Annotated in this window: 110 protein-coding genes and 2 riboswitches (1 of these 112 running past the window's edge); of the genes, 40 read left to right on the top strand and 70 right to left on the bottom strand. The window is 74.7% G+C overall.

Translation table 11 applies throughout. The features are described from left to right. The 3 genes from B9L22_RS00715 to B9L22_RS00725 form a co-directional block, all read right to left on the bottom strand. Positions 1–765: the start of an ABC transporter ATP-binding protein gene (locus tag B9L22_RS00715; protein ID WP_086148905.1), read on the bottom strand. The gene continues 2,892 nt to the left of window position 1, outside the view; only the first 765 of its 3,657 coding nucleotides appear in the window; it begins with the start codon at positions 763–765; its stop codon lies off the left edge, out of view. Positions 766–929: 164 nt separating this feature from the next. Next, complete coding sequence (locus B9L22_RS00720) at positions 930–1,916, bottom strand: malate dehydrogenase (RefSeq protein ID WP_086148906.1); 987 nt, start codon at positions 1,914–1,916, stop codon at positions 930–932. A 152-nt stretch (positions 1,917–2,068) separates the two neighbouring features. After that, positions 2,069–3,286 (bottom strand): NADP-dependent isocitrate dehydrogenase, encoded by a 1,218-nt coding sequence (locus B9L22_RS00725; RefSeq protein WP_074809017.1) that lies wholly within the window; start codon positions 3,284–3,286, stop codon positions 2,069–2,071. Positions 3,287–3,659: 373 nt separating this feature from the next. On the opposite strand from B9L22_RS00725, the gene B9L22_RS00730 reads away from it, so the two are divergent. Then, positions 3,660–4,718, top strand: a complete 1,059-nt coding sequence (locus tag B9L22_RS00730) for an MIP/aquaporin family protein (protein ID WP_233139548.1) — start codon at positions 3,660–3,662, stop codon at positions 4,716–4,718. Positions 4,719–4,869: 151 nt separating this feature from the next. On the opposite strand, the gene B9L22_RS00735 is transcribed toward B9L22_RS00730, so the two are convergent. Next, positions 4,870–5,301: a DUF3017 domain-containing protein gene (locus tag B9L22_RS00735; RefSeq protein ID WP_086148908.1), complete on the bottom strand. Its 432-nt coding sequence runs from the start codon at positions 5,299–5,301 to the stop codon at positions 4,870–4,872. Positions 5,302–5,355: 54 nt separating this feature from the next. On the opposite strand from B9L22_RS00735, the gene B9L22_RS00740 reads away from it, so the two are divergent. After that, a complete protein-coding gene (locus tag B9L22_RS00740; RefSeq protein WP_086148909.1) occupies positions 5,356–6,759 on the top strand; it encodes an FAD-dependent oxidoreductase in 1,404 nt (467 codons plus the stop codon). 82 nt (positions 6,760–6,841) lie between these two features. Here B9L22_RS00740 and purH read toward each other — a convergent pair whose 3' ends face one another. Further along, on the bottom strand, positions 6,842–8,536 hold the full coding sequence (gene purH, locus B9L22_RS00745; RefSeq protein WP_086148910.1) for a bifunctional phosphoribosylaminoimidazolecarboxamide formyltransferase/IMP cyclohydrolase: 1,695 nt from the start codon (positions 8,534–8,536) through the stop codon (positions 6,842–6,844). A 60-nt stretch (positions 8,537–8,596) separates the two neighbouring features. Further along, a riboswitch (ZMP/ZTP riboswitch) is annotated at positions 8,597–8,685 on the bottom strand. 4 nt (positions 8,686–8,689) lie between these two features. Next, positions 8,690–10,084, bottom strand: a complete 1,395-nt coding sequence (locus B9L22_RS00750) for an MFS transporter (RefSeq protein WP_086148911.1) — start codon at positions 10,082–10,084, stop codon at positions 8,690–8,692. Between the two features lie 104 nt (positions 10,085–10,188). Between B9L22_RS00750 and B9L22_RS20110 the strand changes: the two genes are divergently transcribed. Next, positions 10,189–10,809 (top strand): helix-turn-helix transcriptional regulator, encoded by a 621-nt coding sequence (locus tag B9L22_RS20110; protein ID WP_233139550.1) that lies wholly within the window; start codon positions 10,189–10,191, stop codon positions 10,807–10,809. Here the strand turns inward: B9L22_RS20110 and purN are convergent. Beyond that, the gene (gene purN, locus B9L22_RS00760; RefSeq protein WP_086148912.1) at positions 10,806–11,447 is read right to left on the bottom strand and encodes a phosphoribosylglycinamide formyltransferase; all 642 of its coding nucleotides are present in this window, start codon (positions 11,445–11,447) and stop codon (positions 10,806–10,808) included. The two genes, B9L22_RS20110 and purN, sit on opposite strands and share 4 nt — an antisense overlap. A gap of 137 nt (positions 11,448–11,584) precedes the next feature. Here purN and B9L22_RS20660 point away from each other — a divergent pair, with 137 nt between their 5' ends. Then, the gene (locus B9L22_RS20660; RefSeq protein ID WP_086148913.1) at positions 11,585–12,196 is read left to right on the top strand and encodes a hypothetical protein; all 612 of its coding nucleotides are present in this window, start codon (positions 11,585–11,587) and stop codon (positions 12,194–12,196) included. A 52-nt stretch (positions 12,197–12,248) separates the two neighbouring features. Beyond that, positions 12,249–12,842 carry a hypothetical protein gene (locus tag B9L22_RS00770; protein WP_086148914.1) on the top strand — a complete coding sequence of 198 codons (594 nt, stop codon included), beginning with the start codon at positions 12,249–12,251 and terminating at the stop codon, positions 12,840–12,842. Between the two features lie 67 nt (positions 12,843–12,909). On the opposite strand, the gene B9L22_RS00775 is transcribed toward B9L22_RS00770, so the two are convergent. The 3 genes from B9L22_RS00775 to sucC all read right to left on the bottom strand — a co-directional run bounded on the left by B9L22_RS00775 (position 12,910) and on the right by sucC (position 16,424). After that, positions 12,910–14,160 carry a DUF6350 family protein gene (locus tag B9L22_RS00775; RefSeq protein WP_086149589.1) on the bottom strand — a complete coding sequence of 417 codons (1,251 nt, stop codon included), beginning with the start codon at positions 14,158–14,160 and terminating at the stop codon, positions 12,910–12,912. Positions 14,161–14,326: 166 nt separating this feature from the next. Continuing rightward, positions 14,327–15,217, bottom strand: coding sequence for a succinate--CoA ligase subunit alpha (gene sucD / locus B9L22_RS00780; protein WP_021482340.1), 891 nt, complete (start codon positions 15,215–15,217; stop codon positions 14,327–14,329). A 37-nt stretch (positions 15,218–15,254) separates the two neighbouring features. Beyond that, a complete protein-coding gene (gene sucC, locus B9L22_RS00785) occupies positions 15,255–16,424 on the bottom strand; it encodes an ADP-forming succinate--CoA ligase subunit beta (protein WP_021482339.1) in 1,170 nt (389 codons plus the stop codon). Positions 16,425–16,633: 209 nt separating this feature from the next. Here sucC and B9L22_RS00790 point away from each other — a divergent pair, with 209 nt between their 5' ends. The 3 genes from B9L22_RS00790 (at position 16,634) to B9L22_RS00800 (ending at position 18,306) form a co-directional block, all read left to right on the top strand. Next, on the top strand, positions 16,634–16,855 hold the full coding sequence (locus tag B9L22_RS00790) for a helix-turn-helix domain-containing protein (RefSeq protein ID WP_031316040.1): 222 nt from the start codon (positions 16,634–16,636) through the stop codon (positions 16,853–16,855). Position 16,856: 1 nt separating this feature from the next. After that, the gene (locus tag B9L22_RS00795) at positions 16,857–17,432 is read left to right on the top strand and encodes a Clp protease N-terminal domain-containing protein (protein ID WP_086148915.1); all 576 of its coding nucleotides are present in this window, start codon (positions 16,857–16,859) and stop codon (positions 17,430–17,432) included. Between the two features lie 172 nt (positions 17,433–17,604). Beyond that, on the top strand, positions 17,605–18,306 hold the full coding sequence (locus tag B9L22_RS00800; RefSeq protein WP_233139552.1) for a DUF6518 family protein: 702 nt from the start codon (positions 17,605–17,607) through the stop codon (positions 18,304–18,306). Positions 18,307–18,385: 79 nt separating this feature from the next. On the opposite strand, the gene pcrA is transcribed toward B9L22_RS00800, so the two are convergent. Further along, positions 18,386–21,139, bottom strand: coding sequence for a DNA helicase PcrA (gene pcrA, locus B9L22_RS00805; RefSeq protein ID WP_086148916.1), 2,754 nt, complete (start codon positions 21,137–21,139; stop codon positions 18,386–18,388). 170 nt (positions 21,140–21,309) lie between these two features. On the opposite strand from pcrA, the gene B9L22_RS00810 reads away from it, so the two are divergent. Then, entirely contained in the window at positions 21,310–21,690 is a 381-nt protein-coding gene (locus B9L22_RS00810) for a VOC family protein (RefSeq protein WP_086148917.1), read from the top strand. A gap of 17 nt (positions 21,691–21,707) precedes the next feature. Here the strand turns inward: B9L22_RS00810 and B9L22_RS00815 are convergent, their stop codons facing one another. Continuing rightward, on the bottom strand, positions 21,708–22,190 hold the full coding sequence (locus B9L22_RS00815) for a DUF456 domain-containing protein (RefSeq protein ID WP_086148918.1): 483 nt from the start codon (positions 22,188–22,190) through the stop codon (positions 21,708–21,710). 126 nt (positions 22,191–22,316) lie between these two features. Beyond that, positions 22,317–22,682, bottom strand: coding sequence for a hypothetical protein (locus tag B9L22_RS00820; protein ID WP_021482514.1), 366 nt, complete (start codon positions 22,680–22,682; stop codon positions 22,317–22,319). Between the two features lie 409 nt (positions 22,683–23,091). On the opposite strand from B9L22_RS00820, the gene B9L22_RS00825 reads away from it, so the two are divergent. From B9L22_RS00825 to cobA, 5 genes are read left to right on the top strand one after another with little or no spacing between them, the layout of a single operon-like run. Then, positions 23,092–24,837: a nitrite/sulfite reductase gene (locus tag B9L22_RS00825; RefSeq protein ID WP_086148919.1), complete on the top strand. Its 1,746-nt coding sequence runs from the start codon at positions 23,092–23,094 to the stop codon at positions 24,835–24,837. After that, positions 24,834–25,721: a phosphoadenylyl-sulfate reductase gene (locus B9L22_RS00830; protein ID WP_086148920.1), complete on the top strand. Its 888-nt coding sequence runs from the start codon at positions 24,834–24,836 to the stop codon at positions 25,719–25,721. The genes B9L22_RS00825 and B9L22_RS00830 overlap by 4 nt, the downstream gene beginning before the upstream one ends. Positions 25,722–25,729: 8 nt before the next feature. Continuing rightward, complete coding sequence (gene cysD, locus B9L22_RS00835) at positions 25,730–26,725, top strand: sulfate adenylyltransferase subunit CysD (RefSeq protein WP_086148921.1); 996 nt, start codon at positions 25,730–25,732, stop codon at positions 26,723–26,725. Beyond that, positions 26,725–28,113 carry a sulfate adenylyltransferase subunit 1 gene (locus tag B9L22_RS00840; RefSeq protein WP_082774233.1) on the top strand — a complete coding sequence of 463 codons (1,389 nt, stop codon included), beginning with the start codon at positions 26,725–26,727 and terminating at the stop codon, positions 28,111–28,113. Before cysD ends, B9L22_RS00840 begins: the two co-directional genes overlap by 1 nt. A gap of 20 nt (positions 28,114–28,133) precedes the next feature. Further along, positions 28,134–29,528: a uroporphyrinogen-III C-methyltransferase gene (gene cobA, locus B9L22_RS00845; protein ID WP_086148922.1), complete on the top strand. Its 1,395-nt coding sequence runs from the start codon at positions 28,134–28,136 to the stop codon at positions 29,526–29,528. A gap of 16 nt (positions 29,529–29,544) precedes the next feature. On the opposite strand, the gene B9L22_RS00850 is transcribed toward cobA, so the two are convergent. Beyond that, positions 29,545–30,243, bottom strand: a complete 699-nt coding sequence (locus B9L22_RS00850; RefSeq protein ID WP_021483838.1) for a response regulator transcription factor — start codon at positions 30,241–30,243, stop codon at positions 29,545–29,547. After that, positions 30,240–31,601, bottom strand: a complete 1,362-nt coding sequence (locus tag B9L22_RS00855) for an ATP-binding protein (protein WP_086148923.1) — start codon at positions 31,599–31,601, stop codon at positions 30,240–30,242. The genes B9L22_RS00850 and B9L22_RS00855 overlap by 4 nt, the downstream gene beginning before the upstream one ends. 136 nt (positions 31,602–31,737) lie before the next feature. On the opposite strand from B9L22_RS00855, the gene B9L22_RS00865 reads away from it, so the two are divergent. After that, positions 31,738–33,507 (top strand): PspC domain-containing protein, encoded by a 1,770-nt coding sequence (locus B9L22_RS00865; RefSeq protein ID WP_304441577.1) that lies wholly within the window; start codon positions 31,738–31,740, stop codon positions 33,505–33,507. Next, on the top strand, positions 33,507–34,157 hold the full coding sequence (locus B9L22_RS00870; protein WP_086148926.1) for a hypothetical protein: 651 nt from the start codon (positions 33,507–33,509) through the stop codon (positions 34,155–34,157). The genes B9L22_RS00865 and B9L22_RS00870 overlap by 1 nt, the downstream gene beginning before the upstream one ends. Positions 34,158–34,304: 147 nt before the next feature. Here B9L22_RS00870 and B9L22_RS20715 read toward each other — a convergent pair whose 3' ends face one another. Further along, positions 34,305–35,111 carry a hypothetical protein gene (locus B9L22_RS20715; protein WP_369824777.1) on the bottom strand — a complete coding sequence of 269 codons (807 nt, stop codon included), beginning with the start codon at positions 35,109–35,111 and terminating at the stop codon, positions 34,305–34,307. A gap of 207 nt (positions 35,112–35,318) precedes the next feature. Here B9L22_RS20715 and B9L22_RS00880 point away from each other — a divergent pair, with 207 nt between their 5' ends. Then, entirely contained in the window at positions 35,319–36,479 is a 1,161-nt protein-coding gene (locus B9L22_RS00880) for a glycosyltransferase family 4 protein (RefSeq protein ID WP_086149591.1), read from the top strand. Positions 36,480–36,483: 4 nt separating this feature from the next. On the opposite strand, the gene guaA is transcribed toward B9L22_RS00880, so the two are convergent. Then, a complete protein-coding gene (guaA, locus tag B9L22_RS00885) occupies positions 36,484–38,097 on the bottom strand; it encodes a glutamine-hydrolyzing GMP synthase (protein WP_086148927.1) in 1,614 nt (537 codons plus the stop codon). Positions 38,098–38,139: 42 nt separating this feature from the next. Then, entirely contained in the window at positions 38,140–38,850 is a 711-nt protein-coding gene (gene thiE, locus B9L22_RS00890) for a thiamine phosphate synthase (RefSeq protein WP_086148928.1), read from the bottom strand. A 44-nt stretch (positions 38,851–38,894) separates the two neighbouring features. After that, positions 38,895–38,996, top strand: a riboswitch (TPP riboswitch). Here thiE and thiO point away from each other — a divergent pair. The 3 genes from thiO to B9L22_RS00905 all read left to right on the top strand — a co-directional run bounded on the left by thiO (position 38,987) and on the right by B9L22_RS00905 (position 41,352). Further along, positions 38,987–40,261: a glycine oxidase ThiO gene (thiO, locus tag B9L22_RS00895; RefSeq protein WP_086148929.1), complete on the top strand. Its 1,275-nt coding sequence runs from the start codon at positions 38,987–38,989 to the stop codon at positions 40,259–40,261. It overlaps the preceding riboswitch by 10 nt. Before the next feature lie 5 nt (positions 40,262–40,266). Then, positions 40,267–40,500, top strand: a complete 234-nt coding sequence (gene thiS, locus B9L22_RS00900) for a sulfur carrier protein ThiS (RefSeq protein WP_076405108.1) — start codon at positions 40,267–40,269, stop codon at positions 40,498–40,500. Between the two features lie 9 nt (positions 40,501–40,509). Next, a complete protein-coding gene (locus tag B9L22_RS00905) occupies positions 40,510–41,352 on the top strand; it encodes a thiazole synthase (RefSeq protein ID WP_086148930.1) in 843 nt (280 codons plus the stop codon). A gap of 97 nt (positions 41,353–41,449) precedes the next feature. Here the strand turns inward: B9L22_RS00905 and B9L22_RS00910 are convergent, their stop codons facing one another. Beyond that, entirely contained in the window at positions 41,450–42,766 is a 1,317-nt protein-coding gene (locus B9L22_RS00910; protein WP_086148931.1) for a ThiF family adenylyltransferase, read from the bottom strand. Beyond that, entirely contained in the window at positions 42,763–43,209 is a 447-nt protein-coding gene (locus tag B9L22_RS00915) for a DUF3817 domain-containing protein (RefSeq protein ID WP_086148932.1), read from the bottom strand. The genes B9L22_RS00910 and B9L22_RS00915 overlap by 4 nt, the downstream gene beginning before the upstream one ends. A 121-nt stretch (positions 43,210–43,330) precedes the next feature. Here B9L22_RS00915 and B9L22_RS00920 point away from each other — a divergent pair, with 121 nt between their 5' ends. From B9L22_RS00920 to B9L22_RS00930, 3 genes are read left to right on the top strand one after another with little or no spacing between them, the layout of a single operon-like run. Continuing rightward, positions 43,331–45,127, top strand: a complete 1,797-nt coding sequence (locus B9L22_RS00920) for an ABC transporter ATP-binding protein (protein WP_086148933.1) — start codon at positions 43,331–43,333, stop codon at positions 45,125–45,127. After that, complete coding sequence (locus B9L22_RS00925) at positions 45,124–46,857, top strand: ABC transporter ATP-binding protein (RefSeq protein WP_086148934.1); 1,734 nt, start codon at positions 45,124–45,126, stop codon at positions 46,855–46,857. The genes B9L22_RS00920 and B9L22_RS00925 overlap by 4 nt, the downstream gene beginning before the upstream one ends. Positions 46,858–46,883: 26 nt before the next feature. Beyond that, positions 46,884–47,921 (top strand): GNAT family N-acetyltransferase, encoded by a 1,038-nt coding sequence (locus tag B9L22_RS00930; protein ID WP_198947173.1) that lies wholly within the window; start codon positions 46,884–46,886, stop codon positions 47,919–47,921. 137 nt (positions 47,922–48,058) lie between these two features. Here the strand turns inward: B9L22_RS00930 and B9L22_RS00935 are convergent, their stop codons facing one another. Both B9L22_RS00935 and B9L22_RS00940 read right to left on the bottom strand, forming a co-directional pair. Beyond that, entirely contained in the window at positions 48,059–48,352 is a 294-nt protein-coding gene (locus B9L22_RS00935) for a hypothetical protein (RefSeq protein WP_034654148.1), read from the bottom strand. Between the two features lie 183 nt (positions 48,353–48,535). After that, positions 48,536–49,429 carry an SURF1 family protein gene (locus B9L22_RS00940; RefSeq protein WP_086148936.1) on the bottom strand — a complete coding sequence of 298 codons (894 nt, stop codon included), beginning with the start codon at positions 49,427–49,429 and terminating at the stop codon, positions 48,536–48,538. Between the two features lie 260 nt (positions 49,430–49,689). On the opposite strand from B9L22_RS00940, the gene B9L22_RS00945 reads away from it, so the two are divergent. The 5 genes from B9L22_RS00945 to B9L22_RS00965 all read left to right on the top strand — a co-directional run bounded on the left by B9L22_RS00945 (position 49,690) and on the right by B9L22_RS00965 (position 57,506). Next, positions 49,690–52,191, top strand: a complete 2,502-nt coding sequence (locus tag B9L22_RS00945; protein ID WP_021482342.1) for a phosphoketolase — start codon at positions 49,690–49,692, stop codon at positions 52,189–52,191. Beyond that, positions 52,188–54,377 carry a phosphate acetyltransferase gene (pta, locus tag B9L22_RS00950; protein WP_043656331.1) on the top strand — a complete coding sequence of 730 codons (2,190 nt, stop codon included), beginning with the start codon at positions 52,188–52,190 and terminating at the stop codon, positions 54,375–54,377. The genes B9L22_RS00945 and pta overlap by 4 nt, the downstream gene beginning before the upstream one ends. After that, positions 54,374–55,633 carry an acetate/propionate family kinase gene (locus B9L22_RS00955; protein WP_086148937.1) on the top strand — a complete coding sequence of 420 codons (1,260 nt, stop codon included), beginning with the start codon at positions 54,374–54,376 and terminating at the stop codon, positions 55,631–55,633. The genes pta and B9L22_RS00955 overlap by 4 nt, the downstream gene beginning before the upstream one ends. Before the next feature lie 110 nt (positions 55,634–55,743). Beyond that, entirely contained in the window at positions 55,744–56,751 is a 1,008-nt protein-coding gene (locus B9L22_RS00960; RefSeq protein ID WP_086148938.1) for a DUF4031 domain-containing protein, read from the top strand. A 68-nt stretch (positions 56,752–56,819) separates the two neighbouring features. Then, positions 56,820–57,506 (top strand): vancomycin high temperature exclusion protein, encoded by a 687-nt coding sequence (locus tag B9L22_RS00965; protein ID WP_233139571.1) that lies wholly within the window; start codon positions 56,820–56,822, stop codon positions 57,504–57,506. Between the two features lie 11 nt (positions 57,507–57,517). Here B9L22_RS00965 and B9L22_RS00970 read toward each other — a convergent pair whose 3' ends face one another. The 4 genes from B9L22_RS00970 to B9L22_RS00985 are packed head-to-tail and all read right to left on the bottom strand — an operon-like array spanning position 57,518 to position 61,980. Next, a complete protein-coding gene (locus tag B9L22_RS00970; RefSeq protein WP_086148939.1) occupies positions 57,518–59,161 on the bottom strand; it encodes a succinic semialdehyde dehydrogenase in 1,644 nt (547 codons plus the stop codon). Next, entirely contained in the window at positions 59,158–60,213 is a 1,056-nt protein-coding gene (locus B9L22_RS00975) for a GNAT family N-acetyltransferase (protein ID WP_086148940.1), read from the bottom strand. Before B9L22_RS00975 ends, B9L22_RS00970 begins: the two co-directional genes overlap by 4 nt. Then, positions 60,210–60,848, bottom strand: a complete 639-nt coding sequence (locus B9L22_RS00980; protein WP_369824778.1) for a GNAT family N-acetyltransferase — start codon at positions 60,846–60,848, stop codon at positions 60,210–60,212. Before B9L22_RS00980 ends, B9L22_RS00975 begins: the two co-directional genes overlap by 4 nt. Positions 60,849–60,855: 7 nt before the next feature. Then, entirely contained in the window at positions 60,856–61,980 is a 1,125-nt protein-coding gene (locus B9L22_RS00985) for a GuaB3 family IMP dehydrogenase-related protein (RefSeq protein ID WP_034653983.1), read from the bottom strand. 148 nt (positions 61,981–62,128) lie between these two features. Here B9L22_RS00985 and B9L22_RS00990 point away from each other — a divergent pair, with 148 nt between their 5' ends. Both B9L22_RS00990 and B9L22_RS00995 read left to right on the top strand, forming a co-directional pair. Further along, on the top strand, positions 62,129–62,830 hold the full coding sequence (locus tag B9L22_RS00990) for an exonuclease domain-containing protein (RefSeq protein ID WP_086148941.1): 702 nt from the start codon (positions 62,129–62,131) through the stop codon (positions 62,828–62,830). Positions 62,831–62,968: 138 nt separating this feature from the next. Then, positions 62,969–64,504 (top strand): UDP-N-acetylglucosamine 1-carboxyvinyltransferase, encoded by a 1,536-nt coding sequence (locus tag B9L22_RS00995; protein ID WP_198947174.1) that lies wholly within the window; start codon positions 62,969–62,971, stop codon positions 64,502–64,504. Positions 64,505–64,608: 104 nt separating this feature from the next. Here B9L22_RS00995 and B9L22_RS01000 read toward each other — a convergent pair whose 3' ends face one another. Beyond that, entirely contained in the window at positions 64,609–65,247 is a 639-nt protein-coding gene (locus B9L22_RS01000) for a Rid family hydrolase (protein WP_086148942.1), read from the bottom strand. Positions 65,248–65,605: 358 nt separating this feature from the next. Here B9L22_RS01000 and B9L22_RS01005 point away from each other — a divergent pair, with 358 nt between their 5' ends. Next, complete coding sequence (locus B9L22_RS01005; RefSeq protein ID WP_086148943.1) at positions 65,606–67,219, top strand: FAD-dependent oxidoreductase; 1,614 nt, start codon at positions 65,606–65,608, stop codon at positions 67,217–67,219. A gap of 91 nt (positions 67,220–67,310) precedes the next feature. On the opposite strand, the gene guaB is transcribed toward B9L22_RS01005, so the two are convergent. Together guaB and B9L22_RS01015 are read right to left on the bottom strand one after the other, a co-directional pair. After that, positions 67,311–68,840: an IMP dehydrogenase gene (gene guaB, locus B9L22_RS01010; protein ID WP_021479849.1), complete on the bottom strand. Its 1,530-nt coding sequence runs from the start codon at positions 68,838–68,840 to the stop codon at positions 67,311–67,313. 127 nt (positions 68,841–68,967) lie between these two features. Further along, positions 68,968–70,101 carry a MerR family transcriptional regulator gene (locus B9L22_RS01015; protein WP_086148944.1) on the bottom strand — a complete coding sequence of 378 codons (1,134 nt, stop codon included), beginning with the start codon at positions 70,099–70,101 and terminating at the stop codon, positions 68,968–68,970. A gap of 257 nt (positions 70,102–70,358) precedes the next feature. Between B9L22_RS01015 and B9L22_RS01020 the strand changes: the two genes are divergently transcribed. Further along, complete coding sequence (locus tag B9L22_RS01020) at positions 70,359–70,649, top strand: WhiB family transcriptional regulator (RefSeq protein ID WP_031316449.1); 291 nt, start codon at positions 70,359–70,361, stop codon at positions 70,647–70,649. Positions 70,650–70,837: 188 nt separating this feature from the next. Here B9L22_RS01020 and groES read toward each other — a convergent pair whose 3' ends face one another. Beyond that, the gene (gene groES / locus B9L22_RS01025) at positions 70,838–71,134 is read right to left on the bottom strand and encodes a co-chaperone GroES (protein WP_021482870.1); all 297 of its coding nucleotides are present in this window, start codon (positions 71,132–71,134) and stop codon (positions 70,838–70,840) included. Between the two features lie 238 nt (positions 71,135–71,372). On the opposite strand from groES, the gene B9L22_RS01030 reads away from it, so the two are divergent. Further along, positions 71,373–72,650 (top strand): SAM-dependent methyltransferase, encoded by a 1,278-nt coding sequence (locus B9L22_RS01030; RefSeq protein WP_076405093.1) that lies wholly within the window; start codon positions 71,373–71,375, stop codon positions 72,648–72,650. Continuing rightward, the gene (locus tag B9L22_RS01035) at positions 72,647–73,804 is read left to right on the top strand and encodes a glutamate--cysteine ligase (protein WP_021482303.1); all 1,158 of its coding nucleotides are present in this window, start codon (positions 72,647–72,649) and stop codon (positions 73,802–73,804) included. The genes B9L22_RS01030 and B9L22_RS01035 overlap by 4 nt, the downstream gene beginning before the upstream one ends. A gap of 13 nt (positions 73,805–73,817) precedes the next feature. Here B9L22_RS01035 and tsaD read toward each other — a convergent pair whose 3' ends face one another. Continuing rightward, positions 73,818–74,885, bottom strand: a complete 1,068-nt coding sequence (gene tsaD, locus B9L22_RS01040) for a tRNA (adenosine(37)-N6)-threonylcarbamoyltransferase complex transferase subunit TsaD (RefSeq protein WP_043655819.1) — start codon at positions 74,883–74,885, stop codon at positions 73,818–73,820. Between the two features lie 101 nt (positions 74,886–74,986). Here tsaD and B9L22_RS01045 point away from each other — a divergent pair, with 101 nt between their 5' ends. Next, on the top strand, positions 74,987–75,634 hold the full coding sequence (locus tag B9L22_RS01045; RefSeq protein WP_021482305.1) for a malonic semialdehyde reductase: 648 nt from the start codon (positions 74,987–74,989) through the stop codon (positions 75,632–75,634). Between the two features lie 102 nt (positions 75,635–75,736). Here B9L22_RS01045 and B9L22_RS01050 read toward each other — a convergent pair whose 3' ends face one another. From B9L22_RS01050 to B9L22_RS01080, 7 genes are all read right to left on the bottom strand, one after another. Next, positions 75,737–76,630: a sulfurtransferase gene (locus B9L22_RS01050; protein WP_086148945.1), complete on the bottom strand. Its 894-nt coding sequence runs from the start codon at positions 76,628–76,630 to the stop codon at positions 75,737–75,739. Beyond that, positions 76,627–77,166 carry a ribosomal protein S18-alanine N-acetyltransferase gene (rimI, locus tag B9L22_RS01055; protein WP_086148946.1) on the bottom strand — a complete coding sequence of 180 codons (540 nt, stop codon included), beginning with the start codon at positions 77,164–77,166 and terminating at the stop codon, positions 76,627–76,629. The genes B9L22_RS01050 and rimI overlap by 4 nt, the downstream gene beginning before the upstream one ends. Next, positions 77,163–77,882 carry a tRNA (adenosine(37)-N6)-threonylcarbamoyltransferase complex dimerization subunit type 1 TsaB gene (gene tsaB / locus B9L22_RS01060; protein ID WP_086148947.1) on the bottom strand — a complete coding sequence of 240 codons (720 nt, stop codon included), beginning with the start codon at positions 77,880–77,882 and terminating at the stop codon, positions 77,163–77,165. Before tsaB ends, rimI begins: the two co-directional genes overlap by 4 nt. A gap of 46 nt (positions 77,883–77,928) precedes the next feature. After that, positions 77,929–78,483, bottom strand: a complete 555-nt coding sequence (gene tsaE, locus B9L22_RS01065) for a tRNA (adenosine(37)-N6)-threonylcarbamoyltransferase complex ATPase subunit type 1 TsaE (protein ID WP_198947217.1) — start codon at positions 78,481–78,483, stop codon at positions 77,929–77,931. A 20-nt stretch (positions 78,484–78,503) separates the two neighbouring features. Further along, positions 78,504–79,748 carry an alanine racemase gene (alr, locus tag B9L22_RS01070; protein ID WP_198947218.1) on the bottom strand — a complete coding sequence of 415 codons (1,245 nt, stop codon included), beginning with the start codon at positions 79,746–79,748 and terminating at the stop codon, positions 78,504–78,506. A 205-nt stretch (positions 79,749–79,953) separates the two neighbouring features. After that, positions 79,954–80,862, bottom strand: coding sequence for a pseudouridine synthase (locus B9L22_RS01075; RefSeq protein WP_031315756.1), 909 nt, complete (start codon positions 80,860–80,862; stop codon positions 79,954–79,956). A 191-nt stretch (positions 80,863–81,053) separates the two neighbouring features. Continuing rightward, a complete protein-coding gene (locus B9L22_RS01080; protein ID WP_086148950.1) occupies positions 81,054–82,862 on the bottom strand; it encodes a bifunctional ADP-dependent NAD(P)H-hydrate dehydratase/NAD(P)H-hydrate epimerase in 1,809 nt (602 codons plus the stop codon). Positions 82,863–83,009: 147 nt separating this feature from the next. Between B9L22_RS01080 and B9L22_RS01085 the strand changes: the two genes are divergently transcribed. Next, the gene (locus tag B9L22_RS01085) at positions 83,010–84,059 is read left to right on the top strand and encodes a TIGR03560 family F420-dependent LLM class oxidoreductase (RefSeq protein ID WP_086149595.1); all 1,050 of its coding nucleotides are present in this window, start codon (positions 83,010–83,012) and stop codon (positions 84,057–84,059) included. A 55-nt stretch (positions 84,060–84,114) separates the two neighbouring features. Here the strand turns inward: B9L22_RS01085 and B9L22_RS01090 are convergent, their stop codons facing one another. From B9L22_RS01090 to glmS, 3 genes are all read right to left on the bottom strand, one after another. Next, the gene (locus tag B9L22_RS01090; protein ID WP_143317000.1) at positions 84,115–84,954 is read right to left on the bottom strand and encodes a hypothetical protein; all 840 of its coding nucleotides are present in this window, start codon (positions 84,952–84,954) and stop codon (positions 84,115–84,117) included. A 322-nt stretch (positions 84,955–85,276) separates the two neighbouring features. Continuing rightward, positions 85,277–85,627 carry a holo-ACP synthase gene (locus tag B9L22_RS01095; RefSeq protein ID WP_021482029.1) on the bottom strand — a complete coding sequence of 117 codons (351 nt, stop codon included), beginning with the start codon at positions 85,625–85,627 and terminating at the stop codon, positions 85,277–85,279. A 100-nt stretch (positions 85,628–85,727) separates the two neighbouring features. Beyond that, positions 85,728–87,605 (bottom strand): glutamine--fructose-6-phosphate transaminase (isomerizing), encoded by a 1,878-nt coding sequence (gene glmS, locus B9L22_RS01100; protein ID WP_086148952.1) that lies wholly within the window; start codon positions 87,603–87,605, stop codon positions 85,728–85,730. Positions 87,606–87,794: 189 nt separating this feature from the next. Here glmS and B9L22_RS01105 point away from each other — a divergent pair, with 189 nt between their 5' ends. Both B9L22_RS01105 and coaA read left to right on the top strand, forming a co-directional pair. After that, positions 87,795–88,691 (top strand): DUF72 domain-containing protein, encoded by an 897-nt coding sequence (locus tag B9L22_RS01105; RefSeq protein ID WP_086149596.1) that lies wholly within the window; start codon positions 87,795–87,797, stop codon positions 88,689–88,691. Between the two features lie 94 nt (positions 88,692–88,785). Continuing rightward, the gene (gene coaA / locus B9L22_RS01110) at positions 88,786–89,775 is read left to right on the top strand and encodes a type I pantothenate kinase (protein ID WP_044144243.1); all 990 of its coding nucleotides are present in this window, start codon (positions 88,786–88,788) and stop codon (positions 89,773–89,775) included. Positions 89,776–89,804: 29 nt separating this feature from the next. Here the strand turns inward: coaA and B9L22_RS01115 are convergent, their stop codons facing one another. The 8 genes from B9L22_RS01115 to B9L22_RS01150 all read right to left on the bottom strand — a co-directional run bounded on the left by B9L22_RS01115 (position 89,805) and on the right by B9L22_RS01150 (position 97,672). Further along, positions 89,805–90,674 carry a DedA family protein gene (locus B9L22_RS01115; RefSeq protein WP_086148953.1) on the bottom strand — a complete coding sequence of 290 codons (870 nt, stop codon included), beginning with the start codon at positions 90,672–90,674 and terminating at the stop codon, positions 89,805–89,807. Between the two features lie 265 nt (positions 90,675–90,939). Continuing rightward, entirely contained in the window at positions 90,940–91,584 is a 645-nt protein-coding gene (locus B9L22_RS01120; RefSeq protein ID WP_369824779.1) for a peptide deformylase, read from the bottom strand. Then, complete coding sequence (gene glmM / locus B9L22_RS01125) at positions 91,581–92,942, bottom strand: phosphoglucosamine mutase (RefSeq protein WP_086148955.1); 1,362 nt, start codon at positions 92,940–92,942, stop codon at positions 91,581–91,583. The genes B9L22_RS01120 and glmM overlap by 4 nt, the downstream gene beginning before the upstream one ends. Before the next feature lie 149 nt (positions 92,943–93,091). Continuing rightward, positions 93,092–93,580 (bottom strand): 30S ribosomal protein S9, encoded by a 489-nt coding sequence (gene rpsI, locus B9L22_RS01130; RefSeq protein WP_021479846.1) that lies wholly within the window; start codon positions 93,578–93,580, stop codon positions 93,092–93,094. 45 nt (positions 93,581–93,625) lie between these two features. Next, complete coding sequence (rplM, locus tag B9L22_RS01135; RefSeq protein ID WP_021479847.1) at positions 93,626–94,069, bottom strand: 50S ribosomal protein L13; 444 nt, start codon at positions 94,067–94,069, stop codon at positions 93,626–93,628. A gap of 170 nt (positions 94,070–94,239) precedes the next feature. Next, the gene (locus tag B9L22_RS01140; RefSeq protein ID WP_086148956.1) at positions 94,240–95,160 is read right to left on the bottom strand and encodes a rhodanese-related sulfurtransferase; all 921 of its coding nucleotides are present in this window, start codon (positions 95,158–95,160) and stop codon (positions 94,240–94,242) included. A gap of 20 nt (positions 95,161–95,180) precedes the next feature. Continuing rightward, complete coding sequence (locus B9L22_RS01145) at positions 95,181–96,875, bottom strand: ABC-F family ATP-binding cassette domain-containing protein (protein WP_086148957.1); 1,695 nt, start codon at positions 96,873–96,875, stop codon at positions 95,181–95,183. A 167-nt stretch (positions 96,876–97,042) separates the two neighbouring features. Beyond that, a complete protein-coding gene (locus B9L22_RS01150; RefSeq protein WP_086148958.1) occupies positions 97,043–97,672 on the bottom strand; it encodes a DUF937 domain-containing protein in 630 nt (209 codons plus the stop codon). Between the two features lie 142 nt (positions 97,673–97,814). On the opposite strand from B9L22_RS01150, the gene B9L22_RS01155 reads away from it, so the two are divergent. Further along, the gene (locus tag B9L22_RS01155) at positions 97,815–98,216 is read left to right on the top strand and encodes a DUF5709 domain-containing protein (RefSeq protein ID WP_034654904.1); all 402 of its coding nucleotides are present in this window, start codon (positions 97,815–97,817) and stop codon (positions 98,214–98,216) included. Positions 98,217–98,262: 46 nt separating this feature from the next. Here the strand turns inward: B9L22_RS01155 and truA are convergent, their stop codons facing one another. Beyond that, on the bottom strand, positions 98,263–99,156 hold the full coding sequence (truA, locus tag B9L22_RS01160; RefSeq protein WP_086149597.1) for a tRNA pseudouridine(38-40) synthase TruA: 894 nt from the start codon (positions 99,154–99,156) through the stop codon (positions 98,263–98,265). 116 nt (positions 99,157–99,272) lie between these two features. Between truA and B9L22_RS01165 the strand changes: the two genes are divergently transcribed. Next, positions 99,273–100,043 carry an ROK family protein gene (locus tag B9L22_RS01165; protein ID WP_034654905.1) on the top strand — a complete coding sequence of 257 codons (771 nt, stop codon included), beginning with the start codon at positions 99,273–99,275 and terminating at the stop codon, positions 100,041–100,043. A gap of 4 nt (positions 100,044–100,047) precedes the next feature. Here the strand turns inward: B9L22_RS01165 and B9L22_RS01170 are convergent, their stop codons facing one another. The 20 genes from B9L22_RS01170 to rplN all read right to left on the bottom strand — a co-directional run bounded on the left by B9L22_RS01170 (position 100,048) and on the right by rplN (position 112,218). Then, positions 100,048–100,923, bottom strand: coding sequence for an alpha/beta fold hydrolase (locus B9L22_RS01170; protein WP_255376866.1), 876 nt, complete (start codon positions 100,921–100,923; stop codon positions 100,048–100,050). 153 nt (positions 100,924–101,076) lie between these two features. Further along, complete coding sequence (gene rplQ / locus B9L22_RS01175; protein WP_021479761.1) at positions 101,077–101,634, bottom strand: 50S ribosomal protein L17; 558 nt, start codon at positions 101,632–101,634, stop codon at positions 101,077–101,079. Positions 101,635–101,708: 74 nt separating this feature from the next. Next, positions 101,709–102,728 carry a DNA-directed RNA polymerase subunit alpha gene (locus B9L22_RS01180; protein ID WP_021479760.1) on the bottom strand — a complete coding sequence of 340 codons (1,020 nt, stop codon included), beginning with the start codon at positions 102,726–102,728 and terminating at the stop codon, positions 101,709–101,711. Between the two features lie 217 nt (positions 102,729–102,945). Beyond that, on the bottom strand, positions 102,946–103,350 hold the full coding sequence (gene rpsK / locus B9L22_RS01185) for a 30S ribosomal protein S11 (RefSeq protein ID WP_021479759.1): 405 nt from the start codon (positions 103,348–103,350) through the stop codon (positions 102,946–102,948). A gap of 113 nt (positions 103,351–103,463) precedes the next feature. Next, entirely contained in the window at positions 103,464–103,838 is a 375-nt protein-coding gene (rpsM, locus tag B9L22_RS01190) for a 30S ribosomal protein S13 (protein ID WP_021479758.1), read from the bottom strand. 237 nt (positions 103,839–104,075) lie between these two features. Next, positions 104,076–104,189 (bottom strand): 50S ribosomal protein L36, encoded by a 114-nt coding sequence (rpmJ, locus tag B9L22_RS01195; protein WP_009740505.1) that lies wholly within the window; start codon positions 104,187–104,189, stop codon positions 104,076–104,078. Positions 104,190–104,285: 96 nt separating this feature from the next. Beyond that, positions 104,286–104,507: a translation initiation factor IF-1 gene (infA, locus tag B9L22_RS01200; RefSeq protein ID WP_012867920.1), complete on the bottom strand. Its 222-nt coding sequence runs from the start codon at positions 104,505–104,507 to the stop codon at positions 104,286–104,288. A 303-nt stretch (positions 104,508–104,810) separates the two neighbouring features. Further along, positions 104,811–105,647 (bottom strand): type I methionyl aminopeptidase, encoded by an 837-nt coding sequence (gene map / locus B9L22_RS01205; protein WP_086148959.1) that lies wholly within the window; start codon positions 105,645–105,647, stop codon positions 104,811–104,813. 40 nt (positions 105,648–105,687) lie between these two features. Continuing rightward, the gene (locus B9L22_RS01210; protein WP_031315308.1) at positions 105,688–106,245 is read right to left on the bottom strand and encodes an adenylate kinase; all 558 of its coding nucleotides are present in this window, start codon (positions 106,243–106,245) and stop codon (positions 105,688–105,690) included. 50 nt (positions 106,246–106,295) lie between these two features. Further along, complete coding sequence (gene secY, locus B9L22_RS01215; protein WP_074808897.1) at positions 106,296–107,594, bottom strand: preprotein translocase subunit SecY; 1,299 nt, start codon at positions 107,592–107,594, stop codon at positions 106,296–106,298. A 309-nt stretch (positions 107,595–107,903) separates the two neighbouring features. Then, positions 107,904–108,458 (bottom strand): 50S ribosomal protein L15, encoded by a 555-nt coding sequence (gene rplO, locus B9L22_RS01220; protein ID WP_074808895.1) that lies wholly within the window; start codon positions 108,456–108,458, stop codon positions 107,904–107,906. 2 nt (positions 108,459–108,460) lie between these two features. Continuing rightward, a complete protein-coding gene (gene rpmD, locus B9L22_RS01225; RefSeq protein ID WP_021480439.1) occupies positions 108,461–108,643 on the bottom strand; it encodes a 50S ribosomal protein L30 in 183 nt (60 codons plus the stop codon). After that, positions 108,643–109,299, bottom strand: a complete 657-nt coding sequence (gene rpsE / locus B9L22_RS01230; RefSeq protein WP_021480438.1) for a 30S ribosomal protein S5 — start codon at positions 109,297–109,299, stop codon at positions 108,643–108,645. The genes rpmD and rpsE overlap by 1 nt, the downstream gene beginning before the upstream one ends. A 40-nt stretch (positions 109,300–109,339) precedes the next feature. After that, positions 109,340–109,711 (bottom strand): 50S ribosomal protein L18, encoded by a 372-nt coding sequence (gene rplR, locus B9L22_RS01235; RefSeq protein ID WP_021480437.1) that lies wholly within the window; start codon positions 109,709–109,711, stop codon positions 109,340–109,342. Positions 109,712–109,713: 2 nt separating this feature from the next. After that, the gene (rplF, locus tag B9L22_RS01240; protein ID WP_021480436.1) at positions 109,714–110,250 is read right to left on the bottom strand and encodes a 50S ribosomal protein L6; all 537 of its coding nucleotides are present in this window, start codon (positions 110,248–110,250) and stop codon (positions 109,714–109,716) included. Positions 110,251–110,269: 19 nt separating this feature from the next. Next, positions 110,270–110,668, bottom strand: coding sequence for a 30S ribosomal protein S8 (rpsH, locus tag B9L22_RS01245; RefSeq protein ID WP_021480435.1), 399 nt, complete (start codon positions 110,666–110,668; stop codon positions 110,270–110,272). 81 nt (positions 110,669–110,749) lie between these two features. Then, a complete protein-coding gene (locus B9L22_RS01250) occupies positions 110,750–110,935 on the bottom strand; it encodes a type Z 30S ribosomal protein S14 (RefSeq protein ID WP_021480434.1) in 186 nt (61 codons plus the stop codon). 1 nt (position 110,936) lies between these two features. Further along, entirely contained in the window at positions 110,937–111,506 is a 570-nt protein-coding gene (gene rplE, locus B9L22_RS01255) for a 50S ribosomal protein L5 (protein ID WP_021480433.1), read from the bottom strand. Further along, complete coding sequence (gene rplX / locus B9L22_RS01260) at positions 111,506–111,847, bottom strand: 50S ribosomal protein L24 (RefSeq protein WP_021480432.1); 342 nt, start codon at positions 111,845–111,847, stop codon at positions 111,506–111,508. Before rplX ends, rplE begins: the two co-directional genes overlap by 1 nt. Positions 111,848–111,849: 2 nt before the next feature. Beyond that, positions 111,850–112,218, bottom strand: a complete 369-nt coding sequence (gene rplN, locus B9L22_RS01265) for a 50S ribosomal protein L14 (RefSeq protein WP_021480431.1) — start codon at positions 112,216–112,218, stop codon at positions 111,850–111,852. Positions 112,219–112,232: the final 14 nt, after the last annotated feature.

Consider the following 112,232-nt stretch of genomic DNA (forward strand, 5'->3'; position numbering starts at 1 on the left):
CACGGCCTCGAACTTGCGGTGCACCAAAGCCGACCGCTCGGCGAGGCGCCGGATCGCGAACGACTGCCCGAGGCTCGTGCGCAGGTCGTCCCGCGCGGCGACGGACTCCTCGAACGCCGCGGCGTGGTCCGTCCACGCCATCTCCTCGATGACCTTGCGGCGCGCGATCTCGCCCAGCATCGGGCGCACGATGAACCACGCGACCGCCCCCAGCACCGGGAAGAGGACCCACGCCGGCCACCAGGTGAGGCCGGCGACGACCCACATCGGCAGCACGCCGACGACGGTGCGGCCCGCGCCCCAGAGCTGACGGCGCACGAGCGTGCCGACGGCGTGCGTGTCGTCGTCGACGCGGTCGAGCACCTCGCCGACCGCCTGCTCCGTGAGCGTGGCGAGCGGCTGGTGCAGCGCCGCGGTGAGGAGGTCGCCGCGCAGGCGGCCCTCGGCGCGGTCGACCACGCCCGCCCACACGACCTGGCCGACGGTGTCGAGCAGCGCCGCGCCGACGACGCACGCGGCGAGGAGCTGGAGCGTCGCCGTCGTCGGGTCCTCGGCGAGCCACCCGGCGATGACGGTGCCCAGCGCGGCGCCGACCGCCCCCACGGTGAGCGCGAGCAGCGCGACGACGGCCTGCGGCCCGCGCAGGCGGCGCCAGTCCAGGCGCCGGGCCGGGTCGGGCGAGCGCGGGGCGGCGGCCGACGGCGCGGCGTGCGGGTCGGACGGGGGGTTCGTGGGCTGCTCGGTCGGCAGGGAGGCGTCGATCATGGCCCCACGACCCTACGGCGACCCACCCCCGCCGACGCAGGGATTTTCGCTGCCCGCAGCCCTGCCCGGCCCGGTCGGCGCGGGGACGACCCGGGGCCGGCCCGGGTCTGCCCCGGACGCAGCGCGGCCCGGGTCCCGAAGGACCCGGGCCGCGGTGGTACGGCTCAGACCAGGCCGAGCTCCTCGACGGCCTGGCGCTCCTCCTGGAGCTCCGCGACCGACGCGTCGACGCGCCCGCGCGAGAAGTCCGAGAGCTCCAGGCCCTGGACGATCTCCCACGACCCGCCGCGCGAGACCACCGGGAACGACGAGATGAGGCCGGTCGGGACGCCGTAGGACCCGTCCGACACGACGCCCGCGCTCGTCCAGTCGCCCTCGGGCGTGCCGAGGACCCAGTCGTGCACGTGGTCGATCGCCGCGTTCGCCGCCGACGCCGCTGACGACGCGCCGCGCGCGTCGATGATCGCCGCGCCGCGCTTCGCGACCGTCGGGATGAACGTGCTCTCCAGCCACTCGCGGTCCTCGGCGAGCTGCGCGCCCGGCGTGCCCGCGACGTCCGCGTGGAAGAGGTCGGGGTACTGCGTGGCCGAGTGGTTGCCCCAGATGGTCACCTTGCGCACCTCGGACACCGGGACGCCCGCACGCTTCGCGACCTGCGTGAGCGCGCGGTTGTGGTCCAGGCGCGTCATCGCGGTGAACCGGTCCTTCGGGACGTCGGGCGCGTTCGACGCCGCGATGAGCGCGTTCGTGTTCGCGGGGTTGCCGACGACGAGGACGCGGACGTCGTCCGCCGCGCCCGCGTTGATCGCCTGGCCCTGCGGCTTGAAGATGCCGCCGTTCGCCTCGAGCAGGTCGCCGCGCTCCATGCCCGGGCCGCGCGGGCGGGCGCCCACGAGGAGCGCGACGTTCGTGCCCTCGAACGCGGGCGTCGGGTCGTCGAAGATGTCGATGCCGGCGAGCAGCGGGAACGCGCAGTCGTCCAGCTCCATGGCCGTGCCCTCGGCGGCCTTCACGCCCTGCGGGATCTCGAGGAGGCGCAGGCGCACGGGGGTGTCGGGGCCGAGCATCTGGCCCGACGCGATGCGGAACAGCAGCGCGTAACCGATCTGACCGGCCGCGCCGGTCACCGTCACGTTCACGGGGGAAGTCATGCGCTCACTCTCCCACAACGCGACCCGCCCGGACGCGCGGGGCGGCGGACCGGCCGGTGCCCCCCTCTCGCTCCCCGAGCGCCCCCGGGAACGACGACGGCGGCGCCCCCTGCGCAGGGGACGCCGCCGTCGGGCGTGCGGTGCGGGCCGGATCAGCCCAGGCGCGCCTTGAGGTTCTCGTCGAGCGCGGCGAGGAAGTCCTCGGTCGTCAGCCACTCCTGGTCCGGGCCGATGAGGAGCGCGAGGTCCTTCGTCATCTTGCCGGACTCGACCGTCTTGATGACGACGTCCTCGAGCGTCTGCGCGAACTCGGTGACCTCGGGCGTGCCGTCGAGCTTGCCGCGGTGCATGAGGCCACGCGTCCAGGCGAAGATCGACGCGATCGGGTTCGTCGACGTCGGCTTGCCCTGCTGGTGCTGGCGGTAGTGGCGCGTCACCGTGCCGTGCGCGGCCTCGGCCTCGACGGTCTGGCCGTCCGGGGTCATGAGGACCGACGTCATGAGGCCGAGCGAGCCGAAGCCCTGCGCGACGGTGTCGGACTGGACGTCGCCGTCGTAGTTCTTGCAGGCCCAGACGTAGCCGCCCTCCCACTTCATGGCCGAGGCGACCATGTCGTCGATGAGGCGGTGCTCGTAGGTGAGGCCCTTGGCGGCGAACGCCTCGGCGAACTCGGCGTCGAACACCTCCTGGAAGATGTCCTTGAAGGCACCGTCGTAGGCCTTGAGGATCGTGTTCTTCGTCGAGAGGTACACGGGGTACTCGCGCTGGAGGCCGTACGCGAACGAGGCGCGCGCGAAGTCGCGGATCGACTCGTTGAAGTTGTACATGCCCATCGCGACGCCGCCCTCCTCGGGCATGGTCACGACCTCGAACTTCTGCGCCTCGGAGCCGTCGGCCGGCTCGAACGTCATCGTGATCTTGCCCGGGCCGGGGACCTTGAAGTTCGTCGACTTGTACTGGTCGCCGTGGGCGTGACGGCCGATGATGATCGGCTTGTTCCAGCCCGGCACGAGGCGCGGGATGTTGGAGATGATGATCGGCTCGCGGAAGACGACGCCACCGAGGATGTTGCGGATCGTGCCGTTCGGCGAGACCCACATCTTCTTCAGGCCGAACTCCTCGACGCGCGCCTCGTCGGGCGTGATCGTCGCGCACTTGACGCCGACGTTGTACTGCTTGATCGCGTGCGCGGCGTCGATCGTGACCTGGTCGTCGGTCGCGTCGCGGTTCTGGATCGACAGGTCGTAGTACTTGAGGTCCACGTCGAGGTACGGGTGGATGAGGCGGTCCTTGATGAACTGCCAGATGATGCGCGTCATCTCGTCGCCGTCGAGCTCGACGACCGGGTTGACGACCTTGATCTTGCCCATGCGCAGATCGCTCCAACTGTCGGGGACTGGAGCCCCCGGGTGTCGGACGGCGACCGTGCGGCCCGTGGGCCCGGTCCGTCGCACACGAGGGCGTTGCTGACCGCGGTCCAGGGTACTCGACTTCTCGACGTCAAGATACTTTGGCGACGCCCGGCGGACCGTTCGGATCGTGAGACCCGGCGTCCGTTCTCAGGTGCGGCACCGCAGATTTCCACGCATCTCCCGGGTGGTGGTGGCAAGATGCCCCCAGATGCCGGAATGGCCGGGCACTCGGTCAGGCATCGTGCCGTCGTCCCGACGGCCCGCCGGTGCCGCACCGTGGCACACCGGGCCGGGACTGCCCGAAGTTCCCACCGAACCAGACAGGATCATCATGTCCCAGGACACCACCGCTCCCGGCGCACCGGAGGGCTACGTCGACGACGCGCGCCCCGCGCAGACCGAGGCCGTCGCTGTCGTCCAGCCCAGCCTCCTCGCGCGCCTCGGCGCCGAGGTCTTCGGCACGTTCTTCCTCGTCCTCGCGATCATCGGTGTGGCGCTGTACACCTTCGTCAGCCAGCAGAACGCCCTCGCGGTCGCTCTCGCGGGCGGCCTCGCGCTGCTCGCCGGCGCCGCCGCCGTCGGCAACGTCTCCGGCGGCCACTTCAACCCGGCGGTGACGCTCGGCGCCGCCATCGGCGGCCGCACCGCGTGGCGCGACGTGCTGCCCTACTGGGTCGCGCAGCTCGTCGGCGCGCTCCTCGCGGGCCTCGTCCTGCTCGCCACCGTCCCGAACTCGCTGCCCGCGCTCGTCGGGCAGGAGGACCGCGGCGGCCTGTTCGTCTCGACCGCGAACGGCTACGGCGACTTCTCGTCCCTCTCCACGGCGTCGCAGGGCGGCACCGAGTTCGGGCTGCTCGCCGCGCTGCTCATCGAGACCATCGCGACCGCGGTGTTCGTCGGCGTGATCCTCGGCGTGACCGACAAGCGCGCGACCGTGCAGTACGCGCCGGTCGTCATCGGCCTCACCCTCACCGCCCTGATCCTCGTCGCGGTGCCCGTGACGAACGCGTCGCTCAACCCGGCCCGCTCCATGGCGTCGGCCGTCTTCGCGGGCGACGGGGACCTGTGGAAGCAGCAGTGGGTCTTCTGGGTCGCGCCGCTCCTCGGCGCCGCGATCGCGGGCCTCTTCTACCGGGCGTTCGCGTTCGCCCCGAAGCAGGACGACCTGCTCGGCGAGGACCACGTCGTCACGCTGACCGAGGCCGAGGTCGCCGGTGGCGCCGCCGCCGGTGCGGGCGCGGCCGTCGTCGGCACCGGTGCAGGCACCGTCGTCGAGGAAGCGGTCGTCGTCACGGACGAGAACGGTGACGTGGTCGCGGTCGAGGAGGTCGTCGAGACGGACGACCCCGACGCCCCGGCCCCCGGTGAGGGCACGGCCCCGCGGGCCTGACCCTTTCTCGCACGCCCGACGGGCCCGGACCGCGCACGCGGTCCGGGCCCGTCGTCGTGCAGGTCTCCCCGTGCAGGTCTCGCCGCGCGGGTCTCCCGGCGTGCGGTGCGCTCGTGCGGGCCGCGCGTCGGCCGCGCTCCGCGCGGGCAGGTCAGAGCTCGCCCTGGTCCAGGCTCAGCGCGAGGAACGCCATGACCGCGGCGGGCGCGAGGAAGAAGAAGACGTCGAGCCCGCGCGACCGGACGGTGATGCCGACCGGGCCGGGGCCCGGGATCGCCGCGCGGCACACGCCCGCGACGGCGAGCAGCCCGGAGAGCGCGAAGCAGCCCGCCCGCGCACCGGCGAGGACGGCCACGAGCGTGGCGACGGCGACGCCCGCGAGGACCAGCCACATCGCGGGCTGGCGGGACGGCGCGAGGCTCGCGGGCGGCTCGGGCACCGGGGGCGGGGTCGCGTCGTCGGGCACCGGAGCACCCTCGGGAGCCGTCCCGTCGCCGGTCTCGTCGTCCACGTGGTGCCACACCGGCACGAGCGTCGCGCGTGGCCGGTGCCGCGTCCCCCCGTCCGCGGTGACGTCGCTCACGCTGCTGCACCTTCCACGCCCGGAAGCCTACCGTCGTGCCCTAGCGTGACGTGCATGCCGTCCGTCGTGCCGCCGGTCCCGTCCGCTCCCCCCGCCACCTCGACCGACCCCGCGACCGGCCCTGCGGCCGACCCCGCGACCGGCCCGACGACCACGCGCCACGACGGCGGGCCGCCGTCGTCCGTGGTCGTCGTCGGCGCCGGGCTCGCGGGCGCCCAGACCCTCGCCGCGCTCCGCCGCCGCGGCTACACCGGGCGGGTCACGCTGCTCGGCGCGGAGGGCCTGCCGCCGTACGACCGCCCGCCCCTGTCGAAGGAGCTCCTCAGCCGGCCCTCCCCCGCGTGGCTCGCCGACGACCTCGGGGTGGACGTCGACGCGCTCGCCGACGACGTCCGCCTCGCCGACCCGGCCGTGCGCCTCGAGCGGGCCGGGGCCCCCGACGCTCCGGGCTGGTCCGTCGAGACGCGGTCGGGCGACCGCCTCGCCGCCGACGCCGTCGTGCTCGCGGTCGGCTCCGTGCCCGTGCGGCCGCGCGGCTGGGGGCACGCGCGCGTGCTCCACACAGCGGCCGACGCCGACGCCCTGCGCGCGGCGCTCCGGCCGGGCCTGCGCCTCGTCCTCGTCGGGGCCGGGTGGATCGGCGCGGAGCTCGCCGGGGTCGCGGCGGGCGCCGGTGCGCACGTCACCGTCGTCGAGGCCGCGGGCGCGCCGCTGCACCGCCAGCTCGGCCCGGAGGTCGGGGCGCACCTCACGCCCTGGTACGCGGCCGCGGGTGCCGAGCTCGTCACCGGCGCCACCGTCGCGGAGGTCCGGCCCGACGGCGTCCGGCTCGCCGACGGCCGCGAGCTGCCGGCCGACGTCGTGCTCGCCGCCGTGGGCGCCCGGCCCGCCACCGACTGGCTCGACGGCGTCGTGCCCCGCGACGCGCGCGGCGGCGTCCCCGTGGACGCGGACGGCGCCGTGCCGGGGCTGCCCGGCCTCTGGGCGGTCGGCGACTGCGCGAACCGCGACCACCCCGTGCTCGGTCCCGTCCCGGGCGGGCACTGGTCGGCGGCGCTCCACGACCCGGACGCGACCGTCGCGGCGCTGCTCGGCGACGACGGCGAGCGGGCCGCGCACGCGCCGTACGTGTTCTCCCAGCAGCTCGGGCACGACCTCGCGCTGTTCGGGGTGCCCGCCGAGGGCGACGAGGTCGTGCTGCGCGGCGACCCCGCGGGCGGCGCCACCGGCCACGAGGGCTGGGCCGCGTTCTACCTCGCGCCCGCGGCGCGCTCCGGACCCGGCGCCCCCGCCGCCGACCCGGCCGCCCGGGTCACCGACGTCCGGGCCGTGCTCCTGGTCGACTCGCCGCGCGACGTCGGCCCCGTGCGCAAGGCGATGAACCGGACGGGCCGCCTGCGCGTCGACCTCGACGTCGCGCTCGACCCGGCCCGGCGCCTGCGCGACGCCCTCGCCTGACGCCCTCGCCTCACCCCTCGCCCGCGACCCCGAGCGCGACGGCCCGCCGGTCCGAGGACCGGCGGGCCGTCGAGCAGCCAGGTCAGTGCGCGAAGTGACGCGTCCCCGTGAAGTACATCGTCACGCCCGCGGCGCGGGCGGCCTCGATCACCTCGGCGTCGCGGATCGACCCGCCCGGCGCGACGACGGCGCGCACGCCGGCGTCGAGCAGGATCTGCAGGCCGTCTGCGAACGGGAAGAACGCGTCGGAGGCCGCGACGGCGCCCCGGGCCCGCTCCTCGCCGTCCGCGAGCGTGTTGGCGCGCTCGACCGCGAGGCGGCACGAGTCGACGCGGTTGACCTGCCCCATCCCGACCCCGACGGCGGCCCCGTCGCGCGCGAGGAGGATCGCGTTCGACTTCGCCGCGCGGATCGCGCGCCACGCGAACGCGAGGTCGGCGAGCGTCGCGTCGTCCGCGGCGTCGCCCGTGACGAGCGTCCAGTGCTCGGGCGCGTCGCCGCCGGTGACGTTCCCCTCGGCGTCGGTCACGACGGCGTCGACCCGGTCCGTGCTCTGCACGAGCAGCCCGCCGCTGACCGGGCGGGTCTCGACGGTCGTCGCCGGCGGGGCGTCGACGACGAGGAGGCGCAGGTTCTTCTTCGCCCGGAGCACCTCGAGCGCGTCCGGCTCGAACCCGGGCGCCACGACCACCTCGGTGAAGACGGGCGCGATCTGCTCGGCGGCCGCCTTCGTCACGACGCGGTTCGCGGCGATGACGCCGCCGTAGGCCGACACGGGGTCGGTCGCGTGGGCACGGGCGTGCGCCTCGGCGACGTCCGTCCCGACCGCGATGCCGCACGGGTTCGCGTGCTTGATGATCGCGACGGCCGGCTCGTCGTGGTCGTGCGCGGCGCGCCACGCGGCGTCGGCGTCGACGTAGTTGTTGTAGCTCATCGCCTTGCCGTGGAGCTGCGTCGCCTGGGCGAGCCCCGTCGCACCGTGGCCGACCGTGTAGAGCGCGGCGCGCTGGTGCGGGTTCTCCCCGTACCGCAGCACGTCGGCGCGGTCCCACGTGGCGCCGATCCACGCCGGGAAGCCCGTGCTCACCGTCTCGCCCTCGGCGCCGCCCTCGACCGGGACCGCGTCCGTCGGCGCGACGACGTTGCCCATCCAGGACGCGACGGCGACGTCGTACGTCGCGGTGTGCACGAACGCCGCGGCGGCGAGCGCCTTGCGCTGCGCGTAGGTGAAGCCGCCCGCCTGCACGGCCGCGACGACGTCGTCGTACCGGGCCGGGTCCACGACGACCGCGACGCTCGGGTGGTTCTTCGCCGCCGCACGGACCATCGACGGGCCGCCGATGTCGATCTGCTCGACGACCTCGTCCGGCCCCGCGCCCGACGCCACGGTCGCGGCGAACGGGTAGAGGTTGACGACGACGAGCTCGAACGGCGCGATGCCGAGCTCGTCGAGCTGCGCGAGGTGGTCGGCCTTGCGCGAGTCCGCGAGGATGCCGGCGTGCACGCGCGGGTGGAGCGTCTTGACGCGGCCCTCGAGGCACTCGGGGAACCCGGTGAGGTCCTCGACCTTCGTCACCGGGACGCCCGCGGCCGCGACGGTCGACGCCGTCGAGCCGGTGGAGACGAGCTCGACGCCCGCGGCGTGCAGCACCGTGGCGAGCTCGACGAGGCCCGTCTTGTCGTAGACGCTCAGGAGCGCGCGGCGCACGGGGCGCCGCGAGTCGTCGGTGAGCTGGACGTCGGGGGCGGAGGGCACGTGCGGGGCCGGGTGGGACATGACGAGGGGCTCCTCTGGGTCGCGGTCGCCGCGCCGACGGAGCCGACGCGAGTGGCAGAACCCAGGCGCCCAGGCGGTCGACGCTCCAGCAGGTAGATCCGGCCGCTCCCCGGTGGTCGTTCCCACCCTCGCCAGTCGCGGCCGTCGACCAGTCTAGCGGCCCGACGGCGGCGTTCCCGGCTCGGCCGGGACCGCACCCGGCACCGCGCCCGGCACGACCCCCGACGCGGCGAGGGCGGCCGCGTCGTCGGCCCAGGTGTCGGGCGTGCCGACCCGCCAGAGCGGGCGGACCGCGCTGAGGACCGCGACCGTGACGACGAGGAGCCCCGCGAGCACCGCGAGCGCGGTCCCGAGCCCGAACCGCTCGAGGAGCCCGCTGCCGACGAGCGGGACGAGCGGGCCCGCCGCGAGGCCGGTGAGCCCGAGCACGGACGCGAGCCGGCCCTGGAGCTGCGGCGGGGTGACGGCCGCGGCGTACCCCGACAGGCCCGCGTTCACGGCCGGGACGAGCAGGAGGGCGAACGGCAGCACCGCGAGGTACGCCGCGTACGACTCCAGCACGGCCATGACGACGGACCCCGCGGCGAGCACGCCGAGCGCCGCGACGACGAGCGCCCCCGCGCGGACCCGCGCGACGAGCCGGGGTGCGAGCACCGCGCCGACGAGCACGCCCACGCCGACCGCGAGGTCGACCAGGCCGATGAGGAGCGGCGCCGTGCCCGTCCGCACGAGCTCGAGGTTGATGCCGACCATGAGGCTGCCGAACGCGACGTTGATGACGACGAAGAGGCCGAGCAGCGCACGGAACAGCGGCACGGACCACACGAAGCGCAGCCCCTCGCGCAGCGCCGCGACGGGCCGGGTGGCGCGCGCGGCCACGACGTCGCCGTTGAGCGGCTCGCGCACGAGCCACGTGCACACCGCGGTCGCCGCGTGCCCGATCGCGGCCCCGGCGAGCGGCACGGCGTGCGCGACGGCGTAGAGCGCCCCGCCGAGTGGGCCGGCGAGCAGGCTCGCCACCGCGTCCCGGCCCTGGGCAGCCGCGAGCGCCGTCGGGAGCTGCGGCACCGGCACGACCGAGCGGAACGCGCCGCTCGTCGCCGGGTCCACGAGCGCGCCGACGACCGAGGCCCCGAACAGGACGGCGGCGAGGTGCCACGCGGAGAGCGACCCGGTGCCGGCGGCCACCGCGACGGTCGCCCAGAGCAGCGCCCCGACGGTCGCCGCGCCCACGACGAGGCGCCGGCGGTCCACGCGGTCGGCGACGACGCCCGCGGGCAGCGTCGCCAGGAGCGCCCCGACCTGCCCGACGGCGGCCACCACCCCCGCCTGCACGACGGACCCCGTGAGCCCGTACGCCACGAGCGGCACCGCGAAGAGCGCCACCCCGGCGCCGAGCGACTCCGCGGTCAACCCGGTCATGAGCAGCAGGTAGGACCGGTTGCGCAGGAGCGGCGGCGGCGCGTCCGGCGCGACGCCGACCGCGGCACCGGGGTCGGATGTCGGAGCGGTGCGGGGTCCCGGGGGCGCGGAAGGCGGGTTCGACATGGAGGAGAACCTACGTGCGCAACGAGAGTTGCGCAATAGTCATTGCGCACTTTGTGGTGAGCACTCCCCCGTGCGGAACACTCGGGCGTTGCTAGCCTCGGCCTGTGCTCGAGACCTTCCACGTCCAGGACCCCGCGGCGCTGCGCGCGATCGCGCACCCGCTGCGCCAGCGGATCCTCATGGAGCTCGCCGTCCTCGGGCACGCGCGCGCGGCGGACCTCGCCCGGGCCACCGGAGAGCCCGCCAACTCCGTGAGCTTCCACCTCCGGGTCCTCGCCCGGGCGGGCATGATCGTCGAGGCGCCCGAGCACGCCCGGGACCGGCGGGACCGCGTCTGGAAGAACGTCGCGGAGAGCTACGCGGTGGAGCCCGGGACGCCGGACGCGGTACGCCACGTCGTCCGCCCGGCGCTCGCCTGGGCCGAGGAGACGTTCCGCCGCGGGAGCGCGATGGGCGCGCGCGAGGACCGGATCCTCGCGCTGAGCACGCTCGTGCTCAGCCCCGAGCAGGCGACGACGATGTCGCGCGAGCTCCAGGAGCTCGTCGAGCGCTGGAACACGCGCGCGCTCGACGAGGGGCGCGCGGACCCCGAGGCGCGCCGCGAGACCTACCAGGTGCTCGCGGTGCTCGCCCCGCGCGACCTGCCCCCGGCGGACGACGACGACCCCGCGCCCTCGCCGGGAGAGGTCGCGTCCGGCCGACGGGCCGAGGCGCCCGCCGACTAGCCCAGCACGACCCGACGGCCGTCGACGCGCAGACCCTCACGCGCCACGCGCCCCACGGTCTCGACGAGCAGCGCCCGCTCGGCCACCTTGATGCGCTCGTGCAGCGACGACTCGTCATCGTTGTCCTCGACCGGCACCGCGACCTGGGCGACGATCGGGCCGGTGTCGACGCCGTCGTCGACGATGTGCACCGTGCAGCCCGTCACGCGGACGCCGTAGGCGAGCGCGTCGCGCACGCCGTGCGCACCGGGGAAGGACGGCAGGAGCGCGGGGTGGGTGTTGAGCGTGCGGCCTGCGAAACGGCCCACGAACGCGGGACCGAGGATGCGCATGAACCCGGCGAGGACCACGAGGTCGGGCCGGAACACGTCCACCGCCTGCGCGACGGCCTCGTTCCACGCGGCCCGGTCCGCGAAGTCGCCGGGGGCCACGACGACAGCGGCGACGCCCGCCTCGCGGGCGAGGTCAAGGCCGCCGGCGTCCGCCTTGTCGGAGACGACGCCCACGACGCGCGCGCCGTACGCGGCGTCGTCGTGCGCGGCGAGGAGCGCCGCGAGGTTGCTGCCCGCCCCCGACGCCAGCACGACGACGCGGGCGGCGGAGGTGGACTCGACGGGGTGGCCGGACGGCGTCTGCACGGTGCTCCTGCGGGTTTCGAGGGGTCGCGGGTCACGGAGCGCGACCGCGGCGGCGGGCCGGTGGGACACCCGTCGGGGCACGCAGCCTCCGATGGGAGAATGTACCGCGAGCCGCCCGACCGACCGAGGAGCTGCCCGTGGGCAACCCGTACGCACCGCCCCGTCCCGACGCGCCGCAGCAGCCTCGACCCGAGCCCGCGCAGCCGGAGGACGGAGCGCGTCCGGACGCGCCGGCGCCTGCACCGGGCCCCGCCCCCGCGCCGATCCCCCCGGCCCCCGCGCGCCCGGACCAGCAGGCCGGGCCGGGCCACCGGCGCCCCGTGCCGCCCGAGCCCGCGGAGCCCGACCCGGAGCTCGCCCGGCAGGCGACGCGACGCACCCTGCACTTCGGCCTGCTCCTGCTCGCCGTCATCGTCGTGAGCACCATGCCGTTCCCGTGGCAGGCGGTGAGCCTCGCGCTCGCGCTCGGCGCGATCGTCGTGGGCATCCGGGCGCTGCTGGCCGTCTGGCGGGCCCGCGTGCGCGGCGCGCTCGTCCCGGCCCTCGGGATCGGCGTCGGGCTCTCGGCCATGCTCGCGCTCCAGATGGTCTCGACGCTCGTCACGTGGGACGTCGCGCTCGCGCACCAGCAGTGCCTCGACGGCGCGATCACCGTCTCGGCCGAGAAGCGCTGCGACGTCGAGCGCACGCACGCGCTCGAGGAGAAGTTCGCGCGCTGGTTCCCGACCCCCGCCCCCGCGTCCTCCTGACGCGTCGAGGCTCCGTCACCGGTTCGTGACGTCGCACCCCTAGGGTGAGCGCGTGACCGTGCCGACGACGCCGCCCGAGGCTCCCCCGCCGCTCCCGCCCGTGCCGCGGGAAGGGCTGCGTCGCGCGGGGTCGCGCTGGTGGTGGCTCGCCGTCCCCGTCGCGGTCGTCGCCCTGGTGGCGGGCGTCGTCGCGGTGGTCGTGCCGTTCGCGGCGCACGACGCGCCCGAGCTCGTCGAGGACGACCGGGTCCTGACCGTGGCGGCAGATCCCTGCGCGCGCGTGCAGGAGGCCGGCGTGACGCTCGCCGCAGCGACGTCTCCCGAGGGACGTGCCGCCGCCGCGCTCGACGTCGCCCAGGGTGCCCGTGCGCTCGCCGCCGCCGTCGGCGCGCTGCCCGCGGACGTCCTCGACGCCGACCGGCCGGCACGGTCCTGGGCCGAGGACTGGTCGGCCCTCGCGGACGGGCTCGAGGCCTGGGCGGCGAGCACCGCGGCCGGCGAGGACGCCCCGTTCGAGCTCCCGCTCACCGAGGACGGCTGGTCGGCGGTGACGAGGATGGATCTCGCCGCGTCTCCCGGGTGCGCGGTCCCGGCGTCCGTCGTCGGCCTCGACGCGACCCCGCCGCGCACCCCGCCCGCGGTCTGACCGCCGCAGAGGCCACGGTCCGGCCGGACCCGGCCCCGGCTGACCCGCCGTGTCGCCTGCGCGAGGGTCAGCCGGCGTCGCCGTGGCGCCGGCCCAGGACCTCGAGCCGGGACCACAGGACGGCGAGCGCGGCGCCGCCGCCGATCTCGACCGCGGCGAGCGCGCCGACGACGAGCGCGTCCGCGCCCACGACCTCGAGCCGGCCGGGGCCCACCGCTCCCCCGGCGAGCCAGCTCACGAGCCCGACGAGGAGGCCGGACGCGAGCGCGACGCCGGCGAGCGCGAGGACGACGGCGGACCAGGGGACGACGTCGTCCGGGTGGGTGCCCGTCACGTCGCGCAGGCGCCGCCAGACGAACACGCCCGCGACGACGCCGAGCGCGACGACGCCGGCCGGCACCCAGGGCGTCAGGGCGTTGGTCCAGTCGTCGCCGGGCAGCGCCCCGAGGAGCGGGATCGCGGGCAGCGCGCCCGGCTCCGACCCGCCGGGCGCGAACGTGCTCCCCTCGCCCACGGCGAACCCGGGGCCGACGAGCCACGCCCCCGCCCACGCCACGAGGTTGGGCAGCACGGCGAGCTGCCCGAGCGCGAGGACGATCCCTCCGACGGTCCCGGGCACGAGCCCGGCGACGATGTCGCCCGACGTGGCGCGGCCCGCGACGAGCCACGCGCCGACCACCACCGCGGACGCCCCGGCGAGCAGGCTCGTGCCGAGCAGGCCGCCCCGCAGCCCGAGCCGCACCGTCGGCGGCACGACCCGGTCGAGGCGCCCGGCGAGGTCGGCGACGAACGGCGCGTCCGGGCGCGCGAGGATCCCGCCGCCGAGCCCGAGCCCTCCGACGACGGCTCCCCCGACGACGGCGACCCCGAGCCCCCAGGGCGGCGTCGAGCCGGCGAGCAGGGCGACGCCGAGCGTCGCGAGCGCGTACGTGACGGTGCCGGCCACCCAGGCGGAGACCGCGGTGTGCGCCGAGCGGCGTGCCGACGCGAAGCAGCAGAAGAGCGCGAGGGCGGTGAGACCGAGCGGGACGAGCGTGACCGTCGTGCCGCTCGCGACGAGCGGGACGCCGTGGCCGAGGAGCCAGAAGCCGGCCGCGACGGTGACCGACTGCCCCCAGCCCGTCCCCTCGGACGCCCCGGTCGAGGACGCCAGGAACGCGACGACGCCCGGGAGCACGACGACGGCGAGCGACAGCGTGAGCGCCTGGAGCGCGGCGAGCACGCCGGACGGTGCACGACGCACCCCGACGGGTGCGGGTGCCGGGCTGCCTTCCACGGTGCGCGTGCGCGCACCGCGAGTCGTGCTGGTGGTGCTCATGGTGCCCATCGTCGTCGATCGAGAGGTCGGTTCGGGGCATTCGCCCCGGCGCGCCAGACTACCGGCGCCACCGGCCCCGGGGACGACGACGCCCCGCGACCGGCGGACCGGTCGCGGGGCGTCGTACGGCGTGGCAGCGGGCCGTGCGGCCCGACGGAGCCAGGGGTCAGGCGAGGACCTCGCGCAGGAGCGCGGCGGTCTCGGACGGCGTCTTGCCGACCTTGACGCCGACGGCCTCCAGGGCCTCCTTCTTCGCCTGGGCGGTGCCCGCGGAGCCGGAGACGATGGCGCCGGCGTGGCCCATCGTCTTGCCCTCGGGAGCCGTGAAGCCCGCGACGTAGCCGACGACCGGCTTCGTCACGTGCTCCTTGATGTAGGCCGCGGCGCGCTCCTCGGCGTCGCCGCCGATCTCGCCGATCATGACGATCGCCTTGGTCTCGGGGTCGTTCTCGAACGCCTCGAGCGCGTCGATGTGCGTGGTGCCGACGATCGGGTCGCCGCCGATGCCGATGGCGGTCGAGAAGCCGAGGTCCTTGAGCTCGTACATCATCTGGTAGGTCAGCGTGCCCGACTTCGACACGAGACCGACCGGGCCCTTGCCCGTGATGGTGTGCGGGGTGATGCCGGCGAGCGACTCGCCCGGCGTGATGATGCCGGGGCAGTTCGGGCCGATCATGCGCGTGCCCTTGCCCTGCAGGTAGGCCCAGACCTCGGCCGTGTCCTGGACGGGCACGCCCTCGGTGATGACGACGATGAGCGGCATCTCGGCGTCGATCGCCTCGATCGCGGCGTCCTTGGTGAACGCCGGCGGGACGAACAGGACGGACACGTTCGCGCCCGTCTCGGCCATCGCCTCGGCGACGGTGCCGAACACCGGCAGCGTGACGTCGTTGCCCTCGTGGTCCTTGTGCGTGACGGTCGTGCCGGCCTTGCGGGCGTTGACGCCGCCGACGATCTGCGCGCCCGAGTCGAGCATGAGGGCGGTGTGCTTGGCACCCATCCCGCCGGTGATGCCCTGGACGATGATCTTGGAGTCGGAGTTCAGGTAGATCGACATGGTGTTCTCTGTCTCAGCTTTCCGCGTCTACGGGCGATCAGGCGTTGGCCAGCTCGGCCGCCTTGGCGGCACCGCCGTCCATGGTCTCGGCGAGGGTCACGAGCGGGTGGTTCGCTTCGCGCAGGATCGCGCGGCCGAGCTCCACGTTGTTGCCGTCGAGGCGCACGACGAGCGGCTTGGTCGCCTCGTCGCCGAGGATCTCGAGCGCGCCGACGATGCCCTTCGCGACCTCGTCGCACGCGGTGATCCCACCGAAGACGTTGACGAAGACCGACTTGACCTGCGGGTCGTTGAGGATGACGTCGAGACCGTTCGCCATGACCTGCGCGTTCGCGCCGCCACCGATGTCGAGGAAGTTGGCCGGCTTGACGCCGCCGTGCTCCTCGCCCGCGTACGCGACGACGTCGAGCGTGCTCATGACGAGCCCGGCGCCGTTGCCGATGATGCCGACCTCGCCGTCGAGCTTGACGTAGTTGAGGCCGTTCTCCTTGGCCTTGGCCTCGAGCGGGTCGGTCGACTCCTTGTCCTCCAGCGCCTCGTGGTCCGGGTGACGGACCTCCGACGCGTTGTCGTCCAGCGTGACCTTGCCGTCGAGCGCGATGATCGAGCCGTCCTCGGTGCGGACGAGCGGGTTCACCTCGACGAGCGTCGCGTCCTCGGCCGTGAACACGGTCCACAGCGAGCGGATGACGTCGGCGACCGGCGCCTTGAGCTCCTCGGCGAAGCCCGCGGCGTCGACGATCTCGCGCGCCTTCGCCTCGTCGATGCCCACGATCGGGTCGACGGCGACCTTGGCGAGCGCCTCGGGGCGCTCGACGGCGAGCTGCTCGATCTCCATGCCGCCCTCGACGGAGCACATGGCGAGGTAGTTGCGGTTCGAGCGGTCCAGCAGCACCGAGAAGTAGAACTCCTCGGCGATCTTGGCACCCTGCGCCACCATCACGCGGTGGACGGTGTGGCCCTTGATGTCCATGCCGAGGATCTCGGACGCCTTCTCGGCGGCCTCCTCGGGCGAGTGGGCGAGCTTCACGCCGCCGGCCTTGCCGCGGCCGCCGGTCTTCACCTGGGCCTTGACGACCACGGTGCCCCCGCCGAGCTTCTCGGCTCCCGCGCGGGCCTCCTCGGGCGTCGTCGCGACGACCCCGCCCAGCACGGGCACGCCGTGCTTCTCGAAGATGTCACGCGCCTGGTATTCGAACAGGTCCACCCTGCTGCGTCCTTCCGTCTGATGCGCCGTGTGCGGCATGACCGATGTCTCGACATCAAGACATCCCCGTACAGGGTAGCCCCCGCTCCGGGGCGCGCCTATCCGGGGCCGCTGCGGCGGCTCGCGGACCGGTGTTCCCTTCGTCACCCCGCCCGGCGGGCGTCAACCACTGTTGACATCATGACGAGCGTCAACCTAGATTGACACGCATGGAACCCGTCGACATGGACGCCGCGAGCAGCACCGACCCGGACGTCGGGCTGCGGGCCGTGCGGTCGCTGCGCGTGCTGGCCGAGCGCCTCGAGGCGCTCCAGGTCGAGCACGCCCGGTCGCTCGGCTGGTCCTGGCAGGAGATCGCCGACCGGCTCGGCGTCACGCGTCAGGCCGTGCACAAGAAGTACGGCGCGTCCCGCACCACGAGGAGGTCGTGACATGTTCGAACGCTTCGCCGCCGACGCCCGGGAGACCGTGGTCGGCGCCCAGGAGGTCGCGCGGGAGCGCGGCGACGACACCATCGACGGGGTGCACCTGCTCCTGTCGCTCGCCCGGCAGGAGGGCGGCGCCGGGGCGGCCGCGCTCGGTGCGGTCGGCGTGAGTCCGGCCGACCTCGAGCGCGAGGTCGACGCGGCCGGCGGGCTCGACCCGCTCGACGGCCCCGCGCTCGCGGCGCTCGGGATCGACCTGGACCAGGTCCGGGCCCGCACGGACGCCGCGTTCGGCCCCGGCGCGCTCGACCGGGCAGCGGACGACGCGCGGGGCCGCGGGCGCCGCCGAGGCCGCGCGCACATCCCGTTCACTCCCGAGGCGAAGAAGGTGCTCGAGCTCTCGCTCCGCGAGGCGGTGCACGACGCGTCGCGCGTGATCGACTCGGGCCACGTCCTCGCGGCCGTCGCGCGCAGCACGGGCTCGACGGCGCACCGGGCGCTCACCGGCGCGCTCACGGCCGCCGGGTCCGACGACGCCGGGCTGCGCGCCGCGCTCGTGACCCGGCACCGCGCGGCGTCCTGACCGGCACGCCGCGCCGCACGTCGCGGTCGGGCCAGGGGCGGGCGGGCGGCCGGCGGCCGCGTCACGGCAGGCTCCTCGGGCGCGGTCGTCCTGCCACGGGAGGACCGGGCGCGCGCTCGTGCCCGACGACGGGCTGACGCCCCGCGGCGCCCGGCGCACCTACCGTCGGGGTGTGCCCGACCAGACTGCGCTCCCCCACCGCTCCGACGCCCCCGCCCTCCGCACGCGCTCCGCGCCGGGCCGCCACGCCGGAGCCCCGGCGCCCGGTGGACAGCCGTGGGCGCGGGGCGCCGTCGTGCTCGCCGCGAGCTTCCTGCTCGGCGGCCTCACGTCCTTCGCCCAGGGCTTCCTGCCCGACGCCGCAGCCCCCTTCGCGAACTCGGCGAGCGGCTGGACCCTGCTCACCGCGCTCCTCGTCGCCTGGGCCGCGCGCGACGCGCGGACCCGGACCTGGCACGCCGCCGTGCTGGGCGCGGCGAGCTTCGTGCTGCTCACCCTCGGGTACACGGTCGCCGCCGACCTGCGCGGGTTCTTCTACGACCCGACGCTGTTCGGGGTGGTCGGCCTCGTCGTCGGCCCGTTCGTCGGGGTCGCGGCGGCGTGGCTGTGGCGGGCGGGGGTGCGTGCGGCTCTCGGCACGGCGGTGCTCGCGGGCATCGGCCTCGGCGAGTCGGTGTACGGGCTCACCACGGTCGTCGAGACGACGGGTGCCACGTACTGGGTGGTGATCGGGCTCGCGTCGCTCGTCCTGCTCGCCGCGATGCTGACCCGGCGTCTGCGCGGCCCCGTCCCGGTGGTCGTCGCCGCGGGAGGCACCGCCGTCGTCGCGACGGCGTTCGTCCTCGCCTACCGCGCGCTCGGCACGATCGGCTGACGTCCCACGCGCACAGGGCGCTCGACCGGCCGGTCGAGCGCCCTGTGTGTCGGCGCGCGGTGCGTCAGAGCGTGGAGCGTCAGAGCTTCGTGACGGGCGAGTACCGCAGCAGCAGCCGCTTGGTCCCGTCCGCGCCGAAGTCGATCTTCGCGACGGCGTTCGGCCCCGCGCCCTCGAGCGAGACGACCGTCCCGAGCCCGTACGCGTCGTGCGTGACCTTGTCGCCGACGGCGAGGTTCGGCACGTCCCCGTCGGCCCGCGGCGTCGCCGAACCGAACTTCGCCCCGCCGGGAGGCGAGCCGAACGCGGCGCGGGCAGGGGCCGACGACGACGGGTCGTGGCGGGTCTGGCGGGAGCGGCCCGAGGAACGAGGGCCGCGGATGGTAGACCCGTCGTCGTCGGCGCCTGTCCGCGCCCCCGACCCGAATCCGGAACGCGAACCGGACCACGAGCCCGACCCGCGACCCCAGACGGACCCGCCCGCGCGCAGCGTCGCCATCGACGACTCGCGCCGCCGCCAGTCCCACAGCTCCTCGGGGATCTCCTCGAGGAACCGGCTCGGCGGGAACTCGTTCGCCATGCCCCACGCGGAGCGCACCGCGGACCGCGACACGTAGAGCCGCTCGCGCGCGCGGGTGATGCCCACGTAGGCGAGGCGGCGCTCCTCGGCGAGCTCGGCGTCGTCGTGCAGGGACCGCATGTGCGGGAACGTGCCGTCCTCCATGCCGGTGAGGAAGACGACGGGGAACTCGAGGCCCTTCGCGGTGTGCAGGGTCATGAGCGTGACGACGCCCGGGTCCTCCTTCTCCTCGCCCTCGTCCTCCTCGTCGGCGCCGTCGTCCGCGGGGATCTGGTCCGCGTCGGCGACGAGCGAGACGCGCTCGAGGAAGTCGGACAGCGTGCCCTCGGGGTCGAGCTCGCTGAACTCCGTCGCGACGGCGTGCAGCTCGGCGAGGTTCTCGACGCGCGTCGCGTCCTGCGGGTCGTCGCTCGCGCGCAGCTCGGCGAGGTAGCCCGTGCGGTCGAGGACGGCGCCGAGGATCTCGGACGGGCTCGCGCCGGAGTCCGCGAGCTCGCGCAGCCCCGTCATGAGCTCCGCGAAGGCCCGCAGCGGGTTGAGCGTGCGGTTCGTCAGGCCGGGTATCTCGTCGATGCGGGCGAGCGCCGCGCCGAACGAGATGCGCTCGCGGTCCGCGAGCGCCGCGACGGCGCCCTCGGCGCGGTCGCCGAGACCGCGCTTGGGCACGTTGAGGACGCGGCGCAGGTTGACGTCGTCGTCGAGGTTGTCGATCGCGCGCAGGTACGCCACGGCGTCCTTGACCTCGCGCCGCTCGTAGAAGCGCGTGCCGCCGACGACCTTGTACGGCAGGCCGACGCGGATGAGCACCTCCTCCAGCGCCCGGGACTGCGCGTTCGTGCGGTAGAAGACCGCGACGTCGCCGGGACGCACGCCCTCGGTGTCGCCGAGGCGGTCGATCTCCTCCGCGACGAACCGCGCCTCCTCGTGCTCGTTGTCGGCGACGTAGCCGATGACCTTCGCGCCCGCACCCGAGTCCGTCCACAGGCGCTTGGGCTTGCGGTCGGGGTTGCGCGAGATGACGGCGTTGGCGGCCGAGAGGATGTTCTGGGTCGAGCGGTAGTTCTGCTCGAGCAGGATGGTCCGGGCGTCCGGGTAGTCGGCCTCGAACTCGAGGATGTTGCGGATCGTCGCGCCGCGGAACGCGTAGATCGACTGGTCGGCGTCGCCGACGACCGTGAGCTCGGCCGGGTCGAGCGCCGGGACCTGCGCCTCGCCCGTGCCGCTCGTCGCCGCGTCGGTCGCCGCGGAGTCCTCGCCCACGCCCGCGAGCTCGCGCACGAGCACGTACTGCGCGTGGTTGGTGTCCTGGTACTCGTCGACGAGCACGTGGCGGAACCGGCGGCGGTAGTGCTCGGCGACCGCAGGGAACGCCTGGAGCAGGTTCACCGTGGTCATGATGATGTCGTCGAAGTCGAGCGCGCTGGCCGCGACGAGACGGGCCTGGTAACGCGTGTAGACGTCGGCGAGCACCTGGTCGAACTCGGGCACGTTCGCGCCGTGCTGGCCGCCCCGCGCCGCGAGGCCGTCGTCCGTCGCGTGGGCGCCGGAGTCGCGCGCGTAGGTCTCGGGGTCGATGAGCTCGTTCTTGAGGTCCGAGATCTTGTTCGCGAGCGACCGGGCCGGGTACTTCTTCGGGTCCAGGTCGAGCTCGCGCGTGACGAGGGTGATGAGCCGCTGGGAGTCCGCGGCGTCGTAGATCGAGAAGCTCGACCGCAGGCCGAGCGTCTTCGCCTCGCGCCGCAGGATGCGCACGCACGCCGAGTGGAACGTGGAGACCCACATGTTCCGCGCCGACGGCCCGACGAGCGCCTCGACGCGCTCGCGCATCTCGGCCGCGGCCTTGTTGGTGAACGTGATCGCGAGGATCTGGCCCGCGCGCGCCCGGCCCGTGGCGAGCAGGTGCGCGATGCGGTGCGTCAGCACGCGCGTCTTGCCCGACCCGGCGCCCGCGACGATGAGCAGCGGCCCGCCCGCGTGCACGACGGCCTCGCGCTGCTGCGGGTTGAGCCCGTCGAGCAGCGCGTCGGGGTCGAGGTGCGCGTACCGGCCGCGGCGCTCGCCCGACGGCGCACCGCCGGTCGTCCCCGGCGCGCCGTCCCCGGCGGGCGACCCCGCGCCGTCGGGCACGGCCGGGTCGTCGGTCCAGCGCGGGGCGGTCCGCGGGAGGCGGGACTCGCCGCCGTGGTCGACGCGCGGGCCGTCGAACAGCGTGTCGAGGCCGGGCAGCGGGAGGTTCTCGAAGAGCGAAGCCATAGCCCCTCCAGCCTAGGCGCCCGCGCCCACACCCGGCACCGCCCTGCCGCCGAGTCCACCGACGAGCGCCACCGACGGGTGGTGCCGATGAGTCCCGCCGCCCGGTGCGGTCTCCCCGATCGTCCGCAGCACGTGCGCGCAGCACGGGCCCGCACCACGAAGGAGTCACCATGACGACGACGCACCTCACGGGCGTGCACACCGTCGCGATCCCGGTCGCCGACCAGGACCGCGCGCTCGCCTACTACACCGGGACGCTCGGCCTCGAGCTCCGGATGGACGGTGAGCTCCAGGAGGGCTTCCGCTGGATCGAGGTCGCGCCCCCGGGCGCCGCCACGTCCGTCGCGCTCGTCCCGGCCGACGACAGCCGCGGCGCGGGCGTCGACACCGGCATCCGCCTCACGACGACGGACGCCGCGGGCGACCACGCGACGCTCACCGCGGCGGGCGCGGACACGGGCGAGCTCCTGCGCTGGGAGGGGGTCCCGCCGATGTTCGCGCTGCGCGACGCCGACGGCAACACCCTCTACGTGATGGAGCTCCCCGGCTGACCGGGGACACCCCCGGGTCAGGTGATCGCTAGCCCGACGCCCCACGTCGCGGCGGCGAGCAGCCCGCCGAGGAGCTGGACGAGGATCGTGATGCCGGTCGCCTGCATCGCGGCGACCGTCGCGCGCCAGGCGGCGTGCCGGTCGCGGCGGCGCACGAGCTCGGCGAGGAACACGGCGAGCACGAACCCGATGAAGAGCCCGACCACCGGGATGACGAAGAACCCGACGACGCCCGCGATCCCGCCCCACACGAGGGTCGACCACGGGACGTCCGCCCGGCGCATGTGCCGACCCGCGAGCACGTACTGGGAGACCTCGGCGGCGACGACGAGCACGGCCGCGACCGCGAAGACGACCCAGGCGGCCGTGCCGCCCGTGACGATCGCCCACACGAGGATCGCCCCGAGCACGAGCACGTTCCCGGGCAGGATCTGCACGACGATCCCGATCAGCCCGACCAGGATCGCCAGCCCGACGAGGACCTCTCCACCGACGCTCACGGGGGAAACCCTCGCACGTCCGGCGCGCTACGCACGCCCCGCGGACCCGACCGGGCGGTCACCGCTCCGGGGACGACGACGGCCCGCCGACGCGGGACGTCGACGGGCCGGGTGCCGGTGGTGCGGTCAGTTCCAGAACACGGCGACGAGGATGTTGACGAGGGTCAGGCCGCCGATGGCGTGCTTGAGGCCCGGCGCCACGGCGCCGTCGGAGGACTTGGCCCCCTGGCGCTTGGCGACGAACGCGAGGACGGCGATGACGAGGGCGACGACCAGCTTGACGCCGATCTTGGCCATGTCCGGGCCGCCGTCGCCCCAGACCGAGGCCTCGCCGATCCCGACCATGGCGATCCCCGCGACGAGCGCGGTGAGCGCCCCGTGGAAGACGCCCTTGTACAGGCCCGGCGAGCGCAGGGACGCGAGGTAGCCACCGAGCACGATGGCCCACCCGATGAAGTGCAGCGCGACGAAGACGTTGTAGAGGAACTCCATGGGCCCATGGTATTTGCTGACGACCCTGTCGTGAAACTTTGCACAAGGTGAGATGCGCCCGGTGACCAGACCGCTCGACAAAGCAGACTGGATCGGTCTACTATTTCCGGTTTCCCACCATGCGGACCAGGGCTGTCCACGCGTCCGGACCGCGGCTACTGTTCTCGGCATGACCACGGCTGCCCGCACCCTCCCCGTGACCTCCGGTCACGGGACGCCGGCGTGCGCGCACACGTGTCTGAGCTGTTGTCGCTGAACCGCGCCCGACTCAGCCGAGCCATCGCTCGCCTCTCTTCGCGAGAACCCCTGAGAACCGGCGCGCGCCGTCGGTCCTCAGCCACTCGCAGCACCCTCGCTGAGCGCTCGCCGTCGCGCGTCCCCGCCCCCGACGAGGACACGAGGAACCCCGATGACGCAGGCACCGACTGCGCCCGAGGCCACGGACGGCAGCACTCCTCCCGCCCGTCCGCCGCGGACCGCCGAGCGCCCCGCGCGCGCCGCACGACCGAACGGGCAGTGGAAGGTCGACGGCACCGAGCCGCTCAACGCGAACGAGAAGTGGAAGCAGGAGGACGGCGGTCTGTCCGTCCGCGAGCGCATCGAGACGATCTACGCGCGCGACGGCTTCGACTCCATCCCCGGCGACGACCTGCACGGACGCTTCCGCTGGTGGGGCCTGTACACGCAGCGCAAGCCCGGGATCGACGGCGGCCGGACCGCCACGCTCGAGCCGCACGAGCTCGAGGACCGGTACTTCATGCTCCGGGTCCGCATCGACGGCGGGGCGCTCACGACCGAGCAGCTCCGCGTCGTCGCGGGCATCTCGACGGAGTTCGCCCGCGACAGCGCGGACATCACCGACCGCCAGAACATCCAGCTCCACTGGGTCGAGGTCGAGGACGTCCCCGAGATCTGGCGCCGTCTGGAGTCCGTCGGGCTGCAGACGACCGAGGCGTGCGGCGACGTCCCGCGCGTCGTGCTCGGCAGCCCGGTCGCGGGCATCGCCGCCGACGAGCTCATCGACATCGGCCCGGCCGTCGCGGGGATCACCGAGAAGTACATCGGCGTCCCCGAGCTCGCGAACCTGCCCCGCAAGTTCAAGACGGCGCTCACCGGCCACCCGAGCCAGGACGTCGTCCACGAGATCAACGACGTCGCGTTCGTCGCGCACCGCCACCCCGAGCTGGGCGTCGGGTTCGACCTGTGGGTCGGCGGCGGGCTGTCCGCGAACCCGCGTCTCGGGGAGCGCCTGGGGGCGTTCGTCACCGAGGAGCAGGTGCCCGACGTGTGGCACGGCGTCGTGCAGATCTTCCGCGACTACGGCTACCGCCGGCTGCGCAACAAGGCCCGGCTGAAGTTCCTGCTCGCCGACTGGGGGCCGGAGAAGTTCCGGGAGGTGCTCGAGACCGAGTACCTCGGGTACGCGCTGCCCGACGGCCCCCCGGCGCCCAAGCCGTCCGTCCCCGGCGACCACGTGGGCGTGCACAAGCAGAAGGACGGGCTCAACTACGTCGGGGCCGCACCGTACGTCGGGCGCGTGTCCGGCACGATCCTCGCGAACGTCGCCGACCTCGCGGAGTCGGTCGGGTCGCACCGCGTGCGCCTCACCCCGCACCAGAAGCTCCTCGTCCTCGACGTACCGGACGAGCACGTCGAGCACGTCGTGTCGACGCTCAAGGAGAACGGCCTCGACGCCCGGCCGAGCCCGTTCCGGCGCAGCACGATCGCGTGCACCGGCATCGAGTACTGCAAGCTCGCGATCGTCGACACCAAGGACACCGCGACCGCGACGATCGACGAGCTCGAGCAGCGGCTCGGGGACCTGTCCCAGATGAAGCCGCTCTCCCTGCACGTCAACGGCTGCCCCAACTCGTGCGCGCGCATCCAGACGGCGGACATCGGCCTCAAGGGCCAGCTCGTCATGGACGACGACGGCCAGCAGGTCCCGGGCTTCCAGGTCCACCTGGGCGGCGGGCTGGCCTCCGACGACCGCGAGCTCGCGGGGCTGGGCCGGACCGTCCGCGGGCTCAAGGTGACCGCGGACGACCTCACCGACTACGTCGAGCGCGTCGTCCGGCGCTACGAGAGCGACAAGGACGGCTCCGAGACGTTCGCCGAGTGGGCGCACCGCGCGGACGAGGAGGCGCTCCGATGACCGCGGACCTGACCGGCGGGACCGCCGCACCCGCGGGCACCGACCCGCTCGCGGCGCTGCGCGCCGCGGCGCGGGCCCGGACGGAGCAGCGCGAGGAGGCGAAGGCCGCGCACCACGCGGAGCGTGCGCGGCAGGCCGCGCAGGGCCGGGAGAAGCGCCCGACCGACGAGCTGCGCGAGATCGCGCGGCGCGGCGCCGAGCTGCTGCACGGCGCGGGCACGCCCGGCGTCGAGGGCGCCGCGCGCCCGGAGGCGACCGCCGACGAGGTCGTCGCCTGGGCCGCGCGCGAGTTCGGGACGTCCGTCGCGGTCGCGTGCTCCATGGCCGACGCGGTGCTCCCCCACGTCGTCGCGGCGCAGATCCCGTGGGTCGACGTGCTGTTCCTCGACACGGGCTACCACTTCGCCGAGACCGTCGGGACGCGGGACGCCGTCGAGCAGCAGCTGGACGTGACGATCGTCGACGTCAGGCCCGAGCTCACGGTCGCCCAGCAGGACGCGGCGCACGGCAAGGACCTGTTCGGCCGCGACCCGGCGCTGTGCTGCCAGCTGCGCAAGGTCGAGCCGCTGCACCGCACGCTCGCGGGCTACGAGGTGTGGGTCACGGGCGTGCGCCGCGACGAGGCGCCGACCCGGACCGGCACGCCGCTCGTCACGTTCGACGAGAAAAACGGGCTCGTGAAGATCAACCCGCTCGCGGCGTGGTCGTTCGACGACCTGCTCGCGTACGCGGCGCGGCACCAGGTGGTGCTCAACCCCCTGCTCCACGACGGCTACCCGTCGATCGGCTGCCAGCCGTGCACCCGGCGCGTCGCGCCGGGCGAGGACCCGAGGGCCGGCCGCTGGGCGGGGCTCGACAAGACAGAGTGCGGACTCCACGTATGAGGACGGGCATGACGACCATCGACCTGACGACCGACGCGCCGGGCTCCCCCGGCGCCTCCGCCGCCGCGGGCACGACCCCGGCCGCGGCGCTCCCCGGCGGGCGCCGCCTCGCCCAGCTCGACGCGCTCGAGAGCGAGGGCATCCACATCGTGCGGGAGGTCGTCGCCGAGTTCGAGCGACCGGTCCTGCTGTTCAGCGGCGGCAAGGACTCCGTGGTGATGCTGCACCTCGCGGTCAAGGCGTTCGCGCCCGGCCCGGTGCCGTTCCCCGTGCTGCACGTCGACACGGGCCACAACTTCCCCGAGGTCCTGGCCTACCGCGACGCGACGGCCGAGCGCCTCGGCCTGCGCCTCGAGGTGGCGCGCGTGCAGGACTACATCGACGACGGCCGGCTGCGCGAGCGCGCCGACGGCACGCGCAACCCGCTCCAGACGCAGCCGCTGCTCGACGCCATCTCGGGGCACCGGTTCGACGCCGTGTTCGGCGGGGGTCGTCGCGACGAGGAGAAGGCGCGCGCCAAGGAGCGCGTGTTCTCCCTGCGCGACGAGTTCGGCCAGTGGGACCCGCGCAACCAGCGCCCGGAGCTGTGGAACCTCTACAACGGGCGACACCGCCCGGGCGAGCACGTGCGCGTGTTCCCGCTGTCGAACTGGACCGAGCTCGACGTGTGGCGCTACATCGCGCGCGAGCGCATCGAGCTCCCCGAGCTCTACTACGCGCACGAGCGCGAGGTGTTCGACCGCGACGGGATGCTGCTCGCCGTCGGGCCGTACTCCGCGCCCCGCACGGACGCCGAGACCGCGTCGCTGCGGACGGAGACCGTGCGCTACCGGACGGTCGGCGACATGTCGTGCACCGGCGCCGTGCGCTCGGACGCAGCGGGCGTCGACGACGTCATCGCCGAGGTCGCCGCGACGCGCATCACCGAGCGCGGCGCGACCCGCGCCGACGACCGCCTCTCCGAGGCCGCCATGGAGGACCGCAAGAAGGAGGGGTACTTCTGATGGGCACCCAGACCACCACCGGCACCGTCACCGCCGACGCGGCGCCCCCGCTCGACGACGCGCGCCGCGGCACGCTGCTGCGCCTCGCGACGGCGGGCTCCGTCGACGACGGCAAGTCCACGCTCGTGGGCCGCCTGCTGTTCGACTCGAAGTCCGTGCTCGCCGACCAGCTCGACGCGGTCGAGCGCGTCTCGCGCGACCGCGGGCTGGAGACCGCCGACCTCGCGCTGCTCACCGACGGCCTGCGCGCCGAGCGCGAGCAGGGCATCACGATCGACGTCGCGTACCGGTACTTCGCCACCGCGCGCCGGTCGTTCATCCTCGCCGACTGCCCCGGGCACGTGCAGTACACGCGCAACACCGTGACGGGGGCGTCGACGGCCGACGTCGTCGTGCTGCTCATCGACGCGCGCAAGGGCCTGCTGGAGCAGACGCGCCGCCACCTCGCGGTCGCGAGCCTGCTGCGCGTCCCGCACGTCGTCGTCGCGGTGAACAAGATCGACCTCGTCGACTACAGCGAGGCGCGCTACGCGGAGCTCGCCGCGGACATCCGGGCGGCGGCGACGTCGCTCGGCGTCGGCGACGTGCACACGATCCCCGTCTCGGCGCTCGTCGGCGACAACGTCGTGGACCGGGCGAGCGCGCGCACGCCCTGGTACGACGGCCCGAGCCTGCTCGAGCTGCTCGAGGAGCTCCCGACGGGCGACGACCCGGAGGCCGAGGCGTTCCGCTTCCCCGTCCAGGTCGTCATCCGCCCGCAGGCCGCGGCGGACGAGCGCTACCGCGACTACCGCGGGTACGCCGGGCAGGTCGCGTCGGGCGTCGTGACGGTCGGCGACGAGGTCGTGGTGCTGCCCTCCGGGCGCCGCACGACGGTCGTCGGGATCGACACCGCCGACTCCCTCGCGAGCGGCACGGAGCTCACCGAGGCGTTCGCCCCGCAGTCGGTGACTATCCGCCTCGCCGACGACGTGGACGTCGCGCGCGGCGACCTCCTCGCGTCCGCGGCCGAGGCCCCCGACGTCACGCAGGACGTCGAGGGCACGGTCGCGTGGCTGGGCGACCGTCCGCTCCTGCCCGGCGCGCGCGTGCTGCTCAAGCACACGACCCGCACCGTGCAGGCCGTGGTGCGCGACGTCGTCGGGCGCCTCGACCTGGACACGGCCGAGCTCGAGCCCGCCGAGCGCCTGGAGCTCAACGACATCGGCCGCGTGACGCTGCGGCTCGCGTCGCCCGTCGCGGCCGAGGAGTACGTCGTGGCGCGCCGCACGGGCGCGTTCCTGCTCGTCGACGCCCAGGACGGCGGCACGCTCGCCGCCGGCATGGTCGGCGACGCGCTCGCCGCCGCCCGCCGGCCGGCGGAACGCCCCGGCTCCTACGCGATCTAGACGACACCTAGGCTGGCACCGTGACCGCACCCATCCACGAGACGTACCCCCTCGGCCTGCGTCTCGACGGCCGCCGCGTCGTCGTCGTCGGCGGCGGCCCCGTCGCGGCGCGCCGCGCCCGAGGCGTCCTCGACGCGGGCGCGGTCGTGACCGTCGTCGCGCCGTACGTGTGCGAGGACCTCGCCGAGCTGCTCGCGGCCCACGGCCCGGGGACCGCCGGTCACGCGGCGCACGCGCCGGCGGCCGTCCCGGCGCCGGACGCCCGGCTCTCCTGGGTGCGGCGCGACTACCTCACGGGCGACCTCGACGGCGCGTGGCTCGTCCACACCGCGACGGGCGACGCCCGCGTCGACGCCGAGGTCGCGGCCGACGCCGAGGCGGACCGCGTCTTCTGCGTCACCGCGGGCGACGCCGAGCGCGCGACCGCGTGGGTCCCGGCCGTCGCGCGCACGCTCGCGCCGGGCGCCTCCGGAGCCGGGGAGGCCGAGGTCACGGTGGCCGTCAACGCCGGCCGGGACCCACGGCGCGCCCAGCGCGTGCGCGACGCCGTCGCGGTGCTCCTCGAGACGGGCGAGCTGCCGCTGCGGGCGGTGCGGCCGGCCCGCGCCGTCGCCGCGGCGTCGGGCGACGCCGGGCACGAGGCGACGGGGGCGGGGTCCGTCACCGCGCCGCTCGTGCGGCCCGTGGGCTCCGTCGCCCTCGTCGGCGGGGGGCCGGGCGACGCGGGCCTGATCTCCGTGCGCGGGCGACGCGTGCTCGCGGAGGCCGACGTCGTCGTGGTCGACCGGCTCGCGCCGCGCGCGCTGCTCGCCGAGCTCGGCGACGACGTCGTGGTGGTGGACGTCGGCAAGACGTCGGGCAACCACCCCGTGCCACAGGACGAGATCAACCGGATCCTCGTGCACCACGCGCTCGTGGGGAAGCGGGTCGTCCGGCTCAAGGGCGGCGACCCGTACGTGTTCGGGCGGGGTGGCGAGGAGCTCGACGCGTGCCGCGCCCACGGCGTCCCGGTGGAGGTCGTGCCCGGCGTGACGAGCGCCGTCTCCGTGCCCGCCGCCGCGGGCATCCCGGTGACGCACCGGGGCCTGTCGCGCGGGTTCACCGTGCTCACGGGCCACGAGGACGTCGGGAAGGTCCCCGCCGCGAGCGACCACACGGTCGTCCTGCTCATGGGTGTCTCGCGCCTCGCGGAGACGGCCGCGGCGCTCGTCGCGCAGGGCCGCTCGCCCGAGACGCCGGTCGCGGTCGTCGAGGACGGCTACGGCCCGCGCCAGCGGACGACGGTCGGGACGCTCGCGACCATCGCCGAGCGGGCCCGCGAGGCCGGCGTCCGGCCCCCGGCCGTGACCGTCGTCGGGGACGTGGTGACCCTCTCCCCCGCCTGGCCGCCCCGCACCCCGCCCGCCCCGCGCTGAGCGCGGGGGCCGCGGCTCAGAGGAGGCGGCGCTGGGCTGCCCAGCGGGTGAGCTCGTGACGGGACGACAGCTGGAGCTTGCGCAGGACCGCGGAGACGTGGGTCTCGACGGTCTTGATCGAGATGAACAGCTCCGACGCGACCTCGCGGTACGTGTACCCGCGCGCGATGAGGCGCATGACCTCCTGCTCGCGCGCGGAGAGCCGGTCGAGCTCGTCGTCGTGCACGGCGACGTCGCCCGCGCCCGTGCCGAACGCGTCGAGCACGAAGCCCGCGAGCCGCGGCGAGAACACCGCGTCGCCGCCCGCGACCTGCCCGACGGCGGCCGACAGGTCCGGCCCCGAGATCGCCTTCGTCACGTACCCGCGCGCGCCGGCGCGGATGACCGCGACGACGTCCTCCGCGGCGTCGGACACGGACAGCGCGAGGAACCGCACGTCGCCCAGCACGTCGGCGCAGCGCTGGATGACCTCCGCGCCCCCGCCGCCGTTCCCGCCGGGCAGGTGCACGTCGAGCAGCACGACCGGGGGCCGCAGCTCGTGCACGCGCGCGACCGCCGACCCCACGTCGTCCGCCTCGCCCACGACCGTGACGAGCGCCGGGTCGAGGCTCGCGCGCACACCGGCCCGGAACATGTGGTGGTCGTCGACGAGCACCACGGGCACCGGCCCGGTGGCGGGTGCGCCGTCGGGCGTCGCGCTGGGGATGGTCGTCACGGGGTCTCCTCGCTCGGTGCGGTCCGCGCCGGGCCGGGGTCCGTCGGCACGTCCGTCGACACGGCCCGCGGCACGCGCAACCGTACCTCGGTGCCCCACCCCGGCCGGCTGATGATCTCGGCCTTTCCCCCGCGGCGCTGCACGCGCCCGAGGATCGACTCGCGCACCCCGAACCGGTCGGGGGCGACGTCGTCCATGTCGAAGCCCTCGCCCCGGTCGCGGACGAACACCTCGACCGCGGCGTCGCTCACCTCGAGGTAGACGGAGTACGGCGGCCCGCCGTGCGCGACGGCGTTGACGAGCGCCTCGCGCGTCGCCTGGAGGAGCGCCGCCGTCTCCTGCGTCGGGGTGCAGTCCCCCACCACGACGACGTCCACGACGACCGGCCCCGGCTCGGGCGCACCGGGCGCCGCGCCGATCGGCTCGGCGCGGCGGCCCACGCGCCCGTCCTCGACCTCCGCGACGAGCGCGCGCAGCTCGGCGGCGAGCGACGTGCCCGGCGAGGGGCGGTCGTCGTAGAGCCACTCGCGCAGCTCGCGCTCTTGGGCGCGCGCGAGGCGTGCGACCGTGTCGGCGTCGGAGGACCGGGCGCGGATGAGGGCGAGCGTCTGGAGCACGGAGTCGTGCAGGTGCGCGGCGATGTCGGCCCGCTCGGCCTCGCGCGCCCGGGCGGCGCGCTCGTCGCCGAGCTCGCGCACGAGCCGCAGCCACCACGGGGCGAGCACGATCGCGACGCCGGCGAGCACCGCGACCGCGGCCACCGCGGCGCGCACGATCTGGGTGGGCCGCGCGTCCTGCCCCACGAGCAGCACGATGCCGACGAGCACGAGCACGACGCCGCCCGCGATGCGCAGGACGCCGGCGGGCGTGCGCCCGCCCGCCCGCGTGAGCAGCCGGCCCCGCTCGACGGCGTCGAGCTGGCTCCACGCGAGCGCCGCGCCCGCGAGCGCGATGAGCACGGGGATGACCCACGAGACCTCGACGTCGACGCCCGTGCGCAGCGCCACGAGCAGCGCGGCGCCGCCCAGGAGGACGACGCCGATCGCGACGTCGCGCACGGGCAGGCGCCGCACGCTCCCCTGGAGGCGCGGCGCGAGCCGGGACAGCGAGGCGGGGCGCTGCTCGTCGCGCGCGGCCAGCGGGTCGCCCGACGGGACGGTGAGCCACCAGAACACGTACAGGGCGACGCCCGCGCCGCCCGCGAGCGCGAGGAGCGCCATGACGAGGCGCACGACCCCGACGCCGACGCCGAGGTGCGCCGCGAGGCCCGCGCACACGCCACCCACCCACCGGCCGCGCTCGGGGCGGCGCAGCGGCAGGTCGCGCGGTCGGGCGCCGGGCCGGGCTGCTGTCGTCACCCCCCGATCGTCACACGGCGCGGACGCCCCGAGCGCCCCCGGGCGGGGAAACCAGGGTCGGGCCCCGGACGGTTCAGGGTCGGGTCAGGGTGGCACCCGATACCGGCGGCGCGCCCCGCGCACCAGCATGGTGGTCATGAGCACTCCCGACCTCCCCGGACCCGGCGCCCAGCCCGGGAGCTCCGGCGGCGACACCCAGACGCCCGGCGCGCAGCCGGGCACCGTCCCCCCGGGGCCGAGCGGCCCCGACCACGGCGGCGGACCGGGCTGGACCGGCCCCGCCGGCCCGCCCCCGGGTGCACCGGGCGCGGCGCCGGGCGAGGCGCCGGGCGAGGCGCCCCGGCGTCCGAGCGGCGCCGACGGCTTCTTCGACGCGGTGCGCCGCGTCGGCATCTACCGCTCGGACGACCGCTGGATCGGCGGCGTCGCGTCCGGCGTGGCGGAGCGGTTCGGGATCGACCCGCTGGTCGTGCGCGGCCTGCTGTTCGTGACGTTCTTCCTCTCCGGCGCCGGGCTCGTCCTGTACGGCGCGGCGTGGGCGCTGCTGCCCGAGCGCCGCGACGGTCGCATCCACCTCCAGGAGGCGTTCCGCGGCAACGTCGACGTCGCGCTGCTCGGCGCCGCGGCGTTCGTCGTGGTCGGGTTCTCGTGGGGCGGCGGCTGGTGGTCGTGGTGGGACGCGCTCCACCTGGGCTGGCTGACCGGCCTGTTCTGGGTCGCGGCCTTCGTCACCGTCGCGGTCGTCGCGGTCTCGGCGCTCACGCAGCGCGGCCACCGCAGTGGCCAGGGCGCGCCTCCGCAGGCTCCGCCGTGGCCGGGCGGCCCGGGTCACGGTCCGGGTGGTCCGGGTCACGGCCCGGGCGGCGCCGGTCCGGCGCAGGGCCCGTACGCCCCGGGCCACGGCCCGACGGCGACCCCCGGCGCCCCCGCGGGCGGCGCGCCCTCGGACGCCCCGTGGGGCAGCCCCGGCCCCGCGTACCCGGGCGGCCCGACGTACCCGGGCGGCCCGACGACGTCCGGCACCCCCGGCGGGTCGCCCGCGGGCGGCGCGCCGACGGGGACGCAGGACGACGCGGTCTGGTCGGCGGAGGCGAGCCCGTACGCCGCCTCCAAGCCCGCCGTGACCGCGCCCCTCCCCCCGCACGCGCCGTACCCCTCGTCCCCGCAGGGCGGCGCACCGCAGCCGCCGCTCCCGCCGCAGCCGTCGCGCGCCCCGCGCCCGCCGAAGCCCCCGCGCCCGCGCGGCCCGGGGGCGACGACGACCGGCGTCGTCGTCGGGCTGAGCCTCCTCCTGGGGGCGCTGCTCCTCGTGCTCGACCGCCAGGGCGCGCTGCCCTGGCCGGTGTTCCTCACGTGGGCGGGCCTCAGCGGGATCCTCGCGGGCCTCGCGATCGTGGTCAGCGGGCTGCGGGGCCGGACGAGCGGCGGCCTCGGCTGGCTCGCGGTGGTCCTGCTCGTCGTCGCGCTCCCCGCCTCGGCCTGGCGCACGACCCCGTTCACCGTGTTCGTCGACGACTCCGTGCGGACCGTCACCGACGGCACGCACCGCATCACCGACCCCGACGTCGCCGAGCAGGGGTTCGGCGTGTCGTTCGGCGACCCGCGCATCGACCTGTCCGACCTGGACCTGTCCGACGCGACCGGCGGCTCGCCCGTCGAGGTGCCCGTCCGGCTCGGCGCGGGCGACGCGACGGTCGTCGTGCCCGACGGCGTCCCCGTCCGCGCCGAGGTCCAGGTGCTCGCGGGCAACGCGCGCTGGCACGTGGACGGCGACCGCCAGGAGATCGGCGGGGTCAGCACGCAGCCGGTGACGTTCGACAACGACGAGGTCCAGGCGGGCGACGACCCGCTGCTCGTGCTGCAGGTCGAGGTCGGCGCCGGCCAGGTCACGATCGAGGAGGACTGATGAACGACGAGAACCGCCGCGACGACGACACGCGGCCGCTCGGGGACGAGCTGTTCGAACCCGCCCCCGCGCAGGACCCCGGCCTGGCTCAGCAGCCGGACCGCCGGGAGGCGTCCGGGACGGACGCGACGGTCCCGCTCCCCGCCGTGACGCCCACGGCCGACGCCCGCGCGACGACCCCGCTCCCGGCCGCGGCACCGCTGACCGACACCGGGGCCACGACGCCACTGCCTGCCACGCCGCTGCCCGCCACGCCGTCGGCCGACCCGCTGTCGGTCGACGGATCGTCCGTCGACGCGCCGCCCGTCGGTGCCCCGTCGGCCGGTGCCCCGTCGACTGGTGCGCCGCTCTACGGCGCGGCCCCGACGACGTCGGGCGCCGACCCGTCGCCCACGAGCGGGACGCCCGGCGCGGGCGGGACGCCCGGCGCGGGCGGGTTCCCGGACCCCGGCCCGCTCCCGCGGCGCGGCCCGCGCGTCGCGACGATCGTGTGGGGCTTCGTCATCGTCGCCTTCGCCGTCGTGGTGCTCGCGGCCGCGCTCGGTGCCCGTGTCGACCTGGGGCTCGCGACGATCGTCGTGCTCGCCGCGGCGGGCGTCACGCTCGTCGTCGGGTCGATCGTCTCCGGGGCACGACGCCGTCGGGGCTGAGCCGCACCGGGACCTCCGGGTACGCCGAGGGCCGTGGCACGTCGTGCCACGGCCCTCGGTGTGCCCGAGCGACGCCGCCCCGCACGCTCTCCCCGGTGCGACCCGGTGGGAGCGGGTCCTCGGCGCCCGGACGGGCTGCCGGGACGGTCAGGGGGTCGGCTCGTCGCCCCGCCGCGCCGGGCCGTCGGCCCGGTGCTCGGGCGTGGTCGGCCCGGTCGTCGTCGTCGGGGTGCCGGGCGACGCCGCGGGCGAGGAGCCCGGTGCGCTCGGCGTGCCCGTGCCGGCGGCACCGGTCGGCTCGACGGGCGTCGCCGTCGTGCCGGGAGCGGCCGCGCGGGCCTCGGCGCCGGGGGTCGAGAGCGCGGAGGGGCGGCCCGGGGACGTCGGCTCGGGGCGCACCGGAGGCGCCGTCGGCGACGGCTCGACGTGCCCCGGCGCGGCGTGCGCGGGTGCGGCGTGCCGACCGGCGTCCGACAGGTCGCCCGACGACGAGTAGCCGCCCGGGGTCTCGACGGCGACGCTCGGCCCGCCCGCGAGCCGCCGGAGCGCGATGCCGACGAGGATGAACAGGATGCCCAGCCCGATGACGAGCGCGCACACCCCGAACGCGACGACGGACGTGAACAGCGACGCGCGCAGGAACGAGGCCGTCATGACGGTCTGGCGCGTGGGGTCGTCCTGGTCGAGCTCGGCGTAGGTCTTGCCGTCGCTCGCCTCGAGGGCGTGCTTGTTGATGACCTCGGCCTGCGCGTACGCGGTGAGCGGCCCGTTGACGTGGCGCCCCGCGAGGAACGACGCGTCGTCGGAGACGGTGATCTCCTCGGCGGACAGCTGGTTCGACACGACGATCCATGTGCCGATGCCCGCGAGGAGAAGGATGATGCCCGCGATGATCGACACGAGGCCGATGCCCCGTGCCCCCTTCGTCGGTGTGACGGTGACGGTGCTCGACATGGCGCGTTCTCCCCTTCGTCAGGACCCACCTGCAGCCGCCCGCGCGAGACCGCCCGCGGGTGCGGGCCGGTCACGGGACGGTCGAACCACCCATACGGGGCCCACGGTAGCGACGGGAGACGCCCACCGCGCGGCGAACGCGCACCTCAGGGCGGGCGCGGCGACGACCGCGCGGCCCGCCAGGGTCGGGATGGGAGGATGCGGTCCGTGCGCATCACCCACCTGACCGACTGCTACCTGCCGCTGCTCGGCGGCATCGAGACCCAGGTCGCGCGGCTCGCGCAGCAGCAGGCGGCCGCCGGTCACGACGTCGCGGTCGTCTGCACGACGCCCGCGCGCCCCGGCGCGCACGGAGTGTCGACCGAGCGGGACGGTGACGTCACGGTGCACCGGCTCGCCGCGCGCGTCCCGGGCGGCTACCCCGTGCACCCGCGCGCGCCGCACCACGTGGCGCAGGTCCTGCGCGCCGACCGGCCCGACGTCGTGCACCTGCACATGGGCGTGCTGACGCCCTCCACCCAGGCGTCGCTGCGGACGGTCGTGCGCGCGGGGCTGCCCGCGGTGCTCACCGTGCACAGCGTCTGGGGCGGCGCGGAGCGCGCGTTCGCCGGGCTCGACCGCGTGGTCCGCTGGTCCCGCTGGCCCGTGCTGTGGTCGGCCGTGAGCGAGCTGACCGCCGCTCCCCTGCGCCGCATCGTCGGCGACCACGGCGAGGTCGTGGTGCTGCACAACGGCCTCGACCTCGACGCGTGGCGCGTCCCGCGCACCGAGCGCGCCGACCGCATGGAGGGCTCGGCCGTCCACGTCGTGGCCGCGACGCGGTTCGCGCCCCGCAAGCGCGTGCTGCCGTTCCTCGAGGTCGTGCGCGACGCCGTCGCGCGCCTCCCCGAGAGGGCGCTGCACGTGACGCTCGCCGGGGACGGACCCGAGCTGGCCGACGCGCGGCGCTTCGTCACCGAGCACGGGCTGGGGTCGGTCGTGTCCCTCCCGGGGCGGCTCGACGCGACGGGCCTCCAGCGGCTCTACGCGCGCGCCGACGTGTTCGCCGCGCCCGCCGTCGAGGAGGCGTTCGGCATCGCCGCGCTCGAGGGCCAGGCCGCCGGGCTGGCGGTGCTCACCCGCTCGCAGTCGGGCGTGGCGGAGCGCCTCACCAACGGCGTCGACGCGCTCGTGGCGGACGACGACGCCGGCCTCGCCGACGCGCTCGTTCGCCTCGCGACCGAGGACGGCCTGCTCGACCGGATCGTCGCGCACAACCGCGACGTGCCGTCGTCGGCGGGCTGGCCGCGCGTGCTCGCCGACGTGGAGCGGGCATACGAACGGGCCGCGACGATCGCCGTGGATCGTCGGGCCCGTCCGTCCCGCTAGGGGGTCACTCCCACTCGATGGTGCCCGGGGGCTTGCTCGTCACGTCGAGCACGACGCGGTTGACCTCGGAGACCTCGTTGGTGATGCGCCTCGAGATGACGGACAGCACGTCGTAGGGCAGGCGCGTCCAGTCGGCCGTCATCGCGTCCTCGGACGAGACGGGGCGCAGCACGATCGGGTGGCCGTAGGTGCGGCCGTCGCCCTGGACGCCGACCGAGCGGACGTCGGCGAGCAGCACGACCGGGCACTGCCAGATCTCGTCGTCCAGACCCGCCTTCGTCAGCTCCTCGCGCGCGATCGCGTCGGCGGCGCGCAGCGTCTCGAGGCGGTCCGCCGTGACCTCGCCGACGATGCGGATGCCGAGCCCGGGGCCCGGGAACGGCTGGCGCGCGACGATCTCCTCGGGCACGCCGAGCTCGCGGCCGACCGCGCGGACCTCGTCCTTGAACAGGGTGCGCAGCGGCTCGACGAGCGAGAACTGCAGGTCGTCGGGCAGGCCGCCGACGTTGTGGTGGCTCTTGATGTTCGCCGCGCCCTCGCCGCCGCCGGACTCGACGACGTCCGGGTAGAGCGTGCCCTGCACGAGGAACTTCACCTCGGCCCCGTGCTCGCCCGCGTCCTCGACGATCTGGCGCGCCGCGTCCTCGAACACGCGGATGAACTCGCGGCCGATGATCTTGCGCTTGGTCTCCGGGTCGCTGTGCCCGGCGAGCGCGGTGAGGAACCGCTCCTTCTCGTCACGGATCACGAGGTTGACGCCCGTCGCCGCGACGAAGTCGCGCTCGATCTGCTCCACCTCGCCCGCGCGCATCAGCCCGTGGTCCACGTGCACGCACGTGAGCTGGTCGCCCACCGCGCGCTGCACGAGCGCCGCGGCGACGGCGGAGTCCACGCCGCCCGAGAGCGCGCAGATGACGCGCGCGTCGCCGACCTGGGCGCGGATCGCCGCGACCTGGTCCGCGATGACGTTGCCGGGCGTCCAGTCCGGGGCGAGGCCCGCGCCGTCGTACAGGAAGTGCTCCAGCACGGTCTGGCCGTGCGCGGAGTGCTTGACCTCCGGGTGCCACTGCACGCCGTAGAGGCGACGCTCGCGGTCCTCGAACGCGGCGACCGGCGAGCCCGACGACGTCGCGAGGACCTCGAAGCCCTCGGGCGCGCGGTGCACGGCGTCGCCGTGGCTCATCCACGTGGTCTGGTTCTGCGGCGTGCCGTCGAGCAGCACGCCCGCGGCGCACACCTCGACCTCGGTGCCGCCGTACTCGCGCAGGCCCGTCTGGGCGACCTCGCCGCCGAGCGCCTTCGCCATGGCCTGGAAGCCGTAGCAGATACCCATGACGGGCACGCCTGCCTCGAACAGCGCCGGGTCGACGAACGGGGCACCCGTGGCGTACACGGACGATGGGCCGCCCGAGAGGATGATCGCGGCCGGGTCCTTCGCGAGCATCTGCTCGACCGTGAAGGTGTGCGGCACGATCTCGGAGTAGACCTTGGCCTCGCGCACGCGGCGCGCGATGAGCTGCGCGTACTGGGCGCCGAAGTCGACGACGAGCACGGGCCGCGGGGTCGAGGCGACCTCGGCGGTGGTGGGGGTGTCGGGAGCGGTGGCGGGTGACGTCACCCGTCCAGGATAGTCGCCGCGCGGCGGGGCTCGTCCCGCGTCTCAGGCGTCGGCGGGCACCTCGGCGCGCGCCGCGACGCGCTCGCGCAGGGCGCGGGCCGCCGCCTCCGGGTCGCTCGCCGCCGTGATCGCGCGCACCACCACGATCCGGGTCGCGCCCGCGTCGAGGACCGCGTCGAGCCGGTCCGCGTCGATGCCGCCGATCGCAAACCAGGGCGTCGCGGGCCGGGTCGCCGCGACGTCCCGTAGCAGGTCGAGGCCGACGGCGGCCCGTCCCGGCTTCGTCGGGGTCGCCCACAGCGGACCCACGCAGAAGTAGTCCACCGCCGGGTCGGCCTCCGCCGCGGCCGCCTGCGCGGCCGAGTGCGTGGACCTGCCGAGCACGGGCCCCGCGCCCAGCAGCGCCCGGACCGCCGGCACGGGCAGGTCGCGCTGACCCATGTGCACGACCGGCGCGCCCGTGACCGACGCCACGTCCGCCCGGTCGTTCACGGCCCACAGCGCGCCGTGCTCCGTCGCGACCCGCGCGACGAGCTCCTGGAGCTCGAGCTCGCGCGCGACGTCGAGCGTCTTGTCGCGGAGCTGCACGACGTCCACCCCGCCCGCGAGCGCCGCCCGCAGGAAGTCCTCGAGGTCGCCGCGCTCCTCGCGCGCGTCCGTGCAGAGGTAGAGCCGCGCGTCGGCGAGCCGGGCGCGTACGGCGTCCGCCGACGGGGCGGGAGTGGCCGGGGTGGTGGAGGTCTCGGAGCTCACCCGCGGGAGCCTAGCCTCGGCGGGTCCTCGGCAGGAGGTACTGTGGCCGACAGCACGGGAGCCCCGCAGGGGGCTGAGAGGGCGTCGCCGCCGACCGTCGAACCTGATCTGGGTCATGCCAGCGAAGGGAGCGCACATGAACCTGTCCGTCCACCCGTCCGCGGGTGGCGCCGTCGTGCCCGACGGCGCGCGCGACGTCGTCGTCGTGGGGGGCGGGATCGTGGGTGTCGCCGTCGCGTGGCGCGCGGCGCGCGCGGGGTTGACCGTCACGGTGCTCGACCCGGCGCCGGGCGCGGGCGCGACCCACGCCGCAGCGGGGATGCTCGCACCGGTGACCGAGGCCGACTTCGGGGAGGAGGCCGCCCTGCGGCTCCACCTCGCGGCCGCCGCGGCGTGGCCGGCGTTCGCCGCGGACCTGCGCGCGGCGACGGGGGCGGACGTCGGGCTGCGGACCGCCGGGACCCTCACCCTCGCCTACGACGCGGACGACCTCGCGCTGCTCCGCCGCGTCCTCGCGCTGCACGCCGCGCACGGTCTCGCGTCGCACGAGCTCACCGTCGCCGACGCGCGCCGCCGCGAGCCGTACCTGGGCCCGCGCGTCGCCGGGGCGGCGTGGGCCCCCGCGGACCACGCCGTCGACCCGCGCGCGGCGCACGCCGCGCTGCTCGCCGCGCTCGGCGGAGGCGACGCCGCGGGTGCGGGCTCGGCCACCGGGGCGCGCGTCGTCCGCGCGTCCGCGACCCGGCTCGCGCTCGATGGCGGGCGCGTGGTCGGCGTGCACGACGACGCGGGCCGGCTCCACCGCGCGGGTGCGGTCGTCGTCGCGGCGGGCTGGCAGTCGGGCGCCCTCCTCGCGGACGTGCCGGGCGTCGTCGTGCCCACGCGGCCGGTGAAGGGTCAGACGCTGCGGCTCGACGCGGGCCCGGACCTCGCGCTGGAGCACGTCGTGCGCGGGCTCGTGCAGGGCCGGCCGGTGTACGTCGTGCCGCGCGACCCCGAGCCGGCCGGCCCGCGCGCCGGGCACCGGGAGGTCGTCGTCGGGGCTACCACCGAGGAGAACCCGGACGACCGCCGCGCCACCGCCGGCGGGGTCTTCGCGCTCCTGCGGGACGCGCGCGCCCTCCTGCCGGGGATCGACGAGGCCGCGCTGGTCGAGGTGACGCCGCGGGGGCGCCCCGCGACCCCGGACAACCTCCCGCTCGTCGGGCCGACGGACGTCCCGGGGCTGCACCTCGCGACGGGCCACGGCCGCAACGGCATCCTGCTCGCCCCGCTCACGGCGGACGCCGTCGTCGCCGGGCTCGGCGGGCTCTCCGGCCTGGGCGGGACCGAGCCCGGCGACGACGTCGCGACCGCCCTCGCCACCGCCCGCACCGACCGCTTCGCCCGCACCGCCACCACACCGAGGTGAGACCCGTGACCGCACCCGCACCCACCGCGCTCGTCAACGGCGAGCCGTACCCGCTCGACGGCGACGTCGACCTGGAGCGGCTCGTCGCCGCGCTCGTCCCCGCCTACGTCGCCGACGGCACGCCGCAGGGCGTCGCGGTGGCCGTCGGGGACGCCGTCGTGCCGCGCGGCGCCTGGGCGACGACCGTCGTCGCGCCCGGGGACCGCATCGAGATCGTCACCGCCGTCCAGGGCGGCTGAGGAGGACCCATGACCACGACCGACGTCTCCCCCGCCACCGCGAGCGGCCCGGCCGACGCCGACGACCCGCTCGTCGTCGCCGGCACCCCGATCGGGTCGCGCCTCGTCATGGGCACCGGCGGGGCCGCGAACCTGCTCACGCTCGAGGACGCGCTCGTCGCGTCGGGCACCGCCCTGACGACCGTCGCGATGCGGCGCGTCGCCGTCCGCGCCGGCGGGGACGCGAGCCCCGACGCGGGGATCTGGGCGCTGCTCGCCCGCCTCGGCATCCGCGCGCTGCCCAACACCGCCGGATGCTTCTCGGTGCGGGAGGCCGTGCTCACCGCGCACCTCGCGCGCGAGGCGTGCGGCACCGAGTGGGTCAAGCTCGAGGTGATCGCCGACGACGTGACCCTCCTGCCCGACCCGGTCGGCCTCGTCGAGGCGGCGGACCAGCTCGTGCGCGACGGGTTCGTCGTGCTGCCCTACACGAACGACGACCCGATCCTCGCGCGCCGGCTGGAGGACGTCGGTTGCGCGGCCGTCATGCCCCTCGGGGCGCCCATCGGCACGGGGCTGGGCATCCTCAACCCGCGCAACATCGAGGCGATCGCCGCCGCGGCCCGGGTGCCCGTGATCCTCGACGCGGGGATCGGCACGGCGTCCGACGCCGCGCTCGCCATGGAGCTCGGCTGCGACGGCGTGCTCCTCGCGACGGCCGTCACGCGTGCCGCAGACCCGGTCCGCATGGCCCGCGCGATGCGCCTCGCCGTCGAGTCGGGCCGGCTCGCCGCGGGCGCCGGGCGCATCCCCCGCCGCGAGGGCGCCCTGGCGAGCTCGTCCCCGCAGGGCCGCCTCGACCTGGCCCTCTGACCCCGTCGACCAGGCCGTCCCGGCGGGCCGAGCAGGCCGTCCCGGCTCGTCCGCCGACCAGGACGCACCACGACCACCTGGTCGACGTGCAGGGGGGCTAGGGGGCGGGAGTTTCCAGGGCGGCGAGGAGGGCGGGGACGCCGCCGACGACGGAGCGCGCGTCGAGGCCCGCGGCGCGAGCGACGTCCGCGACGCGGGCCGACCGGCCGCCGACCGCGCACACCATGAGCACCGGGCGGTCGGCGGGCAGGTCCGCGAGCGCCGCGGCGGCACCGGGGTCCTGCGCGCCGCCGAGGAACGCGCCGCTCGGGACGAGCGTCGACCCGGGGAGCGGGCGCACCTGCGCCTCCCAGTCCTCGCGGACGTCGAGGAGGAAGGGTGCGGCGTCGTCGGCCCGCAGCAGGGCGGCCGCGTCAGGGGCGGACACGTCGCGCGGCGCGGGCCCCGCTGCCCCGGTCGGCCCCGCCCCGGCACCGGGCACCGCCACGGCCTGCGCCGCGGGCCGGAGCCCGCAGAACGCGGCGTAGGCGTCATCGCCCGGCAGGAGCGCGGTGACGGGCTCGCGCGTCGGGTCGGCGCGCACGGTGAGCTGGCGCCACGAGAGGTCGAGGGCGTCGTAGACGGCGAGGCGGCCCAGCAGCGTCGTGCCGGCGCCGGTGACGAGCTTGATCGCCTCGGTCGCCATGACCGAGCCGACGGTGCCGCACATCGCGCCGAACACGCCGCCGGTCGCGCAGTCGGGTGCCGCGCCCGGGGGCGGCGGGACGGGGAACACGTCGCGGTAGGTGACCCCGCGCGGGCCCTGCTCCCCCGACCCCGCCGCAGGGTCGGGACCCGCGGCGTCCGGGTGCGGGGCGTCGTCGGGCACGGCGAACCGGGGCGCGGCCCAGAAGACGCTGACCTGTCCCTGGAAGCGGTAGATCGAGCCCCAGACGACGGGCAGGCCGAGGACCTCGGCCGCGTCGGAGACGAGGTAGCGGGTCGGGAAGTTGTCGGCGCCGTCGAGCACGACGTCGTAGCCGCGCAGCACGTCGAGCGCGTTGTCCGCGTCGAGCCGCAGCGCGTGCTCGACGACGTGGACGTGCGGGTTGACGTCCGCGATGCTCTCGCGCGCGGAGTCGACCTTGCGGCGCCCGACGTCCGACCCGCCGTGGATGACCTGACGCTGGAGGTTGGACGTGTCGACGGCGTCGTCGTCGACGATGCCGATCGTGCCGACGCCCGCGGCGGCGAGGTAGAGCAGCGCAGGGCTGCCGAGGCCGCCCGCGCCGACGACGAGCACGCGCGCGGCCGCGAGCCGCCGCTGGCCCTCGGTGCCGACGCCCGGCAGCGCGAGGTGGCGCGCGTAGCGCTCGAGCTCCGGCGTCGAGAGCTCGGGACCGGGCGCGACGAGGGGCGCGAGCGGCGTCGTCATGCCGCGTACTGCTCCTCCAGCGCGACGAGCTTCGCGTCGGCCTCGGCGTGCACCTTCTTCTCGAGGATGAACGACATGACCGGGACGACGCCGGCGAACACCATCGTCGCGAGGCGGCCCCAGCCCCAGCGCATCTTGGTCCACAGGTCGAGCACGGTGACGAGGTACACGACGTAGATCCACCCGTGGGCGAACGGGATCCAGGACACGTACCGCATGACCCCGTCGACGTCGACGAACTGGCCCACGCCGTACTTGACGAGCATCTCGACGCACAGGATGAGCAGCATCACGCCGGTGATGATCGCGAGGACCCGGTAGCGCGCGAGCGCGCCGCGCGCCTTGCGGATCGCGGTGCGCGCGGCCTCCGCGCTGGGTGACGCCGCGTCGGCGGGGGCGACGACGGGCGCGTCGGTGGGGGTGGCCGGGTCCTGCGTGGTCATGGGAGAGGTCCTCGTTCCGGGCGAGACGGCCGCGGCGGTCTCCGCCGCGTGCGGTGGCGTGACGCGGTCGCCGCGTTAAACCGTCGCCGCGTGTCGGACGCCGAACCTAGGGTAGAACACCGTGCGACCCCTCCCTCTCCCCGACCCGGGGACCCCCGACCTGCGCGGCCCGTCCCGCTACCTCCTCTGGATCGCCCGGCGCCAGTGGACGGTGCTCACGGTGTCCGTGCTGCTCGGCCTCGTGAACTTCGCGTGCCAGGCGTTCCAGCCGTACATGCTCGGCCGCGCGCTCGACGAGGGGCTCACCGCCGGGTTCGGCGCCGAGCTGTGGCGCTGGGCGGGCCTCCTGCTCGCGCTGGGCCTGGGCATCGTCGTCACGGGCGTGACGCAGCACCGGTTCGACATCGCGAACTGGCTGCGCTCGGCGCTCACGACGTCGCAGCTCGTGGGTGACGTCACGGCCCGCTCGGGCGACGCGATCACCGAGGAGCTCCCGACGGGCGAGGTCGTGTCCACCGTCGCGAGCGACGCGATGCGCGTCGGCCAGCTCTTCTCGATGATGGGCCAGTTCCTCGGCGCGCTCGGCGCGTACGTCGTCGTGGCGGTCATCATGCTCTCGACGTCGCTCCAGCTCGGGCTCGTCGTCGTGCTGGGCCTGCCGGTCGTCGCCGCGGTGCTCGCGCTGCTCGTCAAGCCGCTCCAGCAGCGCCAGGCCGCGCAGCGCGAGGCGCAGGGCCGTCTGACGACGCTCGGCGCGGACACGGTGTCGGGCCTGCGCATCCTGCGCGGGATCGGCGGCGAGGGCGTGTTCGTGGGCCGCTACGCGCAGCAGTCGCAGAAGGTCCGCGAGGCCGGCGTGAAGGTCGCGCACACGCAGGCCACGCTCGACGCGCTCCAGGTGCTCCTGCCCGGCCTCCTCGTCGTGCTCGTCGTCTACCTCGGCGCGACGGCGGCCCTGCGCGGCGAGATCACGCCCGGGCAGCTCGTCGCGTTCTACGGGTACGCGGCGTTCCTCGGCTGGCCGCTGCAGGTCGCGACGCAGATGCTCAACATCGCGACGCGCGCCCACGTCGCCGCGCGCAAGATCGTGCGCGTCCTCGCGGTCGAGCCGGCCGCGGGCGCGACCCCGGCCACCGCGCCCATGCCGCCCGAGGGCAGCCCCCTCGTCGACGAGACGAGCGGCCTGGTGCTCGAGCCGGGACGCGTCGTCGCGCTCGTCTCGGCGGACCCGGACGCGTCGGCGGCCGTCGCGACCCGGCTGGGCCGGTTCGACGACGCCGCGGAGGCGGCCACGCCCGTGCGGCTCGGCGGCACGCCGCTCGCCGCGCTCGACAAGCACGCGCTCCGGCGCCGCGTCGTCGTCGCCGAGGCGACGCCGCAGCTCTTCTCGGGGGCGCTGCGCGACGAGCTCGACGCGCGCGGCACCGCCACGGAGGCCGAGGTGCTCGCCGCGGTGAGCACGGCCGACGCGCACGACGTGCTCGACGCCGTGCCCGACGGCCTCGCGGGCGAGCTGCCCGAGAAGGGGCGGTCGCTCTCGGGCGGCCAGCGCCAGCGCGTCGCACTCGCCCGGGCGCTCCTCACGGACCCGGAGATCCTCGTCCTCGTCGAGCCGACGAGCGCCGTCGACGCGCACACCGAGGCGCGGATCGCCGCGAGCCTCGCGCAGGCTCGTCGCGGGCGCACGACCCTCGTCGTCACGGCGTCGCCGCTCGTGCTCGAGCACGTCGACGAGGTGCTGCTCCTCGAGGACGGCCGGGTCACGGCGCGCGGCACGCACCGCGACCTCGTCGACCGCGCCCACTCCCCCGCGACCGCACCGGACGACGACGCGGCCCGGTACCTGCGCGTCGTCGGGCGCTCGCTCGACGACACCCCCGCCCTCGCCCGCACCGCACCCGAAGGAGGCCAGGCATGAGGCTCCCCGTCGCCGACGGCCCCGCCGTCCGCGCCGCCGCCGGACGCCTGTTCGCCCGGCACCGCGGCACGTTCGTGCTCATCGCCGTCCTCCACACCCTGGCCGCGGTCGCGGGTCTCGTGGGGCCGTGGCTCCTCGGCCGGCTCGTCGACGCCGTCACCGAGGGCACCACGTCGTCGTACGTGACGACGGTCGTCGCCGTGGGCGCGGGCGCAGTCGTCGCGCAGGCCGTCCTGCGCCGGTACGCGCAGCGCCTGTCCATGGTCTTCGGCGAGACCGTGTTCGCCGAGCTGCGCGAGGAACTCGTCGAGACGGTGACGTCGCTGCCGCTGTCCACGGTCGAGCGCGCGGGCACGGGCGACCTCGTGGCGCGCACGACGAACGACGTCGACCGCATCCAGCATGCCGTGCGGTTCGGCGTGCCGCAGCTCCTCGTCGCGGTCGTCACGCTCGTGCTCACGGCGGTCGCGGCCGTCGTGGTCGCACCCCTCGTCGCGCTCGCGCTGTTCGTGGGCGTGCCGCTGCTCGTCGTCGTGTCGCGGTGGTACCTCAAGCGCGCGTCGGCCGGCTACCAGCGCGAGGCCGCCGCCTACGCGACGCTCAACGGCACCATCACCGAGAGCGTCGAGGGCGCGCGCACGGTCGACGCGCTCTCGCTCACCGAGCGCCGCCAGGCGCGCGTGCGCGCCGACCTCACCGAGGCGTTCGAGGCGGAGCGGTACACCCTCGGGCTGCGCACCGTGCTGTTCCCGGGCATCGACCTCGCCATCGCGATCGCGCCCGTCGCGGCCCTCGTGTGGGGCGCGTGGCTGCTCTCGCAGGGCCAGACGACGCTCGGCGCCGTGGCCACGGTGACGACCTACGCGTTCCAGCTCGCCGGGCCGGTGTGGAACCTCATCTTCTGGCTCGACGAGATCCAGGTGGCCGCGGCGTCGTACGCGCGCATCGTCGGCGTCGCGCAGGTGCCTGGCGACCGCACCCCGACGGGCGACGTGCCCGACGGCGACCGCCTCGTCGCGCGCGACGTCGAGTACGCCTACCGCGAGGGCCACCCCGTGCTCCACGGCGTCTCGCTCGACCTCGAGCCGGGCGAGCGGCTCGCCGTCGTCGGGCCGTCGGGCGCGGGCAAGTCGACACTCGGCCGCATGCTCGCGGGCATCCACCCCCCGACGGCGGGCTCCGTCCGCTCCGGCGGCGTGCGGCTCGTCGACCTGCCGCTCGAGGACCTGCGGCGCGAGGTCGCGCTCGTCACGCAGGAGCACCACGTGTTCGTCGGCACGCTCGCGGACAACCTGCGCCTCGCGAAGGTCGACGCGGACGAGGCCGAGCTGCTCGACGCGCTCGACGCCGTCGACGCGCGCGGGTGGGCCGAGTCGCTGCCCGAGGGCCTCGCGACGACCGTGGGGTCGGGCGGGCACGTGCTCACCCCGGCGCAGGCGCAGCAGCTCGCGCTCGCGCGCCTCGTGCTGCTCGACCCGCACACGCTCGTGCTCGACGAGGCGACGTCGCTCCTCGACCCCCGGGCGGCCCGCCACCTCGAGCGCTCGCTCGACGCCGTGCTGGCCGGCCGGACGGTCGTCGCGATCGCGCACCGCCTGCACACCGCGCACGACGCCGACCGCGTCGCCGTGGTCGACGGCGGCCGCATCAGCGAGATCGGCCCGCACGACGAGCTCGTCGCCGCGGGCGGCGACTACGCGCGGCTGTGGCACTCCTGGCAGCAGGAGTAGCGCCGGTCGGTGCCAAGATGGTGCCAATGCCTGGAACCACGAGCGCCACCCCGCACGACCTCCCGACCCTCCCGAGCCCCTGGCGGGCCCGGGTCCCCGGCTACGCCGACATCGACGCGCTCGTCCGGCTGCGACGCCTGGACGAGCTCCAGGGCACGGGCTCGACGCACGTCGACCCCGCCGGGATCGAGTCCGAGGTCGCGGGGCTGGCCTCCTGGACGCGGCGCCAGCTGGTCGCCGTCGGGCCCGACGACGTCCCGCGCGCCTGGGTGACCGTGCACGACCGCGCCGCCGGGCGGGCCACCGTCTGGGGCTACTTCGACCGCGACGTGGCCGAGGTCGACGCGATCGCGGACGCGTTCTACCGCTGGGCGGAGCGCACCGCGGTCGCGATGGCGCGCCTGCGCGGCGTGACGGCGACGCGCCTCGACGAGAGCCCGTTCGCCGACGACACGCGCCAGGCGCAGTGGCTGACCCGGGCCGGGTACGCGCGGCGGCGCAGCTGGCTGCACATGACGCGCCCCGTCGTCCCGGACGAGGCCGCGCTCGCCCCGCGCGCCGGGGTCACGGTCCGCCCGGTCGAGCGGCACGAGAACGGGATGCCCGTCGCGGCCGACCTCCAGGTCGTGCACCAGATGCTGGAGACGTCCTTCCAGGACCACTTCAACTCCTACCGGGAGAGCTTCTCGGAGTTCGTGCAGCGGCTCCGCGAGGACCCGGGCCACAGCTGGGACCACTGGTGGCTCGCGTACGTGGACACCGACGACGGCCACCGGGTCCCCGCGGGCACGGTCGTGTGCTCGTCGATCGCCGCGGGCGAGAGCGGCGCGCCGGGCACGTACGTGGAGTACATCGGGGTGACGCGCGCCGCCCGCGGCCGCGGCGTGGCGAAGTCGCTGCTCGCGACGGTGATCGCCGACGCCGCCCGGGACGGTCGCGACCGCGTGGCGCTCGAGGTCGACGCCGACTCCCCCACCAAGGCCGACCAGCTCTACCGCTCGCTCGGCTGGGAGACGGACTACGTCACCGAGTCGTGGTTCAAGGACCTCGACCTCGACGACTGACCGCGGGCGGCCGGGACGCGCAGGCGGAGGTGGGCCCGGACGCGCCGGTGCCCGGCCGTCGCGGACGACGACCGGGCACCGGGTGACGCAGCGAAGGGCGACCTGACGGAGTCAGACGACCCGACGGGAACAGTGCGTCAGAAGCACGAGACGTGGATCGCCACCGACGCGTCGGTCGACGTCGCGTAGGCGGTGCCCTGGCCGTCGTAGTCGTACATCGTCACCGCCGCGCCCGCGCTGTTGCGCGCGCTGTTGGTCGTCCCGTTGACCCGGAGCGACACGTTCGTCGGCGCGCTCGCCGTGATCTTCGCGTCGCGGGTTCCGCAGTTGTACGGCGTGGTCCTGCTCGCCGCGCTCGCGCTCGCCGCCGGGGCGAGGACCAGACCGATCGTGACCGCTGCCACCGCGAACGGTGCAAGGCGCTTCTTCATGGAGTACCCCCGTGTCTCTCCGACCGCCGGGCGACGTCGACCGGCGGACCGCCCGGACGCTCTGTCCGGGCGGGATAAGACTGAGGTCCGTACATATGTCCGGCAAGCGCTGTGTCACGTGCTGAGACGGGTATCCGCCCGCTCCCGGCCCGGAACGGCGGCGCGTGCGCTCCCGACCCGCTCTCAGGGGGTCGTTCGCGGGCCGGCCGCATCGGGGTCGGCCGGGCCGGGGAGGCCGGCGATCCCGGCGTCCTCCCCGCGCGCGCGGCGCTTGCCGCCCGCCGCCTCGTCGCGCACGAGCCGGACCCACAGCAGCACGGCGAACCCGCCGAACACCCACCACTGGAGCGCGTAGAACAGGTTCTGCAGGTTGAGCCCCGTGCCGCCCTCGATCGTCGGGCGCGGGAGCTGGGCCGGGCCGCCGTCGGCCGCCGACGGCTGCGCCGGGTCCGAGGACAGCAGCACGAGGTACCCCGAGTACATCGGCCCGCCCCACGCGTTGACGAGCTCGCCCGTGGAGATCGCGTCGGTGCGGCCGGGGGCGGAGCCGCCCTGCCCGGCGGCCTCGGAGGCCTGGAGGTAGCCGGTGAGGCGCACGACGCCGTCCGGCGGGTCGAGCGCGGCGCTCTCCTCGGGCGACTCGACCCAGCCCCGCACGACGGGCAGGACCGGGGCGCCCGAGAGGTCGGCCCACGACGCGCCCTGGGTGCCGTCGTCGGTCACGTGGAGCGGGGTGAGCACGAGGTAGCCGACACGGCCGTCGAGCGCGCGACCCTCGACGAGGAGCTGCCCCTCCGCGTCGTACTCGCCCTCGACCCAGGCCTGCCGGCCGACGAGCTCGCCGGGGAACGTGGACTGCGGCGGGAGCAGCACGCCGACGCCCTCGGGTCCGGCGGCCTCGAGCTCGGCGGCCTCGTGCTGCGCCGCGAGCTCGGCGCGCTGCTGGGCGCGGTCGAGCTGCCAGACGCCGAGCCGCGCGCACACCGCCGCGGCGACGAGGAGGAGCACGAGCAGCCCGACGACCCGGGGCTGGCGGGCGACCGCCCAGAACGAGCGGGGCGCGGTGGGCTCGGGCACGACCCCACGGTATCCGGGGCGCGGGCGGCTCCCCGCATCCGGACCGCCTCCCGGGCGAACGTCACACGCCGCCCAGCGGCCCCCGGCGTCGGGGACAACGTCCTCGGCCGTGGTTCCCGGGCGCGGGACCTTGGACCTTTTGTGCCGTCGTGGGCGCAGGTCACACCGCCCGGCGCCAGGAGGAATAGTGCAGGCCCCCGGTCGATGGGGTTGTATGAAGCCGTAGTCGTTCACGGACCCTTCCCCCGCAGGAGCGTGAGATGAGCACGACCACCGTCACCGAGTCCACCGCCTGGCAACCCGCCGAGATCGCACCGCTCGACGACGACACCCTGCGTCGGGTCGACGCCTGGTGGCGCGCGGCGAACTACCTCTCGGTCGGCCAGATCTACCTCCTCGACAACCCGCTGCTGCGCACGCCGCTGGACCGCGAGGACGTCAAGCCGCGCCTCCTGGGCCACTGGGGCACCACGCCGGGCCTCAACTTCCTCTACGCGCACCTCAACCGCGCGATCGCGCAGCGCCGCCAGTCGACGATCTACGTCGCCGGGCCCGGCCACGGCGGCCCCGGCCTCGTCGCGAACGCGTACCTGGAGGGGACGTACTCCGAGACCTACTCGGACGTCACCCAGGACACCGAGGGCCTGCGCCGGCTGTTCCGCCAGTTCTCCTTCCCGGGCGGCATCCCGAGCCACGTCGCGCCGGAGACGCCCGGGTCGATCCACGAGGGCGGTGAGCTGGGCTACGCGCTCTCCCACGCGTACGGCGCCGCGTTCGACAACCCCGACCTGCTCGTCGCCGCGGTCGTCGGCGACGGCGAGGCGGAGACGGGCCCGCTCGCGACGAGCTGGCACTCGAACAAGTTCGTCAACGCGCGCAACGACGGCGTCGTCCTGCCGATCCTGCACCTCAACGGCTACAAGATCGCCAACCCGACGGTGCTCGCGCGCATCAGCGACGACGAGCTGCGCGACCTCATGATCGGCTACGGCCACACCCCCTACTTCTTCACGGGCGGGTTCGACGGCGAGGACCACTTCGAGGTGCACCGCCGCTTCGCGCAGCTCCTCGACGAGGTGCTCAACCACATCGCGCAGATCAAGGCCGACGCCGCGGCGGGTAACGACGAGCGTCCCGCGTGGCCGATGATCGTGTTCCGCACGCCGAAGGGCTGGACGTGCCCGCCGGTCATCGACGGCAAGAAGACCGAGGACTCGTGGCGCGCGCACCAGGTGCCGCTCGCGAGCGCCCGGGACACCCCGGAGCACCTCGAGGTGCTGCGCGGCTGGCTCGAGTCCTACCGGGCCGACGAGCTGTTCGACGAGGACGGCCGCCTGGTCGACGACGTCGCCGCGCTCGCCCCCGAGGGCACGCTCCGCATGAGCGACAACCCGCACGCGAACGGCGGCCTCCTGCTCAAGGACCTGCGCCTGCCGGACTTCCGCGACTACGCCGTGGACGTCACCGGGCCGGGCAGCAGCATCGCCGAGTCGACGCGCGTCCTCGGCCAGTGGCTCACCGACGTCGTGCGGAAGAACCCGGACAACTTCCGGATCTTCGGCCCCGACGAGACGGCGTCGAACCGCCTCCAGGCCGTGTACGAGGTCACGGACAAGCAGTGGAACGCCGACTTCTTCGGGCCCGACGTCGACGAGCACCTCGCGCGCGCCGGCCGCGTCATGGAGATGCTGTCGGAGCACCAGTGCCAGGGCTGGCTCGAGGGCTACCTGCTCACCGGGCGGCACGGCCTGTTCACGAGCTACGAGGCCTTCATCCACATCGTCGACTCGATGTTCAACCAGCACGCGAAGTGGCTCAAGGTCACGAACCACATCCCGTGGCGGCGCCCGGTCGCGAGCCTCAACTACCTGCTGTCGAGCCACGTGTGGCGCCAGGACCACAACGGCTTCAGCCACCAGGACCCGGGCTTCATCGACCACGTCGTGAACAAGAAGGCCGAGATCGTCCGCGTCTACCTGCCGCCGGACGCGAACACGCTGCTCTCGACGTACGACCACTGCCTGCGCTCGCGCCAGTACGTGAACGTCGTCGTGGCGGGCAAGCAGCCGGCGCCGCAGTTCCTGTCGATGGACCAGGCGATCGCGCACTGCTCGCGCGGCCTCGGCATCTGGGACTGGGCCGGCACCGAGGTCGAGGGCGAGGACCCGGACGTCGTGCTCGGCGCCGCGGGCGACGTGCCCACGCTCGAGGTGCTCGCCGCGGCGGACATCCTGCGCCGGCGCATCCCCGACCTCAAGGTCCGGGTCGTCAACGTCGTGGACCTCATGCGGCTCCAGGACGAGAAGGAGCACCCGCACGGCCTGTCGGACAAGGACTTCGACACGCTCTTCACGACGGACCGGCCGGTCATCTTCAACTACCACGGCTACCCGTGGCTCATCCACCGCCTCACGTACCGCCGCACGAACCACGCGAACATCCACGTGCGCGGCTACAAGGAGGAGGGCACCACCACCACCCCGTTCGACATGGCCATGCTCAACGACATCGACCGCTACCACCTGGTGATCGACGTCATCGACCGTGTGCCGTCCCTGCGCTCGACCTACGCGGGCCTGCGCCAGGAGATGGTCGACGCGCGGCTGGCGGCCCGCCAGTACACCCGCGAGCACGGGGAGGACATCCCCGAGGTGCGCGACTGGGTGTGGCCGGACGTCGGCGAGACGGCGACCGAGGAGGGTGGCCCGCAGTACAACGGCGCGAGCGCCGCCGTGCAGGACACCGGAGGAGACAACGAGTGAGCGACACCGCTCGCAGCATCTACATCACCTCGCCCGAGGGCGAGACGGGCAAGTCCACGATCGCGCTGGGGGTCCTCGACCTGCTGGTCCGCAAGGTCCAGCGGGTCGGGGTCTTCCGGCCGGTCACCCGGGCCGCCGGCCCGGACGTGCAGGACTACGTGCTCGAGCTGCTGCTCGCGCACGACGGCGTGGACGTCACCGCCGAGCAGGCGATCGGCGTCACGTACGAGGACGTCCACGCCGACCAGGAGGCCGCGCTCTCGCGGATCGTGGCCCGGTACCACGAGGTCGCGAGCCAGTGCGACTTCGTGGTCGTCGTGGGCACGGACTACACCGACGTCGCCGGGCCGACCGAGCTGTCGTTCAACGCGCGCGTCGCGGCGAACCTCGGCGCACCGGTCCTGCTCGTCGTCTCCGGCAAGGGCCGCACGCCCGACGCCGTGGGCAACCTCATCGAGGTCAGCGTCGCCGAGCTGCGCTCGCAGCACGCGCAGCCCATCGGCGTCGTCGCGAACCGCGTGCAGCCGGACGACCTCGACGCGGTGCGCGCGCTGCTCGGGTCGCTGGGCCCGGACGGCGAGCCGCTCGCGGGCGGGACGTCGTCGGGCCCGACGGCGCAGCCCGCCCCGGGCACGCGGCTGCCGGGCTGGGCGGTGCCCGAGGACCCGTTCCTCGACGCGCCGACCGTGCGGATCCTCATGGAGGCCGTCGGCGGGACGCTCGCGTTCGGCGAGGAGGAGCTCCTCGCGCGCGAGGCGACCGACCTGCTCGTCGGTGCGATGTCGTTCGAGCACCTGCTCGACCGGCTCACCGACGGCGCCGTCGTCATCACGCCCGGCGACCGGGTGGACATCCTCATCGGGCTGCTCGCCGCCCACTCGGCGTCGGGCTTCCCGTCGCTCGCGGGCGTGATCCTCAACGGCGGGTTCTTCCCGCCCGAGTCGACGGCGCGTCTCGTCGCGGACCTCGACCCGAGCCTGCCGATCATCCGCACCGACCTCGGGACGTTCCGCTCGGCGAGCGCCGCCGCGAGCGCCCGGGGCCGCGTGACCAAGGAGTCGCAGCGCAAGGTCGACACGGCGCTCGCGCTGTTCGAGCAGAGCGTCGACGGCGCGGCGCTCCTCGCGGGGCTCGACGTGCCCCGGCCCGAGGTCGTCACGCCGCTGATGTTCGAGTACGAGCTGCTGTCGCGCGCCCGCGCGGACCGCAAGCACGTCGTGCTGCCCGAGGGCGACGACGACCGCATCCTGCGCGCCGCGTCCACGCTGCTCGGCCGCCAGGTCGCGGAGCTGACGATCCTCGGCGAGGAGCAGAAGGTCCGCGCCCGCGCGGCGGAGCTCGGCCTCGACATCGACGCCGCGCACGTCGTCAGCCCGCACGACCCGGAGCTCGTGGAGCGGTTCGCCGCCGAGTACCAGCGGCTGCGCGCGCACAAGGGGATGACGCTCGAGGAGGCGCGCGAGCGCGTCCAGGACGTGTCCTACTTCGGCACGATGATGGTCCACCTCGGGCTCGCGGACGGCATGGTGTCGGGCGCGAAGCACACGACGGCGCACACCATCAAGCCGTCGTTCGAGATCATCAAGACCCAGCCGGGCGTGTCCGTCGTCTCGTCCGTGTTCCTCATGTGCCTGCAGGACCGCGTGCTCGTCTACGGCGACTGCGCGGTCATCCCCGACCCGACGGCCGAGCAGCTCGCGGACATCGCGATCTCCTCGGCGGCGACGGCGCAGCAGTTCGGCGTCGACCAGCGGGTCGCGATGCTGTCGTACTCGACCGGCGAGTCCGGCTCGGGGGCCGACGTGGACAAGGTGCGCCGGGGCACGGCGCTCGTGCGCGAGCGCCGGCCCGACCTGTTCGTCGAGGGCCCGATCCAGTACGACGCGGCCGTCGACGCGTCCGTCGCGGCGTCGAAGATGCCGGGCTCGGACGTCGCGGGGCGCGCGACCGTGTTCATCTTCCCGGACCTCAACACGGGCAACAACACCTACAAGGCGGTCCAGCGCTCGGCGGGCGCCGTCGCGGTGGGCCCGGTCCTCCAGGGCCTCAACAAGCCGGTGAACGACCTCTCGCGCGGCGCGCTCGTGCAGGACATCGTCAACACCGTCGCGATCACCGCGATCCAGGCGCAGGCCCCGGCCGACGCCGTCGACCCCACCTCTGACTCCCAGGGAGCCACGTCATGACGATCCTGCCCGAGGGCGAGCGCCCCAACCCCTACAGCGCGTACGGCGCGCACGGGTCCGTGCTCGTCATGAACTCGGGGTCGTCCTCGCTCAAGTACCAGCTCGTCAACCCCGTCGGCGGCGAGGCGATCGCCGCGGGCACGATCGAGCGCATCGGCGAGGAGTCCGGGATCATCAAGCACCGGTTCGCCGGGAACACGACGACGCGCGAGGAGCCCGTCGCGGACCACGGGCACGCGCTGCGCATCGCGCTGAGCATGTTCGACGACGTGGGCCCGACGCTCTCGGACGCCGACGTGTACGCGGTGGGGCACCGTGTCGTGCAGGGCGGCTCGCTGTTCGCCGACCCGGTCCTCGTCGACGACGGCGTGCTCGAGCGCATCCGCTCGCTGTCCCCGCTCGCGCCGCTGCACAACCCGGCGAACGTCAAGGGCATCGAGGTCGCGCGGTCGCTGCTCGGCGACGTGCCGCACGTCGCGGTGTTCGACACCGCGTTCTTCCAGCGGCTGCCGCAGCACGTCGCGACGTACGCCCTGGACGCCGAGGTCGCCGAGAAGTACGCGATCCGCCGCTACGGCGCCCACGGCACGAGCCACCAGTACGTGTCCGGGAAGGTCGCGCGCGTCCTCGGGCGCCGGATCGAGGGTCTCAACACGATCGTCCTGCACCTCGGCAACGGCGCCTCGGCGTCGGCCGTCAAGGGCGGCGTGCCGGTCGAGACCTCGATGGGCCTGACCCCGCTCGAGGGCCTCGTCATGGGCACGCGCACGGGCGACATCGACCCCGCGGTCGTGTTCCACCTCGCGCGCAACGCGGGCATGAGCATCGACGAGATCGACGACCTGTTCAACAAGCGCTCGGGCGTCAAGGGCCTGTCCGGCGTGAACGACTTCCGCGAGCTGCACCGGCTCATGGAGGCCGGCCACGAGGGTGCCCGCCTCGCGTTCGACGTGTACATCCACCGGCTGCGGAAGTACGTCGGCGCGTACGCCGCCGTGCTCGGCCGCGTGGACGTCGTCGCCTTCACCGCGGGCGTCGGCGAGCACGACGCCGAGGTGCGGGCCGCCGTCGTCGAGGGGCTCGAACCGCTCGGCCTCGCCGTCGACCCGGACCGCAACGCCGTCGACTCCGGCGAGCCGCGCGTCATCTCGCCGGACTGGACGAGCACGCTCGTCATGGTGGTCCCGACGATGGAGGAGCTCGCCATCGCGCGCCAGTCGGTCGAGGTCGTCGAGGCGGCCTCGCGCGCCGGCTGATCCCCGCACGCCCGGGCTCCTCCGGGTGACACCTACGCGGCTCAGGCCGCTCCCCGGCCGGTGAGCCGACGCCCGCGCGTCGGCTCGCCGGTCGGTGGCATGCTCGGGCGGTGACCGTTCTCATCGACCCGCCCGCGTGGCCCGCCCACGGGACGCTGTTCAGCCATCTGGTGTCCGACGCGTCGCTCGCGGAGCTGCACGCGTTCGCGGCGTCGATCGGCGTGAGCCCGCGGGCGTTCGACCTCGACCACTACGACGTCGCCGCCGAGCGGTACGACGTCGCGGTCGCCGCGGGCGCGGTGCCCGTCGGGGGTCGCGAGCTCGCGCGGCGCCTCGGCGCCTCCGGCCTGCGCGTCCCCGGCCGGGCGCGGCGCGCGGCGAAGGCCGACGCGCTCCTCGCGCGCTGGGACGCGCTCCTCCCGGGCGCGCGCGACGTCGGCGTCGAGCTCGTCGAGCGCTGGCACGAGCCGCACCGCGTCTACCACGGACCCGAGCACCTCGTGCACGCGCTCGACTCCCTCGCGCTCCTGGAAGGACGCCCGCCCGGTGTGCCCGACGCCGCCCGGCCGCCCGCCCGCGGAGGTGCCGCCGCGGCGTCGGGTGGCACGTCCGGCGGCGCGGTGTCGGGCGGCGCGTCGTCGGGCGGAGCGGTGTCGGGCACGGGCCCGATGCCGGCGGTGACGCAGCTCGCGCTGTGGTTCCACGACGCCGTGCACGACGGCCAGGCGGGCCGCGACGAGGAGCGGTCGGCCGAGCTCGCGGACGCCCGGCTGACGGGCCACCTCGGCGCCCGCGAGGTCGAGGAGGTCGTGCGGCTCGTGCTCGTGACGACCGACCACGCCCCGGCGCCGGGCGACGCGCCCGGGGCGCTCGTCTCGGACGCCGACCTCGCCGTCCTCGGCTCCGCGCCGGACCGCTACGCGCGCTACGCCCGGCAGGTGCGCGCGGAGTACGCCCACGTGCCCGACGACGCCTTCCGGGCCAGGCGCGCCGCCGTCCTGCGCGCGCTGCTCGAGGGCGGCACGCTGTTCCGTACCCCGCAGGCCGCCGCGCTCTGGGAGGACCGCGCCCGCGCCAACCTCACCACCGAGCTCACGACCCTCACCTCCCCCACCTGACCCTCTCTCCCTCCCCCTCCCCCTCCCCCTCCGCCTCGTCGACGCGGCGGCGACGTTAGGGTCGGGGCGTGACCGACGATCCGGCGTCGCCGCCCGCCACCACGGCGTCAGCAGCAGGCCCAACAGCACCGTCGTCCGACAGGTCCTCGTCGGGTCGTCCGCGCCGCTCCCGACGGCGGCGCCTGACCCTCGGGACGGCCGCCGGGCTCGTGGCGCTCGTCCTGGCGCCGTTCGTCGTCGTGCAGGCGGTGGGGCGCTCGCACGTCGCCGACCCGGCGCACGTGCCGCCGAGCGACGCGATCGTCGTCCCGGGGGCGGGGCTGCGGCCGGACGGGACGCCGTCCACGTACCTGCGCCGTCGGCTCGACGCGGCGGCCGAGCTCTACGGCCGGGGCGTCGCGCCCGTCGTGCTCGTGAGCGGCGACGCGCACGACGACTACGACGAGCCCGGCTCGATGCGCGCGTGGCTGCTCGGCCGCGGCGTGCCCGACGACGCGATCCTGCTGGACCGCGAGGGCTTCGACACCCACGCGACGTGCACGCGCGCGGCGTCGGAGCTCGGCGTCGGCACGGCGGTGGTCGTCACGCAGGGGTACCACCTGCCGCGCACGCTGTTCTCGTGCCGCGTCGCGGGTCTCGACGCCGTGGGGGTCGGCGTCAGCGCGGCGAGCGTGGAGCCGTGGAAGGCCGTGCTCTACCGCGCCCGCGAGGTCCCCGCGGCGACGAAGGCCGTGCTCGACGCCGTGCTCCGCTGAGCGGGGTTCCGTCAGGGCAGCCGCAGGCGACGCATGACGTCGAGCGCCGACGTGAGGACCTTGCTCGGCAGCTCCCCGCCGAGCTGGTAGAGCGTGTCGAGCGTGAGGCCCTGGTTCGCGCCGCGCTGCACGGAGATCGTCTGCGCCTCGGTGAGCGCCTCGATCCCCTCGCGCCCGTGGCGGCGCCCGAGGCCCGACGCCTTGAACCCGCCCATCGGCGCCCCGACGGACCCCCACGTCGCGGAGTAGCCGTCGTTGACGTTGACCGTCCCCGCCTCGACGCGGGCCGCGATCCGGCGGCCCCGGGCGGCGTCGCGCGTCCACACGCTCGCGTTGAGCCCGTACTCGGTGTCGTTCATGACCTCGACGGCCTCGTCGTCGCTCGCGACCCGGCGCACGGAGACGACCGGGCCGAACGTCTCCTCGCGCGCGCACGCCGCGTCGTCGGGCACGTCGTCGAGGACGGTGGGCGCGTAGAACCACGGGCCGATGTCCGCCCGGTGCACGCCGCCCGCGAGGACGCGCGCGCCGCGCGCGATGGCGTCCTCGACGTGGGCGACCACGCGGTCGAGCTGCGCCTGCGACGTGAGCGACCCCATGTCCGCCGAGTAGTCGAGCCCGGCGCCGAGACGCATCTCACGCACGAGGGGCACGAACTCGTCGAGGAACGCGTCCGCGACGTCCTCGTGCAGCACGAGCCGCTCGATCGACACGCAGAGCTGGCCGGAGTTGGAGAAGCACGCGCGCACGGCGCCACGCGCGGCGGCGCGCACGTCGGCGTCGGCCGCGACGTAGAGCGGGTTCTTGCCACCGAGCTCGAGCGTCGCACCGATGAGGCGCTCCCCCGCGCGTGCGGCGACCTTGCGGCCGGTGGCCGTCGAGCCCGTGAACGCGATGTGGTCCACGTGGTCGGTCACCGCGGCGCCGACGTCTCCCCCGCCCGCGACGACGAGGAACAGGTCGGCGGGCAGCCCCGCCTCCTCGAGCAGCTCCGCGCCCCACAGCGCGGTGAGCGTCGTCTGCGGGTCCGGCTTGAGCACGACGGCGTTCCCCGCCACGAGCGCGGGCACGGCCTCGGCGAACGCGAGCGTCAGCGGGTAGTTCCACGGCGCGATGACGCCGACCACGCCCACAGGACGACGGTGCACGCGCGTGCCGGTGAGCACGGGCAGCATCCCCGGCGCCCGCCGGTCGGCGAGGTAGCGCGGGCCGCGCTGGGCGTAGTGGCGCGTGAGGATCGCGACGTCCGCGACCTCCTCGAACGCGCTGCGCCGCGACTTGCCGGACTCCATCTGGATGAGGTCGAGGCCGTCCGACTGGCGCGCGAGCACGAGCTCGCCGAAGCGCCGCAGCACCGCCGCGCGCTCGCGCACCGAGCGGGCTGCCCAGGCCGGCTGCGCGGCCCGCGCGCGTGCCACGGCACGGGCGACGTCCTCGACGGACGAGACGGGGACCGCGGCGAGCGGGGCTCCCGTGGACGGCAGGACGGAGCGGTGCATGCCCGCCTCGTTGCTCGTGACGACGCGCTGCGCGAGGGGGGCCACGACCTCCGGCTCGAGGACGTAGGTCGCGGCCGGGTTCTCGGGGTCGATCAGGCCGTCCAGCGCGGCGCCGTCGCCGCGCCCGGAGCCGCGTGTGCCGGATGAGCTCGTCATGGGGACAGGCTACGTCGTGGCGCTGACAGCGCGTCGACGGGCTGCTCCCACGTGGTGAGCACGGGCCGGAAGCCCTGCCGCGCCCAGAAAGGCGCGGACAGCGGGTTGAGCACGCCGTGGTGCAGCACGACGACGGCGCCCGGCCCGGCCTGCTCGTGCACGCGGGCGAGCGCCGCGTCGACGAGGGTCCCGCCGACCCCGGTACCGCGCGCGCTGCCCGTCACGTGCAGCAGGACGAGGTAGGCGACCGGCCCCGCCGTGACGGTCCCGGCCACGGCCCCGGAGCGCTCCGACGGCTCGACCGCGACGACGCCCACGACCTCGCCCGTCCGCTCCCCCGGCCCCTGGTGGCGCGCCACGAGGACCGTGGTGCGCGGGTTCTCGACGGCGGCGGCGACCTGGGCGGCGAGGTGCTCGGCCGCGAGCGGCCGGACGCGGGCCGCGCCCACGAGCTCGTCGTACGCGAGCTCGGCGCGCTGGTGCTCGACGACGGCGGCCACGTCGTCCGGGCCGGCGTCGGTCAGCACGATGCCGGGGAGGTCGGCGCGGGGCCGGGCCGGCGGGGCGCCGCGACGGGCAGCGAGGTGCACGGTCGGGCGCAGGCCGCTCGCCGCGAGGGCGCCCACGGCCTCGACGTCGCGGCTCGGCCACAGGAGCGCCAGACCGTGGTCGCGGGGTGCGGGGCCCCGCTCGGGCAGCCCGTCGCCCGCCGGTGCGCTGCCCGGGTCGCGCGCGACGCGCGCCGTCCAGGCCGCGACGAGCGCGCGGACCGCGCCGCCCACGTCCGGTCCCGCCGCGCGCGCCCGCAGCCGGTGCTCGCGCAGCGCGCGGAACCCTGCCGCCGCGGAGCCGGGTCCGACGTCCCCGACGCCGAGGAGCCCCGCGGCCCGGGAGCCGTCCGGGAGCCGCACGGCGAGGAGACGCTCGTCGCCCGCGGTGGCACCGAGAGCGGGGACCGCCACGAGCGGGTCGAGCGCGGCGACGCGCGCGCGGTGCTCGGTCTCGAGGGCGGCGAGCTCGTCGTCGTCCGGCCGCCACGCGGCGGGGGTCATCGTCCGGCGTCGCGGGCGTCCGGGGCGCCGAGCGGGCGGCCGAGCACGACGCACTCCTGGTCCGCGTACCCCAGGCGCTCGTAGAAGCCGCGCACCGCGTCGTTCGTGGAGCGCACCATGAGGCGCACGGCCCGCGCGCCCTGCGCGGCGAGCCACGCCTCCGCCACCACGACCGTCGCACGGCCCGTGCCGCGCCCCTGGACGCGCGGGTCGACCGCTACGTAGTAGAGCCAGCCACGGTGCCCGTCCACGCCGGCCATCGCCGTCGCGACGAGCTCCCCGGCCGCGACCCCGGGCGCCTCGGGAGCACCGCCCGGGGCCACCGTGGGCAGGTCGCGCGTCGCGCGACCCACGAGCACCGTCGAGGTCTCGCCCAGGCGGGCGTCGGCGAGGTCGCGGTACGGGTCGTTCCAGGGCCGGGTGAGCCCGCACTCCCGCCACAGCGCGACGACCGCCTCGACGTCGGCGTCCTCGACCTCGGTGAAGACCAGGTCGGTGGGGGCCTCCGTCGAGACCGCGTCCGCGACGTCAGTCTCCGGGCGGCCCGCGCCCGCGGCGGGCACGGAGCCGTTGCCGCCCGGCGCGCCGTCGCCGGCGTGCGTCAGGCGCGGACCGTCGGCGATGCGTCCGGCCACGGCGGGCTCAGCGGGGCTGGTACGGAGAGACGACGACCTCGACGCGCTGGAACTCCTTGAGGTCCGAGTACCCGGTCGTCGCCATGGCCCGGCGGAGCGCGCCGACGAGGTTGAGCGTGCCGTCCGCCTGGCGGCCCGGCCCGAAGAGGATCTCCTCGAGGGTGCCGGCCGTGCCGACGCGCACGCGCTCGCCGCGCGGGAGCTGGGCGTGGTGGGCCTCCGAGCCCCAGTGCCAGCCCTTGCCCGGCGCCTCCTCGGCCCGCGCGAGCGCCGCGCCGAGCATCACCGCGTCGGCGCCGCACGCGACCGCCTTGACGAGGTCGCCCGAGCGGCCGACGCCGCCGTCCGCTATGACGTGCACGTAGCGGCCGCCCGACTCGTCGAGGTAGTCGCGGCGGGCCGCCGCGACGTCCGCGACCGCGGTCGCCATGGGCGCGTGGATGCCGAGCGAGACGCGCGTGGTGTGGGCGGCGCCGCCGCCGAAGCCGACGAGGACGCCCGCGGCGCCCGTGCGCATGAGGTGCAGCGCCGCGGTGTACGTGGACGCGCCGCCCACGACGACCGGGACGTCGAGCTCGTAGATGAAGCGCTTGAGGTTGAGCGGCTCGGCGACGCCGGACACGTGCTCGGCGGAGACCGTCGTGCCGCGGATGACGAACAGGTCGACGCCCGCGTCGACCACCGTCTGGTAGTGCTCCTGGGTGCGCTGCGGCGACAGGGCCGCGGCGACGGTGACGCCCGCCGCGCGGATCTCCTTGAGGCGCTGCGTGATGAGGTCGGCCTTGATGGGCTCGGCGTAGATCTCCTGCATGCGGCGCGTCGCCTCGAGCGGCTCGAGCCCGGCGATCTCCTCGAGGAGCGCGGTCGGGTCGTCGTAGCGCGTCCACAGGCCCTCGAGGTCGAGGACGCCGAGGCCGCCGTGGTTGCCGAGCGCGACGGCGGTCGCCGGGCTCATGACCGAGTCCATGGGTGCCGCGAGGATCGGCAGGTCGAAGTGGTAGGCGTCGATCTGCCAGCCGACCGACACCTCCTCCGGGTCGCGCGTGCGCCGCGAGGGCACGACGGCGACGTCGTCGAAGGAGAACGCGCGCCGACCGCGCTTGCCACGTCCGATCTCGATCTCGTTGCTCACCGGGTCAGCCTACCGGCGGGCCGTGCCCGTCACCTGCACCGACCACCGTGTGGGTGGGCGCTGGCAGGGTGACGCTCGTCGCCGGGACGTCCGGCGACGACGGGAGCGCCGGGCGCCCCGGGCCCCGACCGGACGGCAGAGGTGGACCATGACGACGACGCCCTGGACGGCGGGACCGCTGCTCGGTCTCGACACCGAGACCACGGGCCTCGACGTCGACGTCGACCGCGTCGTCACCGCCGCGCTCGTGCTCCGCGAGCCGGGCGCCACGCACGTCCGTACGTGGCTCCTGGACCCGGGCGTCGAGATCCCGGCGGAGGCCACGGGGATCCACGGCATCACGACCGCGCACGCCACGGCGCACGGGTCGGCCCCCGCCGTCGCGCTCGACGAGATCGCGACGCTCGTCGTCGACGCCCAGCGCGACGGCGTCCCCCTCGTCGCCTACAACGCCGCGTTCGACCTCGCGATCCTCGACACCGAGCTCCTGCGGCACGGGCTGCCGACGCTCGCCGCGCGCCTGGGGCGGCCCGTGCGGCCGGTGCTCGACCCGCTCGTGCTCGACCGGGCGTGGGACCCGGCCCGCGAGGGCAAGCGCCGGCTCGTCGACCTGTGCGCGCGCTACGAGGTGCTCGACGTCGGGCCCCTGCACACGGCGGACGGGGACGTGCTCGCGACGCTCGACCTGCTCGACGCGCTCGCCCGCGCGTACCCGGACCTGGCCGGGCTCGGCCCGGTCGCGCTGCACGACCTGCAGGTCGTCGCGCACCGGCGGTGGGTCGACGCCCTGGACCCGGACCGCGACCAGCCCTACGTCGGCGCCGGCGCGGACGGGCGCTGGCCGGGCTGACCCGGGCACACACCCGCGGCGCCACCTGCGTGGCATATCTCATGATGCGGGTGAAGGTCGTGTGATGAAGGCATGGTCGCGGGCCTGGGGCCGCCCGTCGCCGCGTCGATATCTCATCCATGAGTTATCGTCGCTCTCATGACAGCGATCGACGACGCACCTCTCACGCAGGTCGGCGCGCTCATCCGCGGCGCCCGCCAGAACCGGGGTCTCACCCAGACCCAGCTCGCGGAGCGGCTCGGCACGAGCCAGAGCGCCGTGCACCGCATCGAGCAGGGCTCGCAGAACCTCAGCCTGGAGATGCTCAACCGCATCGGCCTCGCGCTCGACTCCGAGATCATCAGCCTCGGCGGCCCCAAGCACGCGCACCTGCGCGTCCAGGGCGGCCACACCCTCTCCGGCCGCATCGAGGTGAACTCCTCCAAGAACGGCGCGGTCGCGCTGCTGTGCGCCTCGCTCCTCAACCGCGGCCGCACCACCCTGCGCGGCGTGGCCCGCATCGTCGAGGTCGACCGCATCGTCGACGTGCTGCGCTCCATCGGCGTGCGGGCCACGTGGACGACGGGCGGCCGGGACCTCGAGATCGTCGTGCCGGAGCGCCTCGACCTGGCCGCGATCGACGTGGACGCCGCGCGCCGCACGCGCTCGATCATCATGTTCCTCGGGCCGCTGCTCGGGCTGCGGGACACCTTCGAGCTCCCGTACGCGGGCGGCTGCGACCTCGGGACGCGCACCGTCGAGCCGCACATGATCGCCCTGCGGCCCTTCGGCCTGGCCGTCACCGCGACAGGCGGGAACTACCACGCGACCGTCGCCCCGGCGTCGGGCACGGACCTGTCGGTCGTGCTCACCGAGCGCGGCGACACCGTCACCGAGAACGCGCTCATGGCCGCGGCCCGCCGCGACGGCGTGACGACGATCCGCAACGCCAGCTCCAACTACATGGTGCAGGACCTCTGCTTCTACCTCGAGCTGCTCGGCGTGCAGGTCGAGGGCATCGGCACGACGACCCTGCGCGTGCACGGCCGCACCGACATCGACGTGGACGTGGAGTACGCCGTCTCGGAGGACCCGGTCGAGGCGATGAGCCTGCTCACCGCGGGCATCGTCACCGGCTCGGAGATCACCGTGGCCCGCGTCCCGATCGAGTTCATGGAGATCGAGCTCGCGACGCTCGCCGAGATGGGCCTGCGGTACACGCAGAGCGCCGAGTACGTGGCGCGCAACGGCCGTTCGCGCCTGGTCGACGTCACGGTGCACCCCAGCGAGCTGCACGCGCCGATCGACAAGATCCACCCCATGCCGTTCCCCGGCCTCAACATCGACAACCTGCCGTTCTTCGCGGTCATCGCCGCGAACGCGCAGGGCACGACGCTCATCCACGACTGGGTGTACGAGGGCCGCGCCATCCACCTCACCGACCTCACGCGGCTCGGCGCCGACGTGCGGCTCCTGGACGCCCACCGACTCCAGGTGGCGGGCCCGACGCGCTGGTCCGGCGCCGAGGTGAGCTGCCCGCCCGCCCTGCGCCCCGCCGTCGTCATCCTGCTCGCGATGCTCGCCGCGAAGGGCACCTCCGTCCTGCGCGGCGTCGACATCATCGCGCGCGGCTACGAGGGCCTCACCGAGCGCCTGCGCGAGCTCGGCGCGAACATCGAGACGTTCCGCGACTGACCCCTCGCCACGCTCGGCGCCCGCGGGCCCTCGGGCCCTCCGTGCCCACGACGCGGGCACGACCACGACGGGCCGCCCTCCTGCGGGAGGGCGGCCCGTCGTCGTCACTTCGGGTAGACGGCGTCGACCTCCACCTCGACGAGCCAGCCGTCGACCGGCAGGTTCTCGATCTCGAGCGCGAAGCGCGACGGCCGGGCCCCGTTGACCACCATGGGCGCCGTCCGGGCCGAGCCGAGCTGGACCTCGAGCGTCGCGCCGGTCGCGAGGTTCGTGTTCGCGAAGAACTGGCGGTAGGCGCGGTTCCAGCCGGCGAAGTCCATCTTCTCCTGGCCGGCGGGGTTCTGGAGGAACACCCGCATGGAGACGACGTCGTCGTAGGACAGCCCGGCCCGCTCGAGGTTCTCCCCGATCCGCATGAGGACGTTGATGCCCTGCGCCTCCGTGATCGTCACGCCGGCCGGCAGGACGCCGCCGGGGAAGACGTCGGTCGGGACGTAGCGCTGCTCGGCGGTCGCGCCGGGCGTCGTGTTCATCGCGGCGGGACCGAGGCCGGACGACTTGTACCAGGCGACGTTCTTCCCGATCGCGACGCCGTCGGCGATGGACGGGGTGTCGCCGGTGACGAAGGAGTGGGCCTCGGTCGGCCTCGGCTCGAAGAGCCTCCCGGCGGCGACGGCGGTGCCGGGGACGGCGACGGCGGCGGTGAGGGCGACGGCGACGACGACCTTGGTGCGGTTCTTCATGCAGGCCTCCCAGGGGGACGACGGGCGCCACCCTGGCGCCCGGGCTCCGGCCGGTCGCGAGGACCGCCGGGGCCGCGACGCTAGCCAGCCTCCGTTTCCGCGCCGTGACGGCGACGTGTCGGGTCGTCGCCGGTCCCGCCGCGTGCCCGTCGCCACGGCGCGACGCCCCGCGGGCGCGGCCGAGGGCCGCGACACGAGACGTTTACGAGAGCCGTGAACCGTTGACCGACGCGAAACGCGCCGGACCCGTGCTCGCGACGACACGTCCCTAGCGTCGGCCCCGGTGCTGACGGCGGCACCCGGCATCGTGGGCCGGGCTCCCCGCCCGTCAGGCCGTGGACGAGAGGGCTCCAGCCACATGGTCACTGACGAGAAGACGACCGGCGTCTCGCGCCGCAACTTCCTCCAGGCCGTCGGGGTCGGCTCCAGCGCCGGCGTCATGTTCGCGACGATGGGCGCGGTGGGCCTCGCCCCGACGGCCGCCGCCCAGCCGCGGAACGAGTCGTGGACACCGCCGCGGGGCAGCGACTTCAGCCTCACGGGCCGCTCCGCGAAGAAGGTCGTCGTCGTCGGCGCCGGGCCGGCGGGCCTGGCCACGGCGTACGAGCTGCAGAAGGCCGGCTACCGCGTCACGGTGCTCGAGGCGCGGCACCGCGTCGGCGGCCGGACGCTGACGATACGCGGCGGCGACGCGGAGACGGACGTCAACGGCGTCACGCAGAAGGCGCGGTTCGCCGACGGCGTCTACATGAACGCGGGCGCGGGGCGCATCGCCCAGTGGATGGTCACCATGGACTACCTGCGCGAGCTCGGCGTCCCCTACGAGGTGTTCACCAACGCCAACGCGGACGCCTACCTCTACAACGAGCGCTCCGGCGCGACCCCCGGCAACCCGGTCCGGTACCGCACCGCGAAGGCCGACGTGTTCGGCTACACGTCCGAGCTGCTCAGCTACGCGACCGACCAGGGAGCGCTGGACCAGAAGCTCACCGCCGCGGACAAGGAGAACCTGCGCGCGTTCCTCCGGTCGTGGGGCTCGCTCCAGGCCGACGGGAGCTACCGGGGCGGGAACAACCGCGGGTACGCGGTCTACCCGTCCGCGTGGAACGAGCACGGCACGCCCCTGCCCGGCCCGGGCTCGGTGTCGGAGGTGCTCGCCTCGAAGGTCGGGCAGTACTTCCCGTTCGAGATCAACTGGGAGCAGTCGATGCTCATGTTCCAGCCCAAGGGCGGCATGGACACGACCTACGACTACTTCGTCAGGGCGATCGGCAAGCAGAACGTCCAGCTCAGCTCGCCCGTCACCGCGGTGAAGAACACGCCGCGCGGCGTCTCGGTCACGTACACCGCCCACAACGGCAAGGCGCGGCGGATCGACGCCGACTTCGCCGTCGTCTCGGCGCCCGCGGGGCTCATGCGCCGCTGGGACACGAACTGGGGGCCCGACGTCGACGCCGCGCTCGGCGAGTTCGCCGTCGGGTCGCCCGCGGGCAAGATCGGGCTGCAGTACCGGTCGCGGTTCTGGGAGGACGACCACCGGATCTACGGCGGCATCACCGAGACCGACATGGACCTCGCCCACGTCTGGTACCCGTCCTACGGCTACGGGGAGCGCCGCGGGCTCGTCGTGGGCTACTACAACACCGGCGCGAACGCGCGCGCCTACGCGGACATGACGCCGCGGCAGCGGGAGATGCGCGCCGTCGAGCAGGGCGTGAAGATCCACGGCGAGAAGTACCGGACGGAGCTCGAGAGCTCGTTCTCCATCGCGTGGCACAAGGTGCCCTACATCGAGGGCGCGTGGGCGTACCCGAACACGCAGTCGTCCCGGTTCAAGCTCCTGCAGCAGGGCGCCGGGAACGTGTACTTCGCGGGCGACTGGATGTCTGAGATCTCGGCCTGGCAGCACGGCGCGTTCTGGGCCGCGCGCTACGCCGTCCAGGCGCTGCACGCGCGCGTCATGGCGTCGTGACCGCCCACCGCACGCAGCGCTGACGGGACGACGACGGCCCGGCACCACCCCGTGAGGATGGTGCCGGGCCGTCGGTCGTGGTGCTGCGCGCTCAGAAGCCCGTGTAGTTGGGGGCCTCGACCGTCATCTGCACGTCGTGCGGGTGGCTCTCCTTGAGCGACGCCGACGTGATGCGGATGAAGCGCCCCTTCTCCTGGAGCTCCGGCACGGTGCGGGCGCCGACGTAGAACATCGTCTGGTGCAGGCCGCCGACGAGCTGGTGCGCCACGGTGCCGAGCGACCCCTTGTAGGGCACCTGGCCCTCGACGCCCTCGGGGACGATCATGTCGTCGCTCGTGACCTCGGCCTGGAAGTAGCGGTCCTTCGAGTACGACTTCTTGCCGCGCGAGGACATGGCGCCCATGGAACCCATGCCGCGGTACGCCTTGTACTGCTTGCCCTTGACGAGGATCGTCTCGCCCGGGGACTCCTCGGTGCCCGCGAGCATCGAGCCGAGCATCACCGTCTCCGCGCCCGCGACGATCGCCTTCCCGATCTCGCCCGAGTGGCGCATGCCGCCGTCGGCGATGACCGGGACCCCGGCCGGGCGCGCGGCGAGCGACGCCTCGTAGACGGCGGTCACCTGCGGGACGCCGACGCCCGTGACGATGCGCGTGGTGCAGATCGAGCCCGGCCCGACGCCGACCTTGACCGCGTCCGCGCCCGCGTCGACGAACGCCTGCGCGCCCTCGCGCGTCGCGACGTTGCCGCCGATCACCTGGACGTCGCGCGTCGCCGGGTCGGACTTGAGGCGCGCGACCATCTCGATGAGCATCCGGACGTTGCCGTGCGCCGTGTCCGCGACCAGCACGTCGACGCCCGCGTCGATGAGCGTCGTGGCACGCTGCCACGCGTCGCCGAAGTAGCCGATCGCGGCGCCGACGAGCAGGCGGCCCTGGCCGTCCTTCGACGCGTTGGGGAACTGCTCGGACTTGACGAAGTCCTTGACCGTGATGAGCCCGGTGAGGCGGCCGTCCGCGTCGACGAGCGGCAGGCGCTCGAGCTTGTGCTTGCGCAGGAGCGCGGTCGCCTCCTCGCGGGAGATGCCCGCCGGGCCCGTGATGAGCGGCTGGGGCGTCATGACCTCGTCGACCTTCGTCGTCGCCCACTCGGCGACGGGCGTGAAGCGCAGGTCGCGGTTGGTCACCATGCCGATGAGGCGGCGCTCGGCGTCGAGGACCGGAAAGCCGGAGATCCGGTACTCGCCCGCGGTCTTGTCGAGCTCCTCGAGCGTCGCGTCCGGGCCGATGGTCACCGGGTTGTCGATGATGCCCGTCTGCGTGCGCTTCACCAGGTCCACCTGGAGCGCCTGGTCCTCGATCGAGAGGTTGCGGTGCAGCACGCCGATGCCGCCCTGGCGCGCCATCGCGATGGCCATGCGCGACTCGGTGACGGTGTCCATGGCCGCCGAGACGAGCGGCACGCGGATCGAGATCTCGCGCGTCAGGCGCGTCGTGGTGTCGATGTCCGACGGCGCCAGGTCCGAGTAGCCGGGCTGCAGCAGGACGTCGTCGTAGGTGAGACCCAGGAATCCGAAGGGGTCACGGTCGGGGACGGCGGCGGGGACGGGCGAGGCGGTCACACCAGGATTCTACGCCGGGGGCCCTCGCCGTATTCCCGCCCGCCCGGGCCCGGGAGGCACGGACGGGCGGGAGGCACGTGGACGCGTGGGCGCGCGACCCGCATGGCCGACCGGTCCCGCGGACGGCTCAGCGCACGACGGCGAGGAGCTCGTGCAGGAGGCCCGTGAAGCTGCGCACCCGGTGGACGGTCGCGGCGAGCGGGAGCTCCTCCGCGGCCTGGTCGCTCGGGAGCCCCACGAAGAACGGCAGGCTCGGGTTCGCGTCGTGCGCGGCGTGCACGATGCCCAGGTCGGGGCGCGCCTGCGTGGTCACCATGGCGACGGCGGACGGCCGCACCATCGTCACGATCTCGAGCGTGCGGTGCACGTTCGCGGGCCCGGTGACGATCCGCGCCATCGCACCGTGGGAGGCGAGCGACGCGGCGAGCGCGTGCGCGGCCAGCGGGAGCGGCTCGTCGGGCGCCGCGAACACGAGCACGATCCGCCGCATGCGGCTCGGGTGGTTCCGGGGCGGTCCCCCGGCGGCCACGATCGCGTCCTCGCTCGCCTGCGTGTACTCGCGCAGCGCGACGAGCGTCGCGTTGGCGAGCACGACCTCGGGCACCTCGCCCGGGCCGGCGAGCACCGTGCGCTCGGCCAGCCGCTCGAGCGCGGGCTCGACGAGGTCGGACCACCACGCGGCCGGGTCGCCGCCCGTCGGGATGCGCAGCAGCCGGTCGCACGCGCGCTGGTCGTAGGCGATCGCGGCGTCGACGACGTCGGAGACGCGCGTGGGCCGCGGCCCCTCCCGGACGCCGACCGGGCGGGGGCCGGCGCCCCGTGCGGGCTCGCCCCCCGGGACGGCACGCAGGAACGGGCGCGACGGCGGCGGCTCGGGCGCCTCGTCGTCGGCCTCGGGCTCGTCGGCGTCGAGGTCGCCCGCGCCGTCGGCGCCGCGGTCGTCGAAGGAGATCGCGCCACGGTTCGCGGCGAGCTCCTCCTCGTCGGCGGCGAGCGCGGCGCGGGCCGCGTCGGCGGGCGCGACGCCGTCGAGCGTGAGACGGCGCATCACGACGAGGCGAGCGACGTCGTCGTCGGTGTAGCGCCGGTGGGAGCCGGCCCGGTGCTGCGAGGGGCCGAGGCCGTAGCGACGGTCCCAGGTGCGCAGGGTCGCGGGCGCGACGCCGAGCCGGCGCGCGACGGCGGCGACGGCGAGGCCGGGAGACGAGGTCATGCTCGGTCGGGCTCCCTCGGGGTCGGGGGCGGACCGGACTGAGGTCATGGATCGATTCTGCCGAGCGGGCACCCGTCTCGCCACCTCGTAGAGGTCACAGTCGTGCACCCTTCGCGCCACACCCGCGCCGTATTTGTTCGCTGCACGCGCAAACGCGCCGGACGCCGCGGATCGCGTCAGCGCGCCCAGAGCGGCCGACGCGGTTGACCCCCCTCGCACCGCTCCACGAGCGGTTCAACCTGCTCGTTCACTTTTTCCTCACAGGGGACTTGAACAAGTCTTGCAACGCTTGTAGGTTGTTCGGCATGGCAGAGATCTCGAGGCTCCCCGGGCCCGTCATGGAGCTGTGGGAATGGCAGTACCAGGGTTCGTGCCGCGACGCGGACGACACGTTGTTCTTCCACCCCGAAGGTGAGCGCGGCTCGACGCGACGACGGCGAGCGGAGGCCGCGAAGGCGATCTGCCACTCGTGCCCCGTGATGATGCAGTGCCGCGAGCAGTCGCTCCGCGTGCGCGAGCCGTACGGGGTGTGGGGCGGCCTGAGCGAGGACGAGCGCGCCGCCATCCTCGCGGGCGGCGCCCGCCGCACCGGCTGACGCACCCTCTCCCGGGCACCACCTCGGTGCCTCCGCGCCACCAGCAGACCTGCACGGCCCCGGTCCGACGTCGTACCGGGCGCACGTGCGCACGACCCGTGGGACCACCGGTGGGGCGACCGGCCACGGAACGCAGCAGGGCCCCGCGACCGACGGTCGCGGGGCCCTGCTGCTGAACCGGGTCGGCGTCAGCCGACCACCACGGCGAGGATGTCGCGCGCGGACAGGACGAGGTAGTCCTCGCCGCCGTACTTGACCTCGGTGCCGCCGTACTTGCTGTAGATGACCTTGTCGCCGACGGTCACGTCGAGCGGGACGCGGTTGCCGTTGTCGTCGACACGGCCCGGACCGACGGCCAGGACCTCGCCCTCCTGGGGCTTCTCCTTGGCGGTGTCCGGGATGACCAGGCCGGATGCGGTCGTGGTCTCGGCCTCGAGGGCCTTCACGACGATCCGGTCCTCGAGCGGCTTGATGGGGACCGACACGTCGGACCTCCCCTTTCGCGGTGAGAACTGCAACGGATGGGTCGAGCGCACCGGCTGGCCGTCGTCGCGGGTGCCGGACAGCCTGGTCGCACGTGGTGCCGCCTCCGCGAGCGGTGGCGGCACGTCTCAAATCTAGGTCCCGGTTAGCACTCGGTCAAGGCGAGTGCCAACGTCCGCCCTGCGGACGACCGGGCCCCGGCTGCGCGTGGTCCCCGGCCCCCGTGGAAGGATCGACGCCATGGACGCCGCCACGCTCACCAAGCTGCTCAGCCCCGAGGGCTGGGCCCTGCTCGGCGCGCTCCCGCCGTACGACGAGCAGCAGGCGCTCGTGCTCGCGGCAGGGCTGCGCGCGAAGGGCGTCGACCCGGACCTGGCCGCCGCGGCCCTCACCCAGTCCCGGCTGCGCGCCGCGGCGCACGGCAAGCTCGGCGCGTTCGCCGACGGCATGCTGTTCACGCAGGCGGGGCTGGAGCAGGCGAGCCGGCTCGTCGTCGCGGGCCTGCACGCCCGGCGGTACCAGGAGGCGGGGATCCGGCGCGTCGCGGACCTCACGAGCGGGATCGGCGTCGACGCGCTCGCGTTCGCCGCCGCGGAGCTCGAGGTGCTCGCGACCGACGTCGACGAGCTCACCGCGGCGATCGCGACCGTCAACCTGCGCCACTTCCCCGAGGCCGAGGTGCGCCACGGCGACGGGCTCGCGCTCGACCTGGAGGGCGAGCGGATCGAGGGCGTGTACGCCGACCCGGCACGCCGCACCCGCGCCGGCACGCGCGTGTTCGACCCGAAGGCCTACGCCCCGCCGCTCGACGCGGTGTGGGCGCTGCGCGAGCGTGTGCCCGCGGTCGGGATCAAGGTCGGCCCGGGCATCCCCCACGCCGGACTGCCCGAGGACGCCGAGACCGAGTGGGTGTCGGTCGACGGGGACGTCGTGGAGGCCGGGCTCTGGTTCGGCCCGCTCGCGCCCGAGGGACCGGGCCGCTCGGCGCTCGTCCTGTCGTCGTGGACCGGGCCCGACGGGACCGCGCGCACCACGACCCGCCGGATCGCCCACCGCCCGGGCGACGCGGACGTGGTGCCCGAGGTGGGCGCCGTCGGGCAGTACCTCTACGAGCCCGACGGCGCCGTGATCCGGGCGGGGCTCGTCGCGCACGCGGCGCGCGGGCTGGGCGGACGCCTGCTCGACCGGACCATCGCGTACGTGACCACCGACTCCCCCGCGCCGCTCGACGCGACGGGGCTCGCGGACGGGCTCGCGCGCGGCTACCGCGTGCTCGACACCATGCCGTTCGGCCTCAAGCGGCTGCGCTCGTACCTGCGCGAGCGCGGCGTCGGTCGTCTGACGATCAAGAAGCGGGGCACCGCCGTCACGCCGGAGCAGCTCCGGCGGCAGCTCGCCCTCACGGGCGACGCGACGGCGACGATCGTCCTCACGCGCGTCGGCGGCTCCCAGCAGGTGCTCGTCGTCGAGCCGCTCTCCGCTCCCCCGGCCGGCGCCGGGCAGGACGGGCCCCGGTGAGCGCCCTCCCGCGCCGCACGGCGATCCCCTTCGCGCGCTCGGAGCGCTCGACCGTCGGGCTCGAGTGGGAGCTCGCGCTCGTCGACGCCGACTCGGGCGACCTGCGGCAGGTCGCGCAGACCGTGCTCGACGCCGTGCGCCCGGCCGACGGCGGCCCGCACCCGTCGATCAAGCAGGAGCTCCTGCTCAACACGGTCGAGGTCGTGAGCGGCGTGTGCCGCACGGTGGGCGAGGCCGGCCGCGACCTGCAGCGCTCGGTCGAGGAGCTGCGCGCCGTGACGGACCCGCTGCGCGTCGAGCTCATGAGCGCGGGCACGCACCCGTTCGCGCGCTGGGCGCAGCAGAAGGTCACCGACAAGCAGCGCTACACCACGCTCATCGACCGCACCCAGTGGTGGGGACGGCAGATGCTCATCTACGGGGTGCACGTGCACGTCGGCATCGAGGACCGCGCCAAGGTGCTGCCGATCCAGCGCGCGATGCTCACGACGTTCGCCCACCTCCAGTCGCTCTCCGCGAGCTCGCCGTTCTGGGGCGGCAAGGACACCGGCTACGCGTCGAACCGCGCGCTGATGTTCCAGCAGCTGCCGACCGCGGGCCTGCCGTTCCAGTTCGGGACGTGGGAGGAGCTCGAGGGGTACGTCGCCGACATGCTGCACACCGGCGTCATCGACGCGTTCGACGAGGTGCGATGGGACCTGCGGCCCGCGCCGCAGTTCGGCACGCTCGAGACGCGCATCTGCGACGGCGTCACGAACATCTCCGAGCTCCTGGCGCTGGCCGCGCTCACGCACTGCCTCGTCGAGCACTTCTCGACGATGCTCGACGAGGGGCGTGAGCTGCCGAGCATCCCGCCGTGGTACGCGCAGGAGAACAAGTGGCGCTCGGCGCGCTACGGCATGGACGCGATCATCATCCTCGACCGCGAGGGCAACGAGGAGCTCGTGACCGACGCCGTGGGGCGGCTGCTCGTCGAGCTCGAGCCCGTCGCGGCGCGCCTCGGGTGCCTCGACGAGCTCGACGGCGTGCGCACCATCGTGCGGCGCGGCGCGTCCTACCAGCGGCAGCGCGCGGTGGCGCGGCGCCACGGGGGCGAGCTGGACGCCGTCGTGCGCTCGCTCGTCGCCGAGATGCGGGCCGGCCGGCCCCTGTGACCCGGCCGGGCCGTCACACGTGCGTGACGGTGAGCGGCATCGACGAGTCGACGCCGATGTCGAGGCTCGACGGTGCGACGCCCGCCCGCACGACGGCCGAGCCGAGCGCCGCGATCATCGCCCCGTTGTCGGTGCAGTAGCGGATCGGCGGGATGCGCAGCTCGATGCCCGCCTCCGCGCAGCGCTCCGCGGCCATGTCGCGCAGCTGGGAGTTCGCGCTGAACCCGCCGCCGACGACGAGCGTCGAGACGCCGTGCCGCTCGCACGCGGCGATGGTCTTCGCGGTGAGGACGTCGGCGACGGACTCCGCGAAGGAGGCGGCGACGTCGTGCACGGGGATCTCCTCCCCCGCGTCCTGGCGGGCCTCGACCCAGCGCGCGACGGCCGTCTTGAGGCCGGAGAAGGAGAAGTCGTACGCGTGCTTCTCCTGGTCCTTGCGCGCGGTGAGGCCCCGCGGGAACCGGATCGCCGTGGGGTCGCCCTCGCGCGCGAGGCGGTCGATGTGCGGGCCGCCGGGGTACGGCAGGCCGAGCAGGCGCCCGACCTTGTCGAACGCCTCGCCCGCGGCGTCGTCGAGCGTCGAGCCGAGCTCGGTGACCGACGTCGCGACGTCGTCCACGAGCAGGAGCGAGCTGTGCCCGCCGGACACGACGAGCGCCATGACGCGCTCGGGGAACGCGCCGTGCACGAGCTCGTCGACGGCCGCGTGGCCGATGACGTGGTTCACGCCGTAGAGCGGCTTGCCGAGCGCGAGCGCGAGGGCCTTCGCGGCGGAGGCGCCGATGGTCAGCGGGCCGACGAGGCCCGGCCCGGCGGTCACGGCGATCGCGTCGACCTCGGAGAGGTCGACGTCGGCCGTGCCGAGCGTGCGCTCGAGCGTGGGGATCATCGCCTCGAGGTGGGCGCGCGACGCGACCTCGGGGATGATCCCGCCGTAGCGCGCGTGCTCGTCCATGGAGCTCGCGACCGTGTCGACGAGCAGCTCGCGACCGCGGACGAGCGCCACGCCCGTCTCGTCGCAGGACGTCTCGATGCCGAGCACCAGGGGCTCGCCGGAGCTCGCGGGAGCAGTGGGGACCATGGCCTCCAGGGTAGTCGCGCGCGCGGGCCGGACCGTCCGTGTCGCGCACGTCACACCGTCTGTTCGGAAGATGATCAAGGGTTCAACTGTTTGTCCCAGTCATGAGCACCGACACCCTCATCGAGTCCTCTGCCGCGCCGAGCGAGCAGGCCGACCAGCTCGCGATCGACGCGCAGGCCGCGGACCGCCTGTTCCGCGCGGCGCACACCACGCACGCGTTCTCGGACGAGCCCGTCACCGACGCGCAGATCCAGGCAGCCTGGGACCTCGTCCGCTGGGCGCCCACCGCGATGAACACCCTCCCGCTGCGGCTGCTCGTCGTCCGCACTCCCGAGGCGAAGCAGCGCCTCGGCGCGCACATGGCGGACTTCAACCGCGACAAGACGCTCGCCGCGCCGGTGACGATCGTCGCCGCCGCCGACCCGTCGTTCCACCAGCACCTCGGCACGCTCGCGCCGTTCCGCGAGGGCATCGCCGAGCAGCTCGACCCGCAGGCGGACCTGCGCGAGGGCATGGCCCGCACCAACGCCCTCATCCAGATCGGCTACCTCATCGTCGGGCTGCGCGCCGCCGGCCTGTCCGTGGGCCCCATGACGGGCTTCGACGCCGCCGGGATCGACGCCGAGTTCTTCGGCGAGTCCGGCTGGCGCACGCTCGTCGCGATCAACGTGGGCTACCCGGCCGACGAGGGCGCGCACTTCCCGCGCCAGGCGCGCCTCGACTTCCACCAGGTCGCCGAGGTCCTCTGAGTCCCGTCTCGCACCTCCGAGCCGAGGCGGCACCCCACCGGGGTGCCGCCTCGTCGCGTCCGGGGGCTGCGCGCGCTCCTCGGTCCGGGAGGGCGGCGTGCGTCAGGTCGCGACGGGCCGGTCGGGGTCGTTGGACCACTGCGACCACGACCCCGCGTAGAGCGCCGCGTCGACGCCGAGCGTCGCGAGCGCGGCGACCTCGTGCGCGGCGGTGACGCCCGAGCCGCAGTACACCCCGACGGGACGCGACGCCGCGCTGTCCCCTGCGGCGCTCGCGGTCGTGCTCCCAGGCTGCGTGGCCACCCCGAGCGCGACGAAGCGCGCGCGGAGCGCCTCCGGGTCGAGGAACGTCCCGTCGGCGGCGAGGTTGCCCGTCGTCGGGGCGCTCACCGCGCCCGGGACGTGGCCGGCCCGCGGGTCGACGGGCTCGACCTCCCCGCGGTACCGCTCGCCCGCGCGCGCATCAAGCAGCACGCCCGACGCCGCGAGCCGGGCCGCGCCGTCGGCGTCCAGCACCGGCATCCCGCCCGGGGAGACGACGACGTCGCCCGGCTCGGGCCGCACGTCGCCCGGCTCGGTCGGGTACCCCGCCGCGCGCCACGCGGGCAGGCCGCCGTCGAGGAGGCGGACGTCGTCGTGGCCCGCCCAGCGCAGCAGCCACCAGGCGCGCGCGGCCGACGTGCCGCCCACGGCGTCGTAGACGACGACGCCGCGGTCGGCGCGGACGCCCCAGCGCCGTGCCGCCGCCTGCAGGTCGCCCGGCTCCGGCAGCGGGTGGCGTCCCGCGGCGGGCGACGGCGGCGCCGCGAGCTCCGTCTCCAGGTCCACGTACACCGCGCCCGGCACGTGCGCGGCGCGGTGCTGCTCGCGCCCGTCGGTGACGCCCAGCGCCCACCGCACGTCGAGCACGACGGGCGGGCGGTCGCCCGCGAGCGCCGCGGCGAGGCCGCGCGCGTCGACGAGCACCCGGTCGCGCCGCGCGAGGTCGCCCGTCACGCGACCACGTCGGCGGACGCCGTCCCGTAGTCCGGCTCGTCACGCGGCGGCGGGGCGCCCAGCTCGAGCCGCATCGTGTACGCGTCCACGTCCTCGGGCTGGTAGTACCGCTTGCGGATCCCCAGCTGCTCGAACCCGTGCTTCGCGTAGAGCGCGAGCGCGGGGTCGTTGTCGACGCGCACCTCGAGCAGCACGGCGCTCGCCCCGAGCTCGCGCGACCGCTCGACCAGCGCCTCCAGGAGCACCGAGCCCACGCCCTGGTGCTGGAACGCCGGGTCGACGCCGATGGTCATGACCTGGGTGACGTCGCCGTCGAACCACAGGCCCGCGTACCCGACGAGCGGCTGGGGCCCCGCGGCGTAGAGCCGCACGGGCTCCGCGGCGACGTACCACCGCCCGAACCCGGCGAGCTCGTCGGCGAGCATCCCGTAGGTCCACGCGCCGCGCCCGAACAGCTCGCGCTCGAGCTCGACGACGCGGTCGAGGTCCGCGGCCTTGAGGGGCCGCAGCCGGATCTCGTACGACCGCGTGCTCATCGCGACCGCTCCGGCGACGCGTCGCTCACGCGCTTGCGCGCCGCGACCTCCTGGACGTCGGGGCGGCGCAGGTACAGCGGCTCGGTCGGCTGCTCGAGCCCGGCCGCCCGGCGCGCGATCGCGAGGCGCGCGAGCACGGCGGCGTCGGGGACCTGCGGCGCGTCCTGCGCGACGTCGAGCGCGTCGGGGTACAGCTCGGCGCCCTCCCCGACCACGACGGCGCCCGCGGCGTGCGTCGCGACGTCGGCGGCGGGGCCGACGTCGGGCCCCGCGACGGTCTCGAGCACGGGGACCGCGTGCGGCCCCTCGTGCGCGACGACGCGGTACCGCGCCCAGTAGACCTCGCGACGGCGGGCGTCGGTCGCGACGAGGAGCTCGTCGTCGGGCACGAGGCCGAGGTCGCTCACGGCCTGCGCGGCGACGGCGTCGAGGCTCGGGACGCCCAGCACGGGGACGCCGAGCGCGAAGCCCAGGGCGCGGGCGGTGACGAGCCCGACCCGCAGGCCGGTGAACGGCGCCGGGCCCGTCCCGACGGCGACGGCCGTGAGGTCGCGGCGGTCGACGCCGGCCTCGGCGAGCGCCGCCTCGACGAGCGGGGCGAGCGCCTCGGCGTGCCGGCGACGCTCGGGCGCGTCGCGGCGGGCGAGACGAGCGCCGTCGTCGGAGACGACGGCGACGGTGACGGAGGCGGAGGTGTCGAGCGCGAGAACAGCCACGGCTCCAGCCTACGGCCGGGAGCGGGGCCGCCCTCGTCGCCGGGCGCTACGGGGTCAGCGCGGCGACGTCGAGACCGGCCCAGCGTGCCCCCACGCCGCGCACGGTCACGCGCCGCTCCCCCGCCTCGGGGGCGTCGTCGTCCGGGCCCTGCTCCGCGCCGACCCCGCCGCGCGGGCGCTCGAGCACGATCTCCAGGCGGTCGCCCGCGAGCGCCTCGACGAGGCCGCTGCCCCACTCGACGACCGTCACCGACTCGTCCAGGCTCGAGTCGAGGTCGAGCGCGTCGACCTCGTCGAGCGACCCCAGGCGGTACGCGTCCACGTGCACGAGGGCCGGGCCCCCGACGACGGACGGGTGCTCGCGCGCGACGATGAACGTCGGGGACGCGACCTGGCCGCGCACGCCGAGCCCCGCCCCGATCCCCTGGGTGAGCGTCGTCTTCCCCGCCCCGAGGTCGCCCGTGAGGATCACCAGGTCGCCCGCGCGCAGCACCGCGGCGAGGGCGCGGCCGAACGCGCGGGTCGTCTCGGCGTCGGGCAGCACGACGACGCCGCCCGGCGCGTCGTCGGACGCGGTCCCCCCGGCGGCGGGCGCCGGGATCGAGTGGTTCGGGTCGTCGCTCACGCGCGGACCGTCCTTTCCGTGCTGTCGTGCGTGCTCGGGTCGCGCGCCAGGAGCGCCCGCGCGCCGTCGTCGAGCACGTGCGTCCCCACGTGCTCGCGCGGCACGCGCGCACCGAGGCGCGTCGTGATCTCGTAGCTGATGGTGCCCCCCGCCTGCGCCCAGTCCTCGGCCGTGGGGACCCCGCCACGCGCCACGCCGTCGCCCGCGCCGAACAGCGTGACGACGTCGCCCGCGCGCTCGGTCGCGTCCGGGCCGAGGTCGAGCACGAGCTGGTCCATGCAGACCCGGCCCGCGACGCGCACGACGCGCCCGCCGGGCTCTCCGGGCCGGGCGCCGACGAGCACCGGCCCGCCCGGCGCGCCCGCGGGCCCGCCGCCCGACGCGTGGCGCGGGATCCCGTCGCCGTAGCCGAGCGGCACGACGCCGAGCGTCGTGTCCTGCGGCGTCGTGTAGTGGTGCGAGTAGGAGACGCCGTGACCGCCGGGCACGCGCTTGACCGTCGCGAGGCGCGCCTCGAGCGTCATCGCGGGGCGCAGGCCGAACCGCGACGGCGGCCCGAGCTGCGGCACGGGCGTCATCCCGTACGCGGCCAGGCCCGGGCGCACGAGGTCGTAGTGGGTGCGGGGGGCGGTGAGCGTCGCGGCGGAGTTCGCGAGGTGGCGCAGCTCCGGCACGACGCCCGCCCGGGCGGCCTCGCGCACGGCCTCGTCGAAGACGTCGGCCTGCGCGACGACGGTCGGGTGGCCGGGCTCGTCCGCGAACGCCAGGTGCGACCACATGCCGACGACGCGCACGGCACCCTCCGCCTCGGCGCGCGCCACGGCGTCGAGCACGTCCGGCAGGTCCGCCGGCATGATCCCGTTGCGGCCCAGGCCCGTGTCGACCGCGAGGTGCACCCGGGCGGTCCGGCCCGCGGCCCGCGCCGCCGCGACGACCTCGTCCACGGCCCAGCGCGCCGCGAGCGACACGTCGACGTCCGCCTCCACGAGGTCGCGCAGCGGCGCGCCCGGCGGGTACAGCCACGTGAGCACGCGCGCCCGGTCCGGGCCGACGCCCGCCGCCCGCAGCGCGAGCGCCTCGCCCGGCTGCGCCGTCCCGAGCCACGTCGCACCGCCCGCGAGCGCCCCGAGCGCGCTCGCGACGAGCCCGTGCCCGTACGCGTCCGCCTTGACCACGGCCATCACCTCGGACGACGGCGCGAGGTCCGCGAGCGCCCGCACGTTGTCGCGCACCGCCGCCAGGTCGACGACGGCGCGGGCCGGGTAGGCGCGGGGGTCCGGGCCGTCGGAGCCGCTCGTGCGGGACGTCGGGGCGGGGCCCGCGAGGGAGCCCGCCCGGGCGCCGGTCGGGACGGTGCCGGGGGCGCCGGCGGGTGTGCCGGCGGGTGTGCCGGGAGAGGTCGTGCGCTGGGTGTCGCTCACGGTCGTCGATTCTCTCACCCGCGCGTCACCACGCGGAGAGCGCGCGGTCCGTCGCGAAGCGGCGCTCGCGGCCCGTGAACGGGTCCGTGAACGCGAGCGACCTCGACACGAGCTGGAGCGGGCGCGAGTAGTCCTCGGGCGAGACGTCGTACGGCTCGGGGTAGAAGTTGTCGTGCACGATCGGCACGCCGAGCCGCGCCATGTGCAGGCGGAGCTGGTGCGTCCGGCCGCTGTGCGGCTCGAGCCGGTACCGCGCGAGCCCGCGCGCCGGGTCGGTCTCGACGACGTCGACGCGGCTCTCGGCGTTGGGCTCGCCGTCCACCTCCTCGGCCCGCATGACGCCGCGGCGCTTGACGATGCGGCTGCGCACGGTCGCGGGGAGGTCGAGCGACGCGTCCCACGGCGCGACCGCCTCGTAGGTCTTGCGCACCTCGCGCCGCGCGAAGAGCTCCTGGTACGCCCCGCGCACCTGCGGGCGCAGCGTGAGCAGCAGGACCCCCGCGGTCACCCGGTCGAGGCGGTGCGCCGGGCTGAGCTCGGGCAGGTCGAGGTCGCGGCGCAGCCGCACCAGCACCGACCGCGCGACGTACGCCCCGCGCGGGATGGTCGCGAGGAAGTGCGGCTTGTCGACGACCAGCAGGTCCCGGTCGCGGTGCAGCACGCGGACCTCGAACGGCACGTCCGGCTCGACGGGCGGGTCGCGGTAGAGGAACACGAACCCGCGCGGCTCGTACGGCGTGCGCGCGTCCACCGGGCGCCCGCGGCCGTCGACGACCTCGCCCGCCGCGACCTTCTCCGCGAGGCGCGCGGCGTCGTCGGGGAAGCGGTGGCGCACGTAGTCGAGGGTGCGCGGGTACCGCGCGACGCTCTCGGCGTCGTGCGGCAGCACGAGGCGCGTCGGGTTGAGGCCGTCGCGCACGGGGAGGGGGACCACGCCCTCCACGGTACCGGCGGCGTCCCCGCGGTCGGTGCGCGTCGCGCGTGGGTGCGGTGGGGTGCGCAGGCGGTGCGGTCGCGTGGGCGCGACCGGCGTGGTCGACGCGCGGGCGCGACCGGCGTGCTCGGCGCGCGGTGGGGCACGCCGTGGGCGCGGTCGGCGCGTGGTGGGGCACGCCGTCTGCGCGGTCAGCGCGCGGCGAGCAGCTCCGCGACGACCCCCGGGACCGCGTCCGCGACGTCGAGCGCCGCGACGGGACCGCCCGGGTTCGCGCGCTCCGCGGCGAGACCGTGCACGACGGCGGCTGCCGCAGCAAGCCGCGCGGCGAGGCCCGGCTCCCGCACGACGCGCTCCGCGTGCGCCGCGAGCAGCGTGCCGAGGATCCCGGCGAGGACGTCGCCCGCCCCGGCGGTCGCGAGCCACGCGGGCGCGTCCGCCTGCGACCACGCGCCCTCCGGCCCGACGACGACCGTCGCCGACCCCTTGAGCAGCACCGTCGCGCCGGTGGCCTCGTGCGCGCGACGCGCCCACCGCAGCGGCTCGGCCTCGACGTCGGTCCGCGTCACGTCGTCGCCACGCGCCCGCAGGAGCGTCGCGAGCTCCCCGGCGTGCGGGGTGAGCACGACCGACGGCGGGCAGCGGTCGGGCAGCAGGGACAGAGCGCCCGCGTCGACGACCGCGGGCACGCGCTCCGGCGTCGCGTCGGTTGTCGTCGCGTCGGTTGTCGTCGCGTCGGTCGCCGTCGCGTCGGCGAGCGCCGCCCGCGCGCGCTCGTGCTGCCCGCCGTCGTCGACCGGGTCGTCGCCCGGGCCGGGGACCGCCGGGACGCCCGGGCCCAGCACCCAGGACTGGACGCGGCCCGCGGCGGGCACCACCTCGGGTCGGGCCGCGAGGACGGCGCGCGTGGCGTCGTCGGGCCCGCCGTAGCGCACCATGCCCGGACCCGTGCGGACGGCCGCGGTGGTGACGAGCACCGCGGCACCCGGGAAGGTCGGCGTGCCCGCCACGACGCCGACGACGCCGCGCGTGTACTTGTGGTCGGTCGCGCCGGGCACGGACCAGAGGGCCGCGACGTCCGCCGGCTCGAGCCGGCGCACGACCGGCGTCGTGGTCCCCCGGTCCGGGGCGGGCGCGTCGGGGCCGGGTGCGCCGGGGGCGGGCGCACCATGGGCCGGTGCGCCAAGGCCGGGTGCGTCAGCGCCGGGTGCCTGGGGGCCGGGTGCGCCCAGGCGCAGCCCGATGTCGACGACCGCGCCGTGCCCCGCGAGGTGCGTCGCGGGCGGCAGGAGCAGCCCCGGCTTGGCGGCGCCGAACGTCACCGTGCGGTCGGCGCGCAGCACCGGGCCCGGCACCGTGCCGTCGTCGACGCCGATGCCGCTCGGCGCGTCCACCGCGACGACCCACGGCCGATCGAGTCCTTCGGGACCGTGCGCGGGGTCGCCGTCGAGCACCGCGGTCAGGCGCTCCACGAGGTCGGCCGCGACCCCGCGCAGCGCCCCGCGCGCGCCGATCCCGACGAGGCCGTCGAGCACGACGTCGGCGCGCGCCGCCTGGGCAGCGACCCGGTCGGCGACGTGCGGGTCGAGGTGGTCGCGGTGGTGGTCGTCGTGGCGGTCGCCGTGCGCCGCGCCGTCGGGGCTGCCCACGAGCACCTCGACGCGCCCGCCCGCGTCCCGGAGCGCCGCGAGACCGCCGGCGTGCGCGTGCTCGCCCGTGAGCACAGCCAGCACCTCGACGCCGCGGCGCGCGAGGTACGCGCCCGCGTGCAGCGTGTCCCCGCCGTTGTTGCCCGAGCCGACGAGCAGCACCGCCCGGGCGCCGGTGACGCGCCCGTCGCGGCGGCCGCCGTCGGGCAGGGCGACCGACCGCCGTCGGGCGAGGTCGCGCGCGACGACGGTGGCGAGCGCGAACGACGCGCGCTCCATGAGCGGGACGCCCGCGGCGAGCAGGGGCTCCTCGGCGGCGCGGACGTCGGCGACGGACCAGGCTTCGATCATGACCTCATCCTGCCCATCGGGCGCCGAGGCCGCCTGCGCGGCGCCCGCGCCGAGCCGGCCGGGGCGACGACCGCCGGGACGGCCGAGGGTTGAGACGGTCCCCGCGGGCGCGCTGCGGGCCGCGCGGACCCGCATAGGGTGACGAGCATGCGATTCGGACTCTTCATCCCGCAGGGCTGGCGCTACGACCTCGTCGACGTCGCGCCCGAGGACCACTGGAAGACGATGCTCTCCCTGCTCCACTACGCCGACAACGCGGCGGCGGGCGAGCCCCTGCCCGGCGGCGAGTTCGCGTGGGACGGGGTGTGGGTCTACGACCACTTCCACACGACCCCGACCCCGAGCACCGAGGCGACCCACGAGGCGTGGACGCTCATGGCGGCGTTCGCCGCGGCGTCGCAGCGCGTGCGCCTGGGCCAGATGTGCACGTGCATGGCGTACCGCGAGCCGACCTACCTCGCGAAGGTCGCCGCGACGGTCGACCACGTCTCGGGCGGCCGCCTCGAGATGGGCATCGGCGCGGGCTGGTACGAGCACGAGTGGCGCGCCTACGGGTACGGCTTCCCCAGCGCGGGCGAGCGCCTGCGCGCGCTCGACGAGGGCGTGCAGATCATGGCGCGCATGTGGCGCACGGGGTCGTCGGGCACGTTCGAGGGCCAGCGCTACCAGGTGGACGGCGCGCTGTGCTACCCGCAGCCGCTGCAGCGCGTGGCGGTCGACGGCGAGGGTGCCGTGCCGAGCATCCCCCTGTGGATCGCGGGCGGCGGCGAGAAGAAGACGCTGCGCATCGCGGCGCAGCACGCCCAGTACACGAACTTCGACGGCTCGCCGGAGGGCTTCGCCCACAAGTCCGCCGTGCTCGAGCAGCACTGCCGCGACCTGGGCCGCGACTTCGGGGAGATCACGCGGTCGGCCAACTACAACGTCGTCATCGGCGAGACCGAGCAGGACGTCGCGGACCGCCTCGCCCGCGTCGAGGAGCACGCGCGCCGGTACTTCCCCGAGAAGGCGGACGACAGCATCGCGTCGTGGCGGAACGGCCCCCTCGTCGGGACGCCGGAGCAGATCGTCGAGACCCTCACGGCGCTGCGCGACCAGGGCCTCGGCTACGCGATCGGCTACTTCCCCTTCGCCGCGACCGACCGCGACCAGCTCGAGCTCTTCCAGCGCCAGGTGATCCCGGCCCTGCAATCCTGACCCACTCCCCTTCCCCCCTCCCCGGGCAGTCCGCCGAGCATGGGGTCGTGGCCTGTCAGAGCGACCCGACGGGCCACGACCCCATGCTCGGCGGGGGCCTTCCGCCGTTTCTGTGCAGAGCCGCCCGGACAGTGCGGCCGATCGTCCCGACGTCGCGACCTGTGAAGCGCAGGACGTCGATCCTTCCCGTCGCGACCAGAGTGTTCTGCCGGGTTCGGTCTGAGAACACCGCATGCGGAGTGCTGTGGACGTCCTGACCGTCCAGCTCGGCGACGAGCCACCGACCGTCGCGGTAGCGCCAGGCCAGGTCGCCCCGTGCGACGACCCTCCCGCCGTGGTCGTGGACGGGAAGCTGCAGCGTGCGCGGCGGCACGCCCTCGTCGATGCAGTCGAGCCGGGCGAAGGACTCGAGGGGTGACTCGGCCCGCGCGTCGGCCATCTCCCACAGCGTGTGCCGACTGGCGACACCGCGTCTCCCGCGCGCGTGCTCGTGCGCGCGGCGCAGCCCGTCCGCGTCGATGAGGCCCTGGTGGAGGGCGGAGTCGAGCACGGCGAGGCCGTTCGCGCGCGGGAGCTCGGGGACAGCCTGCGCGAGCGCCCAGTCGAGCGTCACGACCCGCCTGCCCCGGATCTCGGTGGTCGTCATGCCCGCGTCGAACTGCCGCAGCGCGATCCCGTCGCGGTCGAGCCGGTTGCGCCCACGAGGGACGGCTGCCTCGGGCCGGAGGGTCGGCGGCAGCCCGCGGACGCCGTGGAGGACGAGCGCACAGGACCCGACCGCCACCGCGTCCCCGCCGAAGGCGAGCAGGCCCGTCCAGGCGGCCCAGGCTCGTCGCTCGTCCCACGACCGGTCGGTGAGCGGGGCGGCACTGACGTCGTAGACGCCGCGGGTCACGCGCACGAGGGTCGCCCGGCGCGTCAGGCCGGCAACGTCCTTGTCGCTCAGGCCGTGCCCTCGGCACTGGGCGATGGAGACGAGACCGCCCTGGACCGCGGCGACGGAGAGCAGGGCCGGGGGAATCTGAGCACGACGCACAGGTGCCACCCCACCGCACGAGGACCCGTCGTCGTCGGGCCAGGCGACTGACCTGTGGACGACGACCCGACGTCGCGTCCTGTGGACGACGCCGAGGCCCCACGGCCGCCGTTCACCATGCGATGGGAGCCCGTCCGGCTGCCTTGACGGGCGGCAACGGCATGTTCGGCGGGAGAGGGGTTCAGCCTTCCGCGACGACCATCGCCGAGGCGATGCCGGCGTCGTGGGAGATGCTCAGGTGCCAGGCCGTGATGCCGAGCGCGTCCGCACGTGCCGCGACCGTGCCGGTGATCTCGACCTCCGGCGGGCCGCCGACGACGCGGTGCACCGTCGCGTCGTGCCAGCGCATGCCCGCGGGGGCACCCAGCGCCTTGGCGATGGCTTCCTTGGCGGCGAACCGCGCGGCCAACGACGCGGGAGGCAGGTCCCGCTCGGCCTCGGTGAACAGCTTCTCGCGGAGCCGGGGCGTGCGCTCCAGGGTCTCCATGAACCGCGCGACGTCCACGACGTCGATCCCCACGCCCTTGATCATGCGCCCACCCTAAGACTGCCCGCTCCCCCGCCGAGCATGTGGTTGTGGCCCGTCCGGAGATCCGGACGGGCCACGACCACATGCTCGGCGGGGCCGGGGGCTACTCGACCGTGACCGACTTCGCGAGGTTGCGCGGCTGGTCGACGTCGAGGCCCTTCGCCGTCGCGAGCGCCATCGCGAAGATCTGCAGCGGCACGACGGCCAGCAGCGGCGAGAGCAGCGTCGGGGACTCGGGGATCCAGAAGATCTCGTCCGCGTAAGGGCGCACGGCGTCGTCCCCGTCCTCGGCGATGACGAGCGTGCGTGCGCCGCGCGCCCGGATCTCCTGGATGTTCGAGATGACCTTGGAGTGCAGGCCCTCGCGGCCCTTCGGCGACGGCACGACGACGAACACCGGCTGGCCCTCGTCGATCAGCGCGATCGGGCCGTGCTTGAGCTCGCCGGCCGCGAAGCCCTCCGCGTGGATGTACGCGAGCTCCTTGAGCTTGAGCGCGCCCTCGAGCGCGACGGGGAACCCGACGTGGCGCCCGAGGAACAGCACGGACGAGGCGTCCTTCATCGACCGGGCGGTCGCGCGCACGTACTCGCCGCGCTCGATGACGGTCTGGATCTTGCGCGGCATCTCGCGCAGGTCCTCGAGGATCGCCGCGATCTCGTCGGGGAACTTGTTCCCGCGCAGCTGCGCGAGGTAGAGGCCCAGGAGGTACGCGGCGGTGATCTGCGACAGGAACGCCTTCGTCGAGGCGACCGCGATCTCCGGGCCGGCGTGCGTGTAGAGCACGGCGTCGGACTCGCGCGGGATCGTCGAGCCGTGCGTGTTGACGATCGAGATGACCTTCGCACCCTGCTCGCGCGCGTGGCGCACGGCCATGAGCGTGTCCATGGTCTCGCCGGACTGGGTCACGGCGACGACGAGCGTCTTCTCGTCGACGATCGGGTCGCGGTAGCGGAACTCGTGCGCGAGCTCGACCTCCACCGGGATGCGGCACCAGTGCTCGATCGCGTACTTCGCGACGTGGCCCGAGTACGCCGCCGTGCCGCACGCGACGACGATGATCTTGTCGACCGAGCGCAGCACGGCCTCGTCGATGCGCAGGTCGTCGAGCACGAGCTTGCCCGACGGGTCCGTGCGGCCGAGGAGCGTGTCGGCGACGGCGTGCGGCTGGTCGTGGATCTCCTTGTCCATGAAGGACGAGAAGCCGCCCTTCTCCGCGGCGGCCGCGTCCCAGTCGACCGTGTAGCGCTTCGCCTCGGCGGGGTTGCCGTCGAAGTCGGTCACCTCGACCGACGTCGGGGTGATCGTGACGATCTGGTCCTGCCCGAGCTCGAGCGCCTCCTTGGTGTGGGAGATGAACGCCGCCACGTCGGAGCCGAGGAAGTTCTCGCCCTCGCCCAGCCCGACGACGAGCGGCGAGTCGTGCCGCGCGCCCACGACCGTGTCGGGGGCGTCGGCGTGCACGGCGAGGAGCGTGAAGGTGCCCTCGAGCCGCCGCGCCACCTGCCCCATCGCGAGCGTGAGGTCCTTGGTGTCGCGGTACGCCCGCGCGAGGAGCTGCGCCGCGACCTCGGTGTCGGTCTCGGACCGGAACGTCACGCCCTCGGCGAGCAGCTCGGCCTTGAGGGTCGCGAAGTTCTCGACGATGCCGTTGTGGATCACGGCGAGGCGGTCGTCGTCCGCGAGGTGGGGGTGCGCGTTGGTGTCCGTCGGGCCGCCGTGCGTCGCCCACCGCGTGTGGCCGATCGACGCGGTCGCCGCGGGCAGCGGGTGCGTCTCGATCTCCTGCACGAGGTTCGCGAGCTTGCCGGACTTCTTCGCGAACGCGACGGCGTCGACGCCGGGCGCGACGAGCGCGACCCCGGCCGAGTCGTAGCCGCGGTACTCGAGCCGTCCGAGTCCTTCGAGAGCGACGTCGAGGGGTCGCCCCGAGGCCTCTCCGAGCATGGTTCCAGGGCCCACGTAGCCCACGATTCCGCACATGGTGATCGAGTCTAGCCACGGACCCGCGCCCCTTCGGGGCCGCACGATCTCGCGGTTCTTCGTGAGGTCTGCTGCCTAATCGGGCCCCGCGCGGCGCGCGGGCCGTCCTCGTGCCCGGGCGCTCGTCGCGTGCCGGTCCGCCACCCGTTCACCGGGCGTACGACGCGCGGCACCGCGAGGCTGGTGCTCGTGCCCACCGTCCGGATCGGTCTCTCGGGGTGGCGGTACGCGGACTGGCGCGGACCGTTCTACCCCGCGGGGCTCCCCCAGCGCCGCGAGCTCGAGCACGTCGCCTCGCTCTTCCCCGCCGTCGAGCTCAACGGATCGTTCTACTCGTTGCAGCGGCCGTCGTCGTTCGTCGCGTGGCGCGACCAGACCCCCGAGGGCTTCACGTTCGCGGTCAAGGGACCGCGCTTCGTCACCCACATGAAGCGGCTGCGGGACGTGCGGACGCCGGTCGCCAACTTCCTCGCGAGCGGCGTCCTCGCGCTCGGCAGCAGGCTCGGGCCCGTCCTGTGGCAGCTCCCGGCGCGGACCGCCTTCGACCACGACCTGCTCGACGCGTTCCTCACGCTCCTGCCGCGCACCACCGGCGAGGCGGCGCGGCTCGCGCACGAGCACGACGACCGCCTGCGCGTGCCCGCCTGGACGGAGACGGACGCGGACCGCCCGCTCGTGCACGTGCTCGAGCCGCGGCACGCGTCGTTCGCCACGCCGGAGGCGCTCGACCTCCTGCGCCGGCACGGGGTCGCGTTCGCCGTGTCGGACGGCGCGGGCCGGTGGCCGCTCGTCGAGGCGGTCACGAGCCCGCTCGTGTACGTGCGCCTGCACGGGGACCAGGAGCTCTACCGCAGCGGCTACCGGCCGCACGTGCTCGACGCGTGGGCCGAGCGCGTGCGCGCCTGGCACGCCGCGGGCCACGACGTCGAGGTCTACTTCGACAACGACGTGGACGCCCACGCTCCGGCCGACGCGCTCGCCCTCATGGCCCGCCTGCCCGACCTCGCGCTCCCCGGCCCGGGGCCCGCCGTCGAGCCGACGCCGCGCCGTCGTCGGGCCGCGCGCGGGGCCGACGACGCCCGCTGAGACGACCCGCGGAGGGCGGTCCCGCCGTGCCCTCGTCGGGACGCGAAGCCGGCCCGTGCACCGGCACGGGCGCGCATCCGGCAGAATCGGGCGGGTGTCCTCCCCCGCCGACGACCCGTCCGACCTCCTGCGGGCCCACCTGGCCGCGCCGTCGTCCTCGCCGTACGTCGATCTCGACCGGGCCGTGTGGAGCCGGCTGTCGGAGTCGACGCCGCTGCCGCTGACCGACGACGACGTCGCGCGACTGCGCGGCCTCGGTGACCCGATCGACCTCGCCGAGGTCGACGCCGTCTACCGGCCGCTCTCGCGCCTGCTCAACCTCTACGTCACCGCGACGTCCGGCCTGCACGAGGCGACGTCGACGTTCCTGCGCGAGGAGACCGGCAACACGCCGTACGTCATCGGCGTGGCCGGCTCCGTGGCCGTCGGGAAGTCGACGACGGCGCGCGTGCTGCGCGAGATGCTGGCCCGCTGGCCGGAGACCCCGCGCGTCGAGCTCATCACGACCGACGGCTTCCTCTACCCCAACGCGGAGCTCGCGCGCCGGGGCCTCATGGACCGCAAGGGCTTCCCCGAGTCCTACGACCGTCGCGCGCTCATCCGGTTCCTGTCCAAGGTCAAGGCCGGCCACGCCGAGGTGCGGGCCCCCGTCTACGACCACCTCACGTACGACATCGTGCCGGGGGCCGAGGCCGTCGTCCGCAAGCCCGACGTCCTCGTCGTCGAGGGCCTCAACGTGCTCCAGCCGGCGCGCCCGAGCGCGCACGACGAGTCGACCGTCGCCGTGTCGGACTTCTTCGACTTCTCGATCTACGTGGACGCCCGCACGCGCAACATCCGCCAGTGGTACGTCGACCGGTTCCTCGCGCTGCGCCGCACCGCGTTCGCGCGCCCCGAGTCGTACTTCCGTCGCTACGCCGATCTCACGGACGAGCAGGCGGTGGAGCGGGCGAAGTCGATCTGGGACGCGATCAACGCGCCGAACCTCGAGCAGAACATCCTGCCGACGCGCGGCCGCGCGACCCTCGTCCTCACGAAGGGCTCGGACCACTCGGTCCAGCGCGTCCGCCTGCGCAAGCTCTGAGGCGGCCCGCTCAGCACACGGGCGGGGGGTCAGGTCGCGCGGGGCGGCGTGCCCGACGACGTCGCCCCCGACGACCCGGGCGGCACTGTCCCGGAGGCGTCCGCTGCGCGCGGACCGGGCAGGGGCTCGCCGGTCACCGGGCCGGTCACCGTGCGCCCGTCGGCCGTCGCGCCCCCGCCGGGCGCGGTCGCGGCCGGTGTCCCGCCGGTCGTCGGCGCAGTCCCGGCCGGGTCGGTCGCGCCCTCCCCGGCCGGCGCCTGCGGCGTCGGCGGCAGCTCGCCGCGCTGGCGCGCCCGCATCATGAGCACGCGGTCGATGACGAACCCGCTCCCGACGCCCAGCACGATGCCCACGACCATCGCGAGCAGCGGCTCGTGGCCCAGCCACCGGGCGGCGACGAGCCCGATGAGCACCGAGTAGACGGCCCACGTCACCGCCGCCACGGCGGAGAACGCCATGAAGCGGCGCCGCGGGTACCCGACGGCGCCGGCCGTCATGTTCACCGCGACGCGGCCCACGGGGATGTAGCGCGCCGCGAGGATGAACGACGCGCCGCGGTGCGCGAGGGCGCGCTCGGCCCACCCCACGGCGCGACGCCCGCGGGGCGTGCGCAGGATGCGCAGGCGCTCCGTGCCGACGGCGCGGCCGATCGCGAACGCGATCTGGTCCCCGGTCCAGGCGCCCAGGGCCGCGACGAGGAGCACGAGCACGAGGTTGGGTTCGCCGGTCGCGTGCGCGGAGACCGCGAGCGTGATGACGACCGACTCGCTGGGGACCGGCGGGAAGAACCCGTCGATCGTCGCGAAGCCGAACAGGGCGGGATAGATCCACGCGGACGCCGCGAGGGCGAGAATCCAGTGCTCGAGATTCTCCAGGAAGATCGACACGGCGTCGGGCAACGGCGTCCTCGTTCGTCTGCTGGCGGGGAGGCCAGGCGGGCGGTGGCGGCAGGTCGGTCGTCCTGCACCAGGACAAGCCTACGGAGCGCGAGGACGCCGACCATCAGGGAGACCCCCGGTTCACCCCTGAGGACCCCGGGCGCGACGGCGCCGCGCCCGTGACGATTCTGCCGTGCCCGCCGCGGCAGTTCGTCATCCCGACGGACGACTTCCCGCGGCGGGCCCGTACGTCGTGAGGACCAGGGGCCCGCGGACGCCCGGTGAGCTAGTTCCCGGCGTCCGGGAGCCGCGCGACCCCGAGGGTCGAGGACAGCGTGCGCAGGTCGGCGGCGTCGAGGTAGAGCTCGCCCCGCAGGTGGTCCGTCTCGTGCTGGACGATGCGCGCGGGCCACCCGGTCAGCACGTCGTCGAACGGCTCGCCGGCCTCGTCCTGGCCCGTGAGCCGGACGGCGTGGGCGCGCGTCCGCTCGGCCTGCCAGCCGTGCACGGACAGGCAGCCCTCGAAGAAGGTGCGGGTCTCCTCGCCGACGACCTCGTAGCGCGGGTTCACGAGCACCCGGTACTCCAGGGGGCTCCGCTCCCGGTCGTCGCCGACGTCCGGTGCACCCGGGTCCTCGACCACGGCCACCGCGAGGCCGATGCCGACCTGCGGCGCGGCGAGCCCCACGCCGGGCGCCGCGCGCATGGTCGTGCGCATCGCGTCGAGGAAGCGCGGCAGCGCGTCGCCGAGCTGGCCCGCGTACGGCACGGCCGGCGTGCGCAGCACGGGGTGGCCGGCCTGCACGATCGGCAGGACGCCGTCCGGGTACGCGGCGAGGAGCGCGAGCACGTGCTCGCGCAGCGCCTCGTCGACCCCCTGCCGCACGGTCGTGCCCGCCTCGCGTCCTGTCGGCCGTCCGGACGCGCTCACAGGGCGAGCCGCTCGCGCACGACGCCCGCGAGCTGCCCGGCGACCGCGTCGGCCTGCTGCTGCGTCGCCGCCTCGACCATGACCCGGACGAGCGGCTCGGTGCCCGACGGCCGCAGGAGCACCCGTCCCGTCTCGCCCAGCGAGCGCTCCGCACCGGCGACCGCGGCCAGCAGCGCCTCGTCGGTCGACGCGCGCGCCTTGTCCACGCCCGGGACGTTGAGGAGGGTCTGCGGGAGCCGCTGCACGACGCCCGCGAGGTCCGCGAGCTTCTGGCCCGTCGCGCGCACCCGCGCCGCGAGCTGGAGGGCCGTGAGCACGCCGTCGCCCGTCGTCGCGTAGCGCGACATGACGATGTGGCCGGACTGCTCGCCGCCCAGGCCGTAGCCGTGGGCGCGCATCTCCTCCAGCACGTACCGGTCGCCGACCGCCGTCTGGACGGTGCTGATCCCCGCCGCGCGCATCGCGAGCAGGAGCCCCAGGTTGCTCATGACCGTCACGACGAGCGTGTCGTGCGGGAGCGCGCCCTCGTCCTTGAGCGCGAGGGCCAGGACGCCCATGATCTGGTCGCCGTCGACGACGGTGCCGCCGTGGTCGACCGCGATGCAGCGGTCCGCGTCGCCGTCGAACGCGACGCCGAAGTCGGCCTCGGACGCGACGACGACGGCCTGGAGCTGCTCCGGGTGGTTCGAGCCGCACGCCGCGTTGATGTTGCGGCCGTCGGGGCTCGCGTTGATGACGACGACGTCCGCGCCGGCCGCACGCAGCGCCGCGGGCCCGACGTCGCTCGCCGCGCCGTTCGCGCAGTCGACCGCGATCCGCAGGCCGGACAGCGGCTTGTGGTCCTCGTCGGCGCCGATGCTCGACATGAGGTGCTCGACGTACGCGCCGCCCGCGCGGCCCGAGTCCGGGGAGATGCGGCCGACGACGCCGTGCGTCGGGCGCTCCCACTCCTGGCCCAGCAGGCTCTCGATGCGGTCCTCGACCGCGTCGTCGAGCTTCACGCCGCCGCGCGCGAGGAACTTGATCCCGTTGTCCTGCATGGGGTTGTGCGACGCCGAGATGACGACGCCGAAGTCGACGTCCATGGTGCTCGTCAGGTAGGCGACGGCCGGGGTCGGCAGGACTCCGACGTCCTTCACGTCGACGCCCGCGCTCGCGAGCCCCGCGATGAGCGCGGCGCCGAGGAACTCCCCGGACACGCGCGTGTCGCGCCCGACGACCGCGCGCGGGCGGTGCCCTTCCTCCTGACCGCTCGCGAGCACGCGGGCCGCGGCGACGCCGAGGTCCAGCGCGAGCTCCGCCGTCACGTTGCCGTTCGCGAGACCGCGCACCCCGTCGGTGCCGAAAAGCCGTCCCATGGAAGTCCTTCCCCTCGTACCGGCCGTACGCCGACCGTACGACCGTCAGCCGCTGCCCGCCGTCGACGGGTCTTGGTCACCGCTCCTCACAAACGCCGTCGGCCCCGGTGGACGAGGTCCACCGGGGCCGACGAGCGCACAGCGCAGGATCAGCGCTTGGAGTACTGCGGTGCCTTGCGGGCCTTCTTGAGACCGGCCTTCTTGCGCTCGACGACGCGGGCGTCGCGAGTGAGGAAGCCGGCCTTCTTCAGCGCGGGGCGGTTGTGCTCGGCGTCGATCGCGTTGAGCGCGCGCGCGATCGCCAGGCGCAGCGCGCCGGCCTGGCCCGAGGAGCCGCCGCCCGTGATGCGGGCGACGACGTCGAAGCGACCCTCGACGTCGACCAGCTTCAGCGGGGAGTTGACGAGCTGCTGGTGGACCTTGTTCGGGAAGTAGTCCTCGAGCGTGCGCCCGTTGACCTTCCAGGTGCCGGTGCCGGGGACGAGGCGCACGCGCGCCACGGCCTCCTTGCGGCGGCCCAGGGCCTGGCCCGGGGCGGTGATGCTCTGGCCGCGGCCCGTGGGGGCGGCGGACTCGGAGGTGTAGGTGCTGGGCGTCTCGTCGCCCAGGGTGTCGGTGTCGACGGTGGTCTCGGCCACGGGTGGTGTCCTCGCGTCTCTCTGTGCGCTACGCCTGGGCGGCGATTACTGCGCGACCTGGGTGATCTCGAACGGCTTCGGCTGCTGAGCGGCGTGCGGGTGCTCGGCACCCGCGTAGACCTTCAGCTTGCCGAACTGGGCGCGACCGAGGGTCGTCTTGGGGAGCATGCCCCGGACGGCCTTCTCGACGGCACGCTCGGGGTGCTTGTCGAGCAGGTCGCCGTAGGCGACGGCACGCAGACCACCCGGGTAACCGGAGTGGTTGTAGGCCATCTTCTGCTCGCGCTTGTTGCCGCTCAGGGCGACCTTGCCGGCGTTGATGACGATGACGAAGTCACCGCCGTCGACGTGCGGAGCGAAGGTCGGCTTGTGCTTGCCGCGCAGCAGGGTGGCCACGTGGGTGGCCAGGCGGCCCAGGACGACGTCGGTCGCGTCGATGACGTACCAGTCGCGCTGGACGTCGCCGGGCTTCGGGGTGTACGTACGCACGGTCGTAGCCTTCGTTTCTGTCTCAGGATGTCTTCTTCGACCGCTGAAGCGTGCGGCCGAGAGGGCAGGTCGTTGCGCGGCGGGCTCGGTCGACACCCGCTCCTTGGCCGGCAGCGAGTGGGCGCGCTAGCGACACGGGTGTCGTGAGATGAGCACAACGACTCACCAGACTACCCGCGAGGCAGGCCGCCGGTCAAAGCGGCCGGACGCTCCCGGACGCACGTCTCGCAGCGCGTCGAGCGGGCCTCGTGGACGCAGCCGGAGCAGTACAGGCGCAGGGTCCGGCAGCTCGGGTCGGCGCAGTTCTCGTACTTCGCCGTCGGCGCCCCGCACGCCGTGCACGCGCCGAGCGGCGTCGACCCCGGGCCGAGCTCGACGTGCATGCGCTCGTCGAACACGTAGAGCGACCCCTCCCACAGTCCCTGCGAGCCGAACACCTCGCCGTAGCGCACGACGCCGCCGTCGAGCTGGTACACCTCCTCGAACCCGCGGGCGCGCAGCAGGGCCGACAGCACCTCGCACCGCACGCCCCCCGTGCAGTACGTGACGACGGGCCGGCCCTTGAGGTCGTCGTAGCGGCCCGAGTCGATCTCGGCGACGAAGTCCCGCGTGGTCGCGACGTCGGGCACGACGGCCCCGCGGAAGCGGCCGATCGCCGCCTCGAACGCGTTGCGGCCGTCGAGCATCACGACGTCGTCGCCGCGCTCCTCGACGAGGTCGTGCAGGGCCTGCGGGCTCAGCCGCTCCCCGCCGCCGACGACGCCGTGCTCGTCGACCCGGACCTCGTCCGGCACGCCGAACGCGACGAGCTCGGGGCGCACCTTGACGGACAGGCGCGGGAAGTCGCGGCCCGTGCCGTCGGACCACTTCACGTCGACGCCCTCGAAGCCCGGGTACCGGCGCGTGGTCTTCACGTACTGCTTGAGGTCCTCGACCGTCCCGCCGAGGGTCGCGTTGATCCCGTGCTCCGACACGATCACGCGACCCGTGAGGTGCCACCGCTCCCCCAGCGCCTGCTGCCAGAGCTGCACGGCACGCGGGTCCGGCAGCGGCGTGAAGGCGTAGAAGAGCACGATCTTGTGGACGGCCATGCCCACCAGGATAGGGAGGGCTAGCGCGCCCGACGGACGCGCTCGACGTCCCAGACGGGCTCCGGCGCCTCGACGACCTCGCCGTCCTCGCGGAACACGAGGAACCGGTCGAATCCGCGGGCGAACCACCGGTCGTGCGTCACCGCGAGCACGGTGCCCTGGAAGGCCGCGAGCCCCGCCTCGAGCGCCTCCGCCGAGTGCAGGTCGAGGTTGTCCGTCGGCTCGTCGAGCAGGAGGAGCGTCGCGCCGTCGAGCTCGAGGAGCAGGATCTGGAAGCGCGCCTGCTGGCCACCGGAGAGCGTCTCGAAGCGCTGCTCGGCCTGGCCCACGAGCTCGTACCGGTCGAGCGCCCGGCTCGCGCCCTCGCGCCCCATGCCCGCCCGGTGCCCCTCGCCGCGGTGAAGGATCTCCAGCAGCGTGCGCCCGCGCAGCTCCGGGTGGTCGTGGTTCTGCGCGAACCACCCCGGCCGCACCCGAGACCCGAGCACGGCCCGGCCCGTGTGCGCCACGGGAGCGGGCGCCGCCGGGCCGTCGGCCACGTCGTCGGGCACGGTGCCCGGCTCGGGGTCGCTCCCGCCCGCGGCGAGGAGGCGCAGGAAGTGCGACTTCCCGGAGCCGTTCGAGCCGAGCACCGCGACGCGCTCGCCGAAGAACACCTCGACGTCGAACGGCTTCATGAGCCCCGTGAGCTCGAGCCGCTCGCACGTCACCGCGCGCTTGGCCGTCCGCCCGCCCGTGAGCCGCACGGTCACGTTCTGGTCGCGCGCGACCACCTCGGGACGCCCCGCCTCCTCGAACTTGCGCAGGCGCGTGCGCGCGGCCTGGTACCGGCTCGCGAGGCCGTCGTTGAACGCGGCCTTCGTCTTGAGCGTCCGCACGAGCTCCTGGAGCTTGGCGTGCTCCTCGTCCCAGCGGCGCGCGAGCTCGGCGAGCCGGTCGCGCCGGTCCGCACGGGCCTGGGCGTACGTCGCGAAGCCGCCGCCGTGCACCCACACCGTGCCGCCGCCCGGCGTCGGCTCGAGCGTCGCGACCTGGGTCGCGGTGCGCGACAGCAGCTCGCGGTCGTGGGACACGAAGAGGACCGTCTTGGACGACGCGACGAGCCGCTCCTCGAGCCAGCGCTTCGTCGGCACGTCGAGGTGGTTGTCCGGCTCGTCGAGCAGCAGGACCTCCTCCGGCCCCCGGAGCAGCGCCGTGAGCGCGAGCCGCTTCTGCTCGCCCCCGGACAGCGACCGCACGTCGCGCCACTGCGCCTTCTCGAACGGGACCGACAGCACCTCGTCGGTCACCTCGTCCCAGCCGGCCTCGGCGTCGTAGCCGCCCACGTCCGCCCAGTCCACGAGGGCCTGGGCGTAGCGGAGCTGGGCGGGCTCGTCGTCGACCGTCATGATGTCGTGCTCGGCGGCCGCGAGCTCGAGCGCCGCCTCGCGGACGGCGGTCGGCGCGAGCCCGACGAGCAGGTCGCGCACCGTGCGGTCGTCGTCGATGCGGCCCACGTCCTGGCGCATCACCCCGAGCCCGCCGCTGCGCACGACGGCACCGCCGTGCGGGGCGACCTCGCCGGTGACGATGCGCAGCAGCGTCGACTTCCCGACGCCGTTGGGCCCCACGAGCGCGACGCGCGCGCCGTCCGCGACCCGCAGGTCGACGCCGTCGAGCAGGGTGCGCCCGTCGGGCAGGTGATACGTGACGTCGCTGAGGTCGAGGTGTCCCACCCCGTCATGGTCCCCGACGTCGGCCGTGCGGTCACGCGCTTTGCGGACCCCGGCGTCCGGCACCTCGGCCGGGCCGGCGCCACCCGCCGCCCGGCACCACGGCCGGCGGGCGCCGGGACGCGGGACGCCGGGTGGTGGGATGGCGGGTGGCGGGATGGCGGGACGGCTCAGCGCCGGCCGCCACCGAGGAGGCCGCCCAGCCCGCCCAGGAGGTCGCCGAGACCGCCGCCGGCGCCCGACCCGCCGCCCAGGAGCCCGCCGAGGACGTCGCCCAGGCCGCCCCCGCCGGTCTGCGGGGCGCCCGGCCGCTCGCCCGCGCCCTTCCCCGCCGCTGTTCCGGTCGAGGTGCCGCCCGCCGTGCTGCCCGAGGTGCCGCTCGTGGCGCCGCCCGACGACCCGGCGCCGCCGAGCTGCTTCGCGAGGAAGGCCAGCGCGATCGGCGCGAGCGCGGGCAGCACCTTCGCGAGCAGGTCCTTGCCGGTGCCCGTCGACTGGGCGAGCTGCGCGACGACCGCCTGCTCGTTCTGCCCGAACACGTGCCCGACGATCTTGCGGCCGTCGTCGGTGTCGACGTCGTCGAGGTCGACGCCGCCCTCCACGAGCGCCGGGTCGTGCTGCGCGAGGGCCTCGCCGAGCGACGCCGCGCCCGCCGGGTCCTGCGCGTTGGCGCGCAGCCCGCCCAGCAGCGCGGGCAGCGCCGCGCCCACCGCGCGCTGTGCCGTCGCCTCGTCGACGCCGAGCCGACCGGCGAGCTGGTCGAGCGGGACGGTGGACAGGATGTCGTCGATGCCGGCCATGGGGTCGTCCTCCGGTTCAGGGGTGCTCCAGCGGGTGCGCACCGGGGCGCGGTGCGGCCCCACCGTAGTCCCGGCCGGGCGCCCTCGCAGGCACTCGCGTCCGGGGCTGCGTCCGTCCCCGTGAGGTGCCAGGGTGGGACGCATGAGCGAAGACACCACCGCCACGAGCCCCGACCCGGAGACGGGCGCCGAGGGCGACACCGACCAGCTCCAGCCCGAGGAGACGCTCCTCGACCGCGGCGTGGACGACGTGCTCGACGAGGGCTACTCCCCGCCCGAGCGCCCCCGCTCGAACCACTTCGGCGAGACGCCGTGGGAAGAGGTGCACGGCGAGACGCTCGACCAGCGCCTCGCCGAGGAGGAGCCGGAGGAGTGGGAGCGCGACCCGTCCGAGCGCCCCGACGAGACCCGCGCGGGCCGCCTCGTCGCGGACCCCGACGCCCTCGACGGGCGCCAGAACGACACGTACGCCGACGACGAGGGGATCTCCGGGGGCGCCGCGGGCGCCGAAGAGGCCGCCGTCCACGTCGTCGAGGAGCCCTGAGAAGCCCCGAGGAAGCCCTGAGGACGAGCGCCCGCCCGCGGCCGGCTCAGGCCGGCTCGCGGGGCGGCGCGTCCTCCCAGACGTCCTCCTCGTTCCGCACGGCGCGGATGCGGTCGGCACGCGCCGCGAGCTCCGCGTCGGGCGGGTAGGTGACCTCCTCGAGCACGAGCCCGTGCGCCGGCACGACGCCCGCCCCCGCGTCCCGGCGCCGGCTCGCGAGGAGCTCCGCGGGCCACCCGACGTCGCGGCGCCCCTCCCCCACGGCGAGCGACGCGCCGACGAGCGCGCGCACCATGTTGTGGCAGAACGCGTCCGCGCGGACGTGCGCGACCACGAGGCCCGCGTCGGGCCCGTCCGCCGGGCGCGACCACGACAGGTGCTGCAGCTCCCGGATGGTCGTCGCGCCGGGTCGCGGCTTGCAGAACGCCGCGAAGTCCCGCACCCCGAGCAGGGGCCGCACGGCGGCGTCCATCGCCGCGACGTCGAGCGGCCGCCGGTTCCACAGCACCCACTCCCGGCGCAGCGGGTCGCGCTGCGCCGGGTCGTCCGCGACGCGGTAGGTGTACGCGCGGTGCAGCGCGGAGAATCGGGCGTCGAACCCGGCCGGCGCCTGCGCCGCACGGTGCACGACGACGTCCCCCGGCAGCACGCCGCCCAGCCGCGCGACGAGCGCGTCCTCCGGCGCGCGGTCGGACCGGCCGGGCAGCGCCTCCCACTGCGCCCGCGTGAGGTCGACGTGCGCGACCTGCCCCCGCGCGTGCACGCCCGCGTCCGTGCGCCCCGCCACCGTGAGCCGCGGCGCCGCGCCCCGCAGGATCGTCGCGAGCCCGTCCTCGAGCGTGCCCTGCACCGTGCGCAGCGTCGGCTGCCGGGCCCAGCCGGCGAACGCCGTCCCCTGGTAGGCGAGGTCCAGGCGCACGCGCACGACGTCGTCCGTCACGTCGGGTCGCGGGGCGTCGGGGTCCGGGAGGGCGGGGGGCGGGACGGCGGTCACGGGAGTTCACCGTAGTCGCCCGCCCGTGCGCCGCGCGCGCCGCCGTGCCTACGCTGCCGCCCATGACCGGCGACCCGCACGACGTCCGCACCCTCGCCGTCGACTGCGGCGGGGGCGGCATCAAGGCGAACGTGCTCGACGCGTCGGGCACCGCGCACGCCGCGGCGGTGCGCGTCCCCACGCCCTACCCCCTCCCGCCCGACCTCCTCGTCGAGACGGTCGCGGGCATCGCGGCCACGCTGCCTCCGGCCGACCGCGTCACGGTGGGCATGCCCGGGATGATCCGGCGCGGCGTCGTCGTGCACACGCCCCACTACGTGACGCGCAGCGGGCCCCGGTCGCGCGTGGACCCGGCGCTCGTCGAGGCCTGGACGAGCTTCGACGTCCGCGCGGCCGTCGAGCGCCGGCTCGGCGTCCCGGCGCTCGTGCTCAACGACGCCGAGGTGCACGGCGCGGGCGTCGTCGCGGCGTCCGGGCTGGAGCTGGTGCTGACGCTGGGGACGGGGCTCGGCTCCGCGCTGTTCCACGGGGGCCGGCTCGCGCCGCACCTCGAGTGGTCGCGCGCCCCGGTGCGGCGCGGCACCACGTACGACGAGTACGTCGGCGAGCCCGAGCGCCGCCGCCTCGGCGACGGGCTCTGGTCGCGCCGCGTCCTCGCGGTCGTCGAGGGGCTGCGGCCCGTGTTCTGGTGGGACCGCCTCTACCTGGGCGGCGGCAACTCGCGCCGGATCACCCCGAGCGTCCTCGACCGGCTCGGCGACGACGTCGTCGTGGTGCCGAACTCGGCGGCCCTCGTCGGGGGCGCCCGCGCGTGGGACCTCCCGCCGGCCTGACGCCTCAGCGACCGGCCGTGCCGCGGTCCGGCTCCCCGTCCGCGGTGCGCTGCCTGGGCGCGGCCGCGGCGGGCTCGAGGACGCCGGGCGTCGCGCCCTCGTCCCCGCCTCCCGGAGGCGCGCCCGCGGCGAGCGCGCCGTGCGCGTCGAGCAGGACGCGGTTGAACGCCACGGGCGCGTCCAGGCTCACCAGGTGCCGCGCGCCCGGGACGACGACGAGCCGGGCCGAGGCCCCGCCCGCGCGCGCCGCGGCGAGGAACCCGCGCTCCCCGAGCCGGAAGTGGTCCCAGCGCCCGTTGACGAGCCAGACCGGCGAGTCCGCCGCCGCGAGGGCCCGGACCGGGTCGACCGACCCCACCTCGCGCAGGATCGCGCTCATCACGTCGAGGGCGAACCCGCCGGCCGCGAGGTCGGCGGCGGCCTGGGCCGTCATCGCCCGGTCGACGAGCGCCTGGTTCAGCCCGGCTCCTCCGTCCGGGAGCCGCTCGATGCCGCGCGCGAGGACGAGCCAGCCGCCGCGCAGGCGCGTCGACGGCGGCGTCGAGCACGCGGCGGCGACGAGCCCCACGACGCGCTCCGGGTGCCGCGCGCGCGTCTCGATCGCGACGTAGCCCCCGAGGGACAGCCCGACGACGAGCGCGCGTCCGCCGACCTCGTCGATCCCGGCCGCGACCGCCTCGACCGCGCCGTCGAGCGTGAACGCCTCGCCGCGCCGCACCCCGTGGCCCGGCAGGTCGACCGCGACGGCCCGCACGCCGGCACGACCCAGCGCCGCGAGCTGGTCGCGCCACATCGAGCGCGACGTGCGCGACCCGTGCACGAGGACGACGGGCGGCCACGTCCCGGTCCCGGTCCCGGGCGACGCGTCGGTGGAGGTCACGTCTCGACCGTAGGCCCTGCTCCACGCGAGATCGACCGGGGAACACGACAGGGCCGGAGGCTCGCCAGAGCCGGGGACGCCGCAGGGCCCGGGACCGTACGGTCCCGGGCCCTGCGCGTCGAGCCCCGGAGGGCTCAGGCGGGAAGAGGAGGCTCAGGCCTCCTTCTTCTCCTCCGTGGCGTCCTCGACGGGCGCGTCCTGGACGTCCTCGGCGGGAGCGTCCTCGACGGCGGCGTCCTCGACGGGCGCGTCCTCGACCTTGTCGGCCTTCTTGGACGGCTTGTCGGCCTTCTTCTTGCTCGCCTTCTCGGCAGCCTTCTCCGCCTCGCGGACGACGGCCTGCTTCGGGCTGACGGGCTCGGTCACGAGCTCGATCACCGCGAGGGGCGCGTTGTCGCCCTTGCGCGTGCCGACCTTCGTGATGCGCGTGTAGCCACCCTCACGCTCCGCCATCTGCGGGGCGATCTCGGTGAACAGCGTGTGCACCACGGACTTGTCGCGGACGACGCGCAGGACGCGACGGCGCGCGTGCAGGTCGCCGCGCTTGGCGAACGTGATGAGGCGCTCGGCCACCGGGCGCAGGCGCTTCGCCTTGGTCTCGGTGGTCGTGATGCGGCCGTGCTCGAAGAGCTGGGTGGACAGGTTCGCGAGCATCAGGCGCTCGTGAGCCGGTCCGCTGCCGAGCCGGGGGCCCTTGGCGGGGGTAGGCATGGGATGTGCTCCTTGGGAAGTGATCGCGCCGCAGGTGCGGACCCGGACGCGCTGAGGTGTCTAGAGCCGCAGGCTCAGTACTGCTGCTCGGTGTCCGAGAACGTCGCCTCGTCGTCGTCGCCGTCGTAGTACGCGGCGGCCGACGGGTCGAAGTCGAGCGGCGAGTCCTTGAGGGACAGGCCGAGCTCGGCGAGCTTCTCCTTCACCTCGTTGATGGACTTCGCACCGAAGTTGCGGATGTCCAGCAGGTCCGCCTCGCTGCGTGCGACGAGCTCGCCCACCTGGTGGATGCCCTCGCGCTTGAGGCAGTTGTACGAGCGGATCGTGAGGTTGAGCTCCTCGATCGGCAGCGCCAGGTCCGCGGCCAGGGCCGCGTCCGTCGGCGACGGACCGATCTCGATGCCCTCGGCCTCGACGTTGAGCTCGCGGGCGAGGCCGAAGAGCTCCACCAGCGTCTTGCCGGCCGACGCGAGCGCGTCGCGCGGCGAGATCGCCGGCTTCGTCTCGACGTCCACGACCAGCTTGTCGAAGTCCGTGCGCTGCTCGACACGCGTCGCCTCGACCTTGTAGGTCACCTTGAGGACCGGCGAGTAGATCGAGTCGACCGGGATCCGGCCGATCTCGGCGTCGAACGACTTGTTCTGCGAGGCCGAGACGTAGCCACGGCCGCGCTCGACGGTCAGCTCGATCTCGAGCTTGCCCTTGTCGTTGAGCGTGGCGATGTGCAGCTCGGGGTTGTGGACCTCCACACCCGCGGGCGGGACGATGTCCGCCGCGGTGACCGCACCAGCACCCTGCTTGCGCAGGTACATCACGACGGGCTCGTCGTTCTCCGAGGAGACGACGAGGTTCTTGATGTTGAGGATGACCTCGGTCACGTCCTCCTTCACACCCGGCACGGTGGTGAACTCGTGGAGCACACCGTCGATGCGGATGGAGGTGACCGCCGCGCCCGGGATGGACGACAGCAGCGTGCGACGCAGCGAGTTGCCGAGCGTGTAGCCGAAGCCGGGCTCCAGCGGCTCGATGGAGAAGCGCGAACGGTTCTCCGAGATGACCTCTTCGGTCAAGGTGGGGCGCTGTGCGATCAGCACTGGTGGTTTCCTTTCGGTGAGCGTCCGCCATATGACGCTGCACGGTTCAAGGCGAGGTGCGTGCCTGCGGCACGCGGCCCCGGCCGGGACTCTGTCCACCCGGCCGGGAAGGGTGCGTCGACCCCGTCAGGAGGCGGCTGCCCCGTGACGGGCGCCGTCGACGGGCTCGGCCGGTCGGTGACCGGGCGGCCCGTCGACGGCACGTCGACGACGAGGGTCAGACGCGACGACGCTTGGGCGGCCGGCACCCGTTGTGCGCCTGCGGCGTCACGTCCTGGATCGAGCCGACCTCGAGGCCGGCCGACTGCAGCGAGCGGATCGCCGTCTCGCGACCCGAGCCCGGGCCCTTGACGAAGACGTCGACCTTCTTCATGCCGTGCTCCTGCGCCTTGCGGGCAGCGGCCTCGGCCGCGAGGCCGGCGGCGAAGGGGGTCGACTTGCGGGAGCCCTTGAAGCCGACGTCGCCGCCGGAGGCCCACGCGATCACGGCGCCCGACGGGTCCGTGATCGACACGATCGTGTTGTTGAACGTGCTCTTGATGTGCGCCTGGCCGGCGGGGACGTTCTTCTTGTCCTTGCGACGAGGCTTGCGCCCAGCGGCGGCGCGAGTCTTGGGAGGCATGTCCTTCTTCTCTCCTGGTCTGAGGTGGTCTGACCGCGGGGATCTCCACCCGGCACGGGACGGACCGTGAGGTCCGCGTCAGTGCGCGAGCAGGGCCCGCCCTGCGGACTGGCTCAGCGGGCCTTCTTCTTGCCGGCCACGGTGCGCTTCGGTCCCTTGCGCGTACGCGCGTTGGTCTTCGTGCGCTGGCCGCGCACAGGCAGGCCGCGGCGGTGACGCAGGCCCTGGTAGGTGCCGATCTCGACCTTGCGGCGGATGTCGGCGGCCACCTCACGACGGAGGTCACCCTCGAGCTTGTAGTTGCCCTCGAGGTAGTCGCGGAGCGCGACGAGCTCGGCGTCGCCGAGGTCCTTCACGCGGGCGTCCGGGCTGATGCCGGTGGCGGCCAGCGTCTGCTGGGCGCGGGTACGGCCGACGCCGTAGATGTAGGTGAGCGCGACCTCGAGCCGCTTGTCGCGGGGGAGGTCGACGCCGATGAGACGTGCCATGTGCCTTTCGGCTCCTCGTGCTTCGTCGGAGGTCTGTCGCACCGCCCTCCCACGGGGAGCTCCGTGGGCCCCGGCCTCCGAGCCGGGGGTTCCCCTGCCTGTGGCATTCTCCTCCCGGACTCGCGTCCGGGGTGCCGAGCAGGTTCGTGGTGGTGCGCTGGTGGCCGGCCGTCGTCGTGACGGGCGGCCTGGTGACCGCGGTCCCGGAGGACCGTCACCCGTGGCGCAGGTGAGGGCTCAGCCCTGGCGCTGCTTGTGCCGCAGGTTCTCGCAGATCACCATGACGCGACCGTGCCGGCGGATCACCTTGCACTTGTCGCAGATCTTCTTGACGCTGGGCTTGACCTTCATCTTCGTTCCCTCAGTGGTGCCCCGCTCCGGGCGCGACCGACGAGCGGCCCCGGTGGTCCCGGGTGCGAGGCGGGTGAGTGGGTGGACGCGTGACGACTACTTGTAGCGGTAGACGATCCGGCCGCGGGACAGGTCGTACGGGCTCAGCTCGACCACGACCCGGTCCTCGGGGAGGATCCGGATGTAGTGCTGGCGCATCTTGCCCGAGATGTGCGCGAGAACCTTGTGCCCGTTGGCCAGCTCCACGCGGAACATCGCGTTCGGCAGGGCCTCGACCACGCTGCCCTCGATCTCGATGACACCGTCCTTCTTTGCCATGTCCTCCGCTAACTCTCGTCTGAACTGCTAGGACTCCCGCGCACGCCCGACCCGAGGGTCGTCCGATCGTGGGAGGTGCGTGGAGCCGCGTGCGGTGGTCGGTCGCCCGGGTCCCGAGGGACGGGGGCCGGATGAACGACGTGCACGGACTACACCCGACGGACCATCCTACGGCATCCGGCAAGGGACGGGAAACCGTGGCGGGTCGTGCGCGCGGTGCGACGCGTCACTCCCCCGTCGTGCCGGGTGCCGTCGGGCGCTGCCGGACGGGAGCGAGGCGGCCCGCGACGGGCCGGTGCGCGGTCAGGCTGCGAGCGGTGCGACGCGCACGCCGAGCTCCGCGAGCTCCGCGGCGCCGCCGTCGGGCGCGGTGAGGACCCAGATGCCCTCGTCGAGGATCGCGACGCTGTGCTCCCAGTGCGCGGCACGGGTGCCGTCGTCGGTCACGACCGTCCAGTCGTCCTCGCACACCTCGGTGAACCGCTCGCCCCGCGTGAGCATCGGCTCGATCGCGAGGCACATGCCCGGGCGCAGCCGCGGGCCCTTCTCGCGCGTGCGGTAGTTCGGGACGTCCGGGGGCTGGTGCATCGCGGACCCGATCCCGTGGCCGACGTAGTCCTCGACGATGCCGTAGGTCACGCCGTCCGACTCCCCCGAGACACGCACCGAGTCCTCGATGGCGGCCCCGACGTCACACAGCCGCTCGCTCGTCGCGAGGGCGGCGATCCCGGCCCACATGGCGCGGCGCGTCGCCTCGACGAGCGCCTCGTCCTGGGGGTCGCCCTCGCCGAGCACGAACGAGACCGCCGAGTCGCCGTGCCAGCCGTCGACGACGGCCCCGCAGTCGACGGAGACGACGTCGCCCGGGCGCAGCTCGCGCGGCCCGGGGATGCCGTGGACGACCTCGTCGTTCACCGACACGCAGAGCGACGCCGGGTAGCCCTCGTACCCGAGGAACGACGACGTCGCCCCGGCGTCCGCGATGACCGCGGCGGCGAGCGCGTCGAGGTCGGCGGTCGTCATGCCCGGGCGGACGGCGTCGCGCACCGTCCCGAGCGCGCGCGCCACGACGAGGCCGGCGCTGCGCATGGACCGGACCTGGTCGTGCGTCTTGTACTCGATGCGCTCGCGACCGAACACCCTGCTGCTCCTCAGAACCGACGGAAAGACGTGCGGGCGCTCAGCCGACGAGCGCGGTCAGCGCCGACACGATGCGGCCGGTGACCTCGTCGATGTCGCCGATCCCGTCGACGCGCACCAGCAGGCCGCGGTCCGCGTAGGCGGAGGTGAGCGGCGCCGTCTGCTCCGCGTAGATGTCGAGGCGGCGCGCGATGGCCTCCTCCGTGTCGTCCTCGCGGCCCTCGATCTCCGCGCGCTTCGCGAGGCGCGCGAGCAGCTCGTCGCGGTCGGCGGTGAGCTCCACGACGCCGTCCAGCGCGACCCCCAGGTCGGCGAGGATCGCGTCGAGCTCGACGACCTGGGCCGCGTTGCGCGGGTAGCCGTCGAGGATGAACCCCTGCGCGGCGTCGTCCTGCGCGAGACGGTCGCGGACCATCGCGTTCGTCACCGAGTCGGGGACGAGGTCGCCCTTCGCGGTGTACTCCTGCGCGAGGCGGCCGAGCTCCGTGCCGCCCTTGATGTTCGCCCGGAAGATGTCGCCGGTCGAGATCGCCGGGATGGACAGCTGCTCGGCGAGCCGGGCGGCCTGCGTCCCCTTGCCCGCGCCCTGCGGGCCCATGATGACGAGGCGCGCGGGGCGCGCGGCGGACTGGCCGTCGGTGGCGTTGCTCAACGGAGGAACCCTTCGTAGTGGCGCTGCTGCAGCTGGGAGTTGATCTGCTTGACCGTCTCCAGGCCGACGCCGACGACGATGATGATCGAGGAGCCACCGAACGGGATGTTCGTGCTCACGCCGAGCCCGATGAGGACCAGCGTCGGCAGCAGTGCGACGAGCGCGAGGTAGATGGCACCCGCGGAGGTGATGCGGGTGATGACGTAGTCGAGGTACTCGGCGGTGGGCCGGCCGGCACGGATGCCCGGGATGAAGCCGCCGTACTTCTTCATGTTGTCCGCGACCTCGTCCGGGTTGAACGTGATCGACGTGTAGAAGAAGCAGAAGAACAGGATCATCAGCACGTACAGCAGGATGTGCAGCGGCGCGGACGGGTCGGCCAGGTTGGTGCTGATCCAGATCACCCAGTCGGCGCTCTGGTCGCCGAACTGCGCGATGAGGCCCGGGACCGCGAGCAGCGAGGCCGCGAAGATCACCGGGATGACACCCGCCATGTTGATCTTGATCGGGATGTAGGTGCTCGAGCCGCCGTACATGCGGCGACCGACCATGCGCTTGGCGTACTGCACCGGCACGCGGCGCTGCGACTGCTCGACGAACACGACCAGCCCGATGACGAGCACGATGACCGCGATCATGATGATGAAGTTCGTCGCGCCGTTCGCGCCGCCGGCGATCGACCACAGGGCGGTCGGGAAGCTCGCGGCGATGGACGTGAAGATGAGCAGCGACATGCCGTTGCCGACGCCGCGCTCCGTGATGAGCTCGCCGAGCCACATGATGAGGCCGGTGCCCGCGGTCATCGTGATGACCATGAGGGCCATCGTGACGAAGCTGGCGTCCGGGATGACGTCGACGGAGCAGCCCTGGAAGAGCAGGCCGTTGCGCGCCGTCGTGATGACGGTCGTCGACTGGAGGATGGCGAGCGCGATCGTCAGGTAGCGCGTGTACTGCGTCAGCTTCGACTGGCCCGACTGGCCCTCCTTGTGGAGCGCCTCGAAGCGGGGGATCACGACGCGCAGCAGCTGGACGATGATGCTCGCGGTGATGTACGGCATGATGCCGAGCGCGAAGATCGACAGCTGGAGCAGCGCGCCGCCGCTGAAGAGGTTGACCAGGCTGAGCAGGTCGTTGCCGTCGGCGGTCTCCGCGATGCACTGCTGCACGTTGGGGTAGTCCACGCCGGGCGTGGGGATGAACGACCCCACCCGGAAGATCGCCATGATCGCGATCGTGAACAGCAGCTTGCGCCGCAGGTCGGGCGTCCGGAAAGCCCGGGCGAATGCGCTGAGCACCTATCCTCCTGGCCCGCCGAGGCGGGATGTCGTGTCGCCGGGAGGCCCGGCGAGGTGTGACGCACGGCACGGGCGCCAAGAGGCACCCTAGCCGTAGCGCCGCGTCGAACGGCAAGTCGGTCCCGATCACCGGACGGGCCGGCCGTGGACCTGGGAGTGACGGCGGTCACCCCGGGGTGCGGGGAGACAGCCGTCGGAGAGTCTAGACCGTGGTCCGCTGCCGGACGGACCACGGGTCGTGCAGGGAGGCGCCCTCAGACGCGGACAGGGCCGACGGCGCGTACGCGCCACCGGCCCTGTCCAGGTGTGTCAGTCCTCCGAGACCGAACCGCCGGCCGCGAGGATCTTCTCGCGAGCCGCGCCCGAGAGGGCGTCGACCGCGACCTCGAGCTTGACGGTGATCTCACCCGTGCCGAGCACCTTGACGAGCTGGCCCTTGCGGACCGCGCCCTTCGCGACGAGGTCCTCGACGGTGACCTGGCCACCCTCGGGGTACAGCGCCGCGAGCTTGTCCAGGTTCACGACCTGGTACTCGGTGCGGAACGGGTTCTTGAAGCCGCGCAGCTTCGGGAGGCGCATGTGCAGAGGCATCTGCCCACCCTCGAAGCGCTCGGGAACCTGGTAACGAGCCTTCGTACCCTTGGTACCGCGGCCCGCCGTCTTACCCTTCGACGCCTCACCACGACCCACGCGGGTCTTGGCCTTCTTGGCGCCGGGAGCCGGACGCAGGTGGTGGACCTTGAGCGTGCCGCCGGCACCCTCGGTCTGCGCGGGGGTCTGCTCGGCCTTCGCCGGAGCCGACGCCTTCGCAGCGGTCTTCTTCTTCGGAGCCTCGGCGGTCTCCTTGGTGGCCTTCTCAGCCATGGTCACTCGACCTCCTCAACGGTGACGAGGTGCGCCACCGTCGCGACCATGCCGCGGATCTCCGGGCGGTCCTCCTTCACGGCGGTGTCGCCGATCCGCTTGAGGCCCAGAGTGCGCAGCGTGTCGCGCTGGTTCTGCTTGCCGCCGATGGCGGACTTCGTCTGGGTCACCTTGAGCCTGGCCATCAGGCGTTCACCCCCGCAGCACGGGCACGCAGGAGCGCGGCCGGGGCCACGTCCTCGAGCGGGAGACCACGGCGCGCGGCGACAGCCTCAGGCTGCTCCAGGTTGCGCAGGGCCTCGACGGTCGCGTGCACGATGTTGATCGCGTTGGACGAGCCGAGCGACTTGCTCAGCACGTCGTGGATGCCCGCGCACTCCAGCACGGCGCGCACCGGACCACCGGCGATCACACCGGTACCCGGAGCGGCCGGACGGAGGAACACGACGCCGGCGGCGGCCTCACCCTGGATGGGGTGCGGGATGGTGCCCTGGATGCGCGGGACCTTGAAGAAGTTCTTCTTGGCCTCCTCGACACCCTTGGCGATCGCCGCGGGCACCTCCTTCGCCTTGCCGTAGCCGACGCCGACGGTGCCGTCGCCGTCGCCCACCACGACGAGCGCGGTGAAGCTGAAGCGGCGGCCGCCCTTGACGACCTTGGAGACGCGGTTGATGGTGACGACGCGCTCGACGAAGGCGTTCTTCTCGGCTGCGTCGCCACGGCGACCGTCGCGACGGTCACCGCGACGGTCGTCGCGGCGCCCCCCGCGCGCGTTCTGGTCGCTCGACTCGTTGGCGGCACCCGTGGGGGCGCCGGTGTTGCTGCGCTGCCCTGCAGCCATCAGAGAATCCTTTGCTTCCGTGTGGGGATGGTCGGCGTCGTCACAGGGACAGACCGCCCTCGCGAGCGCCGTCGGCGACCGCAGCGACCCGACCGTGGTACTTGTTGCCACCACGGTCGAAGACGACGGAGTCGACGCCCTTGGCCTTCGCACGCTCGGCGACGAGCTCGCCGACCTTGCGGGCCTTGGCGCTCTTGTCGCCGTCGAGCGCACGCAGGTCCGCCTCGAGCGACGAGGCCGACGCGAGCGTCTGACCGATCGTGTCGTCCACGACCTGAGCCGTGATGTGACGCGTGGAACGCGTCACCACGAGGCGCGGACGACCGGCGGTCCCCTTGATCTTCTTGCGCAGGCGCAGGTGCCGGCGCTGACGCGCGACGGCCTTGCCCTTGCCGAGAACCTTCAGAGCCATCGTTACTTACCAGCCTTTCCAGCCTTGCGGCGGACGACCTCGCCGGCGTAACGCACACCCTTGCCCTTGTACGGCTCGGGCTTGCGGATCTTGCGGATGTTCGCTGCGATCTCGCCGACCTGCTGCTTGTCGATGCCGGAGACCGAGAACTTCGTCGGGCTCTCGACCGCGAACGTGATGCCCGCGGGCGGGGTCACGACGACCGGGTGGCTGAAGCCGAGGGCGAACTCGAGGTCCGAGCCCTTGGCCGTCACGCGGTAACCGGTGCCGACGATCTCGAGCTTCTTCTCGTAGCCCTGCGTCACGCCCTGGACGAGGTTCGCCAGGAGGGTGCGGGTCAGGCCGTGCAGCGCGCGGGACTCGCGCTCGTCGTTCGGGCGCGACACCACGAGGGTGCCGTCCTCCTGAGCGACCTGGATGGGGGCGGGCACGTGGTGCTCGAGCGAGCCCTTGGGGCCCTTCACGGTCACGAGCGCACCGCTGATGGTGACGTCCACTCCGGCGGGAACCGGAACGGGGATCTTGCCGATTCGAGACATGGCGTATCTCCTTTCCGGGTTACCAGACGTAGGCGAGGACTTCGCCGCCCACGCCCTTCGTGGCGGCCTGCTTGTCGGTGAGCAGACCGGAGGACGTGGACAGGATCGCCACGCCCAGGCCGCCGAGAACCTTCGGCAGCTCGGTGGACTTGACGTACTTGCGCAGGCCGGGCTTCGACACGCGGCGCACGCCGGCGAGGCTGCGCTCACGGTTCGGGCCGAACTTGAGCTGGATGGTGAGGTTCTTGCCCACCGTCGCGTCCTCGACGCTCCAGCCGGAGATGTAGCCCTCGGCCTGGAGGATCTCGGCAATGTGCGACTTCAGCTTCGAGTACGGCATGGTCACCGTCTCGTGGTAAGCCGAGTTCGCGTTCCGCAGACGCGTCAGCATGTCTGCGATCGGGTCGGTCATCGTCATCGGGCTCTAGCCCTTCCTCGACGTGGTATCCGGGCGGGGCGCGTCGAGCGACGCGCTCCGCCAGGACCTACGACGTAGTTGTTACCAGCTGCTCTTGGTGACGCCCGGAAGCTCACCACGGTGGGCCATCTCGCGCACGCAGATGCGGCACAGGCCGAACTTGCGGTACACCGAGTGCGGGCGACCGCACTTCTGGCACCGGGTGTAGGCGCGGACCGCGAACTTCGGCTTGGCGGCCGCCTTGTTGATCAGGGCCTTCTTCGCCATGTCAGTTCTCCTTGAAGGGGAAGCCGAGACGGCGCAGCAGGGAGCGGCCCTCGTCATCGGTCGTCGCCGTGGTCACGATCGTGATGTCCATACCGCGGACACGGTCGATCTTGTCCTGGTCGATCTCGTGGAACATCGACTGCTCCGTGAGACCGAACGTGTAGTTGCCGTTCCCGTCGAACTGCTTGGGCGACAGGCCGCGGAAGTCGCGGATGCGCGGCAGGGCGATCGACAGCAGGCGGTCCAGGAACTCCCACATGCGGTCGCCGCGCAGCGTGACGTGCGCGCCGATCGGCATGCCCTCGCGCAGCTTGAACTGCGCGATGGACTTGCGGGCCTTGGTCACCTGCGGCTTCTGGCCGGTGATCGCGGACAGGTCGCGGATGGCGCCCTCGATGAGCTTCGAGTCCTTGGCGGCGTCACCGACACCCATGTTCACGACGATCTTCGTGACGCGGGCGACCTGGTTGACGTTCTCGTGCCCGAACTCCTCGCGCAGACCGGCGACGATCTCCTCGCGGTAGCGCTGCTTCAGGCGGGGCACCTCGGGGGCGACGATCTCGGTGCTCATCAGATGTCCTTCCCGGAGCGCTTGGCGACACGCACGCGCACGGTGCGCTTGCGGCCGTCACGCTCGACCTCTTCGGTGCGGTACCCGACGCGGGTGCCCTTCTTGGTCTCCGGGTCGACGACCATCACGTTGCTGATGTGGATCGGGGCCTCGACGGTCTCGATCCCACCGGTCCGCGTGCCGCGCTGCGACTGGCCGACCTTGGTGTGCTTGGTGACGCGCTGGACGCCCTCGACGATGACGCGGTCACGGTCGGTGAGCACCTCGAGGACGCGCCCCTGCTTGCCCTTGTCCTTGCCCGCGATGACGACGACGAGGTCGCCCTTCTTGATCTTGGCCATGGTCAGAGCACCTCCGGAGCCAGCGAGATGATCTTCATGAACCGCTTGTCGCGCAGCTCGCGCCCGACAGGGCCGAAGATGCGCGTCCCGCGCGGCTCGCCGTCGTTCTTGAGGATCACGGCGGCGTTCTCGTCGAACTTGATGTAGGAACCGTCCGGACGACGGCGCTCCTTGGCGGTGCGGACGACGACGGCCTTGACCACGTCGCCCTTCTTCACGTTGCCGCCCGGGATCGCGTCCTTGACGGTTGCGACGATGACGTCGCCGATTCCGGCGTAGCGACGGCCCGAGCCACCGAGAACACGGATGCAGAGAATCTCCTTGGCACCCGTGTTGTCGGCGACACGAAGTCGCGACTCCTGCTGGATCATGTAATGAACTCCTG

The organism is Cellulosimicrobium sp. KWT-B, from assembly GCF_002127155.1.
In the GTDB taxonomy this organism is placed as follows: domain Bacteria; phylum Actinomycetota; class Actinomycetes; order Actinomycetales; family Cellulomonadaceae; genus Cellulosimicrobium; species Cellulosimicrobium funkei.

What these genes read in the sequence shown, in the direction of transcription:
- B9L22_RS00720 (WP_086148906.1), bottom strand. Translation starts at nt 1,916, where the DNA reads ATGACTTCCCCCGTGAACGTGACGGTGACCGGCGCGGCCGGTCAGATC.
- B9L22_RS00725 (WP_074809017.1), bottom strand. Translation starts at nt 3,286, where the DNA reads ATGGGCAAGATCAAGGTCGTCAACCCGGTCGTCGAGCTCGACGGCGAC.
- B9L22_RS00730 (WP_233139548.1), top strand. Translation starts at nt 3,660, where the DNA reads ATGTCCCAGGACACCACCGCTCCCGGCGCACCGGAGGGCTACGTCGAC.
- B9L22_RS00740 (WP_086148909.1), top strand. Translation starts at nt 5,356, where the DNA reads ATGCCGTCCGTCGTGCCGCCGGTCCCGTCCGCTCCCCCCGCCACCTCG.
- purH (WP_086148910.1), bottom strand. Translation starts at nt 8,536, where the DNA reads ATGTCCCACCCGGCCCCGCACGTGCCCTCCGCCCCCGACGTCCAGCTC.
- B9L22_RS00750 (WP_086148911.1), bottom strand. Translation starts at nt 10,084, where the DNA reads ATGTCGAACCCGCCTTCCGCGCCCCCGGGACCCCGCACCGCTCCGACA.
- B9L22_RS00775 (WP_086149589.1), bottom strand. Translation starts at nt 14,160, where the DNA reads ATGAGCACCACCAGCACGACTCGCGGTGCGCGCACGCGCACCGTGGAA.
- sucD (WP_021482340.1), bottom strand. Translation starts at nt 15,217, where the DNA reads ATGTCGATCTACCTGAACTCCGACTCCAAGATCATCGTCCAGGGCATC.
- B9L22_RS00790 (WP_031316040.1), top strand. Translation starts at nt 16,634, where the DNA reads ATGGAACCCGTCGACATGGACGCCGCGAGCAGCACCGACCCGGACGTC.
- B9L22_RS00795 (WP_086148915.1), top strand. Translation starts at nt 16,857, where the DNA reads ATGTTCGAACGCTTCGCCGCCGACGCCCGGGAGACCGTGGTCGGCGCC.
- pcrA (WP_086148916.1), bottom strand. Translation starts at nt 21,139, where the DNA reads ATGGCTTCGCTCTTCGAGAACCTCCCGCTGCCCGGCCTCGACACGCTG.
- B9L22_RS00810 (WP_086148917.1), top strand. Translation starts at nt 21,310, where the DNA reads ATGACGACGACGCACCTCACGGGCGTGCACACCGTCGCGATCCCGGTC.
- B9L22_RS00820 (WP_021482514.1), bottom strand. Translation starts at nt 22,682, where the DNA reads ATGGAGTTCCTCTACAACGTCTTCGTCGCGCTGCACTTCATCGGGTGG.
- B9L22_RS00825 (WP_086148919.1), top strand. Translation starts at nt 23,092, where the DNA reads ATGACGCAGGCACCGACTGCGCCCGAGGCCACGGACGGCAGCACTCCT.
- B9L22_RS00830 (WP_086148920.1), top strand. Translation starts at nt 24,834, where the DNA reads ATGACCGCGGACCTGACCGGCGGGACCGCCGCACCCGCGGGCACCGAC.
- cysD (WP_086148921.1), top strand. Translation starts at nt 25,730, where the DNA reads ATGACGACCATCGACCTGACGACCGACGCGCCGGGCTCCCCCGGCGCC.
- B9L22_RS00840 (WP_082774233.1), top strand. Translation starts at nt 26,725, where the DNA reads ATGGGCACCCAGACCACCACCGGCACCGTCACCGCCGACGCGGCGCCC.
- B9L22_RS00865 (WP_304441577.1), top strand. Translation starts at nt 31,738, where the DNA reads ATGAGCACTCCCGACCTCCCCGGACCCGGCGCCCAGCCCGGGAGCTCC.
- B9L22_RS00870 (WP_086148926.1), top strand. Translation starts at nt 33,507, where the DNA reads ATGAACGACGAGAACCGCCGCGACGACGACACGCGGCCGCTCGGGGAC.
- B9L22_RS20715 (WP_369824777.1), bottom strand. Translation starts at nt 35,111, where the DNA reads ATGTCGAGCACCGTCACCGTCACACCGACGAAGGGGGCACGGGGCATC.
- thiO (WP_086148929.1), top strand. Translation starts at nt 38,987, where the DNA reads ATGAACCTGTCCGTCCACCCGTCCGCGGGTGGCGCCGTCGTGCCCGAC.
- B9L22_RS00905 (WP_086148930.1), top strand. Translation starts at nt 40,510, where the DNA reads ATGACCACGACCGACGTCTCCCCCGCCACCGCGAGCGGCCCGGCCGAC.
- B9L22_RS00910 (WP_086148931.1), bottom strand. Translation starts at nt 42,766, where the DNA reads ATGACGACGCCGCTCGCGCCCCTCGTCGCGCCCGGTCCCGAGCTCTCG.
- B9L22_RS00915 (WP_086148932.1), bottom strand. Translation starts at nt 43,209, where the DNA reads ATGACCACGCAGGACCCGGCCACCCCCACCGACGCGCCCGTCGTCGCC.
- B9L22_RS00925 (WP_086148934.1), top strand. Translation starts at nt 45,124, where the DNA reads ATGAGGCTCCCCGTCGCCGACGGCCCCGCCGTCCGCGCCGCCGCCGGA.
- B9L22_RS00930 (WP_198947173.1), top strand. Translation starts at nt 46,884, where the DNA reads ATGCCTGGAACCACGAGCGCCACCCCGCACGACCTCCCGACCCTCCCG.
- B9L22_RS00935 (WP_034654148.1), bottom strand. Translation starts at nt 48,352, where the DNA reads ATGAAGAAGCGCCTTGCACCGTTCGCGGTGGCAGCGGTCACGATCGGT.
- B9L22_RS00945 (WP_021482342.1), top strand. Translation starts at nt 49,690, where the DNA reads ATGAGCACGACCACCGTCACCGAGTCCACCGCCTGGCAACCCGCCGAG.
- B9L22_RS00955 (WP_086148937.1), top strand. Translation starts at nt 54,374, where the DNA reads ATGACGATCCTGCCCGAGGGCGAGCGCCCCAACCCCTACAGCGCGTAC.
- B9L22_RS00970 (WP_086148939.1), bottom strand. Translation starts at nt 59,161, where the DNA reads ATGACGAGCTCATCCGGCACACGCGGCTCCGGGCGCGGCGACGGCGCC.
- B9L22_RS00975 (WP_086148940.1), bottom strand. Translation starts at nt 60,213, where the DNA reads ATGACCCCCGCCGCGTGGCGGCCGGACGACGACGAGCTCGCCGCCCTC.
- B9L22_RS00990 (WP_086148941.1), top strand. Translation starts at nt 62,129, where the DNA reads ATGACGACGACGCCCTGGACGGCGGGACCGCTGCTCGGTCTCGACACC.
- B9L22_RS00995 (WP_198947174.1), top strand. Translation starts at nt 62,969, where the DNA reads ATGACAGCGATCGACGACGCACCTCTCACGCAGGTCGGCGCGCTCATC.
- B9L22_RS01000 (WP_086148942.1), bottom strand. Translation starts at nt 65,247, where the DNA reads ATGAAGAACCGCACCAAGGTCGTCGTCGCCGTCGCCCTCACCGCCGCC.
- B9L22_RS01005 (WP_086148943.1), top strand. Translation starts at nt 65,606, where the DNA reads ATGGTCACTGACGAGAAGACGACCGGCGTCTCGCGCCGCAACTTCCTC.
- B9L22_RS01015 (WP_086148944.1), bottom strand. Translation starts at nt 70,101, where the DNA reads ATGACCTCAGTCCGGTCCGCCCCCGACCCCGAGGGAGCCCGACCGAGC.
- B9L22_RS01020 (WP_031316449.1), top strand. Translation starts at nt 70,359, where the DNA reads ATGGCAGAGATCTCGAGGCTCCCCGGGCCCGTCATGGAGCTGTGGGAA.
- B9L22_RS01030 (WP_076405093.1), top strand. Translation starts at nt 71,373, where the DNA reads ATGGACGCCGCCACGCTCACCAAGCTGCTCAGCCCCGAGGGCTGGGCC.
- tsaD (WP_043655819.1), bottom strand. Translation starts at nt 74,885, where the DNA reads ATGGTCCCCACTGCTCCCGCGAGCTCCGGCGAGCCCCTGGTGCTCGGC.
- B9L22_RS01045 (WP_021482305.1), top strand. Translation starts at nt 74,987, where the DNA reads ATGAGCACCGACACCCTCATCGAGTCCTCTGCCGCGCCGAGCGAGCAG.
- rimI (WP_086148946.1), bottom strand. Translation starts at nt 77,166, where the DNA reads ATGAGCACGCGGTCGTACGAGATCCGGCTGCGGCCCCTCAAGGCCGCG.
- B9L22_RS01080 (WP_086148950.1), bottom strand. Translation starts at nt 82,862, where the DNA reads ATGATCGAAGCCTGGTCCGTCGCCGACGTCCGCGCCGCCGAGGAGCCC.
- B9L22_RS01085 (WP_086149595.1), top strand. Translation starts at nt 83,010, where the DNA reads ATGCGATTCGGACTCTTCATCCCGCAGGGCTGGCGCTACGACCTCGTC.
- B9L22_RS01095 (WP_021482029.1), bottom strand. Translation starts at nt 85,627, where the DNA reads ATGATCAAGGGCGTGGGGATCGACGTCGTGGACGTCGCGCGGTTCATG.
- glmS (WP_086148952.1), bottom strand. Translation starts at nt 87,605, where the DNA reads ATGTGCGGAATCGTGGGCTACGTGGGCCCTGGAACCATGCTCGGAGAG.
- glmM (WP_086148955.1), bottom strand. Translation starts at nt 92,942, where the DNA reads ATGGGACGGCTTTTCGGCACCGACGGGGTGCGCGGTCTCGCGAACGGC.
- B9L22_RS01140 (WP_086148956.1), bottom strand. Translation starts at nt 95,160, where the DNA reads ATGGCCGTCCACAAGATCGTGCTCTTCTACGCCTTCACGCCGCTGCCG.
- B9L22_RS01150 (WP_086148958.1), bottom strand. Translation starts at nt 97,672, where the DNA reads ATGGCCGGCATCGACGACATCCTGTCCACCGTCCCGCTCGACCAGCTC.
- B9L22_RS01155 (WP_034654904.1), top strand. Translation starts at nt 97,815, where the DNA reads ATGAGCGAAGACACCACCGCCACGAGCCCCGACCCGGAGACGGGCGCC.
- B9L22_RS01165 (WP_034654905.1), top strand. Translation starts at nt 99,273, where the DNA reads ATGACCGGCGACCCGCACGACGTCCGCACCCTCGCCGTCGACTGCGGC.
- rplQ (WP_021479761.1), bottom strand. Translation starts at nt 101,634, where the DNA reads ATGCCTACCCCCGCCAAGGGCCCCCGGCTCGGCAGCGGACCGGCTCAC.
- rpsK (WP_021479759.1), bottom strand. Translation starts at nt 103,350, where the DNA reads ATGCCTCCCAAGACTCGCGCCGCCGCTGGGCGCAAGCCTCGTCGCAAG.
- rpsM (WP_021479758.1), bottom strand. Translation starts at nt 103,838, where the DNA reads ATGGCACGTCTCATCGGCGTCGACCTCCCCCGCGACAAGCGGCTCGAG.
- rpmJ (WP_009740505.1), bottom strand. Translation starts at nt 104,189, where the DNA reads ATGAAGGTCAAGCCCAGCGTCAAGAAGATCTGCGACAAGTGCAAGGTG.
- infA (WP_012867920.1), bottom strand. Translation starts at nt 104,507, where the DNA reads ATGGCAAAGAAGGACGGTGTCATCGAGATCGAGGGCAGCGTGGTCGAG.
- B9L22_RS01210 (WP_031315308.1), bottom strand. Translation starts at nt 106,245, where the DNA reads ATGGGCCCGCAGGGCGCGGGCAAGGGGACGCAGGCCGCCCGGCTCGCC.
- rplO (WP_074808895.1), bottom strand. Translation starts at nt 108,458, where the DNA reads ATGGCTGAGAAGGCCACCAAGGAGACCGCCGAGGCTCCGAAGAAGAAG.
- rpmD (WP_021480439.1), bottom strand. Translation starts at nt 108,643, where the DNA reads ATGGCCAGGCTCAAGGTGACCCAGACGAAGTCCGCCATCGGCGGCAAG.
- rpsE (WP_021480438.1), bottom strand. Translation starts at nt 109,299, where the DNA reads ATGGCTGCAGGGCAGCGCAGCAACACCGGCGCCCCCACGGGTGCCGCC.
- rplR (WP_021480437.1), bottom strand. Translation starts at nt 109,711, where the DNA reads ATGGCTCTGAAGGTTCTCGGCAAGGGCAAGGCCGTCGCGCGTCAGCGC.
- rplF (WP_021480436.1), bottom strand. Translation starts at nt 110,250, where the DNA reads ATGTCTCGAATCGGCAAGATCCCCGTTCCGGTTCCCGCCGGAGTGGAC.
- rpsH (WP_021480435.1), bottom strand. Translation starts at nt 110,668, where the DNA reads ATGACGATGACCGACCCGATCGCAGACATGCTGACGCGTCTGCGGAAC.
- B9L22_RS01250 (WP_021480434.1), bottom strand. Translation starts at nt 110,935, where the DNA reads ATGGCGAAGAAGGCCCTGATCAACAAGGCGGCCGCCAAGCCGAAGTTC.
- rplE (WP_021480433.1), bottom strand. Translation starts at nt 111,506, where the DNA reads ATGAGCACCGAGATCGTCGCCCCCGAGGTGCCCCGCCTGAAGCAGCGC.
- rplX (WP_021480432.1), bottom strand. Translation starts at nt 111,847, where the DNA reads ATGGCCAAGATCAAGAAGGGCGACCTCGTCGTCGTCATCGCGGGCAAG.
- rplN (WP_021480431.1), bottom strand. Translation starts at nt 112,218, where the DNA reads ATGATCCAGCAGGAGTCGCGACTTCGTGTCGCCGACAACACGGGTGCC.